The organism is Streptomyces sp. NPDC017991 (assembly GCF_044328075.1).
Classification (GTDB): domain Bacteria; phylum Actinomycetota; class Actinomycetes; order Streptomycetales; family Streptomycetaceae; genus Streptomyces.
Genome location: NZ_JBIRGP010000006.1, coordinates 91,369 through 206,711, shown reverse-complemented (window position 1 = coordinate 206,711; position 115,343 = coordinate 91,369). Strand labels below are relative to the sequence as shown.

80 protein-coding genes and 1 pseudogene (1 of these 81 running past the window's edge) are annotated in these 115,343 nt (G+C 71.3%); 39 read left to right on the top strand and 42 right to left on the bottom strand.

Annotation, left to right across the window (positions count from 1 at the left end; translation table 11 throughout):
• On the top strand, positions 1-104 hold the 3' portion of the coding sequence (locus ACH4DZ_RS19770; RefSeq protein WP_398288474.1) for a hydrolase. 1,336 nt of this gene lie to the left of the window's left edge; only the last 104 of its 1,440 coding nucleotides appear in the window; the start codon falls outside the window, past its left edge; it ends in the stop codon at positions 102-104.
• 63 nt (positions 105-167) lie between these two features.
• Here the strand turns inward: ACH4DZ_RS19770 and ACH4DZ_RS19765 are convergent, their stop codons facing one another.
• From ACH4DZ_RS19765 to ACH4DZ_RS19755, 3 genes are all read right to left on the bottom strand, one after another.
• Positions 168-917, bottom strand: a complete 750-nt coding sequence (locus tag ACH4DZ_RS19765; protein WP_398288473.1) for a sigma-70 family RNA polymerase sigma factor — start codon at positions 915-917, stop codon at positions 168-170.
• Between the two features lie 152 nt (positions 918-1,069).
• Positions 1,070-1,858 (bottom strand): hypothetical protein, encoded by a 789-nt coding sequence (locus ACH4DZ_RS19760; RefSeq protein WP_398288472.1) that lies wholly within the window; start codon positions 1,856-1,858, stop codon positions 1,070-1,072.
• Between the two features lie 399 nt (positions 1,859-2,257).
• On the bottom strand, positions 2,258-2,593 hold the full coding sequence (locus ACH4DZ_RS19755; RefSeq protein ID WP_398288470.1) for a CU044_2847 family protein: 336 nt from the start codon (positions 2,591-2,593) through the stop codon (positions 2,258-2,260).
• Between the two features lie 326 nt (positions 2,594-2,919).
• Here ACH4DZ_RS19755 and ACH4DZ_RS19750 point away from each other — a divergent pair, with 326 nt between their 5' ends.
• Together ACH4DZ_RS19750 and ACH4DZ_RS19745 are read left to right on the top strand one after the other, a co-directional pair.
• Positions 2,920-3,144: a hypothetical protein gene (locus ACH4DZ_RS19750; RefSeq protein WP_398288469.1), complete on the top strand. Its 225-nt coding sequence runs from the start codon at positions 2,920-2,922 to the stop codon at positions 3,142-3,144.
• Positions 3,141-5,054 carry an aKG-HExxH-type peptide beta-hydroxylase gene (locus ACH4DZ_RS19745; protein ID WP_398288468.1) on the top strand — a complete coding sequence of 638 codons (1,914 nt, stop codon included), beginning with the start codon at positions 3,141-3,143 and terminating at the stop codon, positions 5,052-5,054. Before ACH4DZ_RS19750 ends, ACH4DZ_RS19745 begins: the two co-directional genes overlap by 4 nt.
• A gap of 114 nt (positions 5,055-5,168) precedes the next feature.
• Here the strand turns inward: ACH4DZ_RS19745 and fxsT are convergent, their stop codons facing one another.
• Genes fxsT through ACH4DZ_RS19725 form a run of 4 tightly spaced genes read right to left on the bottom strand, consistent with a single transcriptional unit; the run spans position 5,169 to position 13,388 of the window.
• Positions 5,169-9,461 carry an FxSxx-COOH system tetratricopeptide repeat protein gene (gene fxsT, locus ACH4DZ_RS19740; protein WP_398288467.1) on the bottom strand — a complete coding sequence of 1,431 codons (4,293 nt, stop codon included), beginning with the start codon at positions 9,459-9,461 and terminating at the stop codon, positions 5,169-5,171.
• The gene (locus tag ACH4DZ_RS19735; protein WP_398288466.1) at positions 9,458-10,660 is read right to left on the bottom strand and encodes an AAA family ATPase; all 1,203 of its coding nucleotides are present in this window, start codon (positions 10,658-10,660) and stop codon (positions 9,458-9,460) included. The genes fxsT and ACH4DZ_RS19735 overlap by 4 nt, the downstream gene beginning before the upstream one ends.
• On the bottom strand, positions 10,660-12,246 hold the full coding sequence (locus tag ACH4DZ_RS19730) for a hypothetical protein (RefSeq protein WP_398288465.1): 1,587 nt from the start codon (positions 12,244-12,246) through the stop codon (positions 10,660-10,662). Before ACH4DZ_RS19730 ends, ACH4DZ_RS19735 begins: the two co-directional genes overlap by 1 nt.
• Before the next feature lie 20 nt (positions 12,247-12,266).
• Complete coding sequence (locus tag ACH4DZ_RS19725) at positions 12,267-13,388, bottom strand: trypsin-like peptidase domain-containing protein (RefSeq protein ID WP_398288464.1); 1,122 nt, start codon at positions 13,386-13,388, stop codon at positions 12,267-12,269.
• Positions 13,389-13,527: 139 nt separating this feature from the next.
• On the opposite strand from ACH4DZ_RS19725, the gene ACH4DZ_RS19720 reads away from it, so the two are divergent.
• Both ACH4DZ_RS19720 and ACH4DZ_RS19715 read left to right on the top strand, forming a co-directional pair.
• Positions 13,528-13,968 carry an SRPBCC family protein gene (locus ACH4DZ_RS19720; protein WP_398288462.1) on the top strand — a complete coding sequence of 147 codons (441 nt, stop codon included), beginning with the start codon at positions 13,528-13,530 and terminating at the stop codon, positions 13,966-13,968.
• Between the two features lie 90 nt (positions 13,969-14,058).
• A complete protein-coding gene (locus ACH4DZ_RS19715) occupies positions 14,059-14,718 on the top strand; it encodes a TOPRIM nucleotidyl transferase/hydrolase domain-containing protein (RefSeq protein ID WP_398288460.1) in 660 nt (219 codons plus the stop codon).
• A 35-nt stretch (positions 14,719-14,753) separates the two neighbouring features.
• On the opposite strand, the gene ACH4DZ_RS19710 is transcribed toward ACH4DZ_RS19715, so the two are convergent.
• The 5 genes from ACH4DZ_RS19710 to ACH4DZ_RS19690 form a co-directional block, all read right to left on the bottom strand.
• A complete protein-coding gene (locus ACH4DZ_RS19710; protein WP_398288459.1) occupies positions 14,754-15,911 on the bottom strand; it encodes an XdhC family protein in 1,158 nt (385 codons plus the stop codon).
• 297 nt (positions 15,912-16,208) lie between these two features.
• Positions 16,209-17,666 (bottom strand): NCS2 family permease, encoded by a 1,458-nt coding sequence (locus ACH4DZ_RS19705; RefSeq protein WP_398288458.1) that lies wholly within the window; start codon positions 17,664-17,666, stop codon positions 16,209-16,211.
• Positions 17,667-17,859: 193 nt separating this feature from the next.
• Entirely contained in the window at positions 17,860-20,283 is a 2,424-nt protein-coding gene (locus ACH4DZ_RS19700) for a xanthine dehydrogenase family protein molybdopterin-binding subunit (RefSeq protein ID WP_398288457.1), read from the bottom strand.
• A gap of 2 nt (positions 20,284-20,285) precedes the next feature.
• Positions 20,286-20,906 (bottom strand): (2Fe-2S)-binding protein, encoded by a 621-nt coding sequence (locus tag ACH4DZ_RS19695; protein ID WP_398288456.1) that lies wholly within the window; start codon positions 20,904-20,906, stop codon positions 20,286-20,288.
• Positions 20,906-21,796 (bottom strand): FAD binding domain-containing protein, encoded by an 891-nt coding sequence (locus ACH4DZ_RS19690; protein ID WP_398288455.1) that lies wholly within the window; start codon positions 21,794-21,796, stop codon positions 20,906-20,908. The genes ACH4DZ_RS19695 and ACH4DZ_RS19690 overlap by 1 nt, the downstream gene beginning before the upstream one ends.
• A gap of 356 nt (positions 21,797-22,152) precedes the next feature.
• On the opposite strand from ACH4DZ_RS19690, the gene ACH4DZ_RS19685 reads away from it, so the two are divergent.
• Both ACH4DZ_RS19685 and ACH4DZ_RS19680 read left to right on the top strand, forming a co-directional pair.
• The gene (locus tag ACH4DZ_RS19685; protein ID WP_398288454.1) at positions 22,153-23,895 is read left to right on the top strand and encodes a PucR family transcriptional regulator; all 1,743 of its coding nucleotides are present in this window, start codon (positions 22,153-22,155) and stop codon (positions 23,893-23,895) included.
• A gap of 190 nt (positions 23,896-24,085) precedes the next feature.
• Positions 24,086-24,859, top strand: a complete 774-nt coding sequence (locus tag ACH4DZ_RS19680) for a hypothetical protein (protein WP_398288453.1) — start codon at positions 24,086-24,088, stop codon at positions 24,857-24,859.
• A gap of 204 nt (positions 24,860-25,063) precedes the next feature.
• Here the strand turns inward: ACH4DZ_RS19680 and ACH4DZ_RS19675 are convergent, their stop codons facing one another.
• Positions 25,064-26,023, bottom strand: coding sequence for a GntR family transcriptional regulator (locus tag ACH4DZ_RS19675; protein ID WP_398288451.1), 960 nt, complete (start codon positions 26,021-26,023; stop codon positions 25,064-25,066).
• Positions 26,024-26,400: 377 nt separating this feature from the next.
• Between ACH4DZ_RS19675 and ACH4DZ_RS19670 the strand changes: the two genes are divergently transcribed.
• Together ACH4DZ_RS19670 and ACH4DZ_RS19665 are read left to right on the top strand one after the other, a co-directional pair.
• Complete coding sequence (locus ACH4DZ_RS19670; RefSeq protein WP_398288450.1) at positions 26,401-27,327, top strand: (2Fe-2S)-binding protein; 927 nt, start codon at positions 26,401-26,403, stop codon at positions 27,325-27,327.
• Between the two features lie 321 nt (positions 27,328-27,648).
• Positions 27,649-28,680, top strand: a complete 1,032-nt coding sequence (locus tag ACH4DZ_RS19665) for a DUF2637 domain-containing protein (protein ID WP_398288448.1) — start codon at positions 27,649-27,651, stop codon at positions 28,678-28,680.
• A gap of 51 nt (positions 28,681-28,731) precedes the next feature.
• On the opposite strand, the gene ACH4DZ_RS19660 is transcribed toward ACH4DZ_RS19665, so the two are convergent.
• From ACH4DZ_RS19660 to ACH4DZ_RS19650, 3 genes are all read right to left on the bottom strand, one after another.
• Positions 28,732-29,148: an ATP-binding protein gene (locus ACH4DZ_RS19660; protein ID WP_398288739.1), complete on the bottom strand. Its 417-nt coding sequence runs from the start codon at positions 29,146-29,148 to the stop codon at positions 28,732-28,734.
• Between the two features lie 727 nt (positions 29,149-29,875).
• Entirely contained in the window at positions 29,876-30,421 is a 546-nt protein-coding gene (locus tag ACH4DZ_RS19655) for a hypothetical protein (RefSeq protein WP_398288447.1), read from the bottom strand.
• Positions 30,422-30,575: 154 nt separating this feature from the next.
• A complete protein-coding gene (locus tag ACH4DZ_RS19650) occupies positions 30,576-31,220 on the bottom strand; it encodes a hypothetical protein (RefSeq protein ID WP_398288445.1) in 645 nt (214 codons plus the stop codon).
• Positions 31,221-31,586: 366 nt separating this feature from the next.
• Here ACH4DZ_RS19650 and ACH4DZ_RS19645 point away from each other — a divergent pair, with 366 nt between their 5' ends.
• A complete protein-coding gene (locus ACH4DZ_RS19645; RefSeq protein ID WP_398288444.1) occupies positions 31,587-33,032 on the top strand; it encodes a helix-turn-helix domain-containing protein in 1,446 nt (481 codons plus the stop codon).
• Between the two features lie 39 nt (positions 33,033-33,071).
• On the opposite strand, the gene ACH4DZ_RS19640 is transcribed toward ACH4DZ_RS19645, so the two are convergent.
• Positions 33,072-34,814: a pyruvate dehydrogenase gene (locus ACH4DZ_RS19640; protein ID WP_398288443.1), complete on the bottom strand. Its 1,743-nt coding sequence runs from the start codon at positions 34,812-34,814 to the stop codon at positions 33,072-33,074.
• A 103-nt stretch (positions 34,815-34,917) separates the two neighbouring features.
• Positions 34,918-36,996 (bottom strand): protein phosphatase 2C domain-containing protein, encoded by a 2,079-nt coding sequence (locus ACH4DZ_RS19635; RefSeq protein WP_398288442.1) that lies wholly within the window; start codon positions 36,994-36,996, stop codon positions 34,918-34,920.
• Between the two features lie 438 nt (positions 36,997-37,434).
• On the opposite strand from ACH4DZ_RS19635, the gene ACH4DZ_RS19630 reads away from it, so the two are divergent.
• Together ACH4DZ_RS19630 and ACH4DZ_RS19625 are read left to right on the top strand one after the other, a co-directional pair.
• Entirely contained in the window at positions 37,435-38,484 is a 1,050-nt protein-coding gene (locus ACH4DZ_RS19630; RefSeq protein ID WP_398288441.1) for a winged helix-turn-helix transcriptional regulator, read from the top strand.
• A gap of 36 nt (positions 38,485-38,520) precedes the next feature.
• Entirely contained in the window at positions 38,521-39,003 is a 483-nt protein-coding gene (locus tag ACH4DZ_RS19625; protein WP_398288440.1) for a DUF456 domain-containing protein, read from the top strand.
• 104 nt (positions 39,004-39,107) lie between these two features.
• On the opposite strand, the gene ACH4DZ_RS19620 is transcribed toward ACH4DZ_RS19625, so the two are convergent.
• Entirely contained in the window at positions 39,108-40,394 is a 1,287-nt protein-coding gene (locus ACH4DZ_RS19620) for an SGNH/GDSL hydrolase family protein (protein WP_398288439.1), read from the bottom strand.
• 111 nt (positions 40,395-40,505) lie between these two features.
• Here ACH4DZ_RS19620 and ACH4DZ_RS19615 point away from each other — a divergent pair, with 111 nt between their 5' ends.
• Positions 40,506-40,874 carry a PPOX class F420-dependent oxidoreductase gene (locus tag ACH4DZ_RS19615; RefSeq protein WP_398288438.1) on the top strand — a complete coding sequence of 123 codons (369 nt, stop codon included), beginning with the start codon at positions 40,506-40,508 and terminating at the stop codon, positions 40,872-40,874.
• A gap of 32 nt (positions 40,875-40,906) precedes the next feature.
• Here ACH4DZ_RS19615 and ACH4DZ_RS19610 read toward each other — a convergent pair whose 3' ends face one another.
• From ACH4DZ_RS19610 to ACH4DZ_RS19575, 8 genes are all read right to left on the bottom strand, one after another.
• Positions 40,907-41,395, bottom strand: a complete 489-nt coding sequence (locus ACH4DZ_RS19610) for a methylated-DNA--[protein]-cysteine S-methyltransferase (protein WP_398288436.1) — start codon at positions 41,393-41,395, stop codon at positions 40,907-40,909.
• Entirely contained in the window at positions 41,392-42,780 is a 1,389-nt protein-coding gene (locus tag ACH4DZ_RS19605; protein WP_398288738.1) for an AlkA N-terminal domain-containing protein, read from the bottom strand. Before ACH4DZ_RS19605 ends, ACH4DZ_RS19610 begins: the two co-directional genes overlap by 4 nt.
• Before the next feature lie 111 nt (positions 42,781-42,891).
• Positions 42,892-44,010 (bottom strand): ribosome small subunit-dependent GTPase A, encoded by a 1,119-nt coding sequence (gene rsgA / locus ACH4DZ_RS19600; protein ID WP_398288435.1) that lies wholly within the window; start codon positions 44,008-44,010, stop codon positions 42,892-42,894.
• Positions 44,011-44,316: 306 nt separating this feature from the next.
• Positions 44,317-53,895: a neuraminidase-like domain-containing protein gene (locus ACH4DZ_RS19595; RefSeq protein ID WP_398288434.1), complete on the bottom strand. Its 9,579-nt coding sequence runs from the start codon at positions 53,893-53,895 to the stop codon at positions 44,317-44,319.
• A 176-nt stretch (positions 53,896-54,071) separates the two neighbouring features.
• Positions 54,072-61,670, bottom strand: a complete 7,599-nt coding sequence (locus ACH4DZ_RS19590) for a SpvB/TcaC N-terminal domain-containing protein (RefSeq protein ID WP_398288433.1) — start codon at positions 61,668-61,670, stop codon at positions 54,072-54,074.
• 485 nt (positions 61,671-62,155) lie between these two features.
• Positions 62,156-63,682 (bottom strand): cellulose binding domain-containing protein, encoded by a 1,527-nt coding sequence (locus ACH4DZ_RS19585; RefSeq protein ID WP_398288432.1) that lies wholly within the window; start codon positions 63,680-63,682, stop codon positions 62,156-62,158.
• Positions 63,683-63,925: 243 nt separating this feature from the next.
• The gene (locus ACH4DZ_RS19580; RefSeq protein WP_398288431.1) at positions 63,926-65,281 is read right to left on the bottom strand and encodes a radical SAM protein; all 1,356 of its coding nucleotides are present in this window, start codon (positions 65,279-65,281) and stop codon (positions 63,926-63,928) included.
• A gap of 134 nt (positions 65,282-65,415) precedes the next feature.
• Positions 65,416-65,754 (bottom strand): Ig-like domain-containing protein, encoded by a 339-nt coding sequence (locus ACH4DZ_RS19575; protein WP_398288430.1) that lies wholly within the window; start codon positions 65,752-65,754, stop codon positions 65,416-65,418.
• A 225-nt stretch (positions 65,755-65,979) separates the two neighbouring features.
• On the opposite strand from ACH4DZ_RS19575, the gene ACH4DZ_RS19570 reads away from it, so the two are divergent.
• On the top strand, positions 65,980-67,224 hold the full coding sequence (locus ACH4DZ_RS19570) for a D-arabinono-1,4-lactone oxidase (protein ID WP_398288429.1): 1,245 nt from the start codon (positions 65,980-65,982) through the stop codon (positions 67,222-67,224).
• Positions 67,225-67,297: 73 nt separating this feature from the next.
• On the opposite strand, the gene ACH4DZ_RS19565 is transcribed toward ACH4DZ_RS19570, so the two are convergent.
• Positions 67,298-68,197: an alpha/beta fold hydrolase gene (locus ACH4DZ_RS19565; protein ID WP_398288427.1), complete on the bottom strand. Its 900-nt coding sequence runs from the start codon at positions 68,195-68,197 to the stop codon at positions 67,298-67,300.
• Between the two features lie 85 nt (positions 68,198-68,282).
• Between ACH4DZ_RS19565 and ACH4DZ_RS19560 the strand changes: the two genes are divergently transcribed.
• The 6 genes from ACH4DZ_RS19560 (at position 68,283) to ACH4DZ_RS19535 (ending at position 76,708) form a co-directional block, all read left to right on the top strand.
• On the top strand, positions 68,283-68,768 hold the full coding sequence (locus ACH4DZ_RS19560; protein WP_398288426.1) for a MarR family winged helix-turn-helix transcriptional regulator: 486 nt from the start codon (positions 68,283-68,285) through the stop codon (positions 68,766-68,768).
• 196 nt (positions 68,769-68,964) lie between these two features.
• Positions 68,965-70,281 carry an ROK family transcriptional regulator gene (locus ACH4DZ_RS19555; protein WP_398288425.1) on the top strand — a complete coding sequence of 439 codons (1,317 nt, stop codon included), beginning with the start codon at positions 68,965-68,967 and terminating at the stop codon, positions 70,279-70,281.
• Between the two features lie 339 nt (positions 70,282-70,620).
• Entirely contained in the window at positions 70,621-71,886 is a 1,266-nt protein-coding gene (locus ACH4DZ_RS19550; RefSeq protein ID WP_398288424.1) for an ABC transporter substrate-binding protein, read from the top strand.
• A 20-nt stretch (positions 71,887-71,906) separates the two neighbouring features.
• A complete protein-coding gene (locus ACH4DZ_RS19545) occupies positions 71,907-72,824 on the top strand; it encodes a carbohydrate ABC transporter permease (RefSeq protein WP_398288423.1) in 918 nt (305 codons plus the stop codon).
• Positions 72,821-73,744 (top strand): carbohydrate ABC transporter permease, encoded by a 924-nt coding sequence (locus ACH4DZ_RS19540; protein WP_398288422.1) that lies wholly within the window; start codon positions 72,821-72,823, stop codon positions 73,742-73,744. Before ACH4DZ_RS19545 ends, ACH4DZ_RS19540 begins: the two co-directional genes overlap by 4 nt.
• A gap of 12 nt (positions 73,745-73,756) precedes the next feature.
• A complete protein-coding gene (locus ACH4DZ_RS19535; RefSeq protein ID WP_398288421.1) occupies positions 73,757-76,708 on the top strand; it encodes a glycoside hydrolase family 2 TIM barrel-domain containing protein in 2,952 nt (983 codons plus the stop codon).
• A 42-nt stretch (positions 76,709-76,750) separates the two neighbouring features.
• Here ACH4DZ_RS19535 and ACH4DZ_RS19530 read toward each other — a convergent pair whose 3' ends face one another.
• The gene (locus ACH4DZ_RS19530; RefSeq protein WP_398288420.1) at positions 76,751-77,422 is read right to left on the bottom strand and encodes a hypothetical protein; all 672 of its coding nucleotides are present in this window, start codon (positions 77,420-77,422) and stop codon (positions 76,751-76,753) included.
• Between the two features lie 181 nt (positions 77,423-77,603).
• Here ACH4DZ_RS19530 and ACH4DZ_RS19525 point away from each other — a divergent pair, with 181 nt between their 5' ends.
• The 3 genes from ACH4DZ_RS19525 to ACH4DZ_RS19515 all read left to right on the top strand — a co-directional run bounded on the left by ACH4DZ_RS19525 (position 77,604) and on the right by ACH4DZ_RS19515 (position 82,295).
• The gene (locus ACH4DZ_RS19525) at positions 77,604-78,893 is read left to right on the top strand and encodes a HupE/UreJ family protein (protein WP_398288419.1); all 1,290 of its coding nucleotides are present in this window, start codon (positions 77,604-77,606) and stop codon (positions 78,891-78,893) included.
• Positions 78,894-79,014: 121 nt separating this feature from the next.
• Positions 79,015-80,994, top strand: a complete 1,980-nt coding sequence (locus ACH4DZ_RS19520; RefSeq protein ID WP_398288418.1) for a fibronectin type III domain-containing protein — start codon at positions 79,015-79,017, stop codon at positions 80,992-80,994.
• Between the two features lie 113 nt (positions 80,995-81,107).
• Positions 81,108-82,295, top strand: a complete 1,188-nt coding sequence (locus tag ACH4DZ_RS19515; protein WP_398288417.1) for a WxL protein peptidoglycan domain-containing protein — start codon at positions 81,108-81,110, stop codon at positions 82,293-82,295.
• Here ACH4DZ_RS19515 and ACH4DZ_RS19510 read toward each other — a convergent pair.
• The gene (locus ACH4DZ_RS19510) at positions 82,255-83,730 is read right to left on the bottom strand and encodes a LuxR C-terminal-related transcriptional regulator (protein ID WP_398288416.1); all 1,476 of its coding nucleotides are present in this window, start codon (positions 83,728-83,730) and stop codon (positions 82,255-82,257) included. The genes ACH4DZ_RS19515 and ACH4DZ_RS19510 overlap by 41 nt on opposite strands.
• A gap of 268 nt (positions 83,731-83,998) precedes the next feature.
• On the opposite strand from ACH4DZ_RS19510, the gene ACH4DZ_RS19505 reads away from it, so the two are divergent.
• Positions 83,999-84,664 (top strand): cutinase family protein, encoded by a 666-nt coding sequence (locus tag ACH4DZ_RS19505; RefSeq protein ID WP_398288415.1) that lies wholly within the window; start codon positions 83,999-84,001, stop codon positions 84,662-84,664.
• A gap of 148 nt (positions 84,665-84,812) precedes the next feature.
• Positions 84,813-85,184: a hypothetical protein gene (locus ACH4DZ_RS19500; protein WP_398288414.1), complete on the top strand. Its 372-nt coding sequence runs from the start codon at positions 84,813-84,815 to the stop codon at positions 85,182-85,184.
• Between the two features lie 117 nt (positions 85,185-85,301).
• On the opposite strand, the gene ACH4DZ_RS19495 is transcribed toward ACH4DZ_RS19500, so the two are convergent.
• Positions 85,302-86,252: a helix-turn-helix domain-containing protein gene (locus ACH4DZ_RS19495; RefSeq protein WP_398288413.1), complete on the bottom strand. Its 951-nt coding sequence runs from the start codon at positions 86,250-86,252 to the stop codon at positions 85,302-85,304.
• 250 nt (positions 86,253-86,502) lie between these two features.
• On the opposite strand from ACH4DZ_RS19495, the gene ACH4DZ_RS19490 reads away from it, so the two are divergent.
• The gene (locus ACH4DZ_RS19490) at positions 86,503-87,783 is read left to right on the top strand and encodes a hypothetical protein (RefSeq protein ID WP_398288412.1); all 1,281 of its coding nucleotides are present in this window, start codon (positions 86,503-86,505) and stop codon (positions 87,781-87,783) included.
• Here the strand turns inward: ACH4DZ_RS19490 and ACH4DZ_RS19485 are convergent.
• Positions 87,758-88,219: an ATP-binding protein gene (locus ACH4DZ_RS19485; protein WP_398288410.1), complete on the bottom strand. Its 462-nt coding sequence runs from the start codon at positions 88,217-88,219 to the stop codon at positions 87,758-87,760. The two genes, ACH4DZ_RS19490 and ACH4DZ_RS19485, sit on opposite strands and share 26 nt — an antisense overlap.
• Positions 88,220-88,332: 113 nt before the next feature.
• On the opposite strand from ACH4DZ_RS19485, the gene ACH4DZ_RS19480 reads away from it, so the two are divergent.
• Together ACH4DZ_RS19480 and ACH4DZ_RS19475 are read left to right on the top strand one after the other, a co-directional pair.
• On the top strand, positions 88,333-89,160 hold the full coding sequence (locus tag ACH4DZ_RS19480) for a Scr1 family TA system antitoxin-like transcriptional regulator (protein WP_398288409.1): 828 nt from the start codon (positions 88,333-88,335) through the stop codon (positions 89,158-89,160).
• The gene (locus ACH4DZ_RS19475; protein WP_398288408.1) at positions 89,157-89,414 is read left to right on the top strand and encodes a DUF397 domain-containing protein; all 258 of its coding nucleotides are present in this window, start codon (positions 89,157-89,159) and stop codon (positions 89,412-89,414) included. Before ACH4DZ_RS19480 ends, ACH4DZ_RS19475 begins: the two co-directional genes overlap by 4 nt.
• Here the strand turns inward: ACH4DZ_RS19475 and ACH4DZ_RS19470 are convergent.
• Positions 89,389-89,895 carry a hypothetical protein gene (locus ACH4DZ_RS19470; RefSeq protein WP_398288407.1) on the bottom strand — a complete coding sequence of 169 codons (507 nt, stop codon included), beginning with the start codon at positions 89,893-89,895 and terminating at the stop codon, positions 89,389-89,391. The genes ACH4DZ_RS19475 and ACH4DZ_RS19470 overlap by 26 nt on opposite strands.
• Positions 89,892-91,631, bottom strand: a complete 1,740-nt coding sequence (locus tag ACH4DZ_RS19465) for a PHP domain-containing protein (protein WP_398288406.1) — start codon at positions 91,629-91,631, stop codon at positions 89,892-89,894. Before ACH4DZ_RS19465 ends, ACH4DZ_RS19470 begins: the two co-directional genes overlap by 4 nt.
• A gap of 240 nt (positions 91,632-91,871) precedes the next feature.
• Here ACH4DZ_RS19465 and ACH4DZ_RS19460 point away from each other — a divergent pair, with 240 nt between their 5' ends.
• Positions 91,872-93,215 carry a jacalin-like lectin gene (locus ACH4DZ_RS19460; RefSeq protein WP_398288405.1) on the top strand — a complete coding sequence of 448 codons (1,344 nt, stop codon included), beginning with the start codon at positions 91,872-91,874 and terminating at the stop codon, positions 93,213-93,215.
• A gap of 434 nt (positions 93,216-93,649) precedes the next feature.
• Positions 93,650-94,243, top strand: coding sequence for a TetR/AcrR family transcriptional regulator (locus ACH4DZ_RS19455; RefSeq protein ID WP_398288404.1), 594 nt, complete (start codon positions 93,650-93,652; stop codon positions 94,241-94,243).
• Here the strand turns inward: ACH4DZ_RS19455 and ACH4DZ_RS19450 are convergent.
• Positions 94,226-94,561 (bottom strand): hypothetical protein, encoded by a 336-nt coding sequence (locus ACH4DZ_RS19450; RefSeq protein ID WP_398288403.1) that lies wholly within the window; start codon positions 94,559-94,561, stop codon positions 94,226-94,228. The two genes, ACH4DZ_RS19455 and ACH4DZ_RS19450, sit on opposite strands and share 18 nt — an antisense overlap.
• A gap of 196 nt (positions 94,562-94,757) precedes the next feature.
• Here ACH4DZ_RS19450 and ACH4DZ_RS19445 point away from each other — a divergent pair, with 196 nt between their 5' ends.
• Both ACH4DZ_RS19445 and ACH4DZ_RS19440 read left to right on the top strand, forming a co-directional pair.
• Entirely contained in the window at positions 94,758-96,161 is a 1,404-nt protein-coding gene (locus ACH4DZ_RS19445) for a hypothetical protein (RefSeq protein ID WP_398288402.1), read from the top strand.
• Positions 96,162-96,177: 16 nt separating this feature from the next.
• Positions 96,178-96,975 carry a hypothetical protein gene (locus ACH4DZ_RS19440; protein ID WP_398288401.1) on the top strand — a complete coding sequence of 266 codons (798 nt, stop codon included), beginning with the start codon at positions 96,178-96,180 and terminating at the stop codon, positions 96,973-96,975.
• Positions 96,976-97,001: 26 nt separating this feature from the next.
• Here the strand turns inward: ACH4DZ_RS19440 and ACH4DZ_RS19435 are convergent.
• The 3 genes and pseudogenes from ACH4DZ_RS19435 to ACH4DZ_RS19425 form a co-directional block, all read right to left on the bottom strand.
• Positions 97,002-97,430 (bottom strand): annotated as a pseudogene (locus ACH4DZ_RS19435) (NUDIX hydrolase); the annotation flags it as partial.
• A 329-nt stretch (positions 97,431-97,759) separates the two neighbouring features.
• Positions 97,760-98,833: a rhamnogalacturonan acetylesterase gene (locus ACH4DZ_RS19430; protein ID WP_398288400.1), complete on the bottom strand. Its 1,074-nt coding sequence runs from the start codon at positions 98,831-98,833 to the stop codon at positions 97,760-97,762.
• A gap of 47 nt (positions 98,834-98,880) precedes the next feature.
• Positions 98,881-100,293, bottom strand: coding sequence for a family 43 glycosylhydrolase (locus tag ACH4DZ_RS19425; protein ID WP_398288399.1), 1,413 nt, complete (start codon positions 100,291-100,293; stop codon positions 98,881-98,883).
• A gap of 302 nt (positions 100,294-100,595) precedes the next feature.
• Here ACH4DZ_RS19425 and ACH4DZ_RS19420 point away from each other — a divergent pair, with 302 nt between their 5' ends.
• From ACH4DZ_RS19420 to ACH4DZ_RS19410, 3 genes are all read left to right on the top strand, one after another.
• Positions 100,596-101,372, top strand: coding sequence for a maleylpyruvate isomerase family mycothiol-dependent enzyme (locus tag ACH4DZ_RS19420; RefSeq protein ID WP_398288398.1), 777 nt, complete (start codon positions 100,596-100,598; stop codon positions 101,370-101,372).
• Positions 101,373-101,580: 208 nt separating this feature from the next.
• Positions 101,581-102,543: a homocysteine S-methyltransferase gene (gene mmuM / locus ACH4DZ_RS19415; protein ID WP_398288397.1), complete on the top strand. Its 963-nt coding sequence runs from the start codon at positions 101,581-101,583 to the stop codon at positions 102,541-102,543.
• A 298-nt stretch (positions 102,544-102,841) separates the two neighbouring features.
• The gene (locus tag ACH4DZ_RS19410; protein WP_398288396.1) at positions 102,842-103,633 is read left to right on the top strand and encodes a carbon-nitrogen hydrolase family protein; all 792 of its coding nucleotides are present in this window, start codon (positions 102,842-102,844) and stop codon (positions 103,631-103,633) included.
• Positions 103,634-103,792: 159 nt separating this feature from the next.
• On the opposite strand, the gene ACH4DZ_RS19405 is transcribed toward ACH4DZ_RS19410, so the two are convergent.
• Together ACH4DZ_RS19405 and ACH4DZ_RS19400 are read right to left on the bottom strand one after the other, a co-directional pair.
• The gene (locus tag ACH4DZ_RS19405) at positions 103,793-105,157 is read right to left on the bottom strand and encodes a PQQ-binding-like beta-propeller repeat protein (protein WP_398288395.1); all 1,365 of its coding nucleotides are present in this window, start codon (positions 105,155-105,157) and stop codon (positions 103,793-103,795) included.
• Complete coding sequence (locus tag ACH4DZ_RS19400) at positions 105,154-105,705, bottom strand: SigE family RNA polymerase sigma factor (protein WP_398288394.1); 552 nt, start codon at positions 105,703-105,705, stop codon at positions 105,154-105,156. Before ACH4DZ_RS19400 ends, ACH4DZ_RS19405 begins: the two co-directional genes overlap by 4 nt.
• A 366-nt stretch (positions 105,706-106,071) precedes the next feature.
• Here ACH4DZ_RS19400 and ACH4DZ_RS19395 point away from each other — a divergent pair, with 366 nt between their 5' ends.
• Together ACH4DZ_RS19395 and ACH4DZ_RS19390 are read left to right on the top strand one after the other, a co-directional pair.
• Positions 106,072-108,939: a PQQ-dependent sugar dehydrogenase gene (locus tag ACH4DZ_RS19395; RefSeq protein WP_398288393.1), complete on the top strand. Its 2,868-nt coding sequence runs from the start codon at positions 106,072-106,074 to the stop codon at positions 108,937-108,939.
• 17 nt (positions 108,940-108,956) lie between these two features.
• Positions 108,957-110,726 carry a ThuA domain-containing protein gene (locus tag ACH4DZ_RS19390; RefSeq protein ID WP_398288392.1) on the top strand — a complete coding sequence of 590 codons (1,770 nt, stop codon included), beginning with the start codon at positions 108,957-108,959 and terminating at the stop codon, positions 110,724-110,726.
• Between the two features lie 106 nt (positions 110,727-110,832).
• Here ACH4DZ_RS19390 and ACH4DZ_RS19385 read toward each other — a convergent pair whose 3' ends face one another.
• Positions 110,833-111,099, bottom strand: a complete 267-nt coding sequence (locus ACH4DZ_RS19385; RefSeq protein ID WP_107016494.1) for a helix-turn-helix domain-containing protein — start codon at positions 111,097-111,099, stop codon at positions 110,833-110,835.
• Between the two features lie 95 nt (positions 111,100-111,194).
• Between ACH4DZ_RS19385 and map the strand changes: the two genes are divergently transcribed.
• A complete protein-coding gene (gene map / locus ACH4DZ_RS19380) occupies positions 111,195-112,013 on the top strand; it encodes a type I methionyl aminopeptidase (RefSeq protein WP_398288391.1) in 819 nt (272 codons plus the stop codon).
• Positions 112,014-112,086: 73 nt separating this feature from the next.
• Here the strand turns inward: map and ACH4DZ_RS19375 are convergent, their stop codons facing one another.
• Positions 112,087-113,685, bottom strand: coding sequence for a carboxylesterase/lipase family protein (locus ACH4DZ_RS19375; protein ID WP_398288390.1), 1,599 nt, complete (start codon positions 113,683-113,685; stop codon positions 112,087-112,089).
• A gap of 324 nt (positions 113,686-114,009) precedes the next feature.
• On the opposite strand from ACH4DZ_RS19375, the gene ACH4DZ_RS19370 reads away from it, so the two are divergent.
• Entirely contained in the window at positions 114,010-115,041 is a 1,032-nt protein-coding gene (locus ACH4DZ_RS19370) for a LacI family DNA-binding transcriptional regulator (RefSeq protein ID WP_398288389.1), read from the top strand.
• Positions 115,042-115,343 lie beyond the last annotated feature (302 nt).

The window sequence follows — 115,343 nt, the reverse complement described above, 5'->3', positions numbered from 1 at the left end:
GGCTCGGCCTGGAATGCGACGCCCCCGAGTCCGGGTACGACTTCACCTACGCCGGGACCCACAACAACGACCTCTGGCTCGAAGCGATCAAGCTCACGGTGTGAGCCTCACGGAGGGGGCGACGGCAGCGGTTGCCGGCGCCCCCTTCGTCAGCTTCGTCAGCTTCGTCAGGCAGCCAGGGGTACGGCTGCGGTCACGGGTACCGCTGCGGTCGCGGGTGCGGTGGTGAGTGGGTCGGTTTCGGCGAGCAGGTCCATGAGGGTGGCCCGGGCGCGGGCCACCCGGGAACGGACCGTTCCCACGGGGCAGTCGCTGAGCGCGGCCGCCTCCGCATAGGGCAACCCCATCATCTGCGTGAGAACGAACGCCTCACGGCGCTCGTCCGGCAGCGCGGCCAGCAGGTCGAGGAGCACGACCCCGTCGTCGAAGCCGGGCAGGCCGCGCGGCTGGGCCCGTTCGATCGCCAGCCGCCAGTCCGGTACGTCGGACAGGCGCGGCCGGGCGGCGGCGTACCGGAGGCTGTCGACCACGGCACGGCGCGCGATGGCCAGCAGCCATGTACGGGCCGAGCAGCGGCCCTCGAACCTGTGCAGGCTGCCGAGCGCCCGCAGGAACGTGTCCTGGGCCAGGTCGTCGGCGGCCTGCGGATCGGCGGAGAGGTACGCGACATAGCGCACGACGTCACGGTGCAGGGCACGCACGAAACGCTCGACGGCGTCCGGGTCGCCGCCCCGGGCGGCCAGCGCCCAGGCGGTTATCGACTCGTCGACGGATGCCGCCGTCTCACCACCCGTGCCGCTTCTATCGCTCCTGTCGCTTCCGATGCCTGCGTCGCTTCTGATGTTCGCGTTGCTTCTGCTGCTCGCGTCGCCGCTATTGCTTCCGTCGTGTGAGACGGGCGGGGCAGGAGTGATCACAAGGTGTCCTTCTCGGGTCATCCGTGATCCGGACCGATGGCGCGGTCGCACGGCGCGCTCGCACGTCGGTCCGGCGAGGGGGGTACGGCCGTACACGGAGGTACGGCCGACGCCCGAGGCGCGCGTGGCGGCGCCTCGGGGATCCGGCTGTCTCAACAGGCAGCGGACCCCGCGGGCGGACCCCGAGAAGTGATGGCGTGGACGAGAAGGAGGCGCCACGGCGAACGGTCGGAGGAACCGCGGCGGACGCGAAAACGCGGGCGGTGCGGGGGCGTGGGCAGCGCGAGCAGCAGCCGCAGGGGTGCGACCAGGCGCCCGGCCACCGCGCGCAGGATGCGGAAGGCGGCGCGTTCGCCGTACGCCAGCCACAGACCGCACAGCAGCGCGGCCAACAGGTGGGCGGCGAGCATGCCGAGCGAGGACGTTCCGTCCATGGCGTGCGCCGACTGACTCATGGCATCCGAGCCCATGTGGCCGGCGCCCACGTGCTCGGCACCCATGTGTCCCGCACTCATGTGCTCCGCGGCGGTGTGGCCGGCACCCATGTGTCCTGCACCCATGTGTCCGGAACCCATGGAGGACATGGACCCCATGTCCATGGCATCCATGGTCTTCGTGGCGCCCAGGGAAGACATGTGCGCCGCACCCATCCCCCGGCCGGAGGCCACCGGCCCCGCCGCCGAAGCCACCGACGCCGCGAGCGAGAACGACCAGTGGAGCAGGCCCTGGGTGACGACCACCACCGACACGATCAGGGGGAGTCCGCGCTCCCGGCCGGCCAGGCACCAGCCCGCGCCGCCCGTCGCCACGGTCCCGGCGGCCATCGTCCACCAGGCCACCGGGGAGCCGGACATCAGCACGTGGCCGAGGGCGGCGAGCAGCACACAGACGACCGCGAACACCGCGGCCCGTACCGTGCGAACACCCCACCCAGCAGTCATGACGGGCCTCATCCTCGCATTCGTCGCGCGTGCGTCGTGGTGAGGTACGGGAATTGCCCCCGTCCCACCCTCAACACGCGACGCGTGATCCAGAACACATGCCGGGCCCGGAACTTCACCCGGGTCCGAACCGACGTCCGCGCGGACTCCCCCTCAGGCGCGGACTGTCCCTCAGGCGCGAACCGCCACCCGCGACTCGGGGCGCCCGCAGGCACGCGGGCCGACGACAGCCGCGTAGCCGCCGGGTCGCCGCCGGGACGACCGCGAACAGCGGGGCGCCGGGCAGTCCGACCAGGGCCAGGGCCAGATCCGCCCAGAGCAGCAGGACACCGGCCGATGAGTCGTCCGTGACGGGGTTGCCGGTTGGGGTGCGGGATCTGCTGAACGTCTGAGACGGCGTCAGGAGTCCTGGCCGGCCGCGTTCCCCGATCTCCAGACCAACGTGACGGCGAGGTGCCCCTCCGACTCCGACCTCGCGATGACAGCACCCACCGAGGCGTTGAGCCGGACGCCCAGCTCCACCGTGATCTCGTCCGGCCGTTGGGCCATGGCTCTCAGCCGCCGTACGGCCGAGCCCGCGATCGCGGTGATGCTGTCGAGGCCGCTGTCGAGTGTCGCCGCGGCGTCGGCGATACCGTCCGCCCCGCGCGCCACAGGAATGATCGCCGGTTCGTCGTCGTCCGTCTCGACGATCACTTCCACGCCGTCCTCGGTGGTGAATCGCGTCAGCTCCACGACGGCTCTCCCCCTTGGCCCGCCCATTCCCCCCAGCGACCGTACCGGTCGTCCATCCTGTGGGAAAAGGCCACAACAAGCGTATCCAGCTGACAGAAATAACAACCTAAATTTTCGTTATGTACCGACTTCGTCCCACTAGCGGACAGGCGTTTCCAGTATCGGCCGAGTGTGGCGCTACCCTGGCCGACCAGACACCGTCCGCGTCGGTTGGACCGACCGCGGGCGGCGCTGCTCCTTGACGTGTCAGGCCGGGTTCGCCGGGCCGCCCCCAGCGTAGAAAGTATCCGCCGTGCCCCGTACCCGCGACAGCCGAGGTTGCTGAAATGCCGGACCACGACCGTGTGTTCCCCTCCAGGCTGCTCGATCTGTCTCCGCTGTCCTTCGCCGAGCTCGCCGAGAGTGACGACCCGGCACTTCGCCAGGCGCTGCGCGCCGTGGGCGAGTCGGTGAGTGATGCGTTCGGCCCCTTGCTGGGCGACAGCCAGAGCGAAGAGATGTCCGCATACGCCCGCCGTCAGGTGTCCTCGGAGGTAAGTCCGCAGCCATGACCGGCGCGAGCCCTCTCAGGGTGTACGACGTCTCCACGTCCTTACTCCGGGCCATCGCGTCGGGGACCCCGGGCGCGGCGGGGCTGGAGCGGCTGGAATCCGCGGAGCGAAGCATGCGGATGCTGCTCCTGCGTTCACTGCTCGACCGCGTGGAGCAGCTGCCGCCCGAGGCATTCGGGGCCCTGGCCCCGCCCTCGGCGGCCTGGACGATGGCGGTCGAGGCCCAGCGGCGGTCCCCGAGCGCGGTGGCGTCAACGGTCGCGGATCCGTTCGTCAGGACGTGGGCCACCCGCTTGCTGCGTCGCCTGGGGGACGAACTCGCCTCCGAGCCCGCCGACAAGGACACCCGGGACACGAGCGAGCCGCCTCTGTGGGTGGAGATCGGACAGTTCCACTGTCTGGCCGCCGCCCTCACCGTCCGCGCGGGCAGCGGCCCGGCGACGCTCCGGCTGCCGACCACGAGAGGCCACGTCTGGCTGCCGTCGCTGGGGGTGGCGGGTCCGGTGGACGATGATCCCTGGGGTGTCGCCGAAGTCCATGTGTCGGGCGACGGCATCGTGGTGCACGGCGCGGATGCCACAGCCGAGATGACCTTGCGCGGCACAGGTCCGGTCGCGCGATGGCAGCCCGTCCTCGACATGCGGGCTGCGTCGACCGCCGCCGGCCCGCTGCGCCTGGACGCCGTGACCCCCTATCGCGACTTCGGTTCGGTACTCCTGCCCGCGGCTTCCGTGGCAGGGGCGTCCCACATCTGGCGGACGCGGCTGGCCGACGCCACGGCTCTCCTGGAGCGCTCGCATCCCCAGACGCACCGGGCGTTCACCACCCTCGTCACCTGTGTCGTTCCACTGCCGACCCCTTCCACCGACCCGACGGCCGTGGCCAGCGCTTCGAGCCAGGACGCTTTCGGAGCGGTGGCCCTGTCCCTGCCGCCCGATCGCGCGCAGGCCGCCGCCGCACTCGCCCACGAGTCACGGCATCAGCAGCTGAACGCTCTGCTAGCCCTGGTGCCCCTGGTCTCGGACCCGGTCCCGGACCACGACGGACGGCTCGACGAACCCGTGTTCTTCGCCCCCTGGCGCAGTGACCCGCGACCCGCCCTCGGGCTTCTCCACGGCACCTTCGCCTTCGCGGGTGTTGCCGACTTCTGGCGTACCCACCGATGGGAGGCCGCCGACGAACGAGAGGCGGCGCTCGCCCACTTCGAGTTCGCCGTGCTCAGGGAACAGGTCGGGGAGGCGGCTCGTACGCTCGCCTCCACCGGTCGGCTGACCTCCCCGGGCGAGACCTTCGTGTCGGCCCTGGCCGATGTGGTGGACGGCTGGCAGGACGAGGAGGTGCCCGATCTGCCGGCCGGACTGGCCCGACGCGTCTGCACCGGACGGCGGGCGATGTGGCGGCTGCGGCATCTCGCCCCGGACGGCGTCACCGATCGGCTGCTGGCCGACGCCTGGCGAGCCGGGAAGGCGTATGCGGGCCCGGTCCGTCTGCTGCCGCGCCCCCGGCCGGAGTTGGTGCGGCCGGACTCGCGCGGAGCGCTCTCCCGGCTCTTCCTCAGCCGCCCCGAGGTGTTCGCCGAGGACCGCGTGGCCGCCCGTGGCGAGACCGCCGCGTTCATGTCGGTGATCGCCGGTGAATCCGCCGGGGCCGAGCGGTGGTTCCGCGACCGGATCGCCCGACGCCCCGAGGACTCCGAGGCGTGGGTCGGCTGGGCCGCCACGTGGGAGGAGCACGAGCGGCCCCCGGCGGCCCGTCTCCTGCTGGAGCGGCCCGAACTGGTGGTGGGCCTCCGTCGGGCCCTGAGCGGATCCGGCACCGACCGACCTGATCCGCTGGCCCTGGCCGGATGGCTCGCGGAGAGCGGAACACTGCTCGGAGAAGGCTCCTCCGGCGTACCGGACCACGGCTGACCGGACCACCGCTGATCGGACCGTGGCTGATCGGACCGCGGCCCGGAAACGGTACTCGGTCGGGTGCGGGCAGCCGGTGTTCGGTAGGCGCGCCCGTCCTTCTCGTGCCGCCCGCTACAGGGCGACGAGGTCGATGTCGATGTTGGCCCGGATGCCGCGCTTGGCGTCGCGGGTCGCCGGGTGGTCCGCGCCCAGTTGCTTGCGGTACCTCTCCAGCGTCTTGACGTGCAGTTCGCGGCCGGCCGTGGTGTCGCCCGTGGCCTTGAGATCCGCGGCGTGGTTCAACTGCACGGCGAGGGAGGCCGGATGGTCGGGTCCGTAGACGCGGGAGGCCTCCGGGACCGCGTCCCGGTCGATCCGTTCGGCTCTCGTGGAGTTGCCCAGGGCGAACAGGTCGCTGGCGAGGTTCATCCGGGCCAGCAGCGTACGCGGATGATCGGGGCTCAGAACGGCACTGAGGCCGTCCAGTGCCTTCTGGTCCAGTTCCAGCGCCTGCTCCACCTCTCCCAGCAGCCGCAGCGTGACCGCGAGGTTGAGGAACGTCGCAAAGGTGTGCGGATGCTGCTCCCCGAACTTCCTGATGTGCCGATCCATCACGTCGGTGCCCAGCGCGCGGGCCGCCTGCAGCTGTCCGACCTGGCGGAGATCGGTGGCATGGACCAGATTGACCCGCAGCGCGTCACGGTTGTCGGGGGACAGACGGCGCTCGGCGATCTCCCTCAGCTGTGAGGTCAACTGGTACGCGCCCTCGTGGTCCCCTGCCTTGCGCCGGGTCGCCGAGAGTTCCGCGCTGATCATCACGGTCAGCGGGTGCTCGTCCCCCAGCTGGTCCCGGGCCCGGGCCGCCAGGTGTTCGTGACCCTCCAGGCAGTCCGCGTAACGTCCGAGTTCCTGCAGGTCGAGGTAGTACGCGCTGAGCGTGCCGAGCGAGTAGACGTGGTCCTCCCCGATGACCTCCACCCGTCGTCGCCAGGTCTCCTCGTCGAGCTGGAGCGCTGCCTGGACGTCGCCCGCCAGCCGCAGGCTCACCGCGTAGTTGTGGGCCGCCTGGAGGGTGTTGGGTTCATCGGGCCCGAAGACCCGCAGGGACGTGCTGTAGGTCCTCTCGTCGAGCTCGCGGGCACCGTAGAAGTCACCCCGCAGCCGCAGGTGGATCCCCAGCAGGCTCAAGGCGAGCTGGGTGTCCTCGTGGTGTTCGCCGTGGACCCGGGTGAAGCGGTCCACCAGGTCCTTCTGCAGGTCGTAGGAGTCGGTGTACCGGCCCCGGCAGCGCAGTGCCTCCGCACGGACCTGGTCGGCGGCGAGCACGTCGGCGTGCTCCTGTCCCAGCCTGTCGGTCCAGCACGACCTGGCCTTCTCGGCGAAGCTCTGGGCCCCGCTGAAGTCGCCCCGGGCGACCAGGAAACGTAATTCGTTGAGCACCAGTCGCCGGGTCCACGGGTCACCGCATTCGACCGCGTTCGACACCTGCACATGGGGCAGCAGATCGGAGTACCTGGACCAGTGCGGAATGCGCTGCGGGTTCCTGGGATCCGCGTGCACGAGGAGTTGGTGCGCGGCATGACGCATGCTCTTCTGCTCGTCGGGGCTCATCTGGTCGACCAGGACGCGCTGGACGAGCCGGTGCAGTTGGATCGTGCTCTGCCGGTGGTCTATGCGGGCCAGGGCGTACCGGCCGATCTCCCGTACCGCCCTGGCCAGCTTCACCGGGTCCTCCAGCGTGGCCTGCAGATCCTCCGGTACCGACACCCCGCGAACGGCCGAGAACAGGTCCCAGGAAATGGGTTCGGGGGCGAAAAATGCGCATACCTGGAGCAGGTTGAGAGCGTCCAGGTGGTCTTCCTGGAGGCGCTCCAGCGAGACGTTCCAGGCCGCGGCGACCGGCATCTCGTAGTCGGGGGGCGGGTCCGACCGGAGGAGTTCGGTCCACTTCCGCTCGAAGAGTTCGAGGTACTGGTGAGCCGGCATCCCGGTCTCGGCGAGCCAGACCGCCGCCTGTTCGACCGCGAGGGGCAGATCCCCGAGCGCGGTGGCCAGCTGATCGGCCGGCACATCCGGGATGTCGGGGCTGCGACGCCTGAGGAGGGCGATGCTCTCCTCCCGGGCGAACACGTTGACCTCAAGAGAACTGGCGAGGCTGGACCACTGGGCGTTGCGGGAGGTGACCAGGATGCGGCCGGGCCCGTCCGTCGGGAAGTACCGGCGGATCTCGCGTGGATTCTCCGCGTTGTCGAAGACCAGGATCCAGTTCCGGTAGGGAACACCGGTGCGTAGCGCTTCCAGTACGGTACGGACCGCGCTGACGTCGGAGCCCGCCTTGAGGCCCATGCGGTCGCCCAGCTCGATCAGGGACTGGATGACCTGGTTGTGCTGTTCCGCGGGGATCCACCACACGAGCGAGTAGTCGCGGCTGTGGCGGTACAGGTACTCGACCGCTATCTGGGACTTGCCCACTCCCCCCATGCCGTGCAGCGCTTCGGGCAGCACGGCGGCGATGCCGGTCCTCAGCCGCTCCGCGAGCAGCTCCAGCAGGTCCTCCCTGCCGGTGAAGTTGCGGTTGCGCTGGGGCACGTTGCCCCACAGGCGGGAGGCGTCCTGCGGGGGGCGCCGACCGGTGGAGGGAGACTGGCCGAGGGTCACGTTGCCTCCTGTTGAGGGGATCCCGGGTGCTTCGGGCGACCGGGGTGCCGGTTGCCGCGAGGGGCCGGGCCGGTTCCGCACGGCGGAAGTCTCCTCCGCCGGCCGCGGCGTGGCCTGCGGTGCGTCGTCGGGGGCCGACAGGTACGGGCCCCGGGTTTCGGGTGCCGGCCGGCTCAGCAGGCTCCCCACCTCGTCGGCGCGGGCCAGGAACGGCCCGGACAGTGCGGTGAGAGCGGAGTGCAGGGAAGGCAGGAACCGACGCGTCTGCTGGGTCAGCGGTGGCGTGCCGGCGTGGGTGTCGGAGGCGACCAGGGCCGCTCCGCCGTCCCACCGGGCGTCCAGGCCGGGGCCCACGTGCTGTTCGACCTGCCGCAGTACCGCCAGGGTTTCGGCGCGGCTGCCCAGTGCCAGGAGTTCCTCCCGGGTGCCGGGGACGAAGTCGAAGCAGACCTGGTACGGGTCCTCCGCGTCCGTGGCCGAGTCGATCCGGTGGATCAGCCCGGCGAGCATGATCTCGGACAGGTTCCACGGCTGGGCCGAGGAGACGGTCCGCTGGACCATGCGCATGACGGGCAGGTTCAGCGGGGCCGCGGCCAGCCGGCGGGCCAGTGTGAACGCCGTGGGGGACGCGGCGGAGCGGAACCGGGCCACGCTCTCCTGGGCCGAGTCCTCGGCCGCGGCGGGCGTGGCCGGTGCGTCGTCCGGTGCGTCGTCCTGGGGAGGCTGGGCCAGCAGATCCCCGTCGGCCGTGGTCAGCAGTACCGCGAGATCGTGTCTGCGGTCGCCGCCCGTGGCGGCCACGAGGTCGGCCCACCGGCCGAGCGGACCGGCCCTCAGCTCCACCACGGGCACCGGCACGACCGATCCGTTCGCACCGGTCGGCGGGAGGGAGGAGGCCGCCGGGCCGCGGTCCAGGTCGTGGGGCGGCAGCAGCGTCTCCACCCGGTAGGCGACGTTGGGCGCCCCTCTGGTGGGCACGCGCAGGCCTGCCCGGGTGGTACTCGGCAGGGTCAGTTCCCACAGGTGCTGGGGCAGCAGATGGATGACCGCCGTCGGACCGGTCCGGGCCCACTCGTGCAGTTGGGCTGCCGCCTGCCCGGTGCGCCACGCGGGGCTCGCGGCGTCGGTGAGTACGAGCAGCAGTCGGTTCGGGCCGGTCGACGGCAACGAGGCGGCGGTGCCGACCGCCCGGGACGCCGTCCGAACGATCCGGAAGGCCGCCGTGTGCTCCAGCATCTTCCGGATCCGGAGCGCCGAGTCCTGCCACAGGGCCATGGTGGGGCCCTCGTCGGCCACCAGCAGCAGTTCCAGGAGGGGTTCCGGCTCCGAGCGCGTCTGCGGCAGCCACAGTCCGTCGGTGGCGGCCCGTTCGGCGGTCGCCTCCTCGTCCAGTTTCACGGCGTAGGGCGAGGAGACCCACAACTGGAGCGGTCGCAGGGCTCGTTCCAGGCCGAGCGAGTTCGCCAGACTGAGAGAGACGTCGGCGCGGGGGCTCTCCCCGCCTCCCGCACGGGTTCCCCTGGCGGCCGAGAGTGCCGTCAGGGACACCTCCACCCGCCGGCGTGCGGCACTCGCGGGTCCCTGCCCGGCGGCCACGTCCTGGTTCGGTGCGGTGGGCGGCCCCGGCAGCGGGGGCAGGTCCCGCTCCGACGGAGGGGCCTGGTCCTCCGCGCCGGCCGGCCCGGAATCCGCTTCCGTGGCGTCCTCGCGGCAGGCGGCCAGATAGAGCGCGTCCGCGATCTCCCACCAGTAGGGCCTGTCGGTCATGGCGTACCCGCTTCGGGAAGTTCACCGTCCAGCCGGTGCCAGAGCGCGTCGACCAGGCCGTCGAGCGAACAGCCGTCCAGGGCGTGCAGGCTGAGGTATGCGGAGTTCAGCAACTGGTCCGCGGCCAGCCCTCCGCGCTCGCGGCTGCGCCGGACGAACTGCTCCAGCAGGCCGAGGGAGTCGACGCCCCGCGTCTCCTCGTCCATGAAGTGCGCGGCCACCATGTCGGCGAGCCGTTCGTGGTCGGGCTCGGGCATATGGAGCCGGAGGCACCGCCGCAGGAAGGCGGGAGGAAACTCCCTCTCGCCGTTGCTCGTCACGACGACGACGGGGAACGCCCGGCATCTGACGAGTCCCTCCGCGATCGTGACACTGCCGTCGGGATCGTCCGTCAGCACCACGGTACGTGGATGGCGCCGGCGCAGCCGCACCAGCTCGGGGATGGCGAACCTGCCCTCCTCGAAAACGCTCAGGAGGTCGTTGGCCAGATCGAGGTCGCTCTTGTCGATCTCGTCGATCAGCAGCACCCTGGGAGCGGCGTAGGGCAGTAACGCGGTTCCCAGCGGGCCCAGTTGAAGGTAGTCCCCGACCTCGGCACCAACCGCCCCGTCCGTCTCCGCCACCGGCTCCCCCGCCAGGGTTCCGGACCCTGCCCGCGCGGCTGCGGCATCCTGCACCCTGCCGATCGCGTCGTACTCGTACAGGCCCGAGCGGAGCGTGCTGCGGCTCGTGATGTGCCAGCGCAGCACCCGGCCCAGACCCAGTTCACGGCTGATGCGGTAGGCCAGGGCCGACTTGCCCGTCCCCGGCCTTCCCGTCACCAGGAGCGGCCGTCGCAGATAGAGCGCGGCGTTCACCATGTCGGCCTCGTGCCGCAGTTGCTCGGACATCGCACCCACCGGGTGGACCCGGCCCAGCCGGCGGAGCACCTCCTCCTCGTCCTCCGGTGGGGCAGGTGTCTCCGGCCCGCCCGTGAACATCCGCCACTGGGGCGGTGGCGGCAGCCGCCGTAACAGCGTCCCCTCCCCCAGCGGCTCCCCCGTGCCCTGGTAGATCCACCAGGCGGGCGGGCCGGTGCCGGCCGCCGACCCGGCAGCCGCACGAGCGGGCGGCGACGCGGGCCCGGGTGGATCGGTGCCGGTGCGCGAAGGGGGAAGCGTCCCTCCGTCGCCGGTCGCGGTCTCGCTCTCCGGTCGCATTACGACTCCCCTCGGTCCGCCTCGGGAGTGGCCGTGCTCCTCGGATCCTCGGGGAGCCGGTAGGGGTCGTCCCAGAGCAGCGCCAAATGGCGACCGATCAGTGACGAGGCCCTCTCAGAGTCGTCGTCCCGGGCCAGGATGCGCAACTCCCTGACGGCGTCCGGCAGATCCGTGGCACCTCTTCGCGCCAGCAGATCGGCGAGATCCCGCCGGAAGACGGGATCGTGTCCCTCCCTGCGGTCCCAGACCACCACCGGCACACCTACGCGCAGACACTCTCCGAGCTCGTCGAACTCCGTCTCCTGCTCCCCGCGGCGACAGGGCGGGGAGCTGAGCACGACGAGGGCGGGCAGCGGATCCATCAGCAACCGCGCTCGGCCGTCCTCCGGAAACCAGTGTGCCCGCCCCTCCTCCCCCCGGGCGAGGTGATCCCATCGCTTCGCCCATCGTCCGTGGGTGTCCAGGCGCTCCATCCGGTCCAGACTGCGCAGCAGGACAGGATGGTCCTCGCCGAGCACACCGTTCGCGCCGAGCAGAGGACGCTTGGTCCAGCTCTCGACCGGTAGCTCCAGCAGCTCCCGGGGCAGGAAGAACTCCAGGGCGAGGTCGTCCTTGTAGAAGTACGCCCATCCCGCCTCGGCCTCCTCCACCAGGGCCGTGACCCGCTCGGACAGCCGTCTCAGGTCGATGCGGCGGTCCTCGCCGCGGACCGGGCGGGCAGGGAACGAACCGAGCTGCCACCAGTGCGACAGCAGGCGCTCCTTGTCGTGGTCCGGGTCGGGCAGCGGCTTCACCCGTACCAGCAGACCCGCCCCCGGCCGCCAGACGCGAGGGGCGTCCGCATGGTGGGGCCGGGCCTGTACGGGCGTGACGGGAACGGCGGCCGGTGCGGCGGGCCCGAGCGGGGGAAGCGTGCCGGGCGGGGGCAGCGTGCCGGGCAGGGAAGGCGTGCCGGGCGGGGGAAGCTCTTCTCCCTGTCCGGTGGGTGACTCGCCGGCCGTGGCCGGCGTGCCGTGCGCGGCGGCCCAGGAAGCGAGCCCGGCCGCCTGTGGGCCCTTGACCTGGCGGGCGAGCCGCGCGACGAGTTGCACACAGGGCAGCGGTTCACCCGGCCGGGCGTTGAACGTCGCGGCGTGCAGCACCGCCAGCCAGGGCTCGGCACAGTGCGCGGGCGGCGGCGGCTCGCCGCGGTAGGCCATGACCTCCTGGTAGAGCCAGGGGAGTTCGGGGATCTGCAGCCCGCTCAGGAGGGTCATCAGCTTCGCCCATTCCGCGGACGGGAAGAGGGGCACCTCCGTCACCGCGATCGCGGTGCGCACCCGCTGGGCCGAAAAGGTGTCGCCCTCCACGAGATCGACCGCGCTGCCCAGGGCCTGCCATCCGTTCCGGTGCTCCGACACGGCGGACAGCAGGGTCATGAGATACGTACGGCGGCGCGGGCTTTCGGGAAGGTTCATCCGCACGCCCAGCAACTGCTCCACCACGCCGACGCAGGTCCGTACGGTGCTCATCTCGTCGAATGCGGACAGGCCCTCCAGTGCGTCGAGCAGGATCTTCGACGGAGCCCATGATCCTGTGTCGTCCACTTTCCGTGGAAGTGTGGAACTCATGCACCGTCACCCACGGCCCACAACCGGTCGAGCAGGCTCATGGCGGCCTCGACCGCCACCGACCCGGGATCCAGCAGGACGACCGCTTCCCGCAACGCCGCGCGCCCGTCACGGTGTTGGGTACACGCACGCACGATCTCGGCCACCTGCATATGGGCCCGTGACTGCGACTTGACGTTGTGCCGGATCGCCGGGGGCAGCAGACTCCGCAGGGCGGCGCCGTTGTCCTCGTCGACCTGGGGGATGGCCAGCAGTGCCTTCGCCAGGGCGAACTGCTCCGGGACCGAGGGCACGGACGGCTGCGGCGGTCCCGGTGACACCGGCACGACGGTTCGGGTCCACGCTCCTGCCCCGTCCGAAGAGGCCCCGGCCCCCTCGTACCTCCCGCCCCCGACTCCACTGCCGTCGACCACTCCCCTGACGTCCGGCCCCACGTCGAAGTGCGGGTACAGGGCGGCCCATTGGTCCGCCGCGGCGTCCAGAGGCAGCATCCACGCGACCCGGGCCCCGCCACGGCTGAACGCGGCGGTGACCAGGCCCACCATGCGCTCCGACCGCGGGTCCCACACTCCCGCGCCGCTGAAGCCCTGCTCGACACCGACTCCTGAATCCGCGACGACGTCCAGCTGCCGCCACACGGGACACGGCCCGCCCGCTCCGACCAGCCGCGCCGACACCCAGAGCCCGTGGGGCGCCTGTTTCGGATACCCGAACACCCTGAGCGTTCGGCCGTCGGAAGCCGGGCAGCGTCCGGGCACCGCGGTCCGCGTGCCGTGCGGAAAGGGACGGCTCAGAGTCAGTACGGCGAAATCCGTGCGGAAGGCCGGATTCGTACGGTCCTCGCCGGCGAGGGGTCCGACGAACCAGCCGCCCTCGGTCACCTCGGCCGTCTCGGACACACCGGGCCTCCCGGACTCGGCCGGCCGTTCCACGAGGACGCGCCCGCGCGGCACGTCCGCCCGCAAGGCCTCGGAGGGGCCTCCCACGAGCGCGGTGGTCACGACGTGCGCACACGTCACAGCGGTTGTTCCGGTCAGCAGCAGCCCGCCCCCATGGACGACACCGTCCGGCGAACGGACCCTCAGTCGCCCCGCAGTGGCCGCGTCCAGCTCGCCCACAGCGCCCCCTCCCCCGGACCTCAACGATCACTGATGCTCCGAACACCGAGTTCCTAGGAAAGGGATACCCAACTCATCGGACGGCGACCACCGTGCGGCTCTCACCCCGGTATCCAAGGCGAGTGCATACGATCACCGCGTGACTCTCTTTCATGTGCGACGGGACACCTCCCTGAGCGCCGACGAGGCGTGGCGGCGGCTCACTCTGTGGGAGCGGCATGCCGATGTGGTGCCGTTGACGCGGGTCCGGGTCGTCACGCTGCCGCCGCGTGGGGCGGGCACGGTCTTCGTGGCGCGTACCGGGGTGGGGCCGGTGGCGTTCGACGATCGTATGGAGGTCGTCGTCTGGCGACCGCCCCTGGATCGTACGCCCGGGCTGTGCCGGCTCGTCAAACGCGGCGGCCTCGTCGTCGGGTGGGCCGAGATCGAGGTACGGCCGACGCCGGGCGGCGGCTCGCAGGTGCTGTGGCGGGAGGAGTTGGGGGTGCGAGGGCTGCCGCGCGTCTTCGACCCCGTGCTGGGGCGGGCGGGCCGCTGGATGTTCGGACGGGCGGTGGACGGGCTGCTGTCGCGCCCCTGAGGGCTGAGGGGGCCGTCTGTGGGGCTCCCGCGAGGTGCCACGGCGAAAGTCTGTGGAACGAGCCCGCTCGGAGTTGCGAGACTGGGACCCATGAACGACATGGGGCGGTTCCGTCAGGCAGTCGTCCGGTGGGCGGCCGGCGGCGCGGGGGCGGCGGAAGCGGCCGCGAGCGCGCGGGAGGCGGCGGCCGGCGCCGGGCTGCGTACGGTCGTGCTCGTCGAGGGAGGCAGCGACCAGGTCGCCGTCGAGGCGCTGGCCGCCCGGCACGGCCGGGACCTCGACGAGGAGGGGATCTCGGTGGTGCCGCTCGGGGGCGCGATGAGCGTCGGGAGGTTCGTGGACCTGTGCGGGCCCCAGGGGCTCGACGTCCGGCTCGCCGGTCTGTGCGACGTGGCCGAGGAGAGGTTCTTCCGGCGCGCGCTTGAGCGGGCGGGGATCGGTTCCGACCTGACGACCGACGGGCTGGAGTCCCTCGGGTTCTATCTCTGCCGCGCGGACCTGGAGGACGAACTGATCCGTTCCCTTGGCGCCGACGCCATCCAGCAAGTGGTCGAGGAACAGGGCGAATTGCGCGCCTTCCGCACCCTCCAGAACCAGCCCGCTCAGCGGGGGTGGACCGTGGAGCAGCACCTCCACCGCTTCATGGGCACCCACGCCGGCCGCAAGGCCCAGTACGCGCAGGAACTCATCGCGAGCCTGGACCTCGACCGGACCCCGCCTCCGCTGGAACGACTGCTCGCCCACGTCTGATCGCCCACGTCTGACACGCCCTGTCGGCCGGGGTGTCAGGCCACCGCCCCGACCCGCCGCATCGGGGACTGCGACCGCGACACGTCGTGGTGGATCGGCGTGTGCGCCCCGGTGAGCGACACCCCGCTCCCGCCCCGCCGGTTCGCGACGATCTCCGCGGCGATGGACAGGGCGGTCTCCTCGGGCGTACGGGCGCCGAGGTCGAGGCCGATGGGTGACCGCAGCCGGGCCAACTCCCGCTCCGTCACGCCCACTTCGCGCAACCGTTCGTTGCGGTCGAGATGGGTGCGGCGGGAGCCCATCGCTCCCACGTACGCGACCGGCAGCCGCAGCGCGAGCCCGAGGAGCGGTACGTCGAACTTGGCGTCGTGGGTCAGGGCGCACAGGACCGTACGGGCGTCGACCTCCGTGCGCTCCAGGTAGGTGTGCGGCCATTCGACGACGATCTCGTCCGCCTCCGGGAAGCGTGCGGCCGTCGCGAAGACGGGGCGCGCGTCGCAGACCGTCACGCGGTAGCCGAGGAACTTGCCGACGCGGACCAGGGCCGAGGCAAAGTCGATCGCCCCGAAGACGATCATCCGGGGTGGCGGGACCGAGGACTCGACCAGCACGGTGAGCGGTGCTCCGCAGCGGGAGCCCCGCTCGCCGATCTCCAGGGTGCCGGTGCGGCCCGCGTCCAGGAGGGCCCGCGCCTCCTGCGCCACCGTGCGGTCCAGTTCGGGGTGCGCGCCGAAGCCGCCTTCGTACGGGCCGTCGGGGCGTACGAGGAGGGCGCGGCCCCGTAGTTCCGCCGGGCCGGAGACGACGCGTGCGAGCGCCGCCGCCTTTCCGTCGGCGGCTGCGGAGACCGCCGACGTGAACACCTCGCGGAGCGGCGAGGAGGCGTGCACCGGGGTCACCAGGATGTCGATGACGCCGCCGCACGTCAGGCCCACCGCGAAGGCGTCCTCGTCGCTGTACCCGAAGCGTTCGAGGGCCGACTCCCCGTCCTCCAAGGCCTGTTGGCACAGGTCGTAGACCGCTCCCTCCACGCAGCCGCCGGAGACCGAGCCGATCGCCGTGCCGGCGGCGTCCACGGCGAGGGCGGCGCCGGGGTGCCTCGGCGCGCTTCCGCCGACGGCCACGACGGTGGCCACGGCGAAGTCGCGCCCTTCCAGGGCCCACCGGTGCAGCTCTTCGGCGATGTCCAGCATTCTCGGTCTCCTTTTCCCTGCGTGTTTTTCTGCGGGTGCGTTGTGGTCGGGCGCGCAGTTCCCCGCGCCCCTTACGGGGCGCACGCACTGCAAGCGCCCGTCCACCGGTGCGGCCAGTGGTGCCCCGCCGGACGGCTCCTCGTCGCCTGCGGGTGCGTCGTGGCTGGGCGCGCAGTTCCCCGCGCCCCTTGCGGGGCGGGTGTGCGCCCCGGCTTTTGGTTTTTAGGGGCGCGGGGAACTGCGCGGCCAACCCCCACCGGGCCGCAGGTTGCATTACCGTGCACCCCGGCGGAGCCCCTAGTGGACGCCCATCCAGCTCTCGATCGGGCTCAGTGCGAAGAAGACCAGGAAGATCGCCGTGAGGCCCCACATGAACGCCCCGACCTCCCGCCCCCTGCCCTGAGCGATCTTGATGGCGACGTAACTGATGACCCCGGCCGCGACGCCCGCCGTGATGGAGTATGTGAACGGCATGATCACGACGGTCAGGAAGACCGGGATCGCGGTGGCGCGGTCGGCCCAGTCCACATGGCGGGCGTTCATCATCATCATGGCGCCGATGACGACGAGGGCAGCCGCCGCGACCTCCCCGGGGACGATCGCCGTCAGCGGGGTGAAGAAGAGGCAGGCCGCGAAGAACAGGCCCGTGACGACGGAGGAGAGCCCGGTGCGGGCACCTTCGCCGACCCCCGTCGCCGACTCCACGAACACCGTCTGACCGGACGCGCCCGCGACCCCGCCGATCGCGCCGCCCGCGCCGTCGACGAACAGTGCCTTGGACAGGCCCGGCATCCGGCCCTTGTCGTCGGCGAGGCCCGCCTCGGTGCCGACGCCGATGATGGTGGCCATCGCGTCGAAGAACCCGGCGAGGACGAGCGTGAAGACGATCATGCCGACCGTCATCGCGCCGACCTCGCCCCAGCCGCCGAACTCGACGTCACCGAAGATCGAGAAGTCGGGCATCGACACCGCGCTGCCGTGCAGTTCGGGCGCGCCGCCGGCCCACTGCTTCGGGTCGATCACGTCGAGGGCGTTGAGGACCACGGCGAGTACGGTTCCGCCGACTATGCCGATCAGGATCGCGCCGGGGACGCCGCGGGCCTGCAGCATGAAGATGGCCAGCAGCGTGACGGCGAACAACAGCACCGGCCAGCCCGCCAGTTCGCCCGTAGCGCCGAGCGAGACCGGGGTCGCCTCGCCCTGGTGGACGAAGCCCGCCTTCACCAGGCCGATGAGCGCGATGAACAGACCGATGCCCATGGTGATCGCGTGCTTCAGCGCCAGCGGTATCGCGTTCATGATCATTTCTCGTAGCCCGGTGACCACGAGCAGCATGATCACCACGCCGTACATCACGCACATGCCCATGGCCTGCGGCCAGGTCATCTGGGGCGCGACCTGCGAGGAGAGAACGCCGGAGACGGACAGTCCCGCGGCGAGGGCCAGCGGCACCTTGCCGAAGAAGCCCATCAGGAGCGTGGTGAAGGCCGCGGCGAACGCCGTCGCGGTGATCAGGGCCTGTCTGCCGAGCGTGTCCCCCGCCACGTCCTTGCCCGACAGGATCAGGGGGTTGAGGAGGAGGATGTACGCCATCGCCATGAAGGTGGTGACTCCGCCGCGCACCTCACGCGCGGCCGTGCTTCCCCGCAGGGAAATGTGGAAGTAGCGGTCGAGCCAGGACCGGCCGGCCGGGACGCGGGTTCCTTCACCCGCGTCGTCGGCGGTGGTCCTGGGCTCCAGTGACTGCTGGGTCATGGTGCCTTCTCCCAAGGTTCATAGGGGCACCCGCGCCCTGCTTTCGGCTTGCGCGGGTTTTGGGAAGGTGCACGACCCGGGGGACGGCCCGAGACGAGACGCGGTGCTGTACTTGCGCCGGTGCCGGGGGCGCCGTGGGACACACGGTCACCCGGCGCCGCGCCGGGGGCCGTCCGTGAGGACGACAGGCGGACTACGCCGTGCCCGTCAGGTGCTCCGGCCGGACAGGCGTCCTGTTGAGCTCCAGACCCGTCGCCTCGCGGATCGCCGCCAGGACGGCCGGGGTCGACGACAGGGTCGGGGCCTCGCCGATACCACGGAGCCCGTACGGCGCGTGGTCGTCGGCGAGTTCGAGCACGTCGACGGGGATGGTCGGCGTGTCGAGGATCGTGGGGATGAGGTAGTCGGTGAAGGAGGGATTCCTGACCTTCGCCGTGACGGGGTCGACGATGATCTCCTCCATCACCGCGATACCCAGGCCCTGGGTCGTACCGCCCTGGATCTGGCCGATGACGGACAGCGGGTTGAGCGCCTTGCCGACATCCTGCGCGCAGGCCAGTTCGATGACCTTCACCAGGCCCAGTTCGGTGTCCACCTCGACGACGGCGCGGTGGGCTGCGAACGAGTACTGGACGTGTCCGAAGCCCTGTCCGGTGCGCAGGTCGAAGGCCTCGGTCGGCCGGTGCCGCCACTCCTCCTCGACCTCCACCGCCTCGTCTTCGAGTACGTCGACCAGGTCGGCCAGGACCTCGCCGCCGTCGGTGACGACCTTGCCGCCCTCCAGGAGCAGTTCGGCGGTCGCCCAGGCCGGGTGGTACGTACCGAGCTTGCGTCGGCCGATCTCCAGGACCTTCTCGCGGACCAGCTCGCACGCGTTCTTCACGGCGCCGCCGGTGACGTACGTCTGGCGGGAGGCCGAGGTCGAACCGGCCGAGCCCACCTGCGTGTCCGCCGGCCGGATCGTCACCTGGGCGACGCCCAGCTCGGTGCGGGCGATCTGCGCGTGGACGGTGACCCCGCCCTGGCCGACCTCCGCCATCGCGGTGTGGACGGTCGCGACGGGCTCGCCGCCGACGACCTCCATACGGACCTTGGCGGTCGAGTAGTCGTCGAAGCCCTCGGAGAAGCCGACGTTCTTTATGCCGACCGCGTAGCCGACACCCCGTACGACGCCTTCGCCGTGGGTGGTGTTGGAGAGGCCGCCGGGGAGCTGGCGGACGTCCGCCGCCTCGCCGGCCGCGAGCCACTGCTGCTCGGGCGGCATCGGCATCGCCTTGACGCGGCGCAGGAGTTCGGCGACCGGGGCGGGTGAGTCGACCGGCTGGCCGGTGGGCATCAGCGTGCCCTGGGACATCGCGTTGAGCTGCCGGAACTCGACCCGGTCCATGCCCACCGCGTCCGCCAGCTTGTCCATCTGCGCCTCGTAGGCGAAGCACGCCTGGACCGCGCCGAAGCCGCGCATGGCACCGCAGGGCGGGTTGTTGGAGTAGAGGGCGATGGCTTCGATGTCGACGTCTTCGAGGACGTACGGGCCGACCGCCAGGGACGCCGCGTTGCCGACGACGGCCGGGGACGCGGAGGCGTACGCGCCGCCGTCGAGGACGATCCGGCACTTCATGTGGGTCAGCTTCCCGTCCTTCGTCGCCCCGTGCTCGTAGTGGAGCTTCGCGGGGTGGCGGTGGACGTGGCCGAAGAAGGACTCGAAGCGGTTGTAGACGATCTTGACCGGTTTGCCCGTGCGGAGTGCCAGCAGGCAGGCGTGGATCTGCATGGACAGGTCCTCGCGGCCCCCGAACGCGCCGCCGACGCCGGACAGCGTCATGCGCACCTTGTCCTCGGGCAGACCCAGGACCGGGGCGATCTGGCGCAGGTCGGAGTGCAGCCACTGGGTGGCCACGTAGAGGTCCACGCCCCCGTCCTCGGCGGGTACGGCGAGGCCCGACTCGGGGCCCAGGAACGCCTGGTCCTGCATGCCGAAGGTGTACTCGCCCTCGACGATGTGATCGGCGCGCTGCCGGGCCGACTCGACGTCGCCGCGGACGACCGGCTGGCGGTGCACGATGTTCGGGTGCGCGACATGGCCGATGTGGTGGTCGTCGCGGCCCTCGTGGATCAGCGGGGCGTCCGGCGCCGTGGCCGAGGCCTCGTCCGTGACGACCGGCAGTTCCCGGTACTCCACCTTGATCTTGGCGGCGGCCCGGCGGGCGGTCTCGGGGTGGTCGGCGGCCACGATCGCGACGGGCTCGCCGTGGTGGCGGACCCGGCCGTGGGCGAGTACCGGGGTGTCCTGGATCTCCAGGCCGTAGTTCTTCACGGCGGTCGGCAGGTCGTCGTACGTCAGGACGGCGTAGACACCGGGCGTCGCGAGGGCCTCGCCGGTGTCGATGGAGAGGATCTCGGCGTGTGCGACCGTGGAGCGCAGGATCTGGCCCCAGAGCATGTCCTCGTGCCACATGTCGGACGAGTACGCGAACTCGCCGGTGACCTTGAGGGTGCCGTCCGGGCGGAGCGTGGACTCGCCGATGCCGCCCTTGGTCCGCGAACCCTGGGTGACCTTCGTGGGAGTACCGACGGGTGCGGTGGCGCGGGCCGCGTCGGCAGTGGTGTCGGTAGCCATCGTCAGACCGCCTCTCCCTGCCGGGCGGCCGCCAGGCGGACCGCGTCCATGATCTTCTCGTAGCCGGTGCAGCGGCAGAGGTTGCCCGAGAGCGCCTCGCGGATGTCCGCGTCGGTCGGGGTCGGGTTGCGCTCCAGCATCTCGTCGGCCGCGACCAGCAGGCCGGGGGTGCAGAAGCCGCACTGGACGGCTCCGGCGTCGATGAACGCCTGCTGGACGGGGGCGAGTTCGGCGCCCTCACCGGTCTGCGAGTCGGCGGGCCGCGCCTCCCATCGCTTGGCCGCGTCCAAGGGCGTACCGCAGCCGCCGGGGGTCGCGGACGCTCCGGAAGCCTCCGAGGCCCGGGAGGCGCAGCCCGCGTGTTCCGCCCGCTGCTTGGCGAAGTCCGCCAGGCCCTCGACCGTGACGACGTCGCGGCCCTCGACCTGCCCGGCCGCGACCAGACAGGAACAGACCGGAACGTTGTCGAGGCGGACCGTGCAGGAGCCGCACTCGCCCTGCTCGCAGGCGTTCTTCGAGCCCGGCAGGCCCATGCGCTCCCGCAGCACGTACAGCAGGGACTCGCCCTCCCACACGTCGTCGGCTTCCTGCGGACGGCCGTTGACCGTGAAACTGACGCGCATTACGCGACTCCCTCCGTGGCGGCGGCCGTGCCGCGGTACGACTCCCAGGTCCAGGTCAGCGTGCGGCGGGCCATGATGCCCACCGCGTGGCGGCGGTAGCTCGCGGTGCCCCGGACGTCGTCGATGGGGTTGCAGGCGCCGGAGCACAGCTCGGCGAACTGCTTGGCCACCGACGGGGTGATGATCTTGCCGCTGTCCCAGAAGCCGCCCTCTTCGAGCGACGCGTTCAGGAATTCCTCGGCCGCCTCGGCCCGTACGGGCGTGGGCGCCGCCGAACCGATGCCGGTGCGGACCGTGCGGGTGGCGGGGTGCAGGGCGAGGCCGAAGGCGCACACCGCGATCACCATGGCGTTGCGGGTGCCGACCTTGGAGTACTGCTGCGGGCCGTCCGCCTTCTTGATGTGGACGGCTCGGATCAACTCGTCGGGCGCGAGCGCGTTGCGCTTCACCCCGGTGTAGAAGGCGTCGATCGGGATCAGCCGCGTGCCCCGGACGGACTCGGCCTCGACCTCGGCGCCCGCCGCGAGGAGGGCGGGGTGGGCGTCACCGGCCGGGGAGGCGGTGCCGAGGTTGCCGCCGACTCCGCCGCGGTTGCGGATCTGCGGGGAGGCCACGGTGTGGGAGGCCAGGGCCAGGCCGGGCAGCTCGCCGCGCAGGTTGTCCATGATCGCCGAGTACGGGACCGAGGCGCCCAGGCGGACCGACTCCTCGCCGACCTCCCAGTCGCCCAGCTCGCCGATGCGGTTCAGGTCCAGCAGGTACTCGGGCCGGCGGTGGTCGAAGTTGATCTCGACCATCACGTCGGTGCCACCCGCAATCGGCACAGCTGTGGGATGCGCTGCCTTCGCGGCGAGCGCTTCCTCCCAGCTGGCGGGGCGAAGGAAGTCCATGACCGGCTCTCTTCTTCGTCTCGTTGATGGTGCTGATCAAGCCAGATCGTGTGCGGCGGCCCAGGCTCGTTCATGAGTTGTTCACGTGGATGGGAGCCAGTACACAGCGCGTTCCACCAAAGGGGTCAGTCACCGAAACCATGAAGGAGTTGGCTGGCCAGGGCGCGCATCTTGTAGATTCGTATGAACGGAGGTCATCAGTAACCTCCTGGCTTTCCCTCGGAAACGTCAGACGCAGTCCGCTGCGCGTCGGCCACCGGCCGGAATGAGTCCTCCTCTCTCCCCTTCATCGGTTCGGCCCCCTCCATCGGTTCCCCATCCATCGTAATTTTTCGAGACAGAACGGCGGCGACGAGATGCGGCTGCGCGCACTGCTGGACACGGACGCGCTGGGCCTGCGGCTGCTCGGCGGCCAGGACGAGCTGGACCGGACGGTGCGGGGCGTGATGACCACGGACCTGCGGGACCCGAGCCGCTATCTGTCGGGCGGTGAGCTGGTCCTCACCGGGCTCGCCTGGCGCCGTGGCCCGGCCGACTCCGAGCCCTTCGTACGGCTCCTCGCGGGCGCCGGGGTGACGGCACTGGCCGCGGGCGAGGCCGAGCTGGGCGCGGTCCCGGACGACCTGGTGGCGGCCTGCGCGCAGCACCGGCTGCCGCTGTTCGCCGTCAACGAGTCGGTGGCCTTCGCGACGATCACCGAGCACGTCGTGCGGCAGGTGTCGGGCGAGCGCGCTGGGGACCTGGCGGCCGTCGTGGACCGGCACCGCCGGATGATGACCTCCGGCCCGGCGGGCGGCGGCCCGGACGTGGTCCTGGACCTGCTCGGTTCCGACCTGGACCTGCGGGCCTGGGTGCTCTCCCCCGCCGGACGCCTCATCGCGGGCTCGCGGCTCGCGGAGAGCGAACTGCCCGCGCAGGTGTGCGCCACGCTGGCCGGCGAGCACCTGGCGGCGGTGCGCACGGGCCGGCGCGGCCCGCACCGGGTGACGGTGGGCCCGGCCACGTACTCGCTGTTCCCGGTCCGCGGCGGCGGACGCGGTACGCCGGGGGCGCGCGACGTACGCGAGACGGTGCTGTCGGAGTGGCTGCTCGCGGTGGAGGCGGACGCCGGGGACTGGCCGGAGGAGCGGCTCGACCTGCTGGAGGGCGTGACGCAGCTGATCGCCGTGGAGCGGGACCGGCGGGACGCGGCGCGCACCGTGCGGCGCAGGCTCGCGCAGGAGGTGCTGGAGCTGGTGCAGACCGGTGCCGCGCCCGCCGAGATCGCGGCGCGGCTGCGGGTCGCGGCGCCCGTGCTGCTGCCGGGACTGGGCGCGGCCCCGCACTGGCAGGTCGTGGTCGCCCGTGTCGAATGGGACGGGGCGAAGGGCGGGCCCGCGGGATTCGGGGCCGAGTCCGGCGGTGGTGGCAGACGGTCCGAGGGGCCCGCGGGAGGTCCGGCGGGCGGTCCGGTGGCGCAGGCGCTGCTGGAGGAGATCCTGGTCGACCCGCTGTCGTCGGGTCCCGAGCCGTCGGACCGGATCGCGGTCGCCCAGACGGGCGACGAGGCCGTCGCGCTCGTCCCGCTGCCCGCCGTCTCCTCGGAGCACGACGGCTCGGAGACGGGCCTGCTCGCCGACGCGATCCTGGAGGCGGTACGCGAGCCGCTGTCGGCCGGGCTCGACGGCGACGGACGGCTCACGCTGGGGGTCAGCGCGGCCGTGCACTCGGCGGAGGGCCTGCGCGGCGCCCTGGAGGAGGCACGGCACGCGCGGCGGGTGGCCGCGGCCAGGCCCGGGCGGGTGTGCGCGGCGGGCCACCAGGAGCTGGCGTCGCACGTACTGCTGCTGCCCTTCGTGCCGGACGACGTGCGCCGCGCCTTCACGGCCCGGCTGCTGGATCCGCTGCGCGAGTACGACCGCCGGCACCGCGCCGAACTGATCCCGACCCTGGAGGCGTTCCTCGACTGCGACGGGTCCTGGACGCGCTGCGCGGCCCGTCTGCATCTGCACGTCAACACGCTGCGCTATCGGGTCGGGCGTATCGAGCAGTTGACGGGCCGAGATCTTTCCCGGCTTGAGGACAAGCTGGACTTCTTCCTCGCGCTGCGGATGAGCTGAGGTCACAGCGCTGTGGGCGGCGCGGCACCCGTCACCCGAGCCCGGCAGGGAGCCCGGGACGGGCGCCAAGTCCCTTCTCCGCCCCACGACTTTGTGAAATCCTTCACCTACCCCCTTGGCCGGGCGCTCTGATTCGTGCTGAGATGCCGCCACCACTCAACAGCTCAATGGCGTGCTCGGGGAGGGCAACGTGGCGCATCCCGCCATGTCTGGTTACGGAACGACTGCAGGGGACGATCCACTCCAGACCGCGGTATGGCGGCTGCGCTCGCGCGCCTGCTGGGCCGACGCGGCCGCTCTCCTGGAACCACACACGGCATCGGCCGCTCTGCAGAGAGCGTCCCTCCTCGTCGAACGCTGCCTCTACACCGAGCAGGGGTGGGCGGAGGCGGAGGACGCGTTGCGTACGGCGGAGGCGCTGGCCCAGAGCGACGACGAGCGGGGCGCGGCGGCCTGCGAGCGCGGGCAGCTCGCGTACGCGTCGACGCTGCTCGCGGTCCGCGACCGCGCCGACGAGGCACGGGCCGCGCTCGGCCGGGCGGCGGCCCTGATCGCGCCGGGGGCCAGGGGGCGGGCACTGCTGGACTTCCGGCGCGGCCTGCTCGCGGAGAACCTGGCGCACTCGCCGCAGTCCGCGCGCGCCGCCTATCGCCGGGCCCACGCGGGCGCCACCGCGCACGACGACCCGCTGCTCCTGTCCTTCACCTGGCGTCACCTCGCGGGACTCGCGCTGCGCGAGGGCGAGTTGGCGGAGGCCCGGCACGGCTTCGCCGAATCCCTGCGCATCCGCGAGGAGTTGGGCTACCTCGTCGGTACGGCGCCGGCGCTGGCGTCCCTCGCCGACGCGGAGACCGAGCCGGAGGCGTCCCGGCTCCGGGCGGAGGCGGGACGGCTGTTCAAGCTCCTGGGGGGTGTGCCGACCTGGCTGGCGGGACAGCTGGCACCACCGGCGGCCACGGCGTGAAGCGGGCCCCCGAGCCGACACACGGACCGCCTCCCTCCGCAGGCACCGGGCACGCGGACCCGCCGTCCTTCAGGGGCGCGGGGAACTGCGCGACCAGCCCCCACCGGGCCGACTGACGAACGACGCCGCGCGCCCGGGGCCGGGGCCGCGCCCGGTGCCTGGGCACGATCGTGGCGGCGAAGCGCCGAACCCGGTGCGTACCCGCTACGCGCCCGCGAAGTGGTCCCGTATCAAGGACTGCGCCGCCGGAACGTCCCCTCTGGTCAACGCGTCGAGAAAGGCGGTGTGCTGCGCGGCATCCGCCAGGAGATCGGCAAGCGGTCGCCGGGTGGGGGCCCCGGCCAGGGGCCACTGGGCACGGCGGTGCAGGTCGTCCGCGAGCTGCACCAGCTGACGGTTGCCCGAGAGGGCGAGCACCGCGGCGTGGAAGACGCGGTCGGACTCGGCGTAGCGCGCGAGATCGCCGGTGGCCGCTACGGTCGCGGTCGCGTCGGCGAGCGGGCGCAGCTCCGCCCAGCAGGGGGCCGCCACCGTACGGGTCAGCCGCAGCATCACCGGCAACTCGACGAGGGCCCGGATCTCGGCCAGCTCGGCCAGTTCACGGGCCCCGCGCCGGATGACACGGAAACCGCGGTTCGGTACGACCTCGACCGCACCCTCGTTCGCGAGCTGCTGCATGGCCTCGCGCACGGGGGTCGCGGACACGCCGAAGCGTTCGCCGAGCGCGGGGGCGGAGTAGACCTCCCCTGGGGCGAGGTCACCGGCGACGAGAGCGGACCGCAACGCGTCGAGAACCTGCCCCCGCACGGAGGCCCGCTGGATCACGGGCCGGGGAGCCGCGACGGCGAAGGCGGGCCCGGAGACGGGGGCGGCGGGGGAAGGCACGGGCGCAAGGGCGGGGCCGTCGGTGTCCCGCGGTTCCCGTACGCCCTCGCGCGGCACCCGCGGCTGGGGAATCGGTGTCTCGCTGTGGGTGTGCTCGCCGCGGACCGCGTGCGCGACGGGGTCGGCGGGAGCCACCGGGGCCAGGGGAGAGAGGCCGCTCCGAGCGGCCTGGTCGCCGCGGGCGGCCCCGCCCTGCCGCGGTCCGCTGCCGCCGCCACGCGCCTCGGAGCGCGCCTGGGGCGGGACCCGCGGGGCGGCGTCCCCTGGACGGCCTTCCACGGGACGCGTCTCCCCAGGACGCCCCTCCACGGCACGGGCCTCCAAGGGACAGCCTTCCGTGGGACGGGGTCCCGTCGGACGGCCCTCCGCGGGACGCGCCTCCGTAGGGCGCGTCTCCCTGGGACGGTCCTCCGTAGAACGCGTCTCCATGGGAGGGGTCCCCGCCCGACGCGTCTCCGGAGAGGCTCCGGCGGAGCCGTGCCCCTCGCGCGAACCGGCTTTCTCCACGGGGGCCTCCTCCGGGCTGGCGCTGGTGGCGGGTGTGCGGGTGGGAATGTCTGGTGGGTCCGTCGTGACCCCGACAGAACAGGGTAAACCTCGACCCTATCGGGTAAGGTAAGCCTTACCTGCCGAAGATCGAGAAACGGGGTCCTTGCATGTCCGCTCCCGCCCCGGCCGTGACAGCGCCCGTGACCACCGGAGGCGCGCGCCCGGCCCACTCGGCTCTCACCGAGGCGTACACGCGGATGACCGAGGTGTTCCCGGCCCTGGGCGTGACGGAACTCGCCCCGGGCGAGCCCGCCCCGACGGGCGACGGGCGGATCGGGGTCGCGCGGCTCGCGGAGGCGGGTCCCGAGTTCGAGTCCTATCTCGCGTGGGACGACGAGCAGGTGCTGGCCGACCACGGACGGCGGGCCCGCCCGGACGTCATCGCCAGTTTCGGTCTGCACCGGTACGCCTGGCCGGCCTGTCTGCTGATCACGGTTCCGTGGTTCGTGCTGCGCCGCGTCCCCCGTTTCCCGGTGGCGGACGTGACCTTCCAGCGCATGCCCGGCCGTATCGCGGTGCGCGTGGGCGAGTTCGCCTGCCTCCCGGACGACCCCGCGGCGACACTCCCCGGCGCCCGCGTGGTCCGGGACGAAGAGGCTCTGCGCGCCGAGGTACGCGCCTCCGTCGCCGAGCATCTGGAGCCGGTCCTGACCGGTTTCGGCCCGCGCATGCGGCGCAGGGGCCGCGCCCTGTGGGCCATGGCGACCGACGAGGTCGTCGAGAGTCTCCATTACGTCGCCGGTCTGCTGGGTGAGGGGGAGCGCGCGATGTGGGAGCTGGAGCGCCTGTTCCCCGGCACCGTCAAGCCGTACGTCGGCACGGCCGGCTTCCGCGAGGTGACCGGTCCGAACGGCGAGTGCCTGCCCACCCGGGACCGGGCCAGCTGCTGCTTCTACTACACCGTCGAAGCCGAGGACACCTGCGCCAACTGCCCCCGGAACACCGAGGCCGTACGTATCGCGAAGCTGACGGCCCAGGCGGCCGAGGCGGCCCAGGCGGTAGAGACGACCAAGGCGGCCGAGGCCGCGGCCTGAGCCCCACGCGGGATCACCTTCCGCGTCCAGTAAGATCAACTCGGCCTCGAACCGGGTTCTTCACCATGGCCCCGGGTACTGAGGTCACGGCTGGTTCACAATATCCTCACTTGGCGCAGGAACTTTCCGTGGAACCACCCGTACGGGTAATCTAACTCGAACTCAACTCCCGCTCCTCAAGCGGCAGTTCGAGGAGAATGCCGCCCACGCGCATCCCCTTGCACTCTCTTGGCGGCCTCTTGCCCCGAAACCCCCTGAGGACCCGCGGGATTGGGCCACTATGACGGGCGTTACGCCCTATCCCAATGCAAGGGACCCCAGATGAGACTGACCGACATATCGCTGAACTGGCTGCTACCCGGCGCCGTGCTGCTCCTGGGCCTGCTGGCGGCGGTTGCGGTGCTCGCGCGTGGCAAGCGCGCCGGGGAGAAGACCCACGCCGAGGACTCGTGGGAGCGCACGGAGGAACGCCGCAGGCGCAAGGAGGCCATCTACGGCACCGCCTCCTACGTACTGCTGTTCTGCTGCGCCGCGGTCGCCGCCGCACTCTCCTTCCACGGCCTGGTCGGCTTCGGCGAGCAGAATCTGAACCTGTCCGGCGGCTGGCAGTACCTGGTGCCGTTCGGTCTGGACGGCGCGGCCATGTTCTGTTCCGTACTCGCGGTGCGCGAGGCCAGCCACGGTGACGCGGCGCTCGGCTCCCGGATACTCGTGTGGACGTTCGCGGCCGCCGCTGCCTGGTTCAACTGGGTGCACGCCCCCCGGGGCCTCGACCACGCGGGTGCCCCGCACTTCTTCGCCGGCATGTCCCTGTCGGCCGCCGTCCTGTTCGACCGCGCGCTGAAGCAGACCCGCCGCGCCGCTCTGCGCGAGCAGGGCCTGGTGCCCCGGCCGCTGCCCCAGATCCGGATCGTACGGTGGCTGCGCGCCCCTCGTGAGACGTACGGCGCCTGGTCGCTGATGCTCCTTGAGAACGTGCGCAGCCTGGACGAGGCGGTCGAGGAAGTACGCGAGGACAAGCGGGAGAAGGAGCAGAACCGCCTTCGCCGGCGCGACCAGGAGAAGCTGGACCGCGCCCGCATCAAGGCGATCACCCGCGGCCACCGCGGCGCGCTCGGCCGCGGCGGCCGTCAGGCGGAACTCCAGTCGGCCCAAACGGCCACCCAGGCCGCCTCGGAGCCTGCCATATCAACGCCGGAACTACCTTCACGCGCCCGACCCTCGTTGCAGCCGGTTCGCCGAAGCGGGGACTCGGGAACGGTCGATCTCACCGCGGAGGACGACACAATGGCCCTCCCACGACTCGACTCCCTTGAGCGCAAGCTGAAGGACCTGGAGCAGCAGTTCGGCTGAGCGGGACCCGGGGCTCTCGACGGCCTCGACTCCGGACGGGGGCGCGGCATCTCATGCCGCGCCCCCGTCCAGTTCGAACCACACCGCCTTTCCCACCCCGTGCATGCGTACGCCCCACGCGTCGGCGAGCGACTGCACCAGGATCAGACCCCTGCCGTGCGTGCCCTCGTCAGGGTTCGGTATCCGCAGCCTCGGCCTGCGCCCCTCGAAGTCCCGCACCTCCACCCGCAGACCGCGCGGGCCGACGGTCGCCGTCAGCAGCGCGTCCCGGTCGGTGTGGACGAGTGCGTTGGTCACGATCTCACTGGTGAGCAGTTCCGCCGTCTCGGACCTGCCGGGCCTCCCCCAGTGGGCGAGCAGCTCCCGCAGCGCCCTGCGGACCTCGGGCACGGCCCGGAGATCGCAGCGCCGGAGCCTGCGCCTGATGTGCGACAAGCCTTCCTGAAGACCTTGCTGATCGAGCGCGATCTCCGCCGTGTACGCCGTGTCCTGCACGGTCGTGGCCGAATTCACCGTCTCCGCCGAGAAGGCCCCGGATAAGACGGGACCGCCTCCTCGCGCATACCTCTCCATGACCCCCGCCGCTCTCGGTACCCCTCCTGCTCGAACACGTTCACGGAATGCATGCCCCGTCAGGAAAGCCCGCAGTCATGCCGATTCTTCAACCACAGCTTGTACGTGCGTCGTTGGCCCCCGCACGACGCGGGCCGTCCAGCGGCGGAACCCGCCTGTGAGGCCCTCCGGACAGCCCCGCCCACGACGAGAAGTGGTGGGCGGGACGAGTGCCGTGGAGGTCGGCGGGCACGGGCCGCGCGGCGGATCGCGTACGCCCGCGCCGGGACGGTCGGAGAACGCACCGGTGACGCGAGGGTGCCGGTCGACCGGCGGACGGTCCCCGGCGGGCGGACCGCCGGACCCGGTGCCGCGGGCCTGTCGGCGGCCTCCCCCGACGGTCGCGACCCGGGCGGGGGAGGCGGCCCCCGCACGGGAGGCGGCGCCGTCCAACTGCCGGGCGGGGCAGGGGTGTACCGGACGGGCGCACACCGCTTCGAGCCGATGCCTCCGGCTGGCGGAACGGTCGTCGGCGCTGGGTCCATCTGCCGACAGCCACCTGCCGCACCGGCCGTACGCGAGTCGGCCGGGGACCGGCGGGAGCGTCGAATCCGCCGGCCCTGCCCCTGCCTACCTGCCGCGCCTACCTGCCGCCGATTCCCTTGTCCCCGATGTGGATGATCTCGTGGTCACGGTTCATGTCGACGACGAGCTTGGTCGTGGTCCCGTCCCCCCAGGCCATCGTCACCACCGCTTCCGAGTGGTCCGCCTTGCCGTTGTCGGTGACCGTCCACTTCGCCGGTACGTTCTGGGCCCGCAGGACGCCGTCCGCGTAATTCTCGTCCTCCCAGGCCTCGATCTCCTTGAGGTGGTCGGCGTCCACGTAGTACTTCCGGAGTTCGGTGACCAGGTTCCCGCCCTCGCCCGGGCCGCTCTGCGCGTCGATGTACGCGCCGTAGAAGTCGGCGATCCGGGTCACCGAGTTCGACGGCTGCCCGCTGACCGAGCGGAACGCGGCGGTCCGTGCCGTCGCGTCGGCCGAGGTCGCCTCGGCCGACGCGGTGATCCCGAGCGGCAGGGCGGTCGCGGCGACGAGGCCGGCGATCAGAGCGGCACGGCGTCCCCGCCTGTGCGCGGTGGCGCTGGTGGCACTGCTGTTGCTGTTGTTACTGCTGTTGCTGCTGTGCATCGGTCCGTACTCCCCGTTCTGATGCTGTTCTCACGTCATGTCCGGCGCGATGGTCGATCGCACCAGTAGTTGGTCACACCGGTGGTCGGTCGAACCGGTAGGAGCCGCCCTCTCGACCCCCGTCGCGTGAGGGCGGCCCCGGTTCCGGTGGCGGTCAGTAGAGCTTGTTGACCGCGGTGGTCGTCGTCTTCTTGAAGGCCTTCACGGGCGCGTCGGAGAAGTCGCCCATCTGCCCCCACTTCACGGCGGTGACGGCCCGGCCGTCCCGGCCGACCGAGTAGAGGTTGATGTCGGTGGCGCCCCAGGAGCTGTTGGTGTGCACCCCGTAGACGTGGGCGCCCTCCTCGACCGGCAGCTTGCCGTAGTCCTTCAGGGTGGCCTCGACCTCGGGGTCGGCCTGCTCCGCCTTGGCCGCGCAGGCCTTGATCTCCTTGTTCAGCCGCTTGGCGAGGGCATCGGCCTTCGCGTTGCTGCCGACGACGATGGTCAGCTGCTGGGCGTTGGTCTCCAGGTCGGTACGGAAGTCCCGGTACGAGGAGTCGTAGCCCGGCAGCGCGTCCTCCAGGCAGAACACCAGCTCGTCGGGGACACCGGGGGTGACCTTGCCCGCCGTCCAGCCGGATGTGGGGTGCGGCGGCAGCTGTGCGGCCGACAGGAACTTGGGCGTGCCGCTCGACGTCACCGGGACGGGTGCCGAGGTGTTCACGACGGCAGCGGCCGGGCCGGCGAGTACCGTACCGACGGCGAGGGCCGCGGCGGCGAGTGCGGTGAACGCCACGCCTCGGGTGCGCTTGCTCATTGGATGTCCCCCTGGGTCTGAGTGCCCGCACGATCTGTGTGCGTGGCCGTTCTGTGTGCATGGCCGTTCTGTGTGCATGACGGTTCTGCGTGCATGGCGAACCGCCTGCACAAGTGGTGGGTGGTGTCGCGAAAGCCCGTCGTGGGCTGCCGCCGGCTGGTCGGTCCGGCGGCGGTCGGTGCGACACCAGAAGCATCAGCCGTCACTCGGGGCGTGCGCAACAGGGGACGTCTTTTCCGCCACGGTGGAACCATCCCATCCCTCCTGACGTGCAGGTATATGGAGTGCCTGGGATGCTCATCCGGGCCGGGACAGGCCCCTCGACCGGGGGCGACGACCAGTACGGACGACCAGTACGGGGGAACGGTGTCGACTCGGGACGAGGACGTCGAGGAGTTCGCGGCACTGCTGAGACGTCTGAAGGCACGGACGGACCGCAGTTACGGCGCCCTGGCACGGCGGGTGAACATGAACACCTCGACGCTGCACCGCTACTGCGCCGGCGACGCGGTACCGCTCGACTTCGCACCCGTGGAGCGGTTCGCCGCACTGTGCGGGGCGACACCGGACGAACGGCTCGAACTGCACCGCCGGTGGATCCTGGCGGTCGCGGCCCGGCAGCGGCCCCGTACGCCCGGCACGTCGGAGGACCCGGCTCCGGCCCCGGCCCCGGACACGACGGAGGACGACGGACCACAGCCGAACGAGCCGAACGAGCCGGACCAGCCGAGCGAGCCGGACCTCGCGAGCGAGACCATCACGAGCGCGCCCGCCGCGAGACCCATGGACGGCCCCGCGGAGGGACTCGCGGACGCCCCCGGGGACGGTCTCGTGTCCGACACGGTCCCGGCCACCGCGCGCCCCCGCCCCGCCTGGTACCGGCGGCGGGTCGCCGTCGTCGCCGCGGCGGCGTCCGCGCTGCTTCTCACGCTGGGCAGCCTGTCGGCCCTCTCCGACGACCGGTCCTCCGACGACGCCTCCGGGACCGTCCGCCCGTCCCCCACGACAGCCCCCTCGGGCACCCGGCACGGCCCGTCGACGGGCCCCTCCCCCAGCGGGAGCAGCGCGTCGCCCTCGGCCGGCACCACGGGCAAGGCGTCCAAGTCCCCCGGTGGCAACGCGTCTTCGAGTTCAAAGGACACAAAGGGCACGAAGGGCAAGCAGAAGCCCAACGGCAGCGGAACCGTCTCCGCACCCGTCACCTGGACCGCGAACTCGCAGGCCTGGAAGCTCGGCTGCGGCCACGACTACGTCATCCGCAAGGACCCGGGGCAGGTCCCGCCGCCGCCGGCTCCGCAGGACGCCGGGACCTGGGCGGCGACCCAGGGCGCGGTGCACGGGCGGGACACCAATGTGGAGATCTCCGTACAGGGCCGGACCTCGACCGCCGTCGTCCTGACGGATCTGCGGGTCCGGGTGGTCGGCCGCACCGCCCCCGATCCCGGCACCGTGTACGCCATGGACCAGGGGTGCGGCGGCTCGATCACCCCGCGCTCCTTCGCCGTCGACCTGGACAAGGACCGCCCGATCGCCCGCGCGGTGCCCGGCAACGACACCGGCACACCGATCCCGGCCGTGCGCATGCCCTACCGGGTGTCGGCCTCGGACCCGGAGGTACTGCTGGTCACCGCCCGGACGGAGAACTGCGGCTGCGACTGGTACCTGGAGCTCGACTGGTCCTCCGAGGGGCGCACCGGCACGGCCCGCATCGACGACCACGGCCGTCCGTTCCGTACGAGCGCCATCAAGGGCTTACCGCGCTACTGGTACGGAACGGAGGGCTCGGAGCGCAAGTGGGTCCCCGCCGACTGACGACCGGGCCGGGATCCGTCATGACCCTCTGGACAGGGCCTACGGCCTGGGCACGTTACGGAGGTTGGAGCGGGCCATCTGCGCCATGCGGCCCACTCCCCCGTCGAGGACGATCTTCGACGCCGACAGCGCGAAGCCCGTCACCATGTCCTTGCTGATCTTCGGCGGGATGGACAGGGCGTTCGGGTCGGTGACGACGTCGATGAGGGCGGGGCCCTTGTGCTTGAAGGCGTCCTTCAGGGCGCCGGCCAGCTCCTTGGGCTTCTCGACGCGTACGCCGTAGGCACCGCAGGCCCGGGCGACGGCGGCGAAGTCGGGGTTCTTGTTGCTCGTCCCGTACGCCGGCAGCCCGCCGACCATCATCTCCAGTTCGACCATGCCGAGCGAGGAGTTGTTGAAGAGGACGACCTTCACCGGCAGGTCGTACTGGACGAGGGTGAGGAAGTCGCCCATCAGCATGGAGAATCCGCCGTCACCCGACATCGAGACGACCTGGCGGCCGCGGTCGGTGAACTGGGCGCCGATGGCCTGCGGCAGGGCGTTCGCCATGGATCCGTGCGAGAAGGAACCGATGATGCGGCGGCGGCCGTTGGGCGTGATGTAGCGGGCCGCCCACACGTTGCACATACCGGTGTCGACGGTGAACACGGCGTCGTCGTCGGCGAGTTCGTCGAGCACGGAGGCCACGTACTCCGGGTGGATCGGGACGTGCTTGTCGACCTTGCGCGTGTAGGCCTTGACGACGCCGTCGAGCGCTGCCGAGTGTTTCTTGAGCATCTTGTCGAGGAAGCGGCGGTTGCTCTTCGGGCTCACCTTCGGGGTGAGACAGCGCAGGGTCTCCTTCACATCGCCCCACACCGCGAGGTCCAGCTTCGAACGACGGCCCAGCCGTTCGGGCCGTACGTCGACCTGGGCGATCTTGACATCGTCCGGCAGGAACGCGTTGTACGGGAAGTCGGTGCCCAGCAGGATCAGCAGGTCGCACTCGTGGGTCGCCTCGTAGGCGGCGCCGTAGCCGAGAAGCCCGCTCATGCCGACGTCGTACGGGTTGTCGTACTGGATCCACTCCTTGCCGCGCAGGGCGTGCCCGACCGGGGACTTGATCTTCTCGGCGAACTCCATGACCTCGGCGTGCGCGCCCGCGGTGCCGCTGCCGCAGAACAGCGTGATCCTGTCGGCCTCGTCGATCATCGCGGCGAGCTTGTCGATCTCGGCGTCGCCGGGGCGCACGGTGGGACGGGAGGTGACGAGGGCGGTCTCGGCGGCCTTGTCCGGGGCGGGCTGGTCGGCGAGGTCGCCCGGCAGCGTCACGACGCTCACGCCGCCCTGGCCGACCGCGTGCTGGATGGCGGTCTGCAGCAGGCGGGGCATCTGCTGCGGGTTGGAGATCATCTCGTTGTAGTGGCTGCACTCGCGGAACAGCTGCTCGGGATGGGTCTCCTGGAAGAACCCGAGGCCGATCTCGCTGGAGGGGATGTGCGAGGCGAGGGCGAGCACGGGGGCCATGGAGCGGTGGGCGTCGTACAGGCCGTTGATGAGGTGCAGGTTCCCCGGGCCGCAGGAGCCCGCGCAGGCGGCGAGGCCGCCGGTGATCTGGGCCTCGGCGCCCGCCGCGAACGCCGCCGTCTCCTCGTGCCGGACATGGATCCAGTCGATGGCGGAGTTGCGCCGGATCGCGTCGACGACCGGGTTGAGGCTGTCGCCGACGACTCCGTACAGGCGTTTGACGCCGGCGCGGACGAGGATGTCGATGAACTGTTCGGCGACGTTCTGCTTGGCCATGAGTCACACGCCCTTTGCTGTCGATCACTGACGACCGCTCACGACCGCTGTCGTTCGCTGTCACGGGATCCCCTCAGGTCCCATCTGTTCACAGCGGGCGCGGTTACGCCTCCCAAACGGCGGCGGCTGTCCGGTCGTCGGCGTACCCCTTGACCCGGACCGTGCTGTCCGCGAGGAACGCGGCGAGGCCGGGCGGCCCGCTCCCTGACCAGCGGGAGGTGAGGTGTGCGACCAGGCGCGGCTCGCCGCGCAGGGGTTCGGCGAGCCCGCCGCTGCACAGCAGGAGCGTGTCGCCCGGGCGGGCGACGGAGGCCCGGAAGCGGAAGGGGTCGCGGGGCGGCGGCCCTGGCGCCGGCTCGTACGGGCTCGGGGGTGTGGTGATGCCCAGGTCCATGGTGAGACGGTCGCCGTCGGGCGTCTCGTGGGGCGCGTCGTGCGGTGTCCCGCCGGGCGTGCCGTGGGGCGTCCCGTGGGGCGTCCCGTGGGGCGTCCCGTGGGGCAGGGATCCGAAGCCGACGACGGCTTCGCCCGTGGTGTCGGCGACGCGCGGTTCGATGTCCTGCCACTCGCCGTCCCGCAGCCGGAAGAGGCCGCCCGTCCCGACGCCGAAGAAGACGCGCGTACGGCATTCGGGGTCGGCGGGCAGGAGCAGGCAGCGCAGGCTCGCGGTGTACTCCTCGGGTTCCAGGCCCCGCTCGACTGCGCCGGCCCGCAGTCTGCCGAGGCTGCGGTCGGTGAGGCGGTGCAGCCCCGACTTCAGGTCGCCGCGCCGGGCGGCCCTGATGTCCTCGGCCAGCCGGGCGTGGCTGCGGCCCACGGCCCTGCCGATCCACTGGCAGGCCTCGGCGGCGGCGCGGTGGGCGTCGGGGGTGGCGCGGGCGCCGGTCGCCATGGCGACCAGGACGAGCGCGTCGTCGCCGGTGCCGAAGCGGGCGGTGAGCAGGGAGTCCCTGCGCGGCTCGCCCCGGAACCTGGCGGAGTCCCCGCGCACGGACACGGCGCGCAGGGAGTACGTCCCGTACGAGGCCCCGTCCAGCGCGGTGTCGGCCACGAGGTCGCCGAGGTCGTCCGGGTCCGCGGGCGGCAAAGCGGTCGGTTCGGCGTCGTAGGTGGGCGGGCCGGAGCCGACGTGGTCGAGGGGGGTGGGGGTTTCGGGCACCCGCAGCACGGGCTGGTCGCCCTGGTCGCCCCGGTCGGACGGCTTGTCGGCGGGGATGTCGAGCAGGGTGCCGGGGCCCGCCGCTTCCGCCGACTCCGCCTCCGCCTCCGAGGCCGGCGGCGGCACGGGTGTGCGGAAGCCTGTAGGGCTCTGGCCCTGCTGGAAGGTGGTCGGGGCCGGGGGGTTCGCGGGCGGGGCTTCCCAGGGGGCTCGCCGGCGCTGTGGTCCGCCGGCTTGGGCTTCGGCTTCGGCTTCGGCGGCGGCGCGCGGGTCGGCGGCTCGGGACCCGTCGGGGTCGACCCGCCTTTCCGCTGCGGGTGCGCTCGGGGGCCACCACGGTGGAGGCATCTTCTCCGCGAAGCCGGCCGTGGGCGGCCCGCCGGGTCGTACGTCAGGTGCCGGCCGTGGGGGCTCGCCGCGCCGTTCCCCGCGCCCCTCACGGGGCGGGCCCATGCCCGGCCCCGCAGAACCCGCCGTGGGCGGCCCGCCGGGTCGTACGTCAGGTGCGGGCCGTGGGGGCTCGCCGCGCCGTTCCCCGCGCCCCTCACGGGGTCCCGACGCCTGCCCGACAACCGGCCCCGCAGAGCCCGCCGCGGGCGACCCGCCAGGTTCTACGTCAAGTGCGGGCCGTGGGGGCTCGCCGCGCCGTTCCCCGCGCCCCTCACGGGGTCCCGACGCCTGCCCGACAACCGGCCCCGCGGAACCCGCCGTGGGCGACCCGCCAGGTCCTACGTCAAGTGCGGGCCGTGGGGGCTCGCCGCGCCGTTCCCCGCGCCCCTCACGGGGCGGGCCCATGCCCGGCCCCGCGGAACCCGCCGTGGGCGGGGCGCCGTGGCCCTCGCGGGGTGGTGGGATGTCGGGGTCCTGGGGTGGTGGTGTGCCCAGGGTGTCTGTCGCCGAGGCGAAGCGGTCGTCCAGGGAGTCCGGTGCGGGCGCCGGCCCGGTGTCCCCCGTGGAGTCGTCGTACAGCTGCCCCCACCAGTCGTCCTGCTGACCGGTCGGCCTCTCCCCCTGCTGGCTCATGCCCGTAATTGTCCACCGCTGAGGCCGGATGAAAACGGGGCATCGGCAAAAACCAGTGATACGGGACCGCCGGGCAGTCCCACCCCCCACGGGAGAACCACCCGGCGGCGCCTGTGTGACCGGGCCCCGCGGCCCGCGTCACGGTCTGGGCGGCCGGACCCCTCGCGGAACCGGCCCCTCCGGCCCCGAGTGTGACCTGCTCACCTGAGGCCGAGCTGTGTGCACCGGTCGGGTTCCACCTGCTGTCCCGTTCATCCCCGGCGGCCCCTTTCTCCCGATCATTGGCCGGTCCTCGCCGGTCCGCGCCGGGGCGGTGCCCCGTACCGTCCTGGCGCCACCTTGGCAGAGACACGGACGGTACGGCGATGATGTGCCGAGGCGGTTTTACGCCGTGGCCGTTTTCCGCCACGGCCGGTGTTCGGGGAGGGGCGTCGTCGCATGCTCGGAGCGACAGGTCTGGCAGCACTGGGGCTGGACGACACACATGAGTCGGCGTACCGGGCCCTGGTGTCCGTGGGCGCCGCCGACGTGCCCGATCTCGCACGTCGGCTCACGCTCGGCGAACACGACACCGAACGCGCGCTGCGCGGACTGGAACGGCACGGGCTCGCGGCCCAGTCGTCGGCGCGCTCCGGCCGCTGGGTCGCCGCGCCGCCGGGCGTCGCGCTCGGCGCGCTGCTCACCCAGCGGCGCCACGAGCTGGACCAGGCCGAGCTGACGGCGACGCTGCTCGCCGAGGAGTACCGCGCGCAGGCCACCGAGCCCGCCGCCGTCGACCTGGTGGAGGTGGTGACCGGCGCCGCCGCGGTCGCCCAGCGCTTCCTGCAGCTCCAGCTCGGCGCGAGCGACGAGGTGTGCGCCCTGGTCACCGGCAACCCCGTCGTCGTCTCCGGCACGGACAACGACGCGGAGGAGCAGGCCGCCGACCGGGGTGTCCGCTACCGCGTGGTCGTCGAGCGGTCGGTCCTGCACCTGCCGGGCGGCATCGCCGAACTGTCCGCGGCCCTCGGCCGTGACGAGCGCGTACGGGTCGTGGACGAGGTGCCGACCAAGCTGGTGATCGTCGACCGGGCCCTCGCCATGGTGCCGCTGACCTCCCAGGCCCTGGAGCCCGCCGCGCTCGTCGTCCACGCGAGCGGGCTGCTCGAATCGCTGTCGGGTCTGTTCGAGTCGGTGTGGCGGGACGCCCTGCCCCTGCGCCTCGGCACGCCCGGCACGGCCGGCGCGCCCGCCACCGTCGTCGAGGAGGAGCGGGACGGGCCGGACGGCACCGACCTGGAGATCCTTTCCCTGCTCCTCGCCGGGCTGACCGACGCGAGCGTGGCCAAACAGCTCGACCTGGGGCTGCGGACCGTACAGCGCCGGGTGAAGCGGCTGATGGAGCTGACGGGCGTGACGACCCGCCTCCAGCTCGGCTGGCACACGTACGAGAAGGGCTGGGTGGCCCGGGGCCCACAGGACCGGCCCCCGGCACCAGCACAGGGCTGATCTGCGGGTCCCCCCGTACTGGGGCACCCTGGGCAGATGGGAGCGTGGGAACTCCTGCTGGTCGGTGTGGTGCTGCTGCTCGGCCTGAGCGGGGTGCTGGTGCCCGGCGCGCCGGGGTCGTGGCTCGTGTGGGCCGCGGTCCTGTGGTGGGCTTTCGAGGATCCCCGGGCGCTCTCCTGGGGTGTGCTCGTGAGCGCCACCGCCGTTCTCCTCGTCGCCCAGGTGATCCGCTGGTGGCTGCCGCCGCGCAGTCTGCGTGCGAGCGGCGCCACCCCCCGAATGGCGGTGTATGCGGGCGTCGGCGCGCTCCTCGGCTTCTTCCTCGTGCCGGTGCTCGGCGCGATACCCGGCTGCCTCGGTGGCATCTACCTCGCCGAACGGCTCCGCCTCGGCGGCCATGGGGACGCGCTGACCTCCGTGCGCAGGGTGATGCGCCGGGGCGGGACGAGCGTGCTGGTGGAGCTGTTCGCCTGCCTGCTGATCGCGGGGGCGTGGCTGGGAGCCGTCATCTGGGGCTGACAGGGGCGGGCCGGGCTGCGGTTCGCGGCCGGCGAGCCGGACGAGGCGCCGCACGAGGAGCCGGACGAGGAGGCCCCGCGCTGAGGGCCTGCCCACCCCGTGCGTCACCCGGCGCGGCCGGGCAGGTCCGCGGGACGGGCGAGGTCGGTGAGATCGACGCTGTCTGCCAGTGCGCGCATGCCCGCGTCGTTGAAGTGGAGATGGTCCCCGGGATCGTAGGCGGCCCGCATCCGGTCCGGCCGGGACGGGTCGCGGACCACGGCGTCGAAGTCGGCGACCGCGTCGAAGAGCCCGCCGGTACGGATGAGCTGGTTGACCGACCGGCGTACGCGCTCGCGGGCCGCCGTGTGGCTGCCGTGGCCGCCGAACGGCGTGATGGTGGCGCCGACGACCCGGATCCCCCGGCCGTGGGCCCGCCGGACGATCTCGCGGTACGCGGCACCGAGGGCGGCCGGGTCGGTCTGGTTCGGCGCGCTCTTGATGTCGTTGACGCCCTCCATCACGATCAGCGTGCGCACCCCGGTGCGGGAGAGCACATCGGCGTCGAACCGGGCCAGCGCGCTGGGCCCGCGCCCTTCGCGCAGCAGCCGGTTGCCGGCGACGCCCGCGTTCAGGACGCCCTGCCGCCGGTCGGCCGGCAGGGCGCGGAGCCGCTCGGCGAGCCGGTCGGGCCAGCGGCGGTTGGCGCTCGGTGTCGAACCGGAGCCGTCGGTGAGGGAGTCGCCTAGCGCGACCACGCTCCCGGGAGCCTGTGGACGGCGTACGTCGACGCCGGTCACGTAGTACCAGGAGGTGGTCGTGGCCCGGTAGGCGGCGCCGCCCGCCTGCGTGGCGCGATTGCCGTCCAGGGCGAGGAAGTTGGTCTGCAGCGCGTCGCGGTGGTAGGTCGCGGGGCCCGAGTCGCCGGGGGTGTGGAGGGTGACGAGGAGGTTCGTGGCGGCGGGGACGCTCAGGGTGACGGGATCGCTGACGATGTCCTTGCCGGCCGGCACGGTGATCTTCTTCCGGCCGCCGAAGGTGAGGGTGCGCATGGTGCCGGAGAGGGCGTTCGGGCTCTTGGGCGCGTTCGGCCGCTGTCTGGCCAGGGTGGCCGCCCCGAGTACCAGCGGCAGGGTGCCGAGCCGGTTGGAGATCCGTACCCGAAGGGCCGTACCGCCGACGCTCGTACGGACGACGTTACGGATGGAGGCGCCGGGGAGCGGGGCCGCGGTGCCGGAGGCGGCGGCCTCCCAGGTGCCGGTCCAGTGCTCGGGTGCGGCCCGCGCGCCCGTGCGGTCGGGGGCGGCCGGGGGTCCTCCGTGGGCCGCAGCCGTGCCCGTCAGCGTGAGCGCCAGCGCACCGGCCACGGCGGTCAGGGCCCGGCGGGCGTCTCTTCGTCCGACCTCGACCATGCGTTCCTGCCTTCCACCGACGGAGCCCGAGGGAGCCCGCGGGGTGCAGGTGCGGGGGCCCGGGGTCAGGATCCGGTGCGCAGGGCGCGAAAACCGTGTTTGGCTGCTGACATGACCGCATTCAGTGAAGCCGAACGGGCGTACCTAAAATCCCAGCGGCTGGGCCGCCTCGCCACCGTCGACCAGCACGGCCAGCCGCAGGCGAACCCCGTCGGCTTCCATCCGCAGGACGACGGGACGATCCTCATCGGCGGCTATGCCATGGGAAGCACCAAGAAGTGGCGCAATCTCCAGAAGAATCCGAAGGTCGGTCTCGTCATCGACGACATCGTCAGCCTCCGGCCCTGGAAGGTGCGCGGAGTGGACATCCGTGGGGACGCCGAACTCCTGACCGGACCGCACGAGTTGGGCCCGCACTTCAGCGAGGAGCTGATCCGCGTCCATCCCCGGCGGATCCACAGCTGGGGCCTGGAGGAGTAGCCGGGGCGGGCCGACACCCGCCCGGTGGTCCCTCAGCGGCCTTCGGAGGTTTCGAGGGTGAGGAGCTGGACCTTGCGTTCCAGCCCGCCCGCGTATCCGGTGAGGGATCCGTCGGCGCCGATCACGCGATGGCACGGGCGGACGATCAGCAGCGGATTGGCGCCGATCGCTCCGCCCACGGCACGCACGGCGATGCGCGAGGCACCGATGCGCGCGGCGATCTCGCCGTACGTGGTGGTCGTGCCGTAGGGAACCGAGTCGAGGGCGTCCCAGACCTTCTCGCGGAACTCGGTGCCGCTCGTCCGCAACGGCAGCCGGAACTCCTTGAGTTCACCGGTGAAGTAGGCGGCGAGCTGCCGCTCGGCCTCCGCGAAGAGCTGTGGAGCGTGCCGCCAGTCGGGACCGACCGTGCGTCCGCCCTTCTGGCCGGGCACGGACAGGGAGGTCAGCACTCCGGACTCGTCGGCGGTGAGCAGGAGTTCACCGACGGGGCTGTCGAGGGAGGTGTGATACGTGGTCACTTGTCTTCGCTTCCCGGCTGCCGGGCAGCCGCTTCGAGGTGCCGCAGTGCGTAGGAACGCCACGGCCGCCAGGTGTCGGGGACCGGCACTGCGGGCGGGCCCACATCGGGGTCGCCGAGCGCACGGGTACGGATGACGGCCACGACGTGGGCGTCCAGGCCGGGCAGGGCGTTCAGTGCGGCACGGGCCGCCTGCCGGTCGGCTCCCGGGTCGAGCCGCAGGCCGCCGTCCGCGAGGGCCGCGGCGAGGGCGCCCAGGGTGCCGCCGGTCTCCACGAGGGAGGCGGCCTCGGGAAAGACGTGCGTGAGCGTCCCGCAGGGCGAGTCCAGCGCCTTCCCGTACTCCCGTACGAGCCGCTCGGCCTCGCGGGGTCCGACGAGCGCGCGTACGGCCAGTTCCTCCGGGTCGGCGGCGCCGGGCGAGCGCAGTCCCGGCCTGGCGGCGACCAGCGGGGCGAGCCGCGGGTCCGTGCCGAGCCGCTCGTCCACGGCGTACGGGTCGGCGTCGAGGTCGAAGAGGCGGCGCAGCCGCTGCACGGCGGTGGTGAGGTCGCGCAGGTCGGTGAGATGGAGGCGGGCGTCCAGCCAGCCGCTGCTGTGGGCGGACGCGTCGGACAGCCGCTCCTCGACGGCGGCGATGCCCGTGCCGTACGGCAGCCGCAGGGTCCGCCGGTAGATGCGGGTCCCGGGGACGCCCGTCACCTCCTCGACGCCCGGCACGGCCTCGGCGCCCAGCAGGTCGAAGACGGCGGCGGCCTGGTACGGGCCGCGGTGGGCGAGGCGCAGCGGGATGCCCGCGGAGGGGGTGGCCGCCGGTCGCGACCCACCGCGGTGCGCGGCGGTGCGCAGCCCCGTCGGTGTGGACGCGTACACGGTCCGGATCGTGTCGTTGAACTGGCGCACGCTCGCGAAGCCGGCCGCGAACGCGATCTCGGTGACCGGCAGCTCCGTGGTCTGCAGGAGCACCCGTGCGGTGTGGGCCCGCTGGGCGCGGGCGAGGGCCACCGGGCCCGCGCCCAGTTCGGCCGTGAGCTGGCGTTGCACCTGGCGGGCGCTGTAGCCGAGGCGGACGGCGAGCCCGGCGACACCCTCGCGGTCGACGACTCCGTCGCCGATCATCCGCATCGCGCGGCCCACGACATCGGCGCGTACGTTCCACTCGGCGGACCCCGGAGCGGCGTCCGGGCGGCACCTGCGGCAGGCCCGGAACCCCGAGCCCTGTGCGGCGGCGGCCGTGGCGTAGTACCGCACGTTCTGTCGTTTCGGCGTCACCGCCGGGCAGCTCGGGCGGCAGTAGATGCCGGTCGTCCGCACGGCGAAGAAGAACGCCCCGTCGAACCGGGCGTCCCGGCTGCGTACGGCTCCGTATCCGGTCTCCTCGTCGATCACCCTTCCAGTCTGCGCCCCCGCCGACCTGCGGGCTGGCGGATTTCGGACGCCACGTTGCCGACACCCGGTGGGTCGGGGGGCGGGCCGGACCACCCGCCCCCGCGCACCTCAGTGCCAGGCCCGGTTACCGCGCTTGGCCTCCATCGCGGCCCGTCCCTCCGCGCCCCGGCGCTTCCACTCCCGCCGCAGTTCGTTGCGGACGCGCACGTCGGTCTTGGCCACGATCCGCTGGTTCTCGCGCAGGAGCTTGCGGTAGCTTTCGAGCCGCCGCTCGGGCAGTACCCCGGATTCGAGCGCGGCCAGCACCGCGCACCCGGGTTCGGCCACGTGCGCGCAGTCGAGGAACCGGCATCCCTGGGCCAGCTCCTCGATCTCGGAGAAGACCTGCCCGACACCGCTACCGGCGTCGAAGAGCCCGACCCCGCGCAGGCCGGGGGTGTCGATCAGCACGCCACCGCCCGGCAGCACCAGGAGGTTCCGGGTCGTGGTCGTGTGCCGGCCCTTGCCGTCGACGTCACGCGCCGCCCGGACGTCCATGACGTCCTCCCCGAGCAACGCGTTGGCGAGCGTCGACTTGCCCGCTCCGGACTGGCCGAGCAGCACGGCGGTCCCGCCGGACACGACGGCGCCGAGCACGTCGAGCCCGTCCCCGTCCGTGGCACTGACCGCCAGCACCTGCACGCCCGGCGCCGCGGTCTCGACGTCCTGCACGAGATACGCCAGGCCCACCGGGTCCGGCACGAGGTCGGCCTTGGTCAGCACGACCAGCGGCTGGGCCCCGGACTCCCAGGCCAGGGCCAGGAACCGCTCGATCCGGCCGAGGTCCAGCTCCACCGCGAGGGACACTGCGATGATCGCGAAGTCCACGTTGGCGGCGAGGATCTGTCCTTCCGACCGCTTGGACGAGGTCGACCGCACGAAGGCGGTGCGACGCGGCAGATACGTCTGTACGTAGCGGGGGTCCCCGCCGGGGTCGACGACGGCCCAGTCCCCGGTGCAGATGACCCGGAGCGGGTCGTTCGGCGTCACGAACTCGGTGTCGACCCGCACGGGCCCGTCGGCGGTGACCACGTCGCACTGCCCGCGGTCGACCCGCACGACCCGCCCCGGCACGAACCCGCGTTCGAGGTGGGGGGCGAATGCGGCGGCCCACTCGTCGTCCCAGCCGTAGGGCACGAGGGGGTGGGCCGAGGACGCGGGAGATGAGGGAGAAGAGGAGAAAGACAAGGGGTGACCCTTCGAAGGGTGGCCCCGGCACCGCGCTCACGCGCACGGCAGGTGGATCAGGTCAGCCGGAGACCACGGAGGTGAACTTGATGAACTTCCGGATGCGGGCAGCGCCCATCTCGACGACAGCCATCGGTCACACCTCCCGGAACCAATTAGAGTCACCCGCGGCGACCACCGGTCGCCGCTCCAACAGAACGGGAGCCTAGAGCTGCCCGGACCGCGGCGCCAGCCATTTTCGGCGCACCCGGCGGAGCGGGTGCGCCCCAGCACCCGCTCCGCCTTCGTTCCCGCCCCCGCCGCGTCCTACGCGACCGTGTAGTTGACGATCAGGAACACCTCCGTCACCGCGTCCACCGGCAGTGAGCGGAAGTCCGTCGCCCCGGTGCGGCGCAGTTTCAGGGTCCAGTCGTCCAGGTCGACCTCGCTGCCCGTCAGGTCCCTGGTTCCCCGGTGCAGGCCCTGGAAGGTGGAGTCGGGGCCGATCGGGAGCAGGTCCGCCGGTTCCGTGCCCAGGGGTGAGAGCTGGGCCTCGAAGGTGCGGGCCGGGTCGGCGGGGTGGACGACGATCTCGACGCCCCGGGCCTTGTGCGAGGTGAAGCCCCGGGTGAAGAAGGGCAGGCGGCCGGTGAGGTCGCCGAGGTCCAGCCGCTGGTCGTCGTCGGTGCCGGACGGACGCAGGAACCGGTACCAGGCGTCCGGGTACTCGCGGCGCAGGTCGAGCACCCGGTAGAGGCCGCGCCGGGACTCGGCGAGGGCCGACTCGCTCAGGCTCTGGCGCAGTTCGGCGGCGGCCTGGGTGCGCAGGACGGCACCGCCCTCCCGTGCCGTGTACCGCAGGTGCAGTACGGCGTCGGAGATCGAGGCGAAGTCGAACTGCGGCAGGTCCTTGTTGAGCCTCAGCTGCCAGGAGCTGACGGCGCCCGCGCCCTCGAAGGGCAGGTAGCGCTCGTCGCGGAAGCTGAGTTCGAACAGGCCCTGGTCGTCCTGGGCGGTGCTGGTGGCGATCGACTGGACCGCGCCGACCTCGTCACGGAAGCGGGGGTCCTCCCCGGCGGTGTCCCGCGCGTACCTTCCGGCCAGCAGCGTGGCGTCCTTGCGCAGCCGGTTGCCGGTGAGGGTGAGGGTGCAGGCGACGGTGGTGGCGGGGCCGGTGACGCACGGGATGGTCAGGCCGACCGTCCTGAGGCGGCGGAAGTAGTGGCCGGGGTAGTCCAGGTCGAAGGCCGACTCGGGGATGTCGATGAAGCACTCGCCGTTCTGCCGCAGGCGCAGCAGGGCGACCGGGTCGAGCAGGGCCAGCGAGACGTGCTTGGTGAGTTCGTACTCACGGCGGTTCTGCTCGTAGTACGCCGTCTCCAGGCGGCGCAGGTCGTGGGCGAGGCGCTCGCCGGACACCAGGCCCTTGCGCAGGCTGTCCCAGGAGCCGAAGCGGACGTAGTCGGAGTCGGCGAGACCGAGTTCGTAGCGGAAGCAGCGTTCGGCGCGGCGGGCCATGTCGTGGGTGAGCCGGTAGCTCTGGAAGTAGAGCGTGGACAGCTGGGTGACGGTCCAGTTGTGGAGCTCCTGGTTGGTGAACTTGCCGCGCAGGAACTCGTCCTCGCCCGCCGCGTGTCCGATGCGCTTGTCGTGCTCGGTGAGTTCGTTCTCGGCGATGCGGATGCGTACCTTCGACGCGGCGATCTGCCGGTCCGCCTGCACGATCTCCTGCTCGGCGAGGTCGCACTGCATCTTCCAGTCCTGGGCGCGGCGTTCGTACGAGCCGATGGTGTTGGTCATGCCGGCGCCCATCTGGGCGAGGCCCGAGAGGCCTTTGAGGGCGTCGGCGGTCCTGCCGAGGGAGTCGCTGACCTGCTGGCCGCTGACGGTGAGTGTCACGTGCGGGGAGCCGCCGAAGCCGGAGGCCCCGGCGGTGATCTTGGGGATGAGGGAGGTGGGCGCGGCGAGGAGGTTGAGGACCGCGCCCGCGGCTTCGAGGCCCATCGCGCCGACGGTGAGGCCGAGCCAGGCCTTCTCCCAGCCGTTCCAGCCGTCGGCCAGCAGGCTCCGGTAGTGGTCGCGGCGCTTGGCGGCGACCTTCTGGCCCTCCTCCAGGCTCTCCCGGCTGCGGGTCTCCTCCTCGATGCGGGCGACCCTGACGAGCCGGGTCTGGTTCAGCACCTGCTGTTCGTGGGTGGAGCGCAGTTGGGCCATGGCCTCGGCGTCCCGCTTCTCCAGGGCGGCGAGCATGGCGGCGCCCAGCGACTTGACCTCCTCGCACATCTCCTTGGCCTGCTGGATCGTGAAGGAGAAGCGGTAGAGGGGCAGGGGTGCGTTGAGGTCGGCGACGGCGGCCGTGACGTCGCCGCCGGCCGCGGCCCTGCCGATCAGGGCGCCGGGGTCGAGTTCGGGTTCGAACAGCGGCAGGGTGCGCTCGGCGCCCGCCAGGTTCATGCAGTGGCGGATCTTGAACAGCCGGTCCTCGACGGTGTCCCAGAGGCCGAGGAGTCTGCTGTTGTTGGGGACGCAGAAGTACAGGACGTCCAGGCGGGGCAGTTCGGGTCCTTCCCCGTCGCCCTCGACGCCGCCGGCGTCGGTGTCCGCGAGGAGGTTCTCGATCTCGACGAGGGCGTTGCCGAAGTCGTCGATGTGGTCGGTCTGGAGCTGGTAGTAGGTCCTGGCCTCGTCCGGTGTCGTGCGGGGCACGCTGCGGGGGCGCGGGCCGAGCACGGAGGCGGCGAGGACGTAGAGCTGGGTGGCCTCGTTGACCGTCTCGATGGTGTCCTGCTCGAACAGCTGGTCCGCCCAGGCGATCAGCGTCTGGACGTACTTGATGAGGACGTTCTTCTGGTACGCGACCGTCCGCATCCGCGCGATCAGATGGGGGTTGAAGGGGTTGTTGCGCCACTCGGCGACCTGGGCGCGCAGTTCGGCGTCGCCCTGGGCGACGGCGCGCAGGATGTTCTCGACGCGCTGTGCCTGGTACTGGGCGGTCGTCGTCTCGTAGAACTTCTTGGTGATCCAGAACTTCTGCTGCGGGGTGTCCGGGTCGGGGGTGGCCGTGTCGGTGCTGGTGGGGTCGAAGATGTGGTGGAACCACTCCAGGGCTTCCTCGAACCGCTGGTTGGCGGCGAGTTTCTGCGCCAGCAGCAGCGGGGCGTGGAAGAACAGCTCCCAGTTGTAGGGGGCGTACGCACCCCGGTAGCTGAAGTCGACCTCCTCGACGGGCCAGGGCCGCGGGACGTTGAACTCGGTCGGCTGGTAGGCGGCGAAGTCGAACGGGGCGGGGGCGCCGGGCACGCTGTGCGGGTCGGTCTGGATGCGCCGGTTGAGGATGCCCTTGACCCCGCCGGTGTTGAGTTCCTTCACGAACAGGTCGGTGTACGGGTGGTAGTGGATGTCGAAGCGGACATTGGTCCAGGTCCAGCCGCCCCAGCTGAAGAAGAACCAGAACCACCAGGTCCAGGTGGAGAACGACAGCTGGTAGGTGCGCCGCGAGTCCCACAGGAAGGAGGTGCCGTATCCGCCGTCGACGGGCATGTTCTGTGCGGTGGAGTCGATGACGGAGTACGTCGAGCCGGCTTCGACGTTGTTCGCCAGCCACAGCGAGAGGGCCTGGGAGTGCGCGGGGAAGAAGTGCGGCTTGAAGGTGTTCTCGAACAACGAGTTGTACGAGAAGTACAGCGACCGGGTGTCGTGCTGGATCAGGCCGTCGGTCAGCCGGCTCTGCGCCGGTGAGGCGAGGTGCTCGTAACTCAGGGCGGAGGCGGTGAGGTTGATCTGGCGGCCGGTCTTGTCGAAGGCGATGAGGCTGCGCGGTGCGGTCTGGCCCGTGTCGCGGCTGACGTGGAGCTGGGTGCGGATGCCGTCGGGCAGCGTACGGGCGCGCAGGGCGATGTTGCGCGGGGTGGTCGCGCCCGCGGTGGACTGCCAGATGACACCGGCCCGGTCGGAGAGGACCTTGGGGGTCCAGCGGCCCTTCTTCAACTCGCTCCAGAACATGCGGACTTCCCAGAACCTGTCCGGTTGCGGCAGCGTGGCGAAGGAGTTGGCGCCCGGCGTGGCCACCGAGCCCTGAGCGACGGCCCGTTCCAGGAACTGCGGCCACAGCAGATGGAGCCGGCGGTGGTGCACGGCGGTCACCAGGTGGCCGGAGCCGATCTCCAGGTCGATCCGCTCCCAGGGTGTCCAGCGGCCCCCGTTGACCCGGCGCCGGTAGTAGTACTCGGCGCCCTGGCTGGAGCGGGTGCGGCCGATGACGTGCAGGTAGGTCTCGTCGGGACCGACCACCTCCGTGTGCTGGGCCCTGATCTCCAGGTTGGCGACCTTGTCGAGGTTCTCGACGTACGTCCGGAAGGCGTCCTCGGCCGTGTCGGCGGTGACCTCGTTCTGCATCAGCTCCTGTTCGAGCTCGCGGAAGAACGGGGACTTCTCGTCGCGCAGTTCCGGCTCCAGCCAGTTCTCCGGGTAGAGGAACACCTTTCTGTTGGCTTCCCAGACCCGGTAGCGCTTCATCCAGGTCCACTGCTTCCAGCGGGGGTCGAGTCCGGTGGAGGCCAGGATGTCGGCCTCCAGGTTCAGCTGGACGCGCTGCACGAACAACTGCGCCGAGGCGCCCGCCTGTTTGAGGCGTGAGGTGAGCATGCACGAGCCCATCTCGACATCGATGAGGAAGTACTCGTAGAGCCCGGTGCTGTCGCTCCAGGTCCGGCCGAGCGCGTCGGCGGGGTGAGCGACGAGCCAGTCGACGAGGGCCTTGCGCCTACGCTCGCGGAAGAGGTCCTGGAGCGGCCGGATCACGTCCTGCCACTGGCTGAGGTCGTACTTCGCCTTCACGGTCTGCTTGAGGCTCTCCGCGGTCTCCTCCCCCGGTTCGGCGACCGCCCAGGACAGGGCCCGTGCGGCGCCCACGCCGACCCGGGCGAGTACGGCGACCGCGTCGGCCAGGCGCACCAGCTGGTCCGGGTCGGCGAGACGCTCCTTCACCGTGTCGATCCCGGTGTCCGCGTCGAGCCAGCCGAAGGCGGCGACCAGCGCGTCGAGGTCGGCGGGCAGCCAGCCGGTGAGGACGGCCAGGTCGGTGAGGACGGCGGCCGAGGGCACGGCGGGGTCGAGGAGCCGGGCGGCGAACTCCAGCGCGGTCAGCGGGGCCGGGGGCAGCGTGGCCCGCCAGGTGAAGAACCGCACCAGGGCGGTCCACCGCCGCAGCGGTACGGCCGTCCCCGTGTCGTCGACCGGGAAGTCCCCGGGGTGCGTCCAGCCCATCCCGTTCGCCCTGCCGTCGGTCAGCCACCACTCCACGTCGGCGGCGGTCAGGCGCAGCACGGTGACGGCGAGCGCGTTCTTGTGCAGCAGCCGCAGTGCCCGGAAGGCGGCCGGGAACTCCGCCTCGGTGGGCGGGTGCCGGTACCCGCCGTCGGGCAGCCGCTCCAGGAGCCGGGGGTCGTCGAGACCGGTGAGCAGGGTGCCGGTGGCGCCGGGCAGGTGCAGGGTGCTCAGCAGGGCCGTGGCGGTGGGCACGTCCAGGCGCAGCAGGTCGGCGCTCTGCTGGGCGACGTACGCGGCGCGCTGAACGGTCAGCAGATAGGCCTCAAGGGCGGGTTGGAGATGGCCGAAGCGGGCGTCGACGGCCTGCTGGCGCTCGGGCGGGGTGAGCCCGGCGGGCAGCGCGGCGAGGTGGGCGCGGGCTTCGGCGAGGTCCAGGATCCCGGTGAAGTACCGCTCGATGAGCGCGTCCCGGTCGGCCTGAGTGCCCTGCCAGGTGCCGTCGGCGAGGGCGAGCGCGGTGACCTGGTCGGCGTCCGCGACGAGTGCGGGCAGCAGTCCGAGCCGGGCCCGGACGTATGCCTCCGGGCTCTCCTCGGGCTTGCCGCGCAGCTCGGTGGTGATCTTCTCCAGGCCGGTACGCAGTTCGGTGAGGAACGCTGTGACGGTTCTGTTCTCCAGCGCGGTCGCGGAACCCGGGGTGCTCCGGTGGGCGAGCAGGTGGTCGAGCTGGGCGACCGTGAACGAGGAGGCGGAGACCAGGGCGGTGAGGTCGGCGAAGGCGAGCAGGTCGTCCGGGCCGCCGAACGGGTCCTCGTCCCACAGCCGGGCGAGCCGCAGGAACTGGTCCACGGTCAGCCGCAGCGACTTGGCGGCGACGGCGACGCGGTGGATCGCACCGAGGAGGTCGAGGTCGAGCGGGGTGCCGGTGGTGGCCCCGACCGAGTCGAGGATCAGCCGGAGGTCGCCCTCCCGGACGCGGAAGGCTGCGAGGAGGCCGGGCACGTGGTCGCCGACCGTGCCGGTGATGTCCGCGGGATCGGCGGGGAACCGGGCGACGGCGCCGACGAGTCGGTTGCGGAACAGCCGCTGGTACTGGGTCTCCGCCTGCGCCGCTCCCTCGTCGCCCCAGACGCGGTGCGGGCGGTGCTCGATCCCCCGGAAGAGGCTGCGGACGTCGTGCCAGCCGAGGCCGAGGCGGGGGCGCAGCCGCAGCAGCCCGGCCAGCTCACGCAGTGCCCGGTTGGTGATCGCCCCCGGGGCGGCCGGGGTGGCGGCGGCCGTGAGGGTGTCCTCGTCGGGCGGCAGCAGCGCGTCGAGTTCGGCCATCGTCCACTGCTGGGCCCGCCACAGCCGTACGAACCGGTGGACGCGGTCGAGGGCGTCGGCGTCCAGCCCGCCGACGGTGAAGGTGGAGACGTCGCACTCGGCGCTGTCGCCCTCGCTCGGCCGCGCGATCCGCAGGCGTCCCGCGGAGTTGACGTAGGCCGTCTCCAGGAGTTGCAGCAGGCCTGTGTAGGCGAGGCCGGTGCGGTGCAGCAGGACCGGGACATCGCCGAGGACCTGGATCCAGGTGCCGGTGACGCGACGGGTGGGGTCGTCGGGGTCGGGGATGTCGTTGTCGGTCTCGGCGAGGCCGTAGCACTCCCAGGGCTCGCGTCCGGGCAGGTTCCCGGTGACGGTCAGCCGGGTGGTCTCGGTCAGACCGAGCCGCGCGGCGGCGAGCTGGGTCTCGCCGAGGGCGCCGGGGCCGCCGCGGCGCAGCAGGTCGAGGAGGTCGGGGCGGGGCACGCCGAGGTGGTCGAGGTAGGTGCGGGTCTGGAGGTGGGCCAGGTCGAAGGGCAGGTGCAGCGGGAAGACCTCCTGGCGCAGCCGCCGGTAGGCCTCCTGGTTGGTGTACTCGGGGTTGGCCCGCAGTTCGGCCGCGGAGGCGAAGGTCTGCCGCGAGACCAGGACGCGCAGTTCCTCGCCGCCGTCGACGGGATGGCTGGAGAGCGTGTACGCGTGAGTGCTGTCGCGGACGGTCCACCGGCCGCGGCTGTCCGGGGCCTGCACCCGGGCGTCGGCGGCGACGGTGACACCCTGGGCGGCCAGGCCGGCGCGCAGCGTCTCGGAGATCCGGCCCGTGGCCAGTTCGGCGGCGAGCGCCGGGTTGAGCAGGACGGGCGTCGGAGGGGCGACGACGTCCTCCAGGATCTCGTTGACCAGGTCGACATAGGGCAGCGGTGTCTCGGTGTTCTCGCAACTGAGTTCGAGGGCACCCAGGTCGGGGCGGCGCTCCAGGAGCACGTCCCGCACGCTCTTGCCGGTGTGCGGCCCGGTGCCCTGGGTGCCGCGCTGTCCGAGGAAGCGCAGGACGTCGACGAAGTACGCGGCGGGGCTGTGCACGGAGCGGCAGGGCCCGCAGGCGCAGTAGTCGACGGAGCCGAACAGGGTCCGCAGGTTGGGCAGGGTTCTGATCTGCGCCTGGGTGGCGGCGTCGGGGCTCTGGTCGGGCAGCGCGAAGGGGGTGGCCCCGGTGACGGCCAGGTTGTAGTCGCCGTAGAGGGCGAGGGACTGGGCGTAGATGTTCTCGGCCCTGCGGTACAGCCGCTCGGCGGCCGTGTCGGAGAGCGGGGCCGCGTCCTCGGGGGCGGCGTCCTCGGCGGCGGCGATCCGGTCGGCGAGGATGCCGTTGCGTCCCGCTGCCGCGCCGGTGACGGCGGCGGTGAACTGGCCGCGGCCCAGGAAGTAGACGGCCTGCGCGGAGTCCAGTCCCCGGTCCCGCAGGGTCTTGACGGAGGCGTGGACGGGGTCGAGCCTGAAGGCCCGCTGGACCGACTTGAGGTCGGTCACCAGGGCGTCGGGGTCGGAGATTCCGTCGAGCGCGCCGGGTGTCTCGTCGAGGTAGTGGTCGACGCGGACACGGTCGAGTTCGAAGGCGGGGTTGTGGTCGAGGAAGTGGACGAGCTGCTGATCGGTTCCGGCAGTCCCGGCGGTCCCGGCGGACCCAGCGGTTCCAGCGGCCTCAGCGGTCCGGGATCTGTCCGCGTTCTGGGCGCGGTCGAGTTTGCCGGTGAACGAGGCGGTGGGGAAGGCCCGTTCGAACTGCCGGTCGAGACTGGCGGCGTAGGTGCGCCGCTTCTCCTCGGGGGTGTTCCCCTCGATGTCGTCGGGGACGCCGATGGCACCGCCGCCGGGCGCGGGCTCCTGGAGCTGTCGCTCCCAGTCCTCCTGCGAGAACCGGGCCAGCGACCGCTCGAACGCCCCGCGTTCCGCGGCGACCTGTGCGGCGTCCGTGAATCCCGCCGTCCGGCCGCCGAAGCGCTCGGCGAGGGCGCCGACCAGGGGGACGTGGTTGCGGGTGAGACCGCCGAGTTCCAGGGAGAGCCGTACGCGGGGCACGGTCACCGCGGGGATCACCTCGTCGTCGGTCACCTGGGCCCAGAAGTCGTCGGCCGATCCGGAGAACGACGAGAAGGCCTCCAGGAAGGCCGTCTTGTGTACGGCGGCGTCGGGGGTGAGGTCGACCAGGTCGCCGACAGTGCCCTGGCCCTCGCCGAGCACGGTGTCGCCCGTGTAGCGCAGCCTGATCCTGGCGAGTGTCTCCAGGACGGCCGGGATCCGGTCCTCGACGGCGACCGGGACGAGATTGTCCGCGAGGGCCGTCTCCAGGAGGGCCTTCTGTGTCTCGACGGCCAGTTCGGCCAGCGCGCGCAGCGTCCTGTCCTCCAGCTGGGCCATCCGCTGGGGGTCCTTGATGTCGTCGAGGAGGGACTCGCTGAAGATGGAGGGCTGGCCCTGCCGCAGGAACGCGAAGAGCTCCTCGGCGGCGAGCGGCACCTTCTCCCGGGCGGTCTTGGCGGCGAGCCGGTGACAGCCGACCCACACGCCGACCGCCAGCGGGGTGCGGCCGGTCTCCCCCGCCAGGAAGGTGATGTCCTGGAACCGGTCGTCCTCGCGCAGTTCCACCGGCGGTACGGAGTCGAGCAGCGGGCCCAGCTCGGTGCTGACGACTTCCCACTCGGAGGCTCCGGGGTAGTCGCGGGTGCCGAGGGTGAGGTTCCACTCCAGGTCGTCGGGGACGTTGAACTGGACCGGTGTGCGCAGGAGTTCGGCTCCGTCGGCGCCCAGGACGCGGAGTACGAGGTCGGCGCTGTCCTTCTCGGAGCGTCTGAACTGGTCCGCGCTGTACCGGATCTCGTACGTCCCGGTCCGCAACTGCGCGCTGCCGAGCCGCTCTTCACTGCGCAGGTCGCGGTCGAGCGCTTCGACCTTGCCCTGCTTGAGCAGCCTGCCCGCCCGGTCGCGCACCTCACCGTGGACGCGTAACGGCTTCTGGGCGGGTTCGCGGTCGACCGTCAGGTCGATGACGGTGTCCTCCTCCAGCCGCTCGTACGGGCTGTCGCCCAGCCGCTCCTGTCCGTTGAACACCCTGATGCGGCACAGGGACTGAGTGGCCGAGTCCGACGCGAGACCCTGCCCCTGGAACGAGACGGCGTACCGCCCGTCCTCATCGGTGGTCGCGGGCTCCCCGGCCTCACGTTCCTGCGCGGAACTCCCGCTCTTGACGAAGACCCGGACGGTCAGGCCGGGGTAGGGCACTCCGGAGACGCTGATGACGCGTCCCCGGACGTGGAATCTGTCGCTCGTCGCCTGCATGGTTCGCCTTCCCCCGCTTGATCGGTACCCGGTTCGCTCTCGCGTTCGTCGTGTGCGTCATGCGCGTGGTGCACGTGTCCGGACAGAGCGTTCGGCTCCGCCCGGACGCCTCCGCCCAGGCTCCTCCGCCCGGGCTCCTGTGCCAGGACTTCTCTGCTCGGACTTCTCCGCTCGGCTCAGAACCATCGGCTCAGCGCGAAGCCGATGACCCCGACCACCGCCCCGGCGGCGGCCCCCACCACCGTGCTGACGCCCGGGATCGGTACGAGCGTGCCGATGGCCGCGCCCGTCAGGGCCGCTCCGGCGACGGCCCCGCCCAGCGAGAGCTTCTCGCCCGCCCCGGCATCGCGAAGTCCCGACTCGATGACGTTGCCGACGACGGCGCCGCCGATCGCGGGCAGGGTGACGGACCAGGCGAACGTCGTCGGCGCCGCGGAGATCGCGGATGCCACCGCGGGCAGCGAACCCGAGGTGACCCCCAGGGTGCCGATGACGAAGGACTCCATGAACGTGCCGGCGATCGCCGCCTCGGCGAACCCGGGGATCACTGCACTGGCCACCGCGTTGCCCGTGCCGCGCGCGCCGGCCGCGACCCGCCCGCCGCGGGTGGACGCGGCCCCCGTCGACGCGGAGCCGCCGGAGGTACGCGCGGCGATCTTGTCCTGCACTTCGCCGAGCCGCTCCTCCTCGAACTTGTAGCCCAGTTGCGCCAGCGTCGCGCGCTCGGCGGAGCCCTGCGGGATCGGGGAGCCGTGTGCCTGGTTGGCCGCCTTCATCCGCCCCAAACTGGGCATGGCGATGTCCTCGACCTCGTCGATGGGTTTCCCCGAGGCCAGTTGCGCCTTCAGCGCCCGTGTCGCCGCGTTGTCTGCGGGCGTCTTGGTGTCCGACACCGCCTTCGGCGACACCATGGTGGGCGTGGACCCGGACTCCGCGCGGGCCGCGTCCCCGACCAGCTTGTCCTGGGCCCGCGGTGAGACATGCTCCTTGATCGTCTTGATCGTGCTCGCATCACCCGGAGTTCCGTACTGAGGATCGGGCTGGCTCGACCAGCTGGTGACATAGCCGGGCTCGCCCACCCGCGGCAACAGTGGCTTCTTCGTCTGCGGGTCGAGCCACTCGGCGTTGAACACCGGGAAGCGCGTGCCCTTCTTCGTCCGGTCCCAGCCCACGAAGACCGCGGTGCCGGGTGTGTAGGGATGGTCAGGGTTGTCGGGCGGCACGATCTTCTCGAAGTCCGCCCCGGTCACCACCGGCGCCTTGCGGCCCTTGGGTACCGCGACGGTGAAGTCGCTCTTCCGGCCGGCCGGGTTGAGAGCACCCGGCTTCGGTTTGCGTTTCTCCCGCCCGTCCGGGTCCGTGAACATCACCGGGTTGTTGCCGCAGTACCGGTACAGGTTCAGCCCGTCCACGAACCCTCCGGGGTCCGCGCTCGTCCACCGCCCCAGCCACGGCGCGTAGTACCGCGCCCCCACGTGGTACAGGCCCGTCTCCGCGTCCCGTTCCTTGCCCGCGAAGCGGTAGCGCTTCAGGCTCAGGTCGGTGTCGGGACGGCCGCTGCGGTAGGACGTGGTGCCGTACGGGTGGTACTCCTCGTACGAGATCGGGTGGCCGGTGTCGTCCGTCTCCAGGGTGGCGGAGCCCAGGTGGTTGCCGTACTGGTAGCGGACCAGGGGTGTGTCCAGCGGGTTCGCCGGATCGGCGTCCCGGTCGTCGCGGCGCTTGATGTCGATCTGCGCGACCCGGCCCGCGTTGTCGGACAGATGCAGGGTGTGGCGCTCGTAGAAGGGGGCCGCGGTGCCCTGGCGGCGGCGGTGGATCTCCAGCGGGCCCAGGTAGAGGTGCTCGACGATCTCCCCGCCGGGGCGTTCGATCACCTTGCGGGTGCGCTGCCCGTCACCGCCGTAGCGGTAGTACGCCGTTCCGCCGCCGCCCAGGTCCGCCCTGCGCAGCCGGTCGAACGCGTCCCAGACCAGCTCGTCGGGGGACGCGGTACGCAGCCGGGTCATGTTGCCGCGGGCATCGTGGTCGTAGGTGGCGGTGTACGGGCCGGCCTCCGGGTCGCCGGGGCGGCTGGTGGCCAGCAGGCGGTTGGTGCGGTCGGCGGGGTCCGCCTGGTAGGCGTAGCGGTAGCGGCGGGTCCACAGGTCCTGGGCGGCACGGTGCCGCACGGCCGTGAGGTTGCCCAGTACGTCGTACTCGTAGCTCTCGCTGTACGCGCGGACCGCCGCCGCGTCGTTGACGTGCGGGAGCCGGCCCACCGCCTCGACGTCGGCGTCGGTGCGGACGGCGTCGTTGGCGCCGCCCGCGTGCTCGCGGCCGGAGGCCCGCACGAGCTGGTAGAGGGCGTCGTACTCGTAGCGGGTGGCCGGGGTGACGACCTGGTTGGCGAAGAAGTGGGTCTGCTGGGCGTCGTCGCGCACCTGGGTGACGTTGCCGACCGGGTCGTGGGTGTAGTGCAGGTCCTGGAGCGGGGCCGTGGGTGAGCCGGTGAGCAGACCCGTCAGCCGCGTGGTCGCCGGGTCGTAGGTGTAGCGGGTCGTCACGTCGTTGCCGAAGCGGGCGGAGCGGCGACGGCCCAGCGCGTCGTAGTCCTGCTCCTCCAGGAACGTGACCGGGGTGGCCCCGCCGGGAAGGTGCGCCGCGATCGAGGCGGGCAGCCCGGACTCGTCGTACGCGGGGACGAACGCGGTGCCGTCGGGGAGGGTCAGCCGCTCCGGGCGGCCGAGTGCGTCGTGGCTGGAGGTGGCGGTGTAGGGCTCGGCGGTGAGCAGCAGGGGGGCCGCCGCCGTCTGCACCGCCGCGTAGGTGGTGGCGGTCGTCAGCGGGCGCCAGTCCGGGTCGCCCGTGTGGTCGCGGGTGAAGAGGCGTTCCACCTCGGTGGGGATGCCGTGCAGGTCGGCGCGCTGGACACGCGTGCTGCCGTCCGGGTCGAAGGACTGGTGGACGGTGCCGAGGAGGTTGCGCTCGGCGGCCTCGGGGTGCCGGTCGCCGTACACCGTGTACCGGAAGACCGTCTCCGGGCCGTTGCCCGCGCGGACCAGGCCGCTCACCGGCCGGCGGAGTTCGTCGTACTCGGCGCGCAGCACCTGGCCGTGCTCGTCCCAGGTCCGCACCAGTGCGCCGGTGATGTCCGTGAAGGTCCAGCGGCGGCCTCGTTCGGCGCTTTCGGTGAGGACGGGGGTGCCCGCCATCCCCGTGAAGCCGGACGCGACCGCGCGGCCCAGCTGGTCGGAGAGCAGGGAGTGACGCCCCGTCAGGTCTGCCTCGGCGCGGACCGAGGCCGTCGCTCCGCTCTCGTGGCGGGCGGTCGTCAGGACCCCGCGGCCGAGACTGTCGAGGTGGGTCTCGGTGGGGGTGCCCGCGTGCCGGGCGGCGAGCCAGGCGGCCCGGCGCTCGGGGTCGGCCTGCGGTTCGGGCTCGGTGAGTGGGTCGGGGCGGCCCCGCTCCGCGTACCAACGGCTGTCCCTGACCGTGTCGTTGGCGTCGTGGAGGACGCTCGCCCACTGGCCGAAGTCGGTACGGGTGAAGGTGCCGTCGGGCAGGTCGGTGCGGACGAGCCGGCCCACCGGGTCGTAGAAGCGGATCGCGGTGGAGCCGATGGTGCGCATCGCCTCTTCGGCGTCGTAGGCGTGGGTGGGACTGAAGTAGGGCTCGTAACTCTTGACCGGCAGGCCCTTGTTGTTGACGACCGTGCGTCCGCTGCCGATCCAGCGGGGGTCGGCGTGGACCGTGGCGGGGCTGCCGTCGGGGCCGGTGGTGAGCGCTTCGCCGGGGGCGGTACGGGCCTTGGTGAGCGCCGGTGTGCCGCCGCCGTCGAGGTGGACGTACGACTCCCGCAGCGGGGAGGCCGGGTCGCCGTGCCGCTCCTTGGCGAGGACGCGGGTGAAGTTGGGGCGCCCCTGGTCCGCCCAGTGGAAGAGGTCGTACTCCAGGCGGGTGGTCGGGTCGGCGAGGGTGTCGCCCTCACCGGCGTCCTCCTTGCCGAGCAGAGCGGTCTTTACGACCAGGCCCAGCGTGTCGTACTCGACCTCGGCACGGTTGCCGTTGGGATCGGCCAGCCTGAACGGCGCCAGCACCCGGTAGTCGTTGGTCAGTTCGGCGGTGTTCCAGGGGGCCTGGACGACGCGGTGCCGGACCGGCAACAGGTCGTGGGCGTCGAATTCGGTGACCGTCTCCACGCCGAAGGGGCTCCGGGTGCCGACGGCACGGAAGAAGCGGAGGGCGGGGTCACCGGGCGGATGGACCGCCGTGCCGGAGGGGATCCACCAGTCGGTGTCGCCCGCCGGACGCACATAGCCGGCCCCGGTCAGGTCGGCGTCGGTGATCTGCCCCGCGTACCGGTCGGCGACGAACCGCGCCGTGAAGGCCAGTCCGTAGCTCTCGTACGGCAGGGCGCGGGTGTCCCACTGGCCGAGCGGCAGCGGGGCGAGGGCGTCGGACCGGAACAGGTGCCGGGACACTGCCAGTTGGCGCCGCTGGACGCTCGTACCGTCGGCGTCGTCCTCGTAGGCGAGCGGTGTCGCCCGGCCGATGCCCTCGCGCAGTTCCCGCAGGGTGAAGGCGGCGCCGGCCGGCGCGAGGCCGGTGACCTCGAAGTCCCGGCTCTCGAAAGGGACGCCGAGCCGGTGCACGGGTACGGGTACCGAGGTGTCGATGTCCGGGGTGTGGTCGGTCTCGGCGCAGGTGATGTGGGTGCGGCGCTGGTCCCGGGTGACCTCGGCGGGCAGCGCGGGGTCGGCGACCCGGCGGCCGTGGACGATCGACACCGCTCGCAGCACTTCTCCGTGCGGGCCGTGATCGAGGGCGACGGTGTGGGCGACGCGCGGGTCGGAGGGGTCCCGGTCGTAGGTACGGGTCATCGTCGCCCGGCCGTTGACGAGGAAGACCGGGTGCGCCGCGCCGCGCCGGGGCTGGATCCGCTCGACGGCGTAGGCGCTCTCGGTGACCGCGTAGGGGTGTTCCTGGTCCGGGGAACCGTCGAAGCTGTACACCTCGGTACGCAGCGGACGGCCCTGCAACGCCCGTACGCACTCGCGCAGTTCGACCGGATCGAGGCCGTCGGGGAGCTCCGGGGCCGGCAGGTGCCGCTCCCCGAGGTAGAACTCGCCGGTCAGCCGCTCCAGGAGGTCGGGGCCGTCCGGGTGTGCGCCGGTGTGGAACCAGCTGCGGGTGGTGACGGGCGGCTGGAAGAGAGCGGGATCGGTCTCCTGGGCGCCGTCCGTGCGCGCCACCTCGGCGGCGTACCCCTCGTACGCCTCGGTGTCGTGCTGCTCGACCAGGCCGAAGCCGCGGAACTCCCTCTCCACGCCGTCGAAGTAGCCGTGGTGGTAGGAGTAGCGGCTGGTGAAGCGGGTGCGCCGGACATGGTCGAGGTGCTCGCTCCGCTCGACCACGTGGACCGGGAACGGCAGGCGGGTGTGCCAGGGCCGTCCGGCGCGCCGGTCGGCGAGGTAGAAGGCGGTGGAGGAGGCGTAGCGGACCCGGGTCTCGGCGCCCATGTTGTTGTCGGAGCCGGTCAGCAGGTGCGGTTTGGTGCCGCCCATCAGGTCGATGTAGCGCAGTGGGTCGGCGGCGTCGGCGGGCAGCGGCGAGGACCACACCAGACAGGCGGTGCCGTTGCCGAGGAGGTCGGCGACGCGGATCTGCGCGGGGTGCCCGAGGTGCGGCAGGGCGGGCAGCCGGTGGGCGGGGCCCCAGCCGTTGCCGGAGCGGTTGTACCAGAGCCGTACGTCGTCCCGGCCCACGTACAGCAGGTCGGTCGGACCGGAGCCGTCCACGTCGGCCAGCCGCACCCGGCGGGGGTCGAAGCCGTCGGAGGTGTCGAGCAGCGGGGCGTCGCTCATGACGACGGGGGCGCCGAAGTGTCCGTATCCGAGGTTGGGCCAGTAGCGGATCTCGCCGTCGCGGACGCGTACCAGGTCGGTGAGGCCGTCGCCGGACATGTCCGCGAGGAACAGGGTCTGCGTGCCGTCACCGAGCAGGGGGCGCGGGCCTGCCCCGTCCTCGTCGGGATGCGGGGCGCCCCGAGGTGGGCCGAAGCCCCGTACGCCGAGCCCCGGATACCAGACGACACCGGTGTCCTCGCAGGTCAGCAGATCCGCGAGGCCGTCCCCTGTGAGGTCGAGGCGTCGGGTGGACGGGGCGTCGAAGTCGACAGCCGGCGCGGCGGCGAACGGGGTGAAGGGCTCCCAGCCGGTGCCGTCGGCGGTACGGCTGTGGAAGCCGCGCGGCTCACCGTCCAGCCGTACGAGATCGAGCCGCCCGTTCCCGTCGAGGTCGGTCAACTCATGGCCCGAGCGGTGCGGTTGCGGGGACGGCTGGGTGCCGAGGCGGCGCACCGGGCCGAGCCTGCCGTCGCCGAGGTTCGGCTTGTAGTACCAGGCACCGCCCTGCGTACTGAGCACGCCGGACAGCCCTTCGCCGTCCAGGTCCACCCAGTCGTACGCCCGCTCGTCCAGGCCTGCCGGCAGGTTCTGCAGGCTGTCGCCGTCCAGGTGGCGAACCTCGGCGCTGATCTCGGCGTGGGTGTAGGTGAGGGTGAGGGGCGGCAGCGAGCTCCTGGTGTATCCGCCGTCGGCGGACCGCTGGAAGCCGCTGACGGTGACCGATTCGAGGAAGGAACCGCCCGGGTGGCCGTGCCGGGCGTCGCCGGGCACACCCTGGGCGTCGGCGGTGGCCCGGTAGGCGAAGGCGGTGGCGGCGACGAGACAGTCCCGGCCCACCCCTGGCTCGTCGGCGAAGTGATGGAACATCAGTACGCGTTGGCACAGCCGGTAGGTGCGCACCTCGAAGGCCGGACGGTGGGTGGAGAACGGGTCGGCGCGGCACAGCCTGGGCGCGGTGGGTGCCGGCGTGGGGGCGTCGCCCGGATGGTCGCCGTAGTCCAGCACCACCTCGAACATCCAGTCGGCGTCGCGCAGTTGGTCCGGCGTCAGGTCCACCGGCCGGTGGCCGTTCGCGTCGAGCAGGGGGGTGCGGTTGCCGTACCGCACCCGGTGGAGATAGCGGCCCGCACCGCGCGCGGGGCTGTCCGGGGCGCCCCGGCCCCGCTCGTGCGGCGCCGCGGTGTCGACTCCTTCGGCGTCCTCGGCCCGGTAGTCGTACCGTACGGCGTTGCCCCGGTCGTCGCGGGTCTCGCAGAGCAGCCAGCTGAAGATCCGGCGCGGGTCGGCGGGATCGGCGACGCGGGACGCCCCGTCGCGTCCGTAGACGTTCAGGAGGTTGTCGGCCGACAGGGTCCGCCAGTGCACGTCACCGTCGGCGGTGCGCGTCCAGCGCTCCACCCGCGCGAAGTCGCCCTCGACGCGCGGCCGGTAGCGGCGCACGTGGTAGCCGGGGTGCGCGGAGACCGTGCCGCCCTCCCCCGGCGGGACCGGCACGAGGTCGTCACCACCGGTCAGCAGGAAGACATCGGCGTCCTCGGTGCCGATGTCCGCGTGGGTGCCCGGGTCGGCGTCGCGGTAGCGGGGCAGACCGGTGTCCGTGCGGCGGCCGACCGCCGGCAGGGAGAACTGCCAGCCGACCCCGAACGGGCCGTTCCCCGTGCCCGAGTCGTAGGTGAGCGAGAACGCGGGGGTCAGCTCGCGGGCCGCACTGGTGACGATCGGTACGGACAGCCGGCCGGTGCCGTGCACCGGATCGGTGGCGAACTTCTCGCCGATCGCCCGGATCGCTCCGCCGCCCTTCGGCAGCGACCCCGCCGGCACCGCACCGCTGTCGCTCCCGGCACTGCGCCCGGCGTCCGAGGACGCCTCTCTCCTGGACTTGTCCACGAGACCCCCGTTTCGTGGCAGGCACCCGCCGAGGGGCGCCCACTCGCCTGGCAAGCGTCCGGTAGGCGTGTCCCTTCGGTACAGGGAGAATCAGGGCAACCGCCGCCGGGGGGCGTAATGATCCGCCTGTCGCCCGGGACGCGCACAAGTCACCTCGACGTGGGTCAAAGGCGTACTTCGCCGAAAGGCGTCCGGGCCCCACTCGGCCGCCGATCCTCTTGTCCTCTCGCTCCCGAGCTAGCAGAAACGATCCGGCAGCGTGCGTAATCTGTCCGGTTCTGCTCTTGGTACGTTCACGGGCCCAACGGCGTCCCGTGGCCGTCCGCACGGCTGCCGCCCACAACGGGGCGTCTGCACTCGCCGCCGCGCCTTCGCACCTTCCGGGCCGTCTCCCGGAACCGCTCGATCCGGCCGGGAGCGAGTGCCGCCCCCGCGGCCACCGCGATGGTCACGGTGCCCACGGGGGCGGCGAGGGTCTGCTCCGCTCAGTCGGAGTGCGTACAGCTCCGTCCGTTCAACGTGAAGTCGACCGGCGCCGAGTTCCCGCCGCGCCACGACGCGAGGAATCCCACGGCGAGTGAGCCGCCCGCGGCGACGGACTTGTTGTAGTCGGCGGCGCTCGCCGTCACCCGGGAGCCCTTCTGGTCGAAGCCGCCGTCCCACATCTGCGTCATCTCCTGTCCGTCGCGGAAGGTCCAGCCGACGCGCCAGGTGTCGAGGGCGTAGTCGGACTTGACGGTGACCGTGGCCTGGAACCCGTCCGGCCACTCGCTGACCACGTCGTACCTGGCGTGGCAGACGGCGGGCTCACTGGGATTGGCCGCGACGTCGTCCTGCTCGGCGGAGGACGAGGAGTCGCCCTGGGCCTCCTTCTCCGACCCGGACCCCGTACCGGCAGCCGCGTCGGCGCTGGACTTCGGCATCTTCGCGGAGGCCGTGGACGACGTCGATTCGCCCGACGAACCGGAGCCGGACCCGGACGGGAGACCGCCGAACGAGGGCACCTGCTCCCCCACGGGCTGCCGGCCCGCCGACTCCGCGGCGGTCTCGGTGCCGTCGTCCCCCGAGCCGAACGGCACCAGGGTCACGACGAGTGCGAGGAGCGAGACCCCGGCGGCCACGGCCAGCAGCCCGGCGCGCCCGATCCGGGCCCGGCCACCGCTCTCCCCCATCCAGGCGGCGGGTTCGTCCATGTCGTCGGCGGCACCGCGGCTGAGTCCCGACTCGACGGCTCTGCGCCGCCGTTCGAGGTAGGCGAGTCCGCCCCAGCCGATCACCCCGCCCGCGAGTGCGGAGGGCAGGCCGCCCCCGCTGTGCTTCAGACAGGCGGCGGCCTCCGCGCACTCGACGCACCGGGCCAGGTGCCGCGACAGGTCGTCCGGCACGTCGGCGGCGGGCGAGCGGGTGACCGCGTCGAGCAGCCGGGCGTAGCTGCGGCACTCCTCGGAGAGCGGGGTGTCGAGGTGATTGCGGTGGCAGCGGTCGCGGAACACCCCGCGCACCTGTTGCAGTTCCTCGACGACGCCTGCCGGATCGAGGCCGAGCCGGCGGGCCACCGCGGCCGTCGGCATGGCCTCGACCTCGGTCAGCCACAGGAGCGCGGCGTCCGGTTCCTGCATGTCCCGCAGCCCGCGCAGGGCCAGCGGCCGGTGCAGGGGCGGGCCGGAAAAACGTTCGGCGTGCTCGGAGTTGAGCCACAGCCGCAGTTCGGGTACGAGCCGGTCACCGTGGCCCTGGGCCTCCCAGGCGATGGTTGTCTGTCGTACGGCGGTCAGGAGGAGCGGTATGCGGGGCAGCCGGGGCGTACGTGCCCGGCGCCCGAAGCTCTTGCCACCGGTCTCGGCCTCCGCGGCGCGTGCTTCGCGTATGCCGAGGGAGAAGGCCTCGGAGGCCAGGGGACGTGCGTCGGCGGAGCCGCCGGTGCAGAGGTCGGCGTAGGAAAGAACCGCGTCCCAGCACTCCGAGAACAAGGTTGCCTCGGCGGCGTCCTGAGGGGTCGGCAGGTCTGGCATGGGTGGGGGTTTCACCTGCATCCAGATGGGGGTTCAAGTGGGGTCAACTCACCCGTTGAATACGGGAGTTGCAGGGGACGTCTCGCGACCGGGCGAGTTTTTCACGCTTCCCGCACAACTGACAAGCGGCACTGCCACATCCGGTTACCGCGCGTCTCATGCCCCACCAGGCCCGCCGGCCTCGGACGTACGTCCCCGTCGGCACCTCGGCCGTCCTTCGACCCCTGTCGGCCACCCTGCCTCTCAGGCCACCGGCACCCCGTCCGTACCCGCTTCCTTCTCCTCCCCCACCGGCGCGTTCGCCGGGAGGCTGTCCATGAAGGAGCTGACCGAGAACACCGCGTTGCCCGGTCCGGGCGGGCCGTATCCGGGCGGCGAGGCGAGCCCGAAGTCGTCCATCGTCGCCCGGTAGGCCTCCAGCAGCCGGATGTGGTACTCCAGCGGCGCGCCGTTCGGATTGGCCTTGCCGAGCGGGGTCGTCGGCTCGGGGCACCAGGTGGTGAAGCGGGGCGTGATGCCCTGCGACATGAAGAACCGCAGCCCCTCCGTCGTGGACGCGATCGCCTCGTCGACCGTCGTGAACCCGAAGGGCTCGGCCATCTCCACGCCCGCGACGAAGTTGGGGATGACATTGCGGGCGCCGAAGACCTCCGCGGAGTCGAGGATGCGCTTGTGCCACTCGTCCCGGCCGACGTACCGCTCCTTGCCCGGGCAGTACATCTTGAACAGGTACTCGTCCCACACCTCGTAGTTGGGGTGGTAGATCTGCACGCCGTAGTCCTTGAAGCGCTGGACGTCGTCGCGGGGCAGCGCCTGGGCGACGACCTTGCCGATCCAGCGTCCCGGGAAGTGCTCCTCGATGGCCTTGGCGTACATGCCGTAGAAGTCGGCCTCGTCGCGGCCCTGCAGCTTGGAGGTGATCGCGCCGCCGGTCAGCGTGTACGCGGTGGAGACCTTCGCCGTGTCGTACCGGTCGATGATCTCCAGCGCCTCAAGGACCTCGTCGACGTCCTTCACCCCGGTGTACGGGCGGCCCGCCGCTTTCTGCTGGCGCCAGTTGTGGTTGATGTCGCAGTACTGGCACTCCTCCTTGGCGCCGAAGTACTGGCAGACGCGGAAGACCGTCAGGTAGATCAGGTAGCCCCACTGGATCGTCGGGGCCACCTCCATGACGGACTTCCCGTTGGAGAGCTTGTGCCGGTAGTACTCCGGCATCGGCGGCACCCCGACGTCCGAGATCCGCTTCCCGTCGAGGTACAGCCCGAGCATGCCGTCGGGGCTCGCGGCGACCCGGTAGGGCGAGGACGGGTTCACCCGGACGGACACGACGGTCCGCCGCAGGTCGTACGGGCCGCCGGTGAGGATGATCTCCTCGGGCGGCCGGCGCAGGGCGGCCTCGCCCAACTCGGGCAGGGTGCCGTGGTCGAAGGAGAAGATGAAGTACGACTTCGGTTTGACGTCGCCGCCCTCGTTGTCGCTGAGTGCGGAGTCGTCGAAGGCCACACCTCCGCGGAGCAGGTCTTCCTTGAAGACCGCCTCTCGCGGTACGTGCGGGAACCTTTCCATCAGATCCTCGACCAGCGCGGTTCGGCTGCCCATCCCGTCCTCCTCGCTCCCGGCGGCGTGCTCCCGGCGGCTGTGTTCGACTCCTCACGGTATGCCCCGCCTCCGGAGCGACCGGTGCCGGGGCCCTCCCGGGCCGGTGGGGCGCCCTGGGAGGGACCCGGGCAGCCTCACCCCGTTCCGGCTGCCACACCCACCGCCACCTGCGAGAACTCCGCGTCGCCCGTCGCCGCGAAGCCCGCGTGGAGCGCGTAGGGGAAGGAGGTGAAGAGGGTGGCGGCGGTCACCCAGGCCGTGCCGTCCGGTGACACCTGGCCGTGTACGAGGTGCGTGCCGGCGTCGCGGAGCATCAGTCCGGTGAGCGGCCCGTGCGCCGCGGTGATGCGGGCCGTGAGGGTGAAGCTGCCGGCCGGCGGCCGGCTCACGTGGTGGAGCTGGTCCTCGATGTCACGCGCGGACACCCGGTAGTCGTCGCCCTCGCCGAGTCCGTCGCCCCGCGTGCCGAGCACCCGCCCGCCCCTGATTGAGGGGCGCGGGGAACTGCGCGGGTGACCCCCACCGGCCCGCAGCCGACGAACGGCGGGGGCCGGGGCGCAGCCCCGCTCTCCAGGGGCGCGGGGAACTGCGCGAACGGCTCCACCGGCCCGCAGGCAACACACAGACCAGGGCGAGGTAGGTTCCAGGCAGTGGCCGTCCTGCCGGCCGGCCATGGAGACTTCCGGGGAGGACGAGGGATGGCCGAGGCCCTGAGGAACTGGGCGGGAAACATCACGTACTCCGCCAAGGAGCTGCGGCGCCCCCACTCGGTGGACGCGCTCCGATCCCTGATCGCCCGCAGCGCCCACGCACGAGTGCTCGGCAGCGGACACTCCTTCAACCTGATCGCCGACCCGGGCGACGAGGGCATCCTCCTCTCCCTCACCGCACTCCCACCGTCGATCGACGTGGACACGGCGACCCGTACGGTCCGGGTGGCCGGCGGCGTCCGGTACGCGGAACTCGCGCGGACCGTCCACGCACACGGCCTCGCCCTGCCCAACATGGCCTCCCTGCCCCACATCTCCGTGGCGGGCTCGGTGGCCACCGGCACCCACGGTTCGGGCAACGCGAACGGCTCGCTGGCCTCCCCCGTACGGGAGGTCGAGCTGGTCCTCGCCGACGGATCGACCCTGGCCGTCGGCCGCGACGACGCCCGTTTCGACGGCGCCGTGACCTCGCTGGGCGCCCTCGGTGTCGTCACCGCGCTCACCCTCGACCTGGAACCGGACTTCGAGGTCGCCCAGCACGTCTTCGGTCCACTGCCACTCGCCGGGCTGGACTTCGAGACGGTGTCGGCGTCGGCGTACAGCGTGAGTCTGTTCACCGACTGGCAGCGGTCGGGGTTCGTGCAGGCGTGGGTCAAGCGGCGGACCGATGTGCCGTGGGACGGCTTCCCGTGGGCCGAGCCCGCCGCCGAGGCGATGCATCCGGTGCCGGGGATGCCCGCCGTGAACTGCACGCAGCAGTTCGGCGTGCCCGGGCCCTGGCACGAGCGGCTGCCGCACTTCCGGCCCGAGTTCACCCCGAGCAGCGGGGCCGAGCTGCAGTCGGAGTACCTGCTCCCGCGTGCGTACGCCGTCGACGCCCTGCACGCCGTCGACGCGATCCGCGCGACGGTCGCGCCGGTGCTGCAGATCTGCGAGGTGCGCACGGTCGCCGCCGACAGTCAGTGGCTGAGTCCGGCGTACGGGCGGGACACCGTGGCGTTCCACTTCACCTGGGTCGAGGACACCGCGGCGGTGCTGCCCGTGGTGCGGCGGCTGGAGGAGGCCCTCGCGCCCTTCGACGCGCGGCCGCACTGGGGGAAGGTGTTCACGGCGGAGGCCTCGGACCTGCGTGAGCGCTATCCGCGGATGGCCGACTTCACCGCCCTGGTCGCGGACCTCGACCCGACGGGAACGTTCCGGAACGCGTTCGTGGGTTCGCTCCTCGGGCCGTGAGCGGCGTCGTCGGCCACGGGAGGCCGCCCACCGCGCAGGCCACCGCACGGGCGGTGCGGCCTCCGAGACAGATCTATTCGCGCCGCCCGTCCACGCGTGCGGTGAACTCCAGCATCGTCGCCGCGAGCGCTTCCGGAGCCTCCTGTGCGACGAGGTGGCCGACTCCCTCAAGGTGTACCGCGGTGATCTCACCGGCGGCCACCTGACGGAAGGTGTTCCCGGTGAGGGGATGGCCGGCGCCTTCGACGGTGAGCACCGGGACAGCGAGTGGACGCGACTCGGCCAGGGCTCTGGTCGCGCCTGCGTCCGAGAAGAGGGACCGGTACAGGCCCGCCGTGCCCAGCCAGGCGTTCGGGCGCGCATAGGTGCGTACGAACTCGTCGACGTCGTCCTCGGTGACGGCGCCCTCCGTCCCGTTCATCAGCGGGTAGGCCCAGTCGGCCAGGAGCGCGCGCTCGTGGCCCGGCAGGAGCATCGCGGGGACACCCGGAGCGCCGAGGAACCCGACGTGCCAGGAACCGGAGGTGTTCACGTCGGCGAGGGCTTCGAGTCCGTACCCCGCCAGGGTCGTCTCGATTCCGGTGAAGCTGAGGACGTCCTCGGGGTGCGTCGCCGCGAAGCGGAAGCCGGTGCCGCCGCTGATGTCCTGGCACACGAGGTGGACGGGGCCCGCGCCGATGTGCTCGACGAGATGGCGCAGGTCCTCGGCTGCGACCGCCTCGCCGTACGCGGCGTCCTCGGCGTTGCCGGAGTCCCCGAATCCGCGGAGGTCGAGGGCGATGACGCGGTGGGAGCGCGCGAGCGGCGGTATCAGTTTGCGGAACGCCCACCAGGTCTCCGGCCAGCCGTGCACCAGGAGGATCGGAGAGCCGGTGGTGCCTGCGGAGACGTAGTGCAGTCGCGTGCCGTTGACGTCCGCGAGGTGGTGGGTGACGCCGGGCAGGGTCGCGCCCATGGGCATGGTCGTGGTCACGAGGGACTCCTAGATGGACAACCTTGTTGTCCAATACGGTAGACAACCAAGTTGTCGATGTCAACGGTGGCCGTATGCTGGCGACATGTCCAGATCAGGCGCCGACCTCGCGCTGCTCCTGCTCGCCGGTTTCCGCACCCTGGCGGATCGGGCCACCGCCGAACTCGCCCGACGCGGGTACGAGGACGTCCGGCCGGTGCACGACTTCGCCCTCCACTCGATCCTGTCCGGCGCGGACAACGCCTCCGAACTCGCCCGCAGGATGTCTGTCACGAAGCAGGCGGCGGCCAAGACGATCGCGGTCCTGGAGGAGCGCGCGTACGTCGTGCGCGAACCCGACGCGACCGACCGTCGGCTGATGCGACTTCGCGTCACCGAGCACGGGCTCTCCCTGCTGCGGGAGGGCGAGGCGATCTTCGACGAGATGCGCGAGCAGTGGGAGGAGCGGGTGAGCGGCGTGGCGGGGGCCGCCTCGCTCACGGCGGTCGAGGAGACGCTTCGCGTGCTGGTCGGGGACCACGCGATCCGCCTGGATTCACCGGGCTGGATCGCGCGCGACCTGAACACGTAGGACCTTCCACGAAACCGATGGCGCCTCCCCCTCGCGAGGTCGTGCGGCTCGCGAGGGACTTTGTAAAGCCCCTTTCCTAAGGGGTTGTCGAAAGGCCGCGGCGGTCATAGCCTTGCGCGGCGCCGGGGCCGTCGGGTTCCGGCACGGGCCGGCCGTTCGCCGACCGCGGGTGGAGGGATCGAGGGGGCACGTTCAGGTGAAGCGCACATCACGCGACATCCGCACCGCGAACCGTTACGGGGTGCTGCGCCAGATCATCGCCCACGCACCCACGTCCCGGCAGGAGCTGGCCGCCGCGACCGGACTGAGTATCGCCACGGTCGCCACGCTCGTCGGTGAGCTGCTCGATCTCGGGATGCTCACCGAGGTCGGCTTCGAGGACTCCGCGGGTGGCCGCCCGCGGGGCCTCGTCGCCGTCAACGCGTCCGGGGGTGCGCTGATCGGCGTCGACATCGCGGAGACGTACGTGCGGGTCGAGCTGTTCGACCTCGCGCTGGACGTGCTGGCCCGCGCCGACGAGGACATGCGCCCCGGTGAGATCCGCCCGGAGCAGGTCGTCGGACATGTCGCCTCGGCCGTGGGCTCGGTGGTCGCGCAGGCCGGTATCGAGGGCGCGCGCGTCCTCGGGGTCGGCGTCAGCGTGCCGGGGCAGGTGGACCGCGAGGCCGGTGTCTCGGAGTACGCGCCGAACTGGGACTGGCACGACGTGCCACTGCTCGACCTGCTCGCCGAGCACATCGCGTACCCCCTCTATCTGGACAATCCGCTGCGCGCCTGCGCGATCGCCGAGCTGTGGTTCGGGGCCGCGCGCGGGCGCGGGGACGCCGTGATCGTGAACCTCGGTACGGGCGTCGGCGCCGGGCTCGTCCTGGGCGGCGGGCTGCACCGCGGTGTCAGCAACAGCGCGGGCGAGTGGGGTCACACCACCCTCGTACTGGACGGGCGGCTGTGCCACTGCGGCAACCACGGATGTGTGGAGACGTACGTCGGGGCGCCCGGCATCATGCTGAACCTGCGGGAGTCGAGTCCCGACAGCGCGCTGCTGCACCCCGAGGACCAGACGGCCACGATCGACGCGCTCGCCCGTGCGGTCGCGGAGCGGGACCCGGTGGCCGTCGAGGTGGTCCGGGACACCGCGCGCTATCTCGGCGCCGCCATCGCCGACCTGGTGAACCTCCTCAACCCCGAGGTGGTCGTGCTCAGCAGCTGGGTCGCGGCCACGCTCGGCGAGCCGCTGCTGCGGGACGTGCGCGAGGCCGTGGCCCGGCGGGCGCTGAAACGGCCGCTGGCCGGCACCGAGATCGTCCTCTCCCCCATTCCCACGGACCCGGTCTGCCTGGGCGCGGCGACGTTCGCACTCGAAGGAACCCTCAACTCGGCGGGCGCCAAACCCGCGAAGCCCACGAAGCCCACGGCCTCGAAGACCCCGAAGGCTCCGAAGGCCGGGGACGGCAAGGTCGCCGCCGCGCGTCGCACCGCCCCCGCGAGGAGCCGTACCGCACCGCCCGTGTGACGGCCGCCCTCGCGACGGCCCTCCCATGACACCTGCCGCCGCGCCGGCCGCCCACCCATCAGCGCCTTCGTGACGGTGTCCCCACACGTCCAGCGCCTTCGCAGCGACGATGTGCATCTGCAACGGCGGTGCGAAATCGGTCCGGTCCGGACACCGGGGACCACCGGGCCAGGGTCATTGATGCATGGCCCGCACACCTTTGCGTCCGGCATTCCGGACGCCTCGCAACGCTTCGAACAGGCTTCGTCCAACCCCTTGCCGAAGCATTAGCCGAAGGTTAACGTCCCGCACCGCACAGCGATTTCGAGCCGCAGCCGTACACGAGACAAGGACGTCACCATGTCGGCACCGAGCAGCAGCAACTGGGATCGTCGTTCCGTACTGCGGGCCACCGCGGGCCTCGCCGCCCTGGGCCCGCTGGCCGCCTGTGGCGGCAACACCGGCCGTGAGGGCGGCGGCAGTTCGGGCAAGAGCCTCGTGCAGTACTTCCACGCGTACGGCGAGGCCGGTACGCAGGAGGCCATCAAGCGCTACGCCAAGGCCTACGACGAGGCCCGGGTGACCACCCAGTGGATCACCGGCACCAACTTCGAGAGCAAGCTGTTCTCGTCGCTGCTCACCGACAACGCCCCGGACGTCTTCGAGTTCCATCCCCAGCTCCAGCTGATCAAGAGCGGTCAGGTGGCGCCGCTGGACGACATCCTCGGACCGGTCAAGGACGACTTCAATCCGGCGGACATCAAGTCCCACACCGTCGACGGCAAGGTCTACGGCGTCCGGATGATCGACGACCCGCAGTTCTTCTTCTACCGCAAGTCGCTGCTGGACAAGGCGGGCCTCGGGGTGCCGCAGACCCTCGAAGAGCTGGCCGAGGCCGCCGCCGAGCTCACCACCGACAAGGTCAAGGGCCTGTTCATCGGCAACAACATGGTGTCGACGAACTACGCCCTGGTCTGGGCGGCCGGCGCCGACCAGCTGAACGACAGAAACGAGATCGCCTACCACACCGACGACGTGGCCACGGCGCTGAAGGTGTACCGCAAGATGTTCACCAGCGGCCATCTGCTCCTGGACGCCCCCGCCGACTACTGGGACCCCTCGGCCCTGGTCCAGGGACTCACCGCGATGCAGTGGTGCGGCATGTGGGCCATGCCCGTGATGCAGAAGGCCCTCGGCGACGACCTCGGCATCTTCCCCTTCCCCTCGGCGGCGTCCGGCGCCAAACCCGCTGTCTACAACGGCGGTTGGTCGATGTTCGTCAACGCCAAGGGCAAGAACGTGGACCTGGCCAAGGAGTACGTGAAGTGGCTCTGGATCGACCAGAAGAAGTACCAGGAGGACTGGGCGCTCAGCTACGGCTTCCACATACCGCCGCGTACCTCGCTCGCCGAGTCCGCCACCAAGCTCAAGTCGGGTCTGCCCGCCGAGGGCGTCAAGCTCTTCACCGACTACGGGCGCTTCGACAACATCTCCTGGACCCAGGCGATGATCACGGCCCTGGAGGAAGTGATCGCCAACTCGGTCCGCAAGGGCATGGACCCGGAGAAGGCCCTCGACGCGGCGGACGTGAAGGTCGACCGCGAACTCAAGAAGCTGTTCGGATAGGCCGGCGGACAGACAGCGTCATGTCGACCACGCCGACCACGCGAAAGGGCGTGCGGGGCAGCACGCTCAGCTTCTGGATCTTCACGGGGCCGTTCCTCATCGGCCTGGTGATCTTCGTCTACATCCCCATCGGATGGAGCGCCTGGCTCAGCTTCTTCGAGGCGCGCTACACGGTCACCCCCGACAAGTTCGTCGGCTTCGACAACTACGAACTGATGCTGACGAACGGCGACTTCACCGGTTCGCTCGTCACCTTCACCGTCTTCGCCGCGATCATCGTGCCGGTCACCTGGGCCCTGTCGCTGGGCCTGGCGCTGATGGTGCACCGGCTGCGCTTCATGAAGGCGTTCTTCCGGTCGGTCTTCTTCCTGCCGACGGCCTGCAGTTTCGTCGCCGCCTCGCTGATCTGGAAGATGTCCCTCTTCAGCGGGGTCCGCTTCGGCATGATGAACACGGTCCTCGGCTGGTTCGGGGTCGAGAACATCGCCTGGCTGGCCGACCCCGACCCACCCTGGTACTGGCTGGTCATCGTGAGTGTCCGCCTGTGGCTCCAGGCCGGCTTCTACATGATCCTGTTCCTGGCGGCCCTGCAGAACATCCCGCCCGAGCTGTACGAGGCCGCCGCGATCGACGGCGCCAGGCCCGGCTGGCAGACCTTCCGCCACATCACCCTGCCCCAGCTGCGGGCCACCTCGACGGCCGTGATCCTGCTGCTGCTCGTGGCCGCGTACCAGGCGTTCGACGAATTCTTCAATCTGCTCTCCAAGACGACCTGGGGCCGCCCGCCGCTCGTCGAGTTGTACTACACGGCGCTGGGCGACGACCAGGACTACGGCGCGGGCAGCGCGGGCGCGGTCATCCTGACCCTGCTGATCTGCGTGGTGACCCTGCTCCAGGGCAGGTTCCTGGGCTTCGGAAAGGGGGAGGACTCCAGATGACGACCGTCGTTCCGGCCCGTAGGGCCGATGCCGAGCCACCCGACCGGCCCGAGCCGTCCAAACGCTCCGAGCGGCCCGGGCGCAGGCGCGACCGGCGTGGTGTGCTCGGCTCCGCCGGCCTCTACTTCGCCACCGCCGTCTGCGCCCTGCTCTTCCTCGTCCCCTTCTACCTCATCGTCCGCAACGCCCTGTCCACGGACGCCGAGATCACCGGCGAGAACTGGCAGTGGTTCCCCACCACCGTCCGGTGGGGCAATGTCACCGAGCTGTTCGACGACCCGACGGTCCCGTTCGGCCGGTCCCTGTGGAACTCGACGGTCGTCGGCGTCCTGCACACCGTGGGCACCCTGCTGGTCTGCTCGCTCGCGGGCTACGGCCTCGCCCGGATCCCGTACCGGCACGCGAACAAGATCTTCTACGCGGTCCTGGTGACCCTGATGGTGCCGGCCGCCGTCACCTTCGTACCGAGCTTCGTGCTCGTTTCGTCGCTCGGCTGGGTGTCGAGTATGCAAGGTCTCATCGTTCCGGGGCTCTTCAGTGGTTTCACCTGCTTCCTGTTCCGGCAGTACTTCCTGGGGTTCCCCAAAGAACTGGAGGAGGCGGCGCGCGTGGACGGGCTCGGGTACTGGGGTGCGTACTGGCGCATCGTCGTGCCCAACTCGCTGAACTTCTTCGCCGCGATCGCGACCATCACCTTCATCAGCGGCTGGAACGCCTTCCTGTGGCCACTGGTCATCGGCCAGGACCAGGAGGCGTGGACCGTGCAGGTCGCGCTCTCCTCGTACATGACGAATCAGACCGTCAACTTCCATCTGATCTTCATGGCCACCGCAGTGTCCATCCTGCCCCTGGTGCTCGTGTTCCTGTTCCTCCAGCGCTGGCTGGTGCAGGGGGTCGCGCAGACCGGCATCAAGGGCTGACCTAGGAGAACGATGTCTGTCCGCACCACCTCGTCCACGTCCCCCGAGTTCCTGTACGTCGAGGACGTCTCGCCCGGGAGGGGCGCGCTGCCGCCCCGGGCGTGGTACGCGTCCTCCGACGCCGCCTCCCTTTCACTGAACGGCAGTTGGCGTTTCCGCCTGTCCGCGACAGCCGACGCCGAGGACGACTCCTTCGCCGGGCCGGGGTACCACTCCGGGGACTGGGCGGAGGTGGCCGTACCCGGGCACTGGGTCCTCCAGGGCGAGGGCGAGGACGGCAGGCCGTTCGGTGCGCCGATCTACACCAACCACCTCTACCCCTTCCCGGTGGATCCGCCGCGGGTGCCGACCGAGAACCCGACCGGTGACCATCTGCGGTACTTCGACCTGCCGGACGACTGGCCCGATGTCCCGGACGCGAAGGGGGCCGCCGGGGGCGCGGTCCTGCGCTTCGACGGGGTCGAGTCGTGCGCCCGGGTGTGGCTGAACGGCACGGACATCGGGGAGTTCAAGGGGTCCCGGCTGCCGCACGAGTTCGCGGTCGGGCACCTGCTGAAGCCCGCCGGGAACGTGCTCGCCGTCCGGGTCCACCAGTGGTCGGCGGGCTCGTACCTGGAGGACCAGGACCAGTGGTGGCTGCCCGGCATCTTCCGGGACGTCACCCTGCTCCACCGGCCGGCAAACAGCGCGCTCGACTTCTTCGTGCACTCCTCCTACGACCATCGCGAGGGCACCGGAACCCTGCGCGTGGACTCCGACGTCGACGGCCGGATCGTCGTGCCGGACCTGGACATCGATGTCGAGACCGGACAGGCCATCACCGTGCCGGTACGCCCGTGGACGGCGGAGACACCGCACCTCTACGACGCCACGCTGGTCACGCCCGGGGAGCGGGTCCCGCTGCGGATCGGTTTCCGTACGGTCGCGCTGGAGGACGGCCTGATCAAGGTCAACGGCCGGGCCCTCCTCTTCCGGGGCGTCAACCGGCACGAGTGGCACCCCGAGCACGGCCGCGCCCTGGACCTGGAGACCATGCGCGAGGACGTGCTGCTGATGAAGCGGCACAACCTCAACGCCGTACGGACCTCGCACTACCCGCCCCACCCGGCCTTCCTCGACCTGTGCGACGAGTACGGGCTGTGGGTCATCGACGAGTGCGACCTGGAGACCCACGGTTTCACGGAGCAGGCCTGGCGCGACAACCCGGTGGACGACGACCGCTGGACCCCGGCGCTCCTGGACCGGGCGGCCCGCATGGTCGAGCGCGACAAGAACCACCCCTCGATCGTCATCTGGTCGCTGGGCAACGAGGCCGGCACCGGCCGCGGCCTCACCGCCATGGCCGAGTGGATCCGCGGCCGGGACGGATCACGGCTCATCCATTACGAGGGCGACTGGAACTGCCGTGACACGGACGTGTATTCACGGATGTACGCGGACCACGCGGAGGTCGACCGGATCGGCAGAGGCCTGGACGGTGGTCCTGCCAAGCGCCGCCAACTCCCCTTCATCCAGTGCGAGTACGCGCACGCCATGGGCAACGGACCGGGCGGACTGGCCGACTACCAGCGGCTCTTCGAGACGCACGACCGCATCCAGGGCGGCTTCGTCTGGGAGTGGATCGATCACGGCGTCAAGGACGAGCGGTACGGCTTCGCGTACGGCGGTGACTTCGGCGAGGAACTGCACGACGGGAACTTCGTCTGCGACGGGCTGGTCTTCCCGGACCGCACGCCCTCCCCCGGACTCCTGGAGTACAAGAAGGTCGTCGAGCCGGTCCGCATGGAGGGGGACGGCGTCGACGGCGTGGTCCGGATCGCCAACCGGTACGACTTCGCGGACCTGTCGGCGCTGGCCTTCGAGTGGTCGTACGAGGTCGACGGCGAGACGGTGGGGACAGGCACCCTGGCCGTCCCCGCGCTCGCGCCGGGCGACTCCGCCGACGTGAAGCTGCCCGAGCCCCCGGTGGACGTGCGCGAGACGGAGACCAGGTGGACGGTCCGGGCGGTGCTCGCCGGGGACACGCCCTGGGGACCGAAGGGGCACGTGGTGGCGTGGGTCCAACTGCAGTGTGCGCCAAGGCAGTTGACCGGTGTCACGGCCCGCCGTCGCCCCGTCCCCGACGGTCGGGGAGCCATCACGCTCGGACCGGCCGTCTTCACCGCCCGCACGGGTGAGTTGGCGACCCTCGGGGGGACCGACGTCACCGGCCTGAAGCTGGACGTGTGGCGGGCCCCGACCGACAACGACTTCGGCGCGGCCTGGCAGCCGGACATCCGCTACGGCGTGCTGTGGCGCAAGCTCGGCCTGCACCGGATGCGACACCGCCTGGACGCGGTGGAGTTGTCCGAGGACGCCCTGACGGTACGGACCCGGGTGGCGCCGGCCGCCACGGACCTGGCCCTGCGCACGGTCTACCGGTGGACCTCCGACGGAACGAGGCTGAAGCTGGCCGTGTCGGTGACACCGGAGGGCGACTGGCAGGTGCCGCTGCCGCGGCTCGGCGTCCGCCTCGGGCTGTTCGCCGGTGACCGGGTGCGGTGGCACGGCGGCGGCCCCGGCGAGGCGTACCCGGACACCGGTACGGCCGCGATGCTGGGCCGGTGGGAGTCCACGGTGGACGACCTGCAGACGCCGTACGTCAGGCCGCAGGAGAACGGCGCGCGCGCCGACGTCCGCTGGGCGGAGATCGGCCGGGGGCCGGACTCCCCGGCTCTGCGCGTCGAGGGCGGGGATACGTTCTGGTTCACGGCCCGGCGCTGGACGAGCGAGCAGCTGGACGCGGCGGACCATCTGACCGACCTGACACCCGGCGACACGGTGTGGGTCAACCTCGACCACGGCCAACAGGGCATCGGCTCCCAGTCCTGCGGGCCGGGCACGCTGCCGCGGTATCAACTGAGCGTGCGGCCGACCGAGTTCTCGTTCGTGTTCACGGCGCCGGAGGCAGGGGGCGGGGCCTAGCGGGAACAGGGGGCGGGCCCTGGCGGGAACAGGGGGCGCGTCCTAGAAGTCGTCCACCCACACCACGATCCCCGTCCAGCCCGAGAGGACCGCGGCCGTGCCCGCGCGGACCGCCGCCGCGCAGCGGGCCGCGGTGAACGACTCGGGGTCGTAGGTCGAGGACATGCCGAGCCCCTCGCCGCGGAACGACGCTCCGGACCAGTCGACCGCGGTCACGTTGTGGGTGGGCTCGGCCAGTTCCGCGCCCACCACCAGGAACTGCTGGGAGAGATGGTTCGGGGTGACCGTCGCCAGCGCGTCGATCAGCCCGTTGCCCGCACTCACGACGAGGTCGGGACCCATGTCGATCGCCCTGTCGACGGCGGGGACCAGGTCGGCGGCCTCGGTCACGGCCTCCGTGCGCAGGTCCACCTGCTCGTGGTCGGCCCATTCCCGTACCGCGGTCACGAGCCTCTTGGTGGGCCGGTCGTCGCCCGCTGTCAGCAGGACCACCCGGTAACCCCCGGAGGGCCGGACCGCCGACCATGAACCGGGCCGCGGGGTGACGGTCGCCTCCGGCGCGGGCGAGGCGGCCGGGTCGACGAATCCCGCGCCCAGCGCCCCGACGGCGGAGGGCCGCGGATGCGGCTGCGACCAGTCGTCGCCGCCGCATGCGGTGGTGGCGAGGGCGACGGCCAAGGCCAGTACAGCGGCGGTCAGGAGCGGGCGGCGCAAGACGATCGTCCTCCGTGACAGGGCGTGACAGGGGCGGGTACGCCGACATCCTGCGCCCCCTCCCACCTGCATCTCCATCCGCTCGGCCTTGATCGAGCAGGTGTTCCCCCACGGTTCGCCGAACGGCCCCCGCGGATTCATCCCCGACCAGGACGGTGCACGGGCAACCACAAGGAGCCCCATGTCACACCCTGTTCGCCGCCCCCTGGCCGTTCTCGCCGTGGCGGTGTTCCTCATCCTGCTCGGCCTCGCCCGGCCCGCCTCCGCACACGGCTTCACCTCGACCGTGTACGTCCATGTCACCGAAGGCGGAAACGGAGGCGGAGGCACAGACGCAGACGCAGACGCAGACGCAGACAGTGACGGCGCCGGTGACGACCGGCTGCGGACCGAGCTGAAACTGGAGTACGACCTCCTGGTGGTGTCCGCCGCCGACGCCGGGCACGACGACCCCCTCTTCCGCGCCGGGACCGAGGCGTTCGACGCCGGGGACGCCGACGCGCAGGCAGCGGCACTCGACGCCCACCACGCGACGGTCCTCGACTACGTCACCCGGCGCTTCACGGTCACCGCCGGCGAGCGCGCTTGCCGCCCTGAACAGGCAGGCGAGTTCGGCATGGGCCGGGAGGAGGGTGTGCCCTACGCCCTGCTGACGCTCGACTGGACCTGTGCGGAAGCGGGCACCAGCCACGTCACCGTCGACCACGAGATCCGCAGCGGCCTCTTCCCGGACACCGAGGAGTACGTCAAGGGCACCAAGACCATCGCCACGTACGACGTCGGCGGTCGCAGCGGCAGCGCGGCCCTCGACGCCGCCCATCCGTCCTTCTCCCTCGGCCAGTCCTGGACCGAGCGCTTCTGGGAGTTCTTCCGTCTGGGCGCCGAACACCTGCTGACCGGCGTCGACCACATCCTGTTCCTGCTCGCGCTGATCGCCGGATCGCGGCGCCCGCGCGAGATCGTCCTGGCCGCCACCAGTTTCACGCTGGCCCATTCTGTGACGTTCCTGCTCGCCGCCCTGGGCCTGGTGGACGTGCCGGGAAGCATCGTCGAACCCGTCATCGCACTGTCCATCGCCGTCGTCGCGGGCTGGCACCTGTGGCGCATCCGGCAGCGCGGTGTGCACGTCACCGACCTGGCGGTGGTCCCGGACGGCGGCCACTTCGCGCTGGACCGTGCCGGGTGGACACGCCTGGCTGTCGTGTTCTGTTTCGGCCTGGTCCACGGGCTGGGCTTCGCCGGCGCCCTCGGGATCGACGCGGCCTGGTCGTGGACCCTGCTGTGGTCGCTGCTCGTCTTCAACGTCGGTGTCGAGGCCGTGCAGCTGGCCGTCATCGCCGTGGTGTTCCCGCTGTTGCTGCTCCTGCGGCGCCGCTCCCGCCGGGCGGGCCTGTGGGCGACCGGCACGATCGCCGCGGGCGTGGCCGTCATGGGTCTTGTCTGGTTCGTACAGCGCGCGCTCGGGCTGTGACCTGGATGTTCAGCAGACCCCGCGACCACATTTATGCGGGGTTTACCTGGCACCGAAAGCTTGACGATCTCCATTGCGTGCTCACCGCATGCACACCGCAGAACAGAAGAAACGACACGTCATGAGAACAAAGCTCTTCGCACCGGCCGGCAGGCCGATGCGACGCCGCGTGGCAGGCACCGCCGTCGCGGCATCCGTGGGCCTGATCCTGGCCCTCGGCGGTGGCGGACTCACGACCCCCGCGGTCGCCGCCGACTCCGCCACCCTCACCGGCATCGTCCTCGGTGTCGGCGCCGACGAGACCCAGCGGACCGTCAGCTGGTACTCCTCGGCCGACACCACGCAGAAGATCCAGGTAGCCCCCACCTCCCAGCTCGGCGCCGGTGAGTTCCCCGCCGACGCCGCCACGTTCGACGCCCTGGGCGGCGCCAACATCGCCACGAGTGGCGGCTACAACCGGCACGCCACCATCACCGGCCTCAAGGAGAACACCGCGTACTCCTACCGCGTCGGCAGCGAGGGCAACTGGTCGACCGCGTACGCGTTCCGCACGCAGGACTTCGAGGGCGAGTACGACTTCCTCTTCCTCGGCGACCCGCAGATCGGCTCCTCCGGCGACACCGCCAACGACCAGGCGGGCTGGCAGGACACTCTCGACGTGGCCACCAGGGCCAACAAGGACGCCGAACTGCTCGTCTCCGGCGGCGACCAGGTCGAGAGCGCGAACAACGAGTCCCAGTGGAACGCGTTCCTCGCCCCCGACCAGCTGCGCCAGGTGCCGTTCGCGGCCACCATCGGCAACCACGACGTCGGCGGCAAGGCGTACGAGCAGCACTTCTCCACGCCGAACACGGACCGGTCGGGCGCGTACTACTCGAACGGCAACCCCGCCTCCAACACCTCGGGCGGCGACTACTGGTACATCTACAAGGATGTGCTGTTCATCGACCTGAACAGCAACAGCTACGCCACCTCGCAGGGTGGCGGCGGCGACGAGGCGCACACCAAGTACGTCACGGACGTCATCAACCGGCACGGCTCCGAGGCCAAGTGGAAGGTGCTCGTCTACCACCACTCGATCTACTCCCCCGCCTCGCACGCCAAGGACGGCGACAACAAGGCGCGCCGCGTGGACTTCCCGACGACGTTCTCCGAGCTGGGCGTCGACATCGTCCTGCAGGGCCACGACCACAGCTATTCGCGCAGCTACCTCATCAAGAACGGTGAGAAGGCCGACAAGGACGAGCAGCCCGCCGCGGCCGACGTCTACCCGGGCCCCGGCGGTGTCCTGTACGTGACCGCCAACTCGGCCTCGGGCTCCAAGTACTACGACATCACCAAGCCCGACAGCAGCGGCACCAGCGGTGCGGGCAACGGCGCCGACCCGCTGAACCCGGACAGCTACTGGTACAACTCGGTGCAGAACCAGGAGCACGTCCGCAGCTACGTCAAGGTGCAGGTCCGCAACGAGAAGCTCGTCGTGGAGAACATCCGCAGCGGCACCTGTGCGGCCCCCAACTCCGAGGTGGAGCACGGCGACTGGTGCAACAACACCACCGCGGGCCAGCCCGTCGGCTCGGTCGTCGACAAGGTGAGCGTCCACCCGTACAACGGTGACGGCCAGTCCCTCCAGGTCGACGTGCCCGACGCGGCTCCGGGTGAGTTCGGCTGGACGATCGACGGCTACAACGGTCTGGTGGACCTGGGTACCGCCAAGGAGGAGAACGGCGACCACTTCACCGCCGCCGGCAAGATCAACCCGATCCTGGTCACGGACTCCCGCCGCTCGCTCTCCCCGTGGTCGGTGTCGGCCGCCGTGAGCGACTTCAAGGACGCCGACAAGACGTTCCCGGGCTCCTACCTGGGCTGGTCGCCGTACCTCCTCGACCAGGGCGCGGGCGCCGAGGCCGGTGCCTCCGTGGCCTCGGGCTACGACGACCGGGGCAAGGGCCTGTCCGTCTCGCGCGGCCTCGGCTCGGCCGACCAGGGTCACGCCCGCGGCAAGGCGAAGCTGGGCGCCGACCTGGACCTCAAGATCCCGGACAGCGTCCAGAAGGGCGGCTACCGCGCCACCCTGACGATCACCGCGCTGAGCAGCTGATCACTCCCGTACGACCCGCTTGACCAGCACCGCCCGCGGGGCAGGCGGCCACCGCACCGCCTGCCCGCCTGCCCCGCCCCTTCCAGCAGCACCCGAGTCCGGAGAGCCCAGCCATGCACCTGTCCCCAGCACGCAGCCGTACGCCGTCCGCCGGTCCACGCCAGGTCATCCTGCGTTACGCGGTCCTCGCGCTGCTGGCGGCTCTCGCGTTCGCCGGTACGTCGACGGGGTCCGCCCGAGCGGCCGACGGCGACGTGACCTGGACGGTCCGCACGGCCGCGAACGGGTACGGGGACGACCGGTCCAGCTTCAGCTACGGCGTCAACCCCGGCAGTCAGGTCAAGGACGCCATGGTCGTCGCCAACCACAGCAAGAACACGCTCACGCTGGCGCTGTACGCGGCCGACGGGTACACGACCGAGAAGGGCCAACTCGACCTCCTCACAAGGGAGAAGAAGTCCCTCGGCATAGGCGCCTGGGTCCGCGCCGGCAAGGAGAGCGTGCGGATCGCGCCGGGCAGGACGGCAGAGATCCCCTTCACCGTCGCCGTCCCGCGCAACGCCACCCCCGGTGACTACGTGGGCGGCATCCTCACCTCGCTCAAGCAGTCCGACGACACCGAGGGCATCGCCGTCGACCGGCGCCTCGGCATCCGGATCGAACTGCGGGTCAGCGGCGCGCTGAAGCCCACGCTCGCCGTGGAGGACCTGCACGTCGACCACCACGGCACGGCCAACCCCTTCGGCCAGGGCGACGCCACGGTCACGTACACGCTCCACAACACCGGCAACGCCCTGCTCTCCGGCACTCAGAAGGTCACCCTCACCGGCCCCTTCGGCACCCTGGAAACGCATGCGGGCACCATCGCCGCCGCCCCGGAACTGCTCCCCGGCGAAAGCTGGAAGGTCACTGTCCCGGTCCACGACGTGACCCCCGCCCTCCGCCTCACCGCCAGGGCGACGGTCACCCCGGCCCTGACCGACGCGGCCGGTTCCACGACCTCCCTCAAACCCGTGGAGGCCACGACGACGGGCTGGGCGATCCCCTGGACCCTCATCCTGTTGATCGCCGTCCTGCCGGCCGCGACCACAGCCGCGTACCTCCTCCGCCGCCGCAATCGCGACCGCCGCAAGCAGCGCGAGGACGCGCGGGTACGCGACGCCGTGGAACAGGCCCTGCAGGACCGCACGCATGGCACGCAAGACACCCATGACGCTCAAGACACCGATGACACTCAAGACGCCCGTGCCACACGCTCCCTCAGAGGTGTCCTGGTTGTTCCGCCCCCAGAAGTCGGGTGAGGGCGCCCCGGGAGCGGACTCCGAGCTGGGAGAAGACGTTCCGCAGGTGGTACTCGACCGTGCGCGTGCTGATCGAGAGCTTCTGAGCCACTTCGCGATTGGTCGCGCCCTCCGCCACGGAGCGGGCTATGCGCAGTTGCTGGGGGGTGAGCAGGCCGAGGGAGCCGGTTTCGGGTGCGGTGGTGAGCGTGTCCCCCGCCGCACGCAGTTCCGCGCGGGCGTGCTCGGCCCACACGTCCGCGCCGCACTGCTCGAACCCCAGTACGGCAGCGCGCAGTTGGGGCCTCGCTTCCACGGGGCGGCGCCTGCGACGCAGCCACATCCCGTAGGCGAGCTGCGTCCGGGCGTGCTCGTAGGGGCCGTTGGCCTTCTCGTGTTCCGCCAGTGCCTCGGTGAACAGTTCCTCGGTCCGCCCGTCGCTCGACACGAGGGCCCGGCAACGCGCCAGCAACGCCGGTGCCTGCGGATCGGCCCCCATGGCCGCCCACCCGGCGTACTGGTCGATCAGGCCCGCCGCGTCGACGTCGTGGCCGGCGAGCACGGCGGACTCGACATAGCAGGGGACCGCCATCGCCCAGAGGCCGAAATGACCCTGCCGTGGGCCGCCTTGGACGAGGGGGGCCAGCCGGGCGGCGGCATGTTCGGCGTCGCCGTGCCCGAGGTCGGCGCGGGCCTGCGCCCATTCGGCGAGTGTGCTCGTCTGGCTGAGCCCGTGCGCGTGAGCGGTGCGCAGCGCCGCTTGGGCGTGCGTGGCGACGGTGGCCGGCCCGCCCGCGATCGAGGCGGCCAGCGCCAGCACGGCCGACAGACCGGCCACCACGTTGCGTTGCCCGCCTTCGCCGGCCGCTTCCAGACCGGCCTCGGCGTGCACGCGGGCCTGGTGGTAGCTGCCTTCACGCAGTTCGGCGTAGGCGAGGTGCTCAAGGACGCGGGGTACGAGTGCCGTCGATCCCGCGGCGCGGGCGGTGGCCAGCGCGATGCCGAGCACCCGGCGTGCCGTCGCGAGGTCGCCCAGCATGAGGGCGATCGTGCCGGCCGACATCAGGCCGGGTGCGTCGGTCCGGGCTGTCAGGACGCCGAGCACGGGACGGAGCAGCGCGTTGGCACGGCGGAAGTCGCCATCCACCACACAGCGCATGCCGTCGCGGTAGTCGCGCCAGAGGGCGTCGGCCGGGTCACGGCCGGCCTCTTCGTGCGCTGCGGCGCCCTGGGAACCGGCGGGGGCGCACAACGCGTCGAGGGCTCTGCGGTATCCGTCGCGGTCGCCGCCCGCCCAGGCCGCGAGTGTGGCGTGTACGCAGGCCGTACGTGATCGGGCCGGGTCGGTCGTGCGCGAGGCGGTGGCGGCGAGGAGGAGCAGGTTGTAGGCATCGGTGACCGGGCCGTCGTGCAACAGCAGAAGGCCTTGCGTCAACTCGGCGCCTTCACCACTCATGTGCATCACCGTTCCCTGCGGCACCACCGTTCCCTGTGGCCCCGCTGTGCCGAGCGTAACGAGCGACGGACGTGCTCGGGCGCGTTTCCCCCTATTGCCGACCTGCCGACCTGCCGTCCAGCAGGGCCCCACCGGTGGGCGACCGGTGATTCCACCGATGCGTACGGGACGCGGGGCTTCCTACGTTGCTGTTGCGCTCGACGAACGGATCCGTGGAGACGAATCCGTGGAAAGCGCTCGTGCCACCGCTCAGGAAAGAGGTACCGCCATGTCCCATCGCGCATCACGTCGCAAGCTGACGATCGTGTCCGTCGGCGTCGCCGGCGCTCTCGGTGCCGCCGGACTCACGCTGCTGCCCTCGATGGCCTCCGCCGCCCCGTGTTCCGACGTCGAGGTGGTCTTCGCCCGCGGCAGCGGCGAGGCCCCCGGGCTCGGCATCGTGGGAGCGCCGCTGGTGAGGAACATCAAGAGCGGACTGCCGGGCAAGTCGGTCACCTCGCACGCCGTCGACTACGCGGCGAACTTCTCGCAGACCAGCGCGGGGCCCGGCGCCTCCGACATGACGGACCACGTCAGGTCCACCGCGGCGAACTGCCCCGACACCTCGTTCGTCCTCGGCGGCTACTCGCAGGGCGCCAGCGTCACCGACATCGCCCTCGGCATCCGTACGACGCTGGGCACCGGCCGGACCATCCCCACGGATCTCGCGCCCCGGGTGAAGGCCGTCGTGGTCTTCGGCAACCCGCTTCAGCTGTCGGGCAGGACGATCAACACGGCGAGCGGGCTCTACGGCGCGAAGGCGAAGGAGTTCTGCAACACCGGCGACCCGGTGTGCGGCAACGGGCGCAGCACGGCGGCGCATCTCAGGTACCACGTCAACGGCAGCGTGGAGACGGGGGCGCGTTTCGCCGTAGGCAGGATCGACGCGGGCTGAGCACGTCCGGCGTCACCGCGCGGGCTGAGCCGCGTCCGGCGTCATCGCGGCGGTCCGCTCCTGACATCTGTCAGGTACGCGCCGCACAGGGTCCCCCCTACGTTGAGTGCCGAACCCGACCACTTACGCAGTTACGAGGGGACTCTTCATGCGCAGGATCGCCAGGGCCGCGGCAGCCGTGTCACTCGCACTCGGTGTGCTGACCACCGTCGGCGCGACCGCTGCCAACGCCGCCACCGCGGGTAGCTTCCACGGTTGTCAGGACGGTTACGTCTGCATCTACCCGCAGGACGCGGGCTGGAACAACGATCAGCCGTCGCACGTCTACTACGACTACGGGTCCTACAACCTGAGCGGCATGTACGGCGTCCACCGCATCCTGAACAACCAGACCGGCGGCGCGACCATGAGCACCTGTACCGGCTACAACGGCACGGGCTGCGAGGGGAACCTGCCGGGCGGCGGTTGGTCGATCGACAAGGACATGACGCCGATCAACTCGATCACGCTCCAGCCGTAGGAACCGTGTCGTAGGAACCGCGCCGTAGACGGATGCCGCGTCACGCGTGAACCAGCGGTCCGGGCCTCCACGGGGGAAGCCCGGGCCGCTCCGCGTCGTTCCCCGCCGGTGCCGCCGTCACCTGTCGAGGCGCAGTTCACGAGCCGTCCGTCCGTAGTGGGACTTCAGACCGCGGGCCAGGTGGCGGGGGTCGTGGATCCCCCAGCGGGCGGCCACCGCGGCCGTCGTACGGCTGTCGTGGGCGGGGTCGAGGAGGTCGCGCCGCACACGGCCGAGGCGTTCGGCGCGCAGCCAGGTCGCGAACGGGGTCCCGGCGCGGCCGAACAGGCGGTGGAGCTGGCGGGCGGAGATGCCATGGGCCGCCGCGACCGACTCGACGGACAGGGAAGGGTCGGAGATGTTCGCCAGGGCGTAGACACGGATGCGGTCGACCGGTTCGGTGGCCGTGTCCGCCCGGCCCGGTGCGGTCCCGGTGAAGGCCGCGATCAGGAGGGACACCAGGGCGTCGCCGACGTGCGCCTGTGCGGGACCGGCCAGTTCGTCGAGGTGGGTACCGAGTCCGCGCAGGAACCCGGAGAACACCGCCTGCGCACCGGTGTCGGCGGGCAACCGCCTGGCCGCCCGGTCGGCGACCGCCGTGGCGTGCGGCCCCAGTTCGGCGCGGGAGATGCCGACGGCCAGCACGTCACAGCCGTCGGCGACGGCCATGCGGTACGGGCGGGTCATGTCGAGGACCACGAAGTCGCCCCGGTGAGCATGGGACCGGGTGTCGCCCTGGTCCACCGCGGCGGGCTCCGGCGACCCGTGCAGGGTGATCTTCAGCAGCTCGGGGTCCGTGGACGAGATCGCCCGCGCCGACCGCCGGACCAGATGCGCCGAGCCCCGGATCCGCGCCACCGCCGCGCGCCCGACCGCCGCCGCGTCGATGTCGGCCCGGAAGGCCCTCCCGTGCCCCTCGGCATCCGGAGCCCCAACGGCTGTCACGGCCAGCGGAGCGAGAACCGCCGACGCGGCGGTCTGCAACTCGCCGACACTGGCCTGGTGTACGTGTAAAGCGCCACCGTCCATGGGGCCACTCCCTGCTCGCCGGGCATGTACCGGTATATCGATCGGCATACCCGGAAGTCACTGACTCCATCGACTTCATGGGGGCGTCAAGAGGCGACAACCGCGGCGGCAAATGGAGACTTCTTACGCCCCCTCCCCTCTACCTTCTTCTTGGGGGAGCGACGTCGGCTGGAACCCTCACCACAGTTCCAGCCGACTGCCCGCCACCGGACCGGACACGACTGTCAGTGGGCACAACTACGCTGCCGCCGTGACGAAACTTGCGGGCGTGGCACAGGTACGCATCGGCGACGGGCGCGGTGTGGAGCGGCTGCTATGCCATCCCGGGCTGCCCCTGATCGCCGGCCTGGAATCGGAACGTCCGTCGGTCCACGTCTGGGGCTGCGAGGCCGGGAAACTGAGCGAACTCGGCTCTGTCGGTGCGGAATCGGAGGCGTACGACGATGCCTTCGGTTGGAACCGGCACCAGCGGACCCCCTCCGTGGCATGGCATCCGGTCCAGCCGCTGCTCATGGTGGCGAACGAGGACGGCACGGTGCGATGGACTCCCGCCGGGCTCTCCGACCCGGCAGGTCTTCCGCCGACTGCCGCTTATGACGGATTGGCGTTCAGCCCGGACGGTCGGACGTTGTGGGCAACGCCGTCGTCGGGCGGGGGCGACGACGCGTGGGAGCGTTCCGACGCTCTCGACCTCGCCTCGGGCACCGTCCGTACCGGCCCTCGGTGGGACACCGGGATCGCCGAGCATCCCGGCGGCGGCCTGGTGGTGACGCTCTCCAGCGACCAGGGCGCGACGCACGGCCTCTTCGCCCGGGTCGACCAGGAGACCACGCCCGCTGTGATGCGCGTGCTGCGCCGGGCGCTGATCCTGGACGCCGACGGCTATGAGACGCCGGTCTTCAGCCCGGACGGACGCCATTTCGCGGTGCGGGGCAACGCGTACGACAACTCGCTGGCGGTCTTCGAGTTCCCGTCGCTGCGCCGCGTGCTGGCGACGACTCTCGGCGAACCCAGCCCCGGTTACCCGTACCCGCCGGAGTGGGTCGCCCAGATGCGCGCCTGGTCGCCGCACAACATCGCGTTCGGAACCCGGCCAGGCGTGCTCTGGGTCGGAACGCCCACCGGGGCCCTCGTCGAGATCGACCTCGAAGCACAGCACGCCGTCGAGCACGAGGTGCTTGCCGACTCGCGTGTGTCCGCGCTGGGTGCGACCGCCACGGGCGAGTTGGTCGTCGCCGGCACCGGAGGCGAACTCGTGCTCCTGTCCGTTCGTTCCAGTCGTTCCAGTCGTTCCGGCTCCGCGAAGTCCTCGGCCACGCACGGTGATACGGCGAGTTCCGCTGTCACCGCGTTCCTGGACGCCACTTCCGAGGTTCCCGACGACGGCGACCCGGAGCCGCATCTCGTCGTCACCGACGGAGCCCGCGACTGGGAACCGGACGATCTGGAGACCGTGGTCACCGCGGCCGAAACGGATCCGACGTGGCTGCGCCTCCGAGCAGCGATCAACTCCGTGGGCCTGGCACCTTGATCTCCGCCCACACGGTTTTGTACGGGCCTGCCGTGCAGAGCGCTGTCCCCCAGCGGTCGGCCAGCGCGTCGACCAGGAGCAGGCCGCGTCCGCCCTCGTCCTCCTCGTCGGGACCGGGCGACTCCCGCAGTGCGGGGAGTCGTTCGGTCAGGCCGTCGGCCACTTCCACCCGTACGACGTCCTCGCCGGCCCGCATCAGGAGCCGTACGCGGAAGTCGCGGCCCTTGACGCGCCCGTGCGTCACCGCGTTGGCCGCCAGCTCGGCGACGACCAGGGTGACGGATTCGCTCGCCTCGCTGTCGTAGGCGAACCCCCATACGTCCATCCGGTTCGCGACCAGTCGGCGCGCGAGCCGGGCCCCTCGCGGGGTGCAGCTGAAGAGCTGGGTGAACGTACGTACGGTGACGGGGACTTGGACCCCGATGTGTCCTTGCATGGGTCAAAGGTCCCGGGCGGCCGGGCCGTCGACCAGCACCGACACTCGTACGGTGCGCCCCGTACGAGTTCACTCTGTGGACAGTCGGAGTGACTTACCGTGACCATTGCTCCATGACCAACAGCACGGCGAACGAGCCCGAACCGTCGGACAGTTTGAAGACGTTCGGTCTGGTCCACAAGGCTTTCCGCAAGCGGGCGGGGCTCACGCAGGAGGAGTTCGCACCGCTCGTGCGGTACCAGCCGGGGACGGTGGCGTCGATCGAGCAGGGGAGACGGCTGCCGCCGAGGGTGTATGTCGAGCGCGCGGAGGAGGTGTTGGACGCGTTCGGAGTGCTCCGGGCGGCGGCGAAGTACGCGACGCGGCAACCGGGTTTGGCGTCCTGGTTCCGGAGATGGGCGGACCTGGAAGAGCAGGCGATCAGCCTCTATACGTTTGAGAACCGGCTGGTGCCGGGGCTTCTTCAGACGGAGGAGTACTCACGCACCCTGTTCAACGAGCGGTTGCCGGTACTGACCGACGCACAGATCGAGGCGCAACTCACCGCTCGGGCGGAACGCCAGCGCCTGCTCGCCGAGCTGCCCAACACGGTGTTCAGCTTCATCATCGAAGAGCACATCATCCAGCGGGGTACTGGAGGCCGGGGAGCTACTCGTGCACTGATCGATCACCTTCTCGCGGTCACGGAACTGCGCAACGTCGAGTTGCAGTTGATGCCGATGACACGCACAGTCCACGCGGGTCTCAACGGCCCCATCCGGCTACTGGAGACTCCGGAGAACGAATGGTTCGGCTACTGCGAAGGGCAGGAAAGCGGCCAGCTCGTAGCCAGTCCGAAAACGATCAGTGTCCTTCACATGCGCTATGCGAAACTGCGATCACAGGCTCTTGCCCCGGACGATTCCCGGAGCCTGCTGGAGCGGATGCGAGGAGCGCTATGAGCACCACAGAGCTGGTCTGGTTCAAGAGCAGCTACAGCGGCGACGACTCTGGTGATTGCGTCGAAGTTGCCCTGGACTGGCACAAGTCGACGTACAGCAGCGGCAGCGAAGGCGACTGCGTCGAAGTCGCCGCCTGCCCCGCCACCATCCACGTCCGTGACTCCAAGGACATCCGCGGCCCGCAGCTCGCCCTCTCCCCCACCGCCTGGGCGGACTTCGTTCTCGACCTCAGTGGTCCGCGCAGCACGGCGTAGGGTCCGGGACCTCGAACGGGACCAGCACCCCGCCCACGGCCGACTGCAGGGTCAGGACCAGCTCGCCGTCCTGCCACTGCGGCCGTACGTGGTCCCGGGTCACCACCGACTGCGAAGGCGGCGGCTCGCCGGGGGCGCCCAGCACCACCACCCTGCCGATCGCGGAGCGAGCCAGCAGCTCCGCGATCGTGAGCGTGCCGGTCAGTTCGGCCGAGCCCGGGTAGACGACGGCCCGGCCCACCTCGTCGGGTGCGCCGGCCGTCACCTCGTACCCCTTGGCCGACAAGAGTCGCGCGGTGCCCTCCGTCGACGTCGTGAAGGACAGGACCACCCTCGGGCGCTCCCCGCGTACCAGGTGCGTGCAGCCGAACGCGCCCTCGGGGAGGCCGAGTTCGGCTGCCAGCTCCAGCAGCAGGTGATCGGCCGCGCGCAGCTCACGTACGTCGGCGTCGATCGTGCTGATGTGGGACGGACGGTTCACGCGGGCAGGACCCAGACCGGGTTCGAGTAGAACCAGAGGTCCTTCCACGGGTCGGCGTCACCGACGACGTCGATGGCGGGACCGGCGGGGTCGACGGCCGCACCGCGCGAGCCGACGGCGGACCGGTTGCCGTCCGAGCCGCGCAGGCGCAGGTACAGCGGGCGGTCGACGCGGCCGAGGGCGTACGTGATCCGGACCGTGCCGGTGGTCTTGTCGACCTGGTACGACTTGACGACCTTCGTGGTCGGCGCGACGAGCGTGTCCTTGTCGGCGGCGGGGCCGGTTACGTCACCCTGGATGACGTCGACGCGGGCCAACTTGGGGATGAAGCCCGCCCAGTTGGCGTCCTGGGCGAGCGCGATGTCCACGGTCAGCGTGACGTTCGTGCCCTTCTTGACGTGCAGCGCACCACCGAGGGTCGCCCAGCGGCTGCCGCCGGAGACCCGGACGTCGAGGCCGCCGATGAGCTGACCGTGGTCGACCCAGACACGTCCGGCGCGAATGCCGTCCATCACGGCGGCGTACGAGAAGTCCTCGGCGCCGACATGGGTCCTGCTGTACTGGCCGGGCCAGTAGTCGCCCTGGGTGGTGTCGATCTGGCCGTTGTAGACGGGATCGCCGTAGCGGCCGTCGGTGTTGAAGTCGCCGCCACCGCGTGCCGCCGTGTCCGCGTACACCTGGTGGGAGTCGGAGTTGGCGCTGATCCACCAGGCCTTGCCCTCGGCGAGCAGGCTGTCCCAGAGGCCGCCGACCGTCGCGGTCATCCAGTCGAAGCCGCCCCAGGTGCGGTAGCTCTCCGGCGGGTAGCCGGGGAAGGAGTTGGCGCTCGGGTTGTTGTCGTAGATGCCGCGTGCGCGGCCCATGCCGAGGGGGGCGGGCAGGCCGGCGGCCTGGTGGCCCGGGGCGCCCTCGAAGCCGACGGCGATCTGGTGACTCGCGGGGGTCGCGTCGCGCCAGGCGCGGATCTCGTGCGGGGAGTCGACACCGCGACGCGCCGGGTGGTTGGCGAGCATCAGCGCGTCCTTGACCTTGCGGCGCTGCACCTGCTCACCGAGGAACGCGAGGCCCGCGACGGCGAGCGCCTCGTTGGCGGGCGTCGAGTCGGAGGCGTTCTTCACGCTGCCGTCGTAGTCGGTCTCGAACTGCTTGAGGACGGAGACCTCGTTCTTGCCGGGGTGCACGAAGACCGTGCCGTGCTCGGCGCCGGGGATGTTCCATTCGAGGCCCTGGAAGACGAGGGTGTCCTCGTACGCGTCACGGGCGGCCTTGATGTCCGGGTTGACCTTGTCGACGCCGATCTTGGCGTGCGCCACGCTGCCGTGGTCCGTGATGACCAGCCAGTCCATGCCGTGTCTGGCACCCTGCCGGACCTGGTCGACGACGCGGTACTTGCCGTCGCTGCTGTACTGGGTGTGGATGTGGTGGTCGCCGGCCAGCCAGAGGAAGCCGTTGCCCTTGCGGCCACCGGAAGTGGTGCGCGCACCGGCCGACGACTGTGCGGCAGCCGTTCCGCCCGCCGCCGCGCCGAACGCCCCCACCGTGGCCAGACCCGCGCCGAGCAGGCCCGCGCGGCGGAGCATGGAACGGCGCGACTGCTGCTCGGGGCTCAGTGCCTCGTCGGGTACGGAGGTGTCGAAGGCGGCGGGGAGCGGGGCACTCTCGTGGCCGTGGTCGTGACCCTGGTGACCGTGATCGTGGTGGTGATGCCCGTGCCCGTGACTGTGTCCGTGCCCCATGTCGGCCTCCTGTGTCCGGCGCCGCCGGTGCGGTCGCGCGCTATGGAGACTCGATGTGAAACATGAACGCTGCACGACACGGGAGTGATGTCCGGGCGACTCCGGCACGGCGGCTCGCCTCCGCTCTGCCTGTTCCCCCAACTGCCCCTGTAGACGAGACTAGTTGGCCGAGCGAGCCGACTTCCTCATCCCTCCGTTCTCCGCTGTTGCCTGGAGGCACCCCCCGCCATGACCCCCACCATGAGAAGACTCATCGGCACCCTGATGGCCGGTGCGCTGGCCGTCACCGGGCTCACCACGACCGCCACCGCCACCGCTCAGGCCCCCGCTGAAACGGCTGCCGCCGTCCCCTCCTCCGGCACCTTCAACGTCCTCACGTACAACGTCGCGGGCCTCCCCGAAGGGCTCAGCTCCGGCAATCCGGAGGTGAACACCCCGCTGCTCGCCCCACGGCTGGGCGCGTACGACATCGTGAACGTCCAGGAGGACTTCAACTACCACGCGGCGCTGTACGCGGGCGACAACCACCCGTACCGCACGGCGACCAGTGGTGGTGTGCCGTTCGGCGACGGCCTCAACACCCTCTCCGACTACACCTTCGAGGACTTCGAGCGCGTGCGGTGGGACGCTTGCACGGGCACCAACTGCCTTACCCCGAAGGGCTTCTCGCTGGCCCGCGTGCGGCTCGCCGAAGGAGTCTTCGTCGACCTCTACAACGTACACACGAACGCCGACGACACGGACGACGCCCTCGCCGCCCGGCGCGCCAACATCGAGCAGCTCTCGGACTTCGTCCAGGCCAATTCGGCAGGCAACGCGGTCGTCGTCATGGGTGACACCAACACCCGTTACACCCGCTCGGGCGACAACATCCGCACCCTCGCGAGCGAGAACGGTCTGACCGACGCGTGGGTCCAGCTGGTCCGCGGCGGCAGCGCGCCCGCGCAGGGCAGCGACGCGATCGTCTGCCCGACGACCGCGCCGGCCAATTCCTGCGAGGTGGTCGACAAGGTCCTCTACCGCGGCAGCGGCCTGGTGAACCTCTCCGCGAGCCGATACAACAACGAGTGGGCGAAGTTCCTGGACTCGGCCGGCGGCAACCTCTCCGACCACTTCCCGCACACGGTCGACTTCTCGTGGGCCCTGCCCGCGAAGCTCCGGGCGAGCGACTTCTTCGGCGGTCCGCACGGCACGGCGTTCAACGACGCGGACGACCTGCCGGGCGCGCCGTCGCCCCGCACGCTGACCCTGCGGGGCAGCTCGCGGCTGGACTCCGTGTCGCTCGCCCTCGACGGCGGTACGTCGCTGACCCACGGCGGCACGGGCGGTACGGCCACCTCGCTCACCTTGGCCACCGGCGAGCACCTGACCTCGGTGAAGCTCACGCAGGGGCAGAAGGACGGTCGGACGCGGGTCTTCTCGGCGGCGTTCACGACGGACAGGTTCCGTACGTTGTCGGCCGGATCAGCCACATCGGACTCGGTGACGTATACGGCTCCGGCCGGGTGGCAGATCGTCGGCTTCAGCGGCCGGGCGGGCACGGAGATCGACAAACTGGGAGTGCTGTACGCCCCGCTCGGCTGACGCCGGACCACTGTTCCGCCTGCGGCTCCGGAGGGGGCGGGCCCAAAAGATCGCGCAGTTCCCCGCGCCCCTGGGTACCTGGGGCGGGCCCAAAAGATTGCGCAGTTCCCCGCGCCCCTAGGTACCTGGGGCGGGCCCAAAAGATTGCGCAGTTCCCCGCGCCCCTAGGTACCTGGGGCGGGCCCAAAAGATTGCGCAGTTCCCCGCGCCCCTAGGGGTACCTGGTTCCCTGCGCAAAAGGGGGCGAGGGGGCGGAGCCCCCAGTCCCTTAGGGGCGCGGGGAACTGCGCAGCGGGGGGTCGGGGGCGGAGCCCCCATGTGGTGACGGGACGGGTAGGGGCGGCGGGGGCGGAAACCGTCCGGGGAATGGGAGGCCCGCGTGCTCGCTACTCTTGGGTGACATCCCCACACACCCCAGGAAAGGCCTCCCAAGAATGGCCCGAGCCGGACTCACCACCGACCGGGTCGTCACCACGGCAGCAGACCTCGCCGACGAGGCAGGCTACGAACACGTCTCCCTCTCCGCCCTCGCCAGAAAGTTCGGCGTCAAGGACGCAAGCCTGTACTCCCACGTCAAAAACCTGCACGACCTCCGCACCCGCATGGCCCTCCTCGCCGGCGGCGAGATGATCGACCGCATCGCCGACGCCGTCGCCGGACGCGCCGGCAAGGACGCCCTGGCCGCCTTCGCCGGCGCCTACCGGGAGTACGCACTGCAGCACCCCGGCCGATACGCGGCCACCCAGATCCGTATCGACCAGAACCTCGCGGCCACCTCCCCCGCCTTCGTCCGCACCACCGAGGTCACCCACGGGATGCTGCGCGCCTACGGCCTCGAAGAGCCCGACCTCACCGACGCGGTACGCCTGTTGCGCAGCACCTTCCACGGCTACTGCGCCCTGGAGGCCACCGGAGCCTTCGGCGCCTCCAGGGACGTACGGACGTCATGGGACAGGGCCGTCGACGCCCTCCACGTCACGCTGGAACACTGGCCGCGCGAACACCCGACCTCACCCCCGACGCCGTAGGCCGTCGAGGACACAGCGGTCGCGACTGGCGAGCACGCCCGCCCACAGCTGCGGGTCGAGCAGGCCGACGAGCGCCATGAGCGGGCCGTTCCAGCCGTGCGTCGCCGTGTGGACCGCGCCGAGGCCGATGAGGCCCAGTCCTGCCAGGAGGTGGCCGAGCCCCTGGGCCATCATCGAGACGTGGCCGGTGTGCCTGGCCTCGGACGAGCGCCAGACGATACAGGCGAGGGACAGGCCGAGGGACGCCCCCTGGCCCGGTCCGAGCACGGCGAGCGCCTGCGGCTGGGCGAATCCGAGCGCCTTCGTCGACGCCTTCACGGCCCTTGTCGGACAGACTCCCGGCCAGTATCAGCGCTCGCTCCGGGACGACGTGAGGGCAGCTCCCCGACAAGGCGGTCCCGCCCCTCGGCCGTCTTCCCCGGCGCCCGGCAGAGCGACCCCACACGTCCCGCCCACCACTTAGACTGGAAGCTTCGCAGATGCCACGTGTCGCCTTGGGGGGAGGAAGCGGACCTTGTCCCAACCGCAGCTCCGTCGCGGCCCGTTGAGACCGGATCCCGAACCGCACATACCGCACGGTCCGCGCCCCGCCCGGCTCGTCCGGTGGCTGGGCGGACTCGGCGCCGCCGCCGCGGGCTACGCGGTGTTCCAGTCCCTGGTGGGTGTCCTGCCGGACAACATCGGTGGCCAGACGGCTCGTTACACCATCGCCATGGTCAGCGGACTCGGCACGGCCCTCGCGGCCTGGCTCTCGGCGGCACTGCTTCGGGCCAGGAGTGAGAACAACTCACCTTCGCCGAACGGCCTGTTGCCCGTGTCCGGGTCGGCCCTCTCGGGCCCCGGGCCACTGCCCGACCTCTTCTCCACCGCGTACGGCACCCTCGCCGAACAGATCTGCGTGGTCGACGACCCCGTACGCGGACGCCTCACCGGCTGGCCGCACTCCCTCGGCGAGAGCGGCCCCGGCCGGCCCACCTCCATGGGCACCGCGTACGGACTGCACATCATGCTCGACCTGGGGATGCCCGAGGGGCGGGTAGGCGCGGGCGACCTGATCGACACGCTGTGGCGGCTGCGCCTGCCGGACGGCGGCTGGTCGGCGCGTACGCAGGGCTCCCAGGCCCGGCCGGAGGTGACCGCCCTGGTGCTGGGCACGCTGGCCCGGGCCGGGGCCTCACAGGAGCGGCTCGCCGAGGAGGTGGCGCACTGCGAGGCGCGCTTCACCCACGAACTCGACAGCACAGGGCGCGAGTTGACGCACGTCCTGACGACCGTGATGCGCGGCCTGCTGCGCGCGGCGCCCGACTCCGCGGTGCTGCCCCTGCTGCGCGACGCCCTCGTCGAGGGCGCGGTGACCGATCCGCGCCGCAGGCACCACCGCTGCTGGGGCTACCGGCTCGCGCCCCTCCACGGGCCGCCGTCCCCGCTGCACACGGCTCAGGCGGTGGTCGCCCTGGACCGTGCGGCCCGTGTCCTGGGCAGTGAGAGCGTCAACGCGCGCGCCGCCCGCGAGGACGGTGTGCGCTGGCTGCTGGCCTGCCCGGACGCCACGCACGACGCCTGCCTCGACCTCTCCAACCTCCGCGAGGACGTACGCAGGCCGCGCACCGACGACCCGACCCGCCACGAGGTCCTGAACGTGCGGCACTTCACGGCCTCCTGGATCGTCCGCGCCCTGCTCACCCCCGGCGCGCGCGACGTCGCGCGCGAGGACGGCATGGAGGACGAGTGGCGCGAGCGGCTGAACGGCGCGGCGAGCGCGGTGTACGCGGGGCAGAGCGACGGCATATGGACGTGGGTGCGCGACGATACCAACGAGCTGCGCCGCCCCATGTGGATGACCTATCAAGGCCTATCGGCACTGCGGGCGCATGCCGTATGGATGTATCAACCGTTGATCCACCAACCGAATGGCTGAGCCGGGAGGAACGTGCATGGGTGGCCGACAGGTCCTGGCGGCGCGGCAACTGCTGACCGAGACACTGGACGGCGAACTGCCGGAACACGAACGGCTGTCGGCGGCCCGCTCGGTGGTGGCCGAACTGGGCTCCCCCGACCGCCTGTTGGAGCTGATCGCCGAACTCGCCTCCGGTGAAGGCGATCCGTACGGCTGCGCCCGGCTCTCGTACCGCCATGTCCTCGGCTTCGACAAGCTCCTGCTCATCGACGACGGTCCGCGGCACATGCTGCGCGCCCATCTGTGGCATCCGGGGCGCGGCGCGATCGGCAAGGAGGACGTTCACAACCACCGTTCCCCGCTAGCCTCCTCCGTCGTACGGGGGCGGCTGTCGATGGAGTTGTACGCGCCTCGCGGTGACGCCCGCCATGATGCTCGCGGTGGCGCCCGCAGTGACGCCCGCGGCGCCGACACGAACGACGACGGGATCGACGGCGGGATCGAGGCGGACCGCTACCGGGAGTCCCTGGCGGACGGGTCGGCGGACTGGCTGCTGGAGCCCACGGGCCCGGCCCGGCTGCGGCTGACCCAGGTCGCGCAGTACGCGGCGGGCAGCACCTACGCCCTGCCCGCGCACACCCTGCACCGGGCGTGGTGCGACACGGCCGAGCCGACGGTGACGCTCTTCCTGGAGACGGGGAACGGACGGCGGCGGCACACGGATGTGTTCACGGCGGCGGGGCCCCACCCGGGGACCGTACCGAAGGTGCCGCTCGATGTGGACGACTACCTGAGCGAGCTCGACGCCCTGGCGGAGCTGCTCAGAAGTTCATGAGGCTCAGGAGCCGTGAGGTGCAGGAAGTTCGTGAGGGCCTGACGCACGATGTCGACGTTGTAGTCGTCGATGTCGACGGTGTGCAGCTCGTCCGGGCTCAACCAGCGGTGTTCCTGGTCCGGCTCGGGGAGGGTGATGTGCCGGGAGAGCGGCCTGACCAGGAAATTGTCCTGACAGTTCTTGATCTCCTGCCCGCGGTATTCGCTCATGAAGGACGATTCGCCGACCCTCCGGACGACCTCGCCGAGCAGCCCGGTCTCCTCCTTGAGCTCCCGCAGCACACCGTCCTCGGGGCTTTCGCCGGGCTCCAGCTTCCCGCAGGGGACTCCCCACACCCGGGGCAGGAACCGCTCGGTCTCGCTGCGGCGCACCAGCAGGACGAGGCCCTTGCGCATCACGACGGCCGCGGCCAGTCGCTTCACGCCCGTGCTGCCCGTACTACCGGGGATGTCCATGATTCCTGGGTCCCTCGCCGGTCGGAGTCCACAGAGTTTCATACCCACGAAAGCAGCAACGCTACCAGGAAGCCCCCTCGGAAGGGGTGGGTCCGGGCCGATCGGGGCCGGGTCCCGGCCGACCGGGGTCGGATCCCGGCCGACCGGGGCCGCCGCCGCGGCGTGGTCCCAGGCGTTGGGGAGGAGCAGCGGGGCGCCGGCGTCACACGCCTGCCTCGGCGGCGACGCCCGTGACCTCCCCGGAGCCCGCGCGTGTACATCCGTGGGGCGCCCCACGGATGTACACCTGAGACGCCCCGGTTCCGGTCGGGACGCCCCAGGCGTCCAGCTCACCTCACCAGGCGCTCGGACACCAGGCCCTGGACAAGGAGTTCGTCGCGGACGAGTCCCGCGTACGCCGTCGCGCCCTGCGCCGATGTGTGGGTGTTGTCGCGCTTCTCGTTGTAGAGGTACAGCGCCTTGGAGCCCTCGACGCCCAGTGACTCCACCAGGGCCTTTGTCCTGGTCGTGAGGTCGATGAGGGGGACGTCGTGTGCCTCGGCGACCGAGCGGGTGACGGCCGGGTGGTCCACTCCGAGTCCGTTCACCAGCAAGGCTGTGCCGTTGTTCAGTGTGCCGTCGCTGTTGAACCAGCGGCGGACGACGGGAGTGACCATAACCGGACGTCCACCCTCTTCCCGTACGCCCGCGACGAGCGTTTCGAGATTCGCGCGGTACGTCGGTTCGTCCGTCTGCTTGTCGTTGTGGGCGAGCTGGATGAGGACCAGGTCGCCCTTGCGGATGAGCGGCTGGACGGTCGCGAAGAGCCGCGGATCGGCCAGGTAGGTGACCGTACTCTCCCCGGAATCCGCGTAGTTGGCGACGGAGACACCTTTGCGGAGGTACTGCGGGAGCTGCTGGCCCCAGCCGGAGTAGGGGTCGCCGGGCTGGTCGCAGGCCGTGGAGTCGCCGACGAGGAAGATCTGCCGGGTGTGCCTTCCGCCGGCCGGGGTGACGCGGATGTCGGCGAGCGCGGGCGCCGAGCCGCCGACGGCCAGGTCGAGTCCGGCGGTGCCCTCGGGTCCGGTGGGTTCGCCTTCGGGGGTGCGGACGTTCACGGTGAAGCTGCGGGTCACGGGCCTGCCCGCCCCGGTGGGCGTCTCGGCGAGCAGGGTGCGCCGGGTCTCGCCGCTGATACCGGTGCTCGCCGCGGCCTCACCCCCGAGCCGCACCCGTACGTCGTAGGTGCCGGGCGGCACATCGAAGTGGCAGGCGTCGGCGGTGCAGTTCTCCAGCCCCAGCCCCAGCCCAGGGGCGGGGCCGGTGCCCGGGCTTTGCGCCTGCGCCGGGGTGACGGACAGGGTCGAGGCGAGGGCGAGGGCGAGGGACAGCCCGGCCAGCAGGGTGATCGTCGTACGTCTCAACGCGACTCCTCCAACAGGCAACAGATACGTCGAATCCGGAGCGGCTTTCACGTTCCCCTGGTCCACTGCTGGTTGGTCGCTCCGTTGCAGGTGTACGTGATGAGCGCGGCGGAGTCCGCGGTGTACGCGCCGTTCACGTCCAGGCACTCGCCGCCGGCGCGGGACTTGATGTTCACGTAGGAGCCGGTGGTGGTGAGCGACCACTGCTGGGCGGTGGCCGAACCGCTGCAGTTCTCCTGCGTGACGGTGCTCGCGTTCTCCTGCACGCACAGGGAGCTGCCCCGCACGGCCAGCTGGTAGTAGCCGCTGCCGACCGACTTGAACCAGTACTTCTGGTTGGCGCCGCCGTTGCAGGTGTACTGCTTGATCTGGGCGCCGGCCCACAGGGACTGGCTGGTCACGTCGGCGCACTTGGAGGAGTGGCGGGCGATGAGCGAGTTGTACGTGGCACTCGTCCCGGCGACGGTCCCGGCGGCCGTGTCGACGGTGACCTCCGGCGACCAGGACATGGACATCGTGGTCGAGCTGGGGAAGGCCAACGGCAGCCAGACGTAACGGGAGTCGTTGACCGTACCGCCGAAGGAGTTGCCCCAGCGGTCACCCAGGTAGAGGTAGGAAGTGCCCGAACTCCCCTGCACCGGCAGGACGAAGGCGGTCTGCGAGTTGTACGTCGTCGAGTCGCCGACGTTCGCCATCGCGGTCCAGGGACCCGCGATCGAGGTCGCTGTGGCGTACTGCTGCTGGTTGGCGCTCCAGCCCGTCGCCCCCGAAGTCAGCATGAAGTAGACGCCGTTGCGCTTGAAGAGTGCGGGTGCCTCGCGGTGGCCGCCGTGCCAGGGGTCGGCGACCAGACCGGCGATTGCGGTGTAGTCGGCGGTCAGCCGGTAGATCTGCAGGTCGTAGTTCTCGCGGGCGGCCGAGACCATGTACCCCGCGCCGTCCGTGTCGACGAACACCGTGATGTCACGGGACATGTGCGTGCCGAGCGGGCGGAAACTGCCCTGCCAGGTGTAGTTGCCGTCGACCGTGTCCGACACGGCGACCGCCGCGCGGGCCTCGCCGTAGTCGACGCCGTTCTCCTTGTGCATCCACATCACGAACTTGCCGGTGGACGCGTTGTACATGACCTTGGGCCGCTCGATGTTCGCGGTCGCCAGCTCCGGGTCGCTCGCCTCGGTCAGGACGTGGTTGCGGAACTCCCAGTTCTTCAGGTCCGTGGAGCGGTAGGCGTCCACGTACCGGAAGGTGTTGTCGGAGTTCCGGTTCTCCCCGAACCAGTAGTAGTACGAGCCGACCTTGACCACTCCGCCGCCGTGGGCGTGCACCGGGCTGCCGTTGGTGTCGGTGAACTGCGTGCCGTTCGCGATGGTCTGGGCGGCGGCCTGGGCCGGGCCCGCGGTGACGAGGGCGCCGGCGAGGGCCAGACAGAGGGCGAGGAGTACGGCGTACAGGCGTCTCATCTCAGGCACGCTCCTTCGGGGGGACGGCGGTCGCGGGGTGGGCGTCGTCGCGGCTCATGCTGACTGCCTCTCGGGGTGGGGAGACACAAAAGCGAACAGAAATGTTCGGCATTTCGCACAACATCTGTCATCCCGAACGCCGAAAAGGTATGGGCGTGTTACGGGGAGGTCAACGGGTCGGGAGCGATCCGGAGGAACTTCTGCCGGAATCGGCCTGGGATCCGGTGACGGCGAACTGGCGGCGGCCACACGCAGAACCGCGCGGCAACTCCACTGTCAGTGGCGGGTGATAGGAAACGGGGATGACCCAGACACCACCATTCGAAGACCTGCTGGCCTTGATCGAGGACCGCTCCGCCGCCCTGCGCAGCAGCGTCGCCGGTTCTCCCGATCTGGAGGTCCGCGTTCCCAGCTGCCCCGACTGGTCGCTGCGCGAACTCGTCGAGCACGTGACCGAGGTGCACCGGTTCTGGGCGGCGGCGGTCGCGGCCGGGCCCAGCGAGAAGCCTCCGGCCGTGGCACCGGCCGTGGGCCCGGCCGCCGTGTCGGCCGATGAGACGCAGTCGACCGGCCTGTTGGCGCGTTCGGCCGCGGCCACCGAGGAGTTGGTCGCCGCCCTGCGAGCGGCGGGTCCCGCGGTGGACTGCTGGACGTGGTGGGGCGACTCCGACGTCCCGGCGAACAGCGGTACCGTGGCGCGCCATCAGGTCCAGGAGGCCGCTGTCCACGCCTTCGACGCCCAGCTGGCGACGGGAACTCCCTTGCCCGTCCCGGAGGTTGTGGCACTCGACGGCATAGCCGAGTTCATCGGCGTCAGCCACGGCACCGCCGGTCCCTGGCCGCACGAGCCGGCCCGGATCGGCCTGCACGCGGCGGAGGGCGAGTCGTGGACGATCGACGTGACGGAGTCGGGGTCACGCCTCGTCACCGACGGCGGACGCGATGCGGACGCAAGCCTCCACGGTTCCGCGAGCGAACTGCTGCTCACCCTGCACGGCCGCCTCCCCCTGGACGCCGTACGCAGCGAGGGCGACCACACCATCCTGGAGAACCTCCTGAACTGGCCGGACCTGAGTTGACCCTGCACGAACACGGATTCCGCGTTCCGCCCACGCGGAACCGGACGTGATCGCGGAGCGCGACTCTGTGGCGCGTGGCGCATGATGCGTGGCGCGTGGCGCGTCGCAACGGCAACCAAACGGCAACCGGAAGACCTCGCGTACCTCGTCGGCGAGCTGCGGGGAGCCGGGGGGCGGGGGGCGGCTGCGGTTCGGCTAGCGTCGGCGCATGACCAGCGACAGCTCTCCCGGTGCAGCGGCCCGCTCCCTCGCCGACGTCCTCGCCACCGGCGCCGGCAGCGTCGTTCTCGACGGCGGTCTGTCCAACCAGCTCCGGTCCACCGGGCACGATCTGAGCGACGAGCTGTGGTCGGCGCGGCTGCTCGTGGAGCGACCGGAGGCGATCACCGAGGCGCATCTCGCCTACTTCGAGGCCGGCGCGAACGTGGCGATCACGTCCAGTTACCAGGCGACCTTCGAGGGCTTCGCCCGGCGCGGCATCTCCCAGGAGAGGGCGGCCGGTTTCCTGGGGCTGAGCGTCGGTCTCGCACGGGAGGCCGCCCGGCAGGCCGGTGTGCGGGGCGCGCGCGGGCCGCTGTGGGTGGCGGCGTCCGTGGGCCCGTACGGGGCGATGCTCGCGGACGGCTCCGAGTACCGGGGGCGGTACGGGCTGAGCGTGGCCGAGTTGGAGCGTTTCCACCGGCCCCGGGTGGAGGTGCTGGCCGGGACCCGCCCTGATGTCCTGGCCCTGGAAACCGTGCCGGACGTCGACGAGGCGCGGGCGCTGCTGCGGGCGGTGCGTGGGCTCGGCGTACCCGCGTGGCTGTCGTACAGCATCGCCGATGGGCGGACGCGGGCCGGACAGTCGCTGGAGGAGGCCTTCGCGGTGGCCGCCGACGCCGACGAGGTGATCGCGGTCGGCGTCAACTGCTGCGCTCCCGAGGACGTGGACGCCGCGGTGACGACCGCGGTGCGGGTCACCGGCAAGCCGGTCGTCGTCTATCCGAACAGCGGGGAGACCTGGGACGCGGGGGCGCGTGCCTGGCGGGGGCGCTCCACCTTCACGCCGGAGCGGGTCGTGGGCTGGGAGCGTGCGGGGGCGCGGTTGATCGGGGGGTGCTGTCGGGTAGGGCCGGGGGCGGTTTCGCGGATCGCTGCCGCGGTGGGGGCGGTGCAGGCCCCGCCCGGGTAGGGCTTCGCCCAGGGTGGGTGCGAGTTGGTGGACTCGGCTCCGCGGGCCGGTGGGGGCTGGGCGCGCAGTTCCCCGCGCCGCGCCCCTATCGGAGGCCGGGCCTCGCTTAGCCACAGCCCCCGCACCCCTTTGGACCGGCCATGGGCGAAATCAGCGGGCGGCGGTCCTGAGTGGCGTGGTGGGGCGGGGCGGTCGCGGCGCGAACAATTCACCGAAGGCGACAGCCCGGCCGCCGGGCCGCCGGGCAGTGCAGCCGGATCACCCCCGGGTGTCCCGGCTGTGCAGCACAATGAGACGCATGACAAAACTTCGCATCGCGCTCGCCAACCTTGAAATTCCCGAGAATCCAGAAGACTCCGTGGAGCGAGCCGAGCGCGCGGTCAGAGCCGCTGCTGCTGCCGACGCGCGTATCGTGTGCTTCCCGGAAGCGTACGTGCCGGGCTACCCATGGCCGCCGCAATCGCACAAGGCCGTGAGCGCAGACTTCTTGGAAGCCGCGCACGAGCGCATCGCCCAGGCCGCGAGGGAGAGCCACATCTACGTGGTGCTCGGTACGGAGCGGTACGTTTCCGACAAGCCGCGTTTGACCACGCTCGTACTGAGCCCCGATGGCGATCGAGCGGGTTATCAGGACAAGGTGCAGCTCGACCCGGAAGAAGATGCCATATACGAGGCGGGCAGCGAACGCCAGATATTCGAAGTCGACGGATTCCGCTTCGGCATCGTGATCTGCCACGAGGGCTTCCGCTATCCGGAGACGGTCCGCTGGGCCGTTCGCAACGGCGCCCAGTTGGTGTTCCACCCGCATTACAGCGAAGCAGATCCCGGCGCCTTCCAGCCGACTGAATTCGCCGATCCGAGAAACTCCTTCCACGAGAAGGCAATTCTCTGTCGCGCCGCCGAGAACAATTGCTACGTCGCCGCCGTCAACTGCGCGAGCCCGGGGTCGCCCACGACATCCGCCGTGGTGCGGCCGGACGGCACGCTACTCAGCCACCAGCCTTACGGAAAGCCCGGGCTGCTGGTCTGCGACATCGATCCCACCGAAGCCACACCACTGCTCGCGCAACGCCTGAAAACCTATTCTTGAGTGGTCGAGCAGGGTTGGTCGAATCGTTCGGCCCCGTCCGTTCCGCCCGTCCGTCCGTTCGGCTCGTCCGTTCGGCTGAGGTCGGTGAGCGGTTTCAATTCGTCTGCTGAGCACACTTGTTGACGGATGCAGGCGCTGCGCAGAGGTGAAGAAGCTCCGTCAGTCGTCGCTCTGCGGCAGCAGGGAGACGATCTCGCTGCCGTTCAGGGCGACCAACACCTCCTCGTAGAGCAGGAGTTCGGGTATGACCGCGAGGCCGTCGCCCGGGTGGTCGGCGTCGGTGTGCGTGCGCCAGACTTCGTCGCCCGTGCGCAGGTCGAGGCCGGACAGGTCGCCGGTCGGGCTGAGGAAGTACACGATCCTCCGCCCCTCCGACACCACGGAAGATGCCAGGCCCATGGGCGTCGTCTCCTCATCGGGCATCTCCACACCCACCGGGCGGTCGCTCCACAGGGCCTTGCCCGTGGTCAGTGAGTGGGCCGAGGCTCTGCCCTGCCAGGACACGGTGATCAAACGGTCGCCGAAGACGTCCAATGCGGCCGGGTTCTCCTCGATCCGACAGAAGTGCGAGGTCTGCTTGCCGGAGCTGCTGACGGTGGTCAGCCGCATGTCCTTGTCGGCCGTCCGCCGCGCTTCGGCCAGGACCAGTCGGCCCCGCGAAGTCCCGATGAGCCGCTGTGCGCCTGGGACGGTCGTGACCTTCGTGGCGGCTCCGGTGACGGGATCAAGACGGAAGACGTCGGTGCCGTCCGGCTTCTTGATGTCCCGCACGCACAGAAGATGGGGCACACCGCTCAGCACCGCACGCTCGCATGCGATGCCCTTGTCCCAGGTGTGACGCCACTTCTCCTGTCCGGTCAGTGGATCGAGGGCGGACAGCGAGCGGTCCGTGGGGGTGTTCGCCAGCACCGCGCCGTCGATGAGCATGGCGCTCTGGTCCGAGCGGGTGTCGGCGGGCATCTCGACCGCCCACAGCACGTCACCGGTGGCCGCGTCCACGGCCATCAGATCGGTACCGGGCGCATGGATCACATAGTTTCCGTCCTGCCGCTGCTGCTCCGTGTGGTTGCGATACGCATAGAGCACGCCGTCACGCACTGCGAACGGATGGTCCCGTCCGTCACCGCCGCCGTTTCCCCGGAGGGACCACAGCCGCTCGCCGGTGCGGGCATCCAGCTTCACGACGTCGTACTCGTACCCGCTGCAGTACAGCGCGGACCCGTCCGCCAGACAGCCCCGCTCACCGATGCCCGGAGCACCGCTCTGCCACGGCTTCCAGCCCGGCGGCGACGCCGCCGGCCGCACCGGCGGGTCCTGCTCGGCGGCACCGCCGTCACCGAAGCCGAGCACCGCCCCCACAGTGATCGCGACAACGGCCACCACCGTTCCGGCGGCCTGCGAAAAGCGGCGCCGGTCACGCCGCCGCACCACTTTCTCGGCCAGGTCCCCGGGCGCCCGCACCCCGTCCAGGGCGACCGCGTGCAGCGTCGCCCGGACCTGGTCCTCCACCTGCTCCGCCGTCATCCCTGGGCTCCCTTCGCGGTGTAGCTGAACGGCTGTGCCTGCTCCGTGGCCCCCTGAGGGCCGAGTTCCGGTACGAGCACCCGAAGTTTGGCGAGCGACCGGTGTGCCGTACTGCGCACCGTGCCGACCGGACATCTCAGCAGCGCCGCGACCTCGGCCTCCGGCAGGTCCTCGAAGTAGCGGAGCACGAGCACGGCCCGTTGCCGCTTGGACAGCTGCCCGAGCGCCGTCCACAGCGCGATCCGCAGCTCGGACTCCGACTCGGCGCCGGAGTGTCCGCCGGGCTCGGGCAGTACCGGCACCGTTGTCTCGGCGCGGTGTCTGCGCAGCCGCCAACGGCTGATCTGCTGGCGGTAGATGACCTGGCGGACATACGCCTCGGGCCGCTCGATGCGTGCCCAGCGCCCATAGGCCTTCATCAGGGCTATCTGCAGCAGATCCTCGGCGGCGTGACGGTCCCCGCCGGTCAGGAGCACCGCGAGCTGCAGCAGCGCGGTGGAGCGCATCGCTACGAACTCCCGGAACTCTTCGTGTATCGAGGCCTCCATCGGCCCTCCCCTTCTCAACAACCCTCACGACGCGATGGGCAGCCTGCCGCTATCCCTCGACCGGCGAAAAATATGTGTGCACTGCGGTGGGGCGGCTCCGTCCGGGGACCGGTAGCACGTCGTCGCGGCGCCGGGTTCTGTCGGGGTCCGCCCGTCTCGGTGTCGGTCACTTTGTCCTCGGTGGGGAAAAAGTGTCGGGAAGTTGTGCTCGATGGGTTACGGCGTTCGACAAAGGTCGCTAACTTCCTTGAAATGAACCGGTCATAGAGCTGCGACCGGTCACGACGGCGCGACGGCGCGCGCCTGTGCACCGCTTGGCAGTCCGGTGAGGACTGTCGTCATCCCACCCCACTTTGGGAGACCTCTGTGCGCACGAAACCGCTCGGACACAGACGTGTCCGTCATCTGCTGACCGCCGTGGCCTGTGCCGTCGGCTGTCTGCTGCCCATCTCCCCCGCCGCCGCTCACCCCGCGCAACCTGCGGATCCGGCCGGCGGATCCGAGGCCGCCGCCGTCGAGTTCCAGCAGGTCACGCTCGCCAAGGGCGTGGCCGAGACCGGCGAGCCCATGACCCTGGCGGTGCTGCCGGACCGCTCGGTCCTGCACACCTCCCGGGACGGCACGCTCCGGCTGACGAACGCGGCGGGGACCACCTCCGTCGCGGGCAAGCTGGACGTCTACAGCCATGACGAGGAGGGGCTGCAGGGCGTCGCCGTGGATCCCGGTTTTACCTCCAACCGGCTGATCTATCTCTACTACGCGCCCCCACTCAGCACGCCCTCCGGTGACGCCCCCTCCGACGGCAGCGCCGCCGACTTCGCCCCCTTCGACGGGGTCAACCGGCTGTCCCGGTTCGTTCTGAAGACCGACGGCACCCTCGATCCCGCCAGCGAGAAGAAGATCCTCGATGTGCCGGCCTCCCGCGGTCTCTGCTGCCACGTCGGCGGCGACATCGACTTCGACGCGGCCGGGAACCTGTACCTGTCCACCGGCGACGACACCAACCCGTTCGCCTCGGACAGCTACACCCCGATCGACGAGCGCGCCACCCGCAACCCCGCCTTCGACGCCCAGCGTTCCTCGGCCAACACCAACGACCTGCGCGGCAAGGTACTGCGGATCAAGGTCAACGCGGACGGGTCCTACTCCATACCGAGCGGCAACCTCTTCCCTTCCGGCACCGCGAAGACCCGTCCCGAGATCTACGCGATGGGCTTCCGCAACCCCTTCCGGATGAGCGTCGACAAGGCCACCGGCATCGTCTACCTCGGCGACTACGGCCCCGACGCCGGCACCGCCAGCCCCACCCGCGGCCCCGGCGGGCAGGTGGAGTTCAACCGGATCACGAAGGCCGGCAACTTCGGCTGGCCGTACTGCACCGGCAAGAACGACGCCTACATCGACTACAACTTCGCCACCGGCGCCTCCGGGTCCGCCTTCAACTGCGCCGCGCCGACGAACAATTCGCCGCGCAACACCGGTCTGACCAGTCTGCCGCCGGTCCAGCCCGCCTGGATCCCCTACGACGGCGCGTCCGTCCCGGAGTTCGGCAACGGCTCCGAGTCCCCGATGGGTGGCCCGGTCTACCGTTACGACGCCGGCTCCACCTCCGAGGTGAAGTTCCCGCAGGAGTACGACGGCGACTTCTTCGCCGGTGAGTTCGGCCGCCGCTGGATCAAGCGCATCGAGTCCGGCACCGACGGCACCGTGCAGTCCATCAACTCCGTCCCCTGGACCGGCACCCAGGTGATGGACATGGCCTTCGGCCCCGACGGCGCCCTGTACGTCCTCGACTACGGCACCGGCTACTTCAACGGCGACGCGAACTCCGCGCTGTACCGCATCGACCATGTCACGGGCGGGCTCGCCCCGACCGCGCAGGCGAAGGCGAACGTCACCTCGGGCAAGGCGCCGCTGGCCGTCACGTTCTCCTCGGCCGGCAGCACCGACCCGGACGGCGACGCGCTGAGCTACGCCTGGAACTTCGGCGACGGCTCCACCTCGACCGCCGCCAACCCCTCGCACACCTACACGGCCAACGGCCAGTACACGGCCACGCTGACGGTCACGGACGGCACCGGAAAATCCGGCAGTGCCTCCGTGCAGATCACCGTGGGGAACACCGCGCCCACGGTGAGACTCGACCTGCCCCTCGACGGCGGCATCCACGACTTCGGCGACGCCATCCCGTTCAAGGTGACGGTGACCGACCCCGAAGACGGCACTGACGGCACGATCGACTGCTCCAAGGTGAAGGTCACCTTCATCGTCGGACACGACAGCCACGGCCATCCGCAGACCTCGGCCACCGGCTGCACCGGGACGCTGCAGACCCTGGCGGACGGCGAGCACGATCCCAACGCCAACATCTTCGGCGTGCTCGACGCCGAGTACACCGACAAGGGCGCCGGCGGCCAGCCCGCGCTGACCGCGCACGACCAGCACGTCGTCCAGCCCAGCCACCGGCAGGGCGAGCACTACGGCGACTCCGCGGGTGTCGACGTCATCTCCCACGGTCCCGCGCACGGCGGGAAGACCGTCGGCAACATCGAGAACAACGACTGGGTCTCCTTCAAGCCGTACGCCCTCGGCAACGCGACGCGGTTCACCGCCCGGGTCTCCTCGGCGGGCGCGGGCGGCACCATCGAGGTCCGCGCCGGTTCCACGACCGGCACCCTGCTCGGCACGGCGACCGTGCCGGTGACCGGCGGCTGGGAGACCTTCCAGGACGTGACGGCCGCACTGAGCAACCAGCCCACCGGCTCCACCTCCCTCCACCTCGTCTTCAAGGGCGGCAGCGGCTCGCTCTTCGACCTGGACGAGTTCTCCTTCACCACCTCCGGCGGCGCGACCCGCACGGGTGAGGTGAAGGGCGTGAACGGCAAGTGCCTGGACATCGACAACGCCCAGACCACCGACGGCACCAAGGTCCAGATCTGGACCTGCAACGGATCCGCCGCCCAGAAGTGGACCGCCGGAGGCGACGGCACACTCAAGGCCCTCGGCAAATGCCTCGACGTGAGCGGCGGGGCCGACGCCGACGGTACGAAGGTCCAGCTGTGGACCTGCAACGGCTCGGGCGCCCAAACCTGGGCCACCCAGACCGACGGCACCGTCCGCAACCCCCAGTCCGGCAAATGCCTCGACGCCTCGGGCGGCACCTGGAACGACGGAACCGCGGTCCATCTGTGGACCTGCCACACCAACGCCAACCAGAAATGGACCCTGCCGTAGGAGGGAGGAGACCGACCATGCGTACATATCTGAAAGCGGCCCTCGGCCTGTTCGTGGGCGCCACGCTCTGTCTGACCCCGCAGGCCACGGCACTGCCCGACGCGGTGGGCCAGTCCGTCACCGGCTCCGTGACCGCTGAGGCACGGCCCCTCGCGGCGGCCGACCCCGCGTACAGGATCCTCGTCTTCTCCAAGACGGCGGGCTTCCGCCACGACTCGATCGACGAGGGCATCGCGGCCCTGCGCGCCCTCGGCGGCGCGAACAACTTCACCGTGGACGCGACCGAGGACGCGGGGACCTTCACGACCGGCAACCTCGCCCAGTACAAGAGCGTCGTCTTCCTGTCGACGACGGGTGACGTGCTGAACGCCGCCCAGCAGACGGCCTTCGAGAGTTACGTCCAGGGCGGCGGCGGATACGTCGGCATCCACGCCGCCGCCGACACCGAGTACGACTGGCCCTTCTACGAGGGTCTGGCCGGCGCGCTCTTCCACTCGCATCCGGCGATCCAGTCCGCCACGGTCAAGGTGGAGGACCGGGCGCACGACGCCACCGCCCACCTGGGCAGCACCTGGCAGCGCACGGACGAGTGGTACAACTACCGCACCAACCCCCGTACCACCGCCCATGTACTGGCCTCGCTCGACGAGTCCAGCTACTCGGGCGGGAACATGTCGGGTGACCACCCGATCGCCTGGTGCAAGGACTACCAGGGCGGCCGGGCCTTCTACACGGGCGGCGGGCACACCGACGAGTCGTACGCCGATCCCGTCTTCCGGCGCCACCTCCTCGGCGGTATCCGCTGGGCCGCCGGGATGACCGACGCGGACTGCCGCCCGGAGACCGGCTACACGTCACTGTTCAACGGCTCGTCCACCACCGGCTGGAAGCAGGCCGGGCCGGGGCAGTTCGCTCTCGCGGACGGCACCCTGACCTCCGTGGGCGGGATGGGGCTGTTCTGGCACAACGCCCAGGAGCTGACCGGTGACTACTCCCTCAAGCTCGACTGGCGGATGGCCGGGGACGACAACTCCGGTGTCTTCATCGGCTTCCCGGCCTCCGACGACCCGTGGACGGCGGTGGACAACGGTTACGAGATCCAGATCGACGCCACGGACGCCGTCGACCGCACCACGGGCTCCGTCTACGGCTTCAAGTCCGCCGACGTCGCCGCACGGGACGCGGCACTGAATCCGCCGGGCGAGTGGAACACGTACGAACTCCGGGTCACCGGTGAGCGGTTGGAGATCTTCCTCAACGGCCGCAAGATCAACGACTTCACCAACACCGACCCCGTACGGAGTCTGCGGCAGGGGCACATCGGCATCCAGAACCACGGTGACGGTGACGACGTGTCCTTCCGCAACATCCGGGTCAAGCGTGCCGGCGGGCAGGAGCCCGGACCCCGTACGGGTGAGGTGAAGGGCGTGAACGGCAAGTGCCTGGACATCGACAACGCCCAGACCACCGACGGCACCAAGGTCCAGATCTGGACCTGCAACGGATCCGCCGCCCAGAAGTGGACCACCGGAAGCGACGGCACTCTGAAGGCCCTCGGCAAATGCCTCGACGTGAGCGGCGGAGGCAACGCCGACGGCACGAAGGTCCAGCTGTGGACCTGCAACGGCTCGGGCGCCCAGACCTGGGCCACCCAGTCCGACGGCACGGTACGCAACCCCCAGTCCGGCAAATGCCTCGACGCGTCCGGCGGTACGTGGAACGACGGAACGGCCGTCCATCTGTGGACCTGCCACACCAACGCCAACCAGAAATGGACCCTGCCCTGATCGGACCTGACCCGACCTGAGCCGACCTGGCGCACCTGAGGTCTTCGCCCCGCTCACCGCTGTGAGCGGGGCGAAGGCGTACCCGGGGGATACAAAGGCAGGGAGATCAGGAAGCCGCGCTCAGGGCGGGATCGGTGCGCCAGATGCTGGCGAGCTCCGGCAGGGGTACGCCGAGTACCTCGCTGAGCCGGACGATGGTGCCGAACGCGGGCGTCGGCATGCGGCCGGTCTCGATCTTGCGGAGCGTCTCCGGCGAGATCTCCGCCGCCGCGGCGACTTCGGCGGGGCTGCGTCCGGCCCGGGCGGAACGCAACGCTGCCCCGAGACGACGGCCCGCCTCGATCTGTTCGGGGGCGAGCGGATGGCGGACCATCCGCACATGCTAGAGGCGTCGGCGTCCGGCGGGCAACCATCCCACCCTCTGGTATAAATATACCGGTCGACCGCCCAGGGGAATCGAGGAACGCAGTGATCGAGCACAAATCTCCCGCAGACATCGAGCGTATGCACGTCACCGGACAGTTCCTCGGTCAGGTGCTGGGCGAACTCGGTGACCTCGCGGCGGTAGGGGTCAATCTGCTGGATCTGGAGCATCACGCCCGCCGCCGGATCAAGGAGCGCGGCGCGGAGTCCTGCTACTGGGACTACGAGCCCTCGTTCGGCAAGGGCCCGTTCCGCAACGTGGTGTGCCTCTCGGTCAACGACGCCGTGCTGCACGGTCTGCCGCACAGCTACAAGCTGCGCGACGGGGATCTGCTGACCATGGACATGGCTGTCATGGTCGACGGCTGGGCCGCCGACTCGGCCCTCTCCGTCGTCGTCGGCACCCCGGCAGCGGAGGACCTGAGGCTGATCGAGGCCACCGAGGTCGCTCTGGAGGCCGCGATCGAGGTCGCACTGCCGGGCAACCGGCTCGGGGACATCTCGGCGGCCATCGGCGGGGTCGCCAAGGAGTACGGCTACCCGGTCAACCTCGAATTCGGCGGTCACGGCATCGGCCGCACGATGCACGAGGAGCTGCACATCCCCAACGACGGCCGTCCCGGCCGCGGCTGGAAGCTGCGTCCCGGTCTGACGATCGCGATCGAGCCCTGGTTCGCCGCGGGCACCGACAAGATCGTGTACGACCCCGACGGCTGGACCATCCGCTCGGCCGACGGCTCGCGCACCGCCCATTCGGAGCACACGGTCGCCATCACCGAGAGCGGCCCGCTCGTCCTGACCCGGCGCCCGCCGAGCACCAAGGGCCGGGAGTCCCGGCGAAAGTCATCGACGACCGAACGCTGACGCGGCCCCTGCCCAGCCCCAGCCCCAGCCTCTGCTCCTGCTCCTGCTCCTGCCCGAGCGAGGCGGGTCGTCGTCAGACCCTCCGCGCTCCTCCCCGCCCGCGGAGCCGTCGCATCGCGGTTCTCGGCGTCACGCCCGGCTCGGGTGACACCGGGTCGCGCTCGATCCCGGTGCGGGCCGGGGGCCCGGTCTCCCACAGAGCCATCTCCCGGTCCCGAGGCCCCCGTACGACCTCGGGCCCGCCCGCCCCGAAGACCCGTACAGGATGGGTGTCGTCCCAGGCGGGCCAGCCCGGGTCACCCGTGACGGCGAACCGTACCCACGCCGAGTGCATCTCGTCGGCGAGGGACTGCGGCGCCCCCGGGCCCGCGAGCTTCGCCGCCTCTGGCACGTCGGTCGTGTCGAAGACGAAGCCCAGTTCCAGGGCGTGGCAGGCCCCGAGGCCGGGTACGTTCGACGGCCAGGCGAACTCGTAGACGTGCGAGCGCGCCCGGTGGGCGTCGGCGAGCCGGTGCAGCGGCACGCGGAGGAGGAAGTCGGTGACCAGCTGCCCCACCAGTTCGGCGGTGCTCGCCCCGGGACGGGCCAGCCGGTAGCCGCGCGGCACCTCGGGACCGCAGCGGCAGCGGGCCCTCGCCGCGGTCAGGGCGACCGGGCCGAGCCGGTCGAGGCGTTCGAGGAGTCCGGTCGGCGCGAGCCACAGCCGGTACTCCTCGCTGGTCCAGCCCAGGAGCAGTTCCACGTCCTGTGCGACGCCGCCCTCGACCAGCGCCTCCAGCGGATCACGCGGCACCAGATCACCGTCGACGACGATGCCGAACGCGGGCCCGCCGACGACCGGGCTCGCACGGCGGCCGGCCTCCGCCTGCGCCTCGGCCAGGGCGCCGCGGTCGACGGCGGCGAACGCCCGGGCCGTCGCCGGCACCCTCAAGCGGGCGGCCATCCGGCGCACCATGCGCCGCACCTTGTCCCGTTCCGCCACCTCGGGCGCCCCGCTCTGCAGCACCGCCCGCCGGAACAGCCCCCGGGCGCGCGGGCTCGCCAGCAGCGCCCCGATGCTGATCGCCCCGGCGGACTCGCCGAAGACGGTCACCCGGTCCGGGTCACCGCCGAACCGTGTGATGGAGTCCCGTACCCACTCCAGTGCGGCGAGCTGGTCGCGCAGGCCCGGGTTGGCGGGGGCGTCCGGGAAGAGGCCGAACCCCTCGACTCCCAGGCGGTAGTTGAAGGACACGAACACCACGCCGTCCCGGGCGAAGGACCGGCCGTCGTACACCGGAATCGCGGACGAGCCCCGGGTCAGCGCTCCTCCGTGGATCCACACCATGACCGGGAGGCGGGCGCCCGGGGCCGGTTCCGGTGTCCACACGTTCAGGTTCAGGCAGTCGTCGCCCGGTACGACCGGGTCGGCGAGCAGTTTCGCGAAGGCCTCGGAGTACGGCGGCTTGGGCGGCGTGGGCCCGAACGCGCCCGCGTCGCGCACTCCGGCCCAGGGCTCGGGCGGCACCGGCGGCCGGAAGCGGCGGGGGCCGAAGGGCGGAGCCGCGTAGGGGATGCCCCGGAAGACGGCGAGGCCGTTCTCGTAACGGCCCCGCACCGCCCCGTAAGGGGTGCCGACCACAGGATCCTCGGCCACGGCGGGATCCTCGGCCGCCCCAGGTCCCTCAGCCATCCGAAGCCCTCCTCACCCCGACGAACCGCGTCTGCGCATCGCAGCCACCGCATCACAGAACCCTTCTGCCGCGCAGCCCCGGGGTGCCGAAGTCGGACGTGTCGCCTGCCCGAACCACTACGGGAACCGCCCCTGAAACCGGTCGGGGAACCGCTCACGACCAGCATGTCCGGCATTTCGAGACTTTCGGCTCCGTGGAATTCCACCGAGTACCCGCTCTTCCACGGCGAGTTCGGACGGCCTTACTGTAGGGACCACTGTAGGAAGCGCTTTCTACCCGAAACTTTCGCGGGCCCTCGGGACGGGGCCGGAGAGGTGGGCTCCATGGTGCGTACCGGGAGCGTGGCGGGACCGACCCTCGCGGTCGTCGCCCGCGCGGCAGGAGTGTCCGTACCCACGGCCTCGAAGGTGGTCAACGGCCGTGAGGACGTGGCGCCGGAGACCCGCCGCCGGGTCACGGAGGCACTCGACCGGCTCGGCTACGTGCGCAGACCCCGGTTCGACGCGGCGAAGTCGCCGGGTCTGGTCGACCTCGTCGTGCACTCGCTGGAGAGCTCCTGGGCCGGCGCGATCCTGCACGGGGTGGAGGAGGCGGCGCAGGACGCGGGACTTGAGGTGGTGGTCTCGGCGGGGCTGACCCGGACCCGGGGCGACCGTCCGGAGCGCGGCTGGCTGGACAAGCTCGCCACCCGGGGCTCGTCCGGGGTGCTGTTCAACCTCGCCGAACTGACCGTGTCCCAGTACGCCTGGCTGGAGCAGCACCGCATTCCGTTCGTGCTGATCGACCCGGCGCTCGAACCGCCGTCGGGTGTCGTGTCGGTCGGCGGGGCCAACTGGCAGGGCGGGGTGCTCGCCACCGAGCATCTGCTCTCGCTCGGCCACGAACGGGTCGCCGTCATCGCGGGTCACCGCCGCAGGACGTGCAGTGGCGCGCGCGTCGCGGGGTACCGGTCGGCGCTCGCGGCGGCGGGGGTGCGGCATCGGGCCGAGTACCTGCGGTACGGCGGTTTCGACGAGGGCTCCGCGTATCGCAGGATGCTGGAGCTGCTCGATCTGCCGGAGCCGCCCACGGCCGTCTTCGTCTGCTCGGACCGGATGGCGCTGGGCGCGTATCGCGCGCTCGCGGAGCGGGGGGTGTCCGTGCCGGACGAGGTCAGTGTGGTGGGGTTCGACGACCTGCCCGAGGCGCGGTGGGCTTCGCCGGCCCTGACCACTGTCCGGCAGCCGGTTTCCGAGATGGCGGCGGTTGCGCTGCGCTTGCTGGTGCGGATGATGGCCGGGGAGCAGCCGGAGGGGACTCGGACGGAGTTGTCGACGCGGTTGGTTGTGCGGGCGAGTACCGCTGTCGCGGCGTGATTTGTGCGTGTGGGGGGGCGGGCGTTGGGCGGGTGGTGCGGGTGCGTTGTGGCTGAGCGCGCCGTTCCCCGCGCCCCTTAAAAGCGGCCGGGGCCCGGCAGGGCTTGCGCGACGTGCGGGTCCGTTGCGGCTGAGCGCGCCGTTCCCCGCGCCCCTTAAAAGCGGCCGGGGCCCGGCAGGGCTTGCGCGACGTGCGGGTCCGTTGCGGCTGAGCGCGCCGTTCCCCGCGCCCCTTAAAAGCGGCCGGGGCCCGGCAGGGCTTGCGCGACGTGCGGGTCCGTTGCGGCTGAGCGCGCCGTTCC

Coding starts and splice junctions, on each gene's coding strand:
- ACH4DZ_RS19390 (WP_398288392.1), top strand. CDS start 108,957: ATGCGTACATATCTGAAAGCGGCCCTCGGCCTGTTCGTGGGCGCCACG.
- ACH4DZ_RS19420 (WP_398288398.1), top strand. CDS start 100,596: ATGACCCAGACACCACCATTCGAAGACCTGCTGGCCTTGATCGAGGAC.
- ACH4DZ_RS19650 (WP_398288445.1), bottom strand. CDS start 31,220: ATGAGCAAGCGCACCCGAGGCGTGGCGTTCACCGCACTCGCCGCCGCG.
- ACH4DZ_RS19465 (WP_398288406.1), bottom strand. CDS start 91,631: ATGGGGCACGGACACAGTCACGGGCACGGGCATCACCACCACGATCAC.
- ACH4DZ_RS19485 (WP_398288410.1), bottom strand. CDS start 88,219: ATGCAAGGACACATCGGGGTCCAAGTCCCCGTCACCGTACGTACGTTC.
- ACH4DZ_RS19745 (WP_398288468.1), top strand. CDS start 3,141: ATGACCGGCGCGAGCCCTCTCAGGGTGTACGACGTCTCCACGTCCTTA.
- ACH4DZ_RS19690 (WP_398288455.1), bottom strand. CDS start 21,796: ATGGACTTCCTTCGCCCCGCCAGCTGGGAGGAAGCGCTCGCCGCGAAG.
- ACH4DZ_RS19695 (WP_398288456.1), bottom strand. CDS start 20,906: ATGCGCGTCAGTTTCACGGTCAACGGCCGTCCGCAGGAAGCCGACGAC.
- ACH4DZ_RS19520 (WP_398288418.1), top strand. CDS start 79,015: ATGAGAACAAAGCTCTTCGCACCGGCCGGCAGGCCGATGCGACGCCGC.
- ACH4DZ_RS19560 (WP_398288426.1), top strand. CDS start 68,283: ATGTCCAGATCAGGCGCCGACCTCGCGCTGCTCCTGCTCGCCGGTTTC.
- ACH4DZ_RS19615 (WP_398288438.1), top strand. CDS start 40,506: ATGACCGCATTCAGTGAAGCCGAACGGGCGTACCTAAAATCCCAGCGG.
- ACH4DZ_RS19630 (WP_398288441.1), top strand. CDS start 37,435: ATGCTCGGAGCGACAGGTCTGGCAGCACTGGGGCTGGACGACACACAT.
- ACH4DZ_RS19510 (WP_398288416.1), bottom strand. CDS start 83,730: ATGAGTGGTGAAGGCGCCGAGTTGACGCAAGGCCTTCTGCTGTTGCAC.
- ACH4DZ_RS19515 (WP_398288417.1), top strand. CDS start 81,108: ATGCACCTGTCCCCAGCACGCAGCCGTACGCCGTCCGCCGGTCCACGC.
- fxsT (WP_398288467.1), bottom strand. CDS start 9,461: ATGACCGACAGGCCCTACTGGTGGGAGATCGCGGACGCGCTCTATCTG.
- ACH4DZ_RS19400 (WP_398288394.1), bottom strand. CDS start 105,705: ATGGAGGCCTCGATACACGAAGAGTTCCGGGAGTTCGTAGCGATGCGC.
- ACH4DZ_RS19635 (WP_398288442.1), bottom strand. CDS start 36,996: ATGAGCCAGCAGGGGGAGAGGCCGACCGGTCAGCAGGACGACTGGTGG.
- ACH4DZ_RS19735 (WP_398288466.1), bottom strand. CDS start 10,660: ATGCGACCGGAGAGCGAGACCGCGACCGGCGACGGAGGGACGCTTCCC.
- ACH4DZ_RS19585 (WP_398288432.1), bottom strand. CDS start 63,682: ATGCCAGACCTGCCGACCCCTCAGGACGCCGCCGAGGCAACCTTGTTC.
- ACH4DZ_RS19685 (WP_398288454.1), top strand. CDS start 22,153: ATGCGGCTGCGCGCACTGCTGGACACGGACGCGCTGGGCCTGCGGCTG.
- ACH4DZ_RS19665 (WP_398288448.1), top strand. CDS start 27,649: ATGAGACTGACCGACATATCGCTGAACTGGCTGCTACCCGGCGCCGTG.
- ACH4DZ_RS19640 (WP_398288443.1), bottom strand. CDS start 34,814: ATGGCCAAGCAGAACGTCGCCGAACAGTTCATCGACATCCTCGTCCGC.
- ACH4DZ_RS19385 (WP_107016494.1), bottom strand. CDS start 111,099: ATGGTCCGCCATCCGCTCGCCCCCGAACAGATCGAGGCGGGCCGTCGT.
- ACH4DZ_RS19525 (WP_398288419.1), top strand. CDS start 77,604: ATGTCACACCCTGTTCGCCGCCCCCTGGCCGTTCTCGCCGTGGCGGTG.
- ACH4DZ_RS19495 (WP_398288413.1), bottom strand. CDS start 86,252: ATGGACGGTGGCGCTTTACACGTACACCAGGCCAGTGTCGGCGAGTTG.
- ACH4DZ_RS19710 (WP_398288459.1), bottom strand. CDS start 15,911: ATGCTGGACATCGCCGAAGAGCTGCACCGGTGGGCCCTGGAAGGGCGC.
- ACH4DZ_RS19480 (WP_398288409.1), top strand. CDS start 88,333: ATGACCAACAGCACGGCGAACGAGCCCGAACCGTCGGACAGTTTGAAG.
- ACH4DZ_RS19715 (WP_398288460.1), top strand. CDS start 14,059: ATGAACGACATGGGGCGGTTCCGTCAGGCAGTCGTCCGGTGGGCGGCC.
- ACH4DZ_RS19535 (WP_398288421.1), top strand. CDS start 73,757: ATGTCTGTCCGCACCACCTCGTCCACGTCCCCCGAGTTCCTGTACGTC.
- ACH4DZ_RS19595 (WP_398288434.1), bottom strand. CDS start 53,895: ATGCAGGCGACGAGCGACAGATTCCACGTCCGGGGACGCGTCATCAGC.
- ACH4DZ_RS19750 (WP_398288469.1), top strand. CDS start 2,920: ATGCCGGACCACGACCGTGTGTTCCCCTCCAGGCTGCTCGATCTGTCT.
- ACH4DZ_RS19455 (WP_398288404.1), top strand. CDS start 93,650: ATGGCCCGAGCCGGACTCACCACCGACCGGGTCGTCACCACGGCAGCA.
- ACH4DZ_RS19410 (WP_398288396.1), top strand. CDS start 102,842: ATGACAAAACTTCGCATCGCGCTCGCCAACCTTGAAATTCCCGAGAAT.
- ACH4DZ_RS19505 (WP_398288415.1), top strand. CDS start 83,999: ATGTCCCATCGCGCATCACGTCGCAAGCTGACGATCGTGTCCGTCGGC.
- ACH4DZ_RS19540 (WP_398288422.1), top strand. CDS start 72,821: ATGACGACCGTCGTTCCGGCCCGTAGGGCCGATGCCGAGCCACCCGAC.
- ACH4DZ_RS19370 (WP_398288389.1), top strand. CDS start 114,010: ATGGTGCGTACCGGGAGCGTGGCGGGACCGACCCTCGCGGTCGTCGCC.
- ACH4DZ_RS19620 (WP_398288439.1), bottom strand. CDS start 40,394: ATGGTCGAGGTCGGACGAAGAGACGCCCGCCGGGCCCTGACCGCCGTG.
- ACH4DZ_RS19460 (WP_398288405.1), top strand. CDS start 91,872: ATGAGAAGACTCATCGGCACCCTGATGGCCGGTGCGCTGGCCGTCACC.
- ACH4DZ_RS19475 (WP_398288408.1), top strand. CDS start 89,157: ATGAGCACCACAGAGCTGGTCTGGTTCAAGAGCAGCTACAGCGGCGAC.
- ACH4DZ_RS19440 (WP_398288401.1), top strand. CDS start 96,178: ATGGGTGGCCGACAGGTCCTGGCGGCGCGGCAACTGCTGACCGAGACA.
- ACH4DZ_RS19705 (WP_398288458.1), bottom strand. CDS start 17,666: ATGACCCAGCAGTCACTGGAGCCCAGGACCACCGCCGACGACGCGGGT.
- ACH4DZ_RS19700 (WP_398288457.1), bottom strand. CDS start 20,283: ATGGCTACCGACACCACTGCCGACGCGGCCCGCGCCACCGCACCCGTC.
- ACH4DZ_RS19670 (WP_398288450.1), top strand. CDS start 26,401: ATGTCCGCTCCCGCCCCGGCCGTGACAGCGCCCGTGACCACCGGAGGC.
- ACH4DZ_RS19550 (WP_398288424.1), top strand. CDS start 70,621: ATGTCGGCACCGAGCAGCAGCAACTGGGATCGTCGTTCCGTACTGCGG.
- ACH4DZ_RS19545 (WP_398288423.1), top strand. CDS start 71,907: ATGTCGACCACGCCGACCACGCGAAAGGGCGTGCGGGGCAGCACGCTC.
- ACH4DZ_RS19500 (WP_398288414.1), top strand. CDS start 84,813: ATGCGCAGGATCGCCAGGGCCGCGGCAGCCGTGTCACTCGCACTCGGT.
- ACH4DZ_RS19405 (WP_398288395.1), bottom strand. CDS start 105,157: ATGACGGCGGAGCAGGTGGAGGACCAGGTCCGGGCGACGCTGCACGCG.
- ACH4DZ_RS19580 (WP_398288431.1), bottom strand. CDS start 65,281: ATGGGCAGCCGAACCGCGCTGGTCGAGGATCTGATGGAAAGGTTCCCG.
- ACH4DZ_RS19655 (WP_398288447.1), bottom strand. CDS start 30,421: ATGCACAGCAGCAACAGCAGTAACAACAGCAACAGCAGTGCCACCAGC.
- ACH4DZ_RS19425 (WP_398288399.1), bottom strand. CDS start 100,293: ATGAGACGCCTGTACGCCGTACTCCTCGCCCTCTGTCTGGCCCTCGCC.
- ACH4DZ_RS19625 (WP_398288440.1), top strand. CDS start 38,521: ATGGGAGCGTGGGAACTCCTGCTGGTCGGTGTGGTGCTGCTGCTCGGC.
- mmuM (WP_398288397.1), top strand. CDS start 101,581: ATGACCAGCGACAGCTCTCCCGGTGCAGCGGCCCGCTCCCTCGCCGAC.
- ACH4DZ_RS19760 (WP_398288472.1), bottom strand. CDS start 1,858: ATGACTGCTGGGTGGGGTGTTCGCACGGTACGGGCCGCGGTGTTCGCG.
- ACH4DZ_RS19375 (WP_398288390.1), bottom strand. CDS start 113,685: ATGGCTGAGGGACCTGGGGCGGCCGAGGATCCCGCCGTGGCCGAGGAT.
- ACH4DZ_RS19570 (WP_398288429.1), top strand. CDS start 65,980: ATGGCCGAGGCCCTGAGGAACTGGGCGGGAAACATCACGTACTCCGCC.